Source organism: Rhizobium sp. NPDC090279 (assembly GCF_044769665.1).
Lineage (GTDB): Bacteria > Pseudomonadota > Alphaproteobacteria > Rhizobiales > Rhizobiaceae > Rhizobium.
This window is the reverse complement of sequence record NZ_JBIVYI010000010.1, coordinates 111,509-223,755: the sequence shown is the minus strand read 5'-3', so window position 1 is coordinate 223,755 and position 112,247 is coordinate 111,509. Positions and strand designations below refer to the sequence as shown.

The 112,247-nt window shown below is 61.1% G+C and carries 110 protein-coding genes and 1 pseudogene (1 of these 111 cut by a window edge); 67 read left to right on the top strand and 44 right to left on the bottom strand.

The features are described 5' to 3' along the window. Positions 1–237: the end of a dienelactone hydrolase family protein gene (locus tag ACIQWP_RS24975; protein ID WP_402793385.1), read on the top strand. Its footprint begins 645 nt before the window's first position; only the last 237 of its 882 coding nucleotides appear in the window; its start codon lies beyond the left edge, outside the window; the stop codon is at positions 235–237. 210 nt (positions 238–447) lie between these two features. Then, positions 448–1,080, top strand: a complete 633-nt coding sequence (locus ACIQWP_RS24970) for a TetR family transcriptional regulator (RefSeq protein ID WP_402793383.1) — start codon at positions 448–450, stop codon at positions 1,078–1,080. Positions 1,081–1,116: 36 nt separating this feature from the next. On the opposite strand, the gene ACIQWP_RS24965 is transcribed toward ACIQWP_RS24970, so the two are convergent. Continuing rightward, on the bottom strand, positions 1,117–2,070 hold the full coding sequence (locus ACIQWP_RS24965) for a LysR substrate-binding domain-containing protein (protein WP_402793382.1): 954 nt from the start codon (positions 2,068–2,070) through the stop codon (positions 1,117–1,119). Positions 2,071–2,270: 200 nt separating this feature from the next. On the opposite strand from ACIQWP_RS24965, the gene ACIQWP_RS24960 reads away from it, so the two are divergent. The 3 genes from ACIQWP_RS24960 to ACIQWP_RS24950 all read left to right on the top strand — a co-directional run bounded on the left by ACIQWP_RS24960 (position 2,271) and on the right by ACIQWP_RS24950 (position 5,075). Then, positions 2,271–2,570, top strand: a complete 300-nt coding sequence (locus ACIQWP_RS24960; protein ID WP_402793380.1) for a DUF1127 domain-containing protein — start codon at positions 2,271–2,273, stop codon at positions 2,568–2,570. Positions 2,571–2,760: 190 nt separating this feature from the next. Next, positions 2,761–3,342 (top strand): dienelactone hydrolase family protein, encoded by a 582-nt coding sequence (locus tag ACIQWP_RS24955; protein WP_402793378.1) that lies wholly within the window; start codon positions 2,761–2,763, stop codon positions 3,340–3,342. A 134-nt stretch (positions 3,343–3,476) separates the two neighbouring features. Beyond that, positions 3,477–5,075, top strand: coding sequence for an ABC-F family ATP-binding cassette domain-containing protein (locus ACIQWP_RS24950; RefSeq protein ID WP_402793376.1), 1,599 nt, complete (start codon positions 3,477–3,479; stop codon positions 5,073–5,075). A 9-nt stretch (positions 5,076–5,084) separates the two neighbouring features. Here ACIQWP_RS24950 and ACIQWP_RS24945 read toward each other — a convergent pair whose 3' ends face one another. The 3 genes from ACIQWP_RS24945 to ACIQWP_RS24935 all read right to left on the bottom strand — a co-directional run bounded on the left by ACIQWP_RS24945 (position 5,085) and on the right by ACIQWP_RS24935 (position 8,477). After that, the gene (locus ACIQWP_RS24945; RefSeq protein WP_402793374.1) at positions 5,085–5,963 is read right to left on the bottom strand and encodes an aldo/keto reductase family oxidoreductase; all 879 of its coding nucleotides are present in this window, start codon (positions 5,961–5,963) and stop codon (positions 5,085–5,087) included. A gap of 127 nt (positions 5,964–6,090) precedes the next feature. After that, positions 6,091–6,966, bottom strand: coding sequence for a DUF937 domain-containing protein (locus ACIQWP_RS24940; RefSeq protein WP_402793372.1), 876 nt, complete (start codon positions 6,964–6,966; stop codon positions 6,091–6,093). A 137-nt stretch (positions 6,967–7,103) separates the two neighbouring features. Continuing rightward, positions 7,104–8,477, bottom strand: a complete 1,374-nt coding sequence (locus ACIQWP_RS24935; protein ID WP_402793370.1) for a glutamate--cysteine ligase — start codon at positions 8,475–8,477, stop codon at positions 7,104–7,106. Between the two features lie 245 nt (positions 8,478–8,722). Between ACIQWP_RS24935 and ACIQWP_RS24930 the strand changes: the two genes are divergently transcribed. Next, positions 8,723–9,337, top strand: a complete 615-nt coding sequence (locus ACIQWP_RS24930) for a LysE family translocator (protein ID WP_402793368.1) — start codon at positions 8,723–8,725, stop codon at positions 9,335–9,337. A gap of 134 nt (positions 9,338–9,471) precedes the next feature. Here the strand turns inward: ACIQWP_RS24930 and ACIQWP_RS24925 are convergent, their stop codons facing one another. Further along, positions 9,472–9,909 carry a nuclear transport factor 2 family protein gene (locus tag ACIQWP_RS24925; protein ID WP_402793366.1) on the bottom strand — a complete coding sequence of 146 codons (438 nt, stop codon included), beginning with the start codon at positions 9,907–9,909 and terminating at the stop codon, positions 9,472–9,474. Between the two features lie 185 nt (positions 9,910–10,094). On the opposite strand from ACIQWP_RS24925, the gene ACIQWP_RS24920 reads away from it, so the two are divergent. Further along, positions 10,095–11,000 (top strand): LysR family transcriptional regulator, encoded by a 906-nt coding sequence (locus tag ACIQWP_RS24920; RefSeq protein ID WP_402793364.1) that lies wholly within the window; start codon positions 10,095–10,097, stop codon positions 10,998–11,000. 114 nt (positions 11,001–11,114) lie between these two features. Here the strand turns inward: ACIQWP_RS24920 and ACIQWP_RS24915 are convergent, their stop codons facing one another. The 3 genes from ACIQWP_RS24915 to ACIQWP_RS24905 form a co-directional block, all read right to left on the bottom strand. Beyond that, the gene (locus ACIQWP_RS24915) at positions 11,115–11,852 is read right to left on the bottom strand and encodes a 16S rRNA (uracil(1498)-N(3))-methyltransferase (RefSeq protein WP_402793362.1); all 738 of its coding nucleotides are present in this window, start codon (positions 11,850–11,852) and stop codon (positions 11,115–11,117) included. Between the two features lie 71 nt (positions 11,853–11,923). After that, complete coding sequence (locus ACIQWP_RS24910) at positions 11,924–13,459, bottom strand: inorganic phosphate transporter (protein ID WP_402793360.1); 1,536 nt, start codon at positions 13,457–13,459, stop codon at positions 11,924–11,926. 96 nt (positions 13,460–13,555) lie between these two features. After that, positions 13,556–14,053, bottom strand: a complete 498-nt coding sequence (locus tag ACIQWP_RS24905) for an NUDIX hydrolase (RefSeq protein WP_402793358.1) — start codon at positions 14,051–14,053, stop codon at positions 13,556–13,558. A 265-nt stretch (positions 14,054–14,318) separates the two neighbouring features. Here ACIQWP_RS24905 and ACIQWP_RS24900 point away from each other — a divergent pair, with 265 nt between their 5' ends. Then, positions 14,319–15,227, top strand: a complete 909-nt coding sequence (locus tag ACIQWP_RS24900; protein ID WP_402793357.1) for a LysR substrate-binding domain-containing protein — start codon at positions 14,319–14,321, stop codon at positions 15,225–15,227. Between the two features lie 125 nt (positions 15,228–15,352). Next, positions 15,353–16,516 carry an adenosylhomocysteinase gene (locus tag ACIQWP_RS24895; protein WP_402793355.1) on the top strand — a complete coding sequence of 388 codons (1,164 nt, stop codon included), beginning with the start codon at positions 15,353–15,355 and terminating at the stop codon, positions 16,514–16,516. Between the two features lie 3 nt (positions 16,517–16,519). On the opposite strand, the gene ACIQWP_RS24890 is transcribed toward ACIQWP_RS24895, so the two are convergent. Both ACIQWP_RS24890 and ACIQWP_RS24885 read right to left on the bottom strand, forming a co-directional pair. After that, entirely contained in the window at positions 16,520–17,083 is a 564-nt protein-coding gene (locus ACIQWP_RS24890) for an O-acetyl-ADP-ribose deacetylase (protein WP_402793353.1), read from the bottom strand. A 29-nt stretch (positions 17,084–17,112) separates the two neighbouring features. Next, a complete protein-coding gene (locus ACIQWP_RS24885; protein WP_402793351.1) occupies positions 17,113–18,009 on the bottom strand; it encodes a LysR family transcriptional regulator in 897 nt (298 codons plus the stop codon). A 120-nt stretch (positions 18,010–18,129) separates the two neighbouring features. On the opposite strand from ACIQWP_RS24885, the gene ACIQWP_RS24880 reads away from it, so the two are divergent. Genes ACIQWP_RS24880 through glcF form a run of 3 tightly spaced genes read left to right on the top strand, consistent with a single transcriptional unit; the run spans position 18,130 to position 22,097 of the window. After that, positions 18,130–19,569: an FAD-linked oxidase C-terminal domain-containing protein gene (locus ACIQWP_RS24880; protein WP_402793348.1), complete on the top strand. Its 1,440-nt coding sequence runs from the start codon at positions 18,130–18,132 to the stop codon at positions 19,567–19,569. After that, entirely contained in the window at positions 19,566–20,765 is a 1,200-nt protein-coding gene (locus ACIQWP_RS24875; RefSeq protein WP_402793346.1) for an FAD-binding protein, read from the top strand. The genes ACIQWP_RS24880 and ACIQWP_RS24875 overlap by 4 nt, the downstream gene beginning before the upstream one ends. Before the next feature lie 12 nt (positions 20,766–20,777). After that, positions 20,778–22,097 (top strand): glycolate oxidase subunit GlcF, encoded by a 1,320-nt coding sequence (gene glcF, locus ACIQWP_RS24870; protein ID WP_402793344.1) that lies wholly within the window; start codon positions 20,778–20,780, stop codon positions 22,095–22,097. Here the strand turns inward: glcF and ACIQWP_RS24865 are convergent. From ACIQWP_RS24865 to ACIQWP_RS24850, 4 genes are all read right to left on the bottom strand, one after another. Continuing rightward, the gene (locus ACIQWP_RS24865) at positions 22,094–22,462 is read right to left on the bottom strand and encodes a DUF6881 domain-containing protein (protein WP_402793342.1); all 369 of its coding nucleotides are present in this window, start codon (positions 22,460–22,462) and stop codon (positions 22,094–22,096) included. The two genes, glcF and ACIQWP_RS24865, sit on opposite strands and share 4 nt — an antisense overlap. A gap of 56 nt (positions 22,463–22,518) precedes the next feature. Continuing rightward, positions 22,519–23,190, bottom strand: coding sequence for an outer membrane protein (locus ACIQWP_RS24860; RefSeq protein ID WP_402793340.1), 672 nt, complete (start codon positions 23,188–23,190; stop codon positions 22,519–22,521). Positions 23,191–23,506: 316 nt separating this feature from the next. Beyond that, positions 23,507–24,205 carry a L,D-transpeptidase gene (locus ACIQWP_RS24855; protein WP_402793338.1) on the bottom strand — a complete coding sequence of 233 codons (699 nt, stop codon included), beginning with the start codon at positions 24,203–24,205 and terminating at the stop codon, positions 23,507–23,509. Positions 24,206–24,423: 218 nt separating this feature from the next. Then, positions 24,424–25,206: a L,D-transpeptidase gene (locus tag ACIQWP_RS24850; RefSeq protein WP_402793336.1), complete on the bottom strand. Its 783-nt coding sequence runs from the start codon at positions 25,204–25,206 to the stop codon at positions 24,424–24,426. A gap of 302 nt (positions 25,207–25,508) precedes the next feature. Between ACIQWP_RS24850 and ACIQWP_RS24845 the strand changes: the two genes are divergently transcribed. Next, positions 25,509–26,138, top strand: a complete 630-nt coding sequence (locus tag ACIQWP_RS24845; protein WP_402793334.1) for a DNA-3-methyladenine glycosylase I — start codon at positions 25,509–25,511, stop codon at positions 26,136–26,138. After that, complete coding sequence (locus ACIQWP_RS24840; RefSeq protein WP_402793332.1) at positions 26,135–26,659, top strand: hypothetical protein; 525 nt, start codon at positions 26,135–26,137, stop codon at positions 26,657–26,659. The genes ACIQWP_RS24845 and ACIQWP_RS24840 overlap by 4 nt, the downstream gene beginning before the upstream one ends. 3 nt (positions 26,660–26,662) lie before the next feature. On the opposite strand, the gene ACIQWP_RS24835 is transcribed toward ACIQWP_RS24840, so the two are convergent. Continuing rightward, complete coding sequence (locus ACIQWP_RS24835) at positions 26,663–27,367, bottom strand: HAD family hydrolase (RefSeq protein ID WP_402793330.1); 705 nt, start codon at positions 27,365–27,367, stop codon at positions 26,663–26,665. A 296-nt stretch (positions 27,368–27,663) separates the two neighbouring features. Between ACIQWP_RS24835 and ACIQWP_RS24830 the strand changes: the two genes are divergently transcribed. After that, positions 27,664–28,713 (top strand): aldo/keto reductase, encoded by a 1,050-nt coding sequence (locus ACIQWP_RS24830; RefSeq protein ID WP_402793328.1) that lies wholly within the window; start codon positions 27,664–27,666, stop codon positions 28,711–28,713. Positions 28,714–28,760: 47 nt separating this feature from the next. Here the strand turns inward: ACIQWP_RS24830 and ACIQWP_RS24825 are convergent, their stop codons facing one another. Continuing rightward, complete coding sequence (locus ACIQWP_RS24825; RefSeq protein ID WP_402793326.1) at positions 28,761–29,786, bottom strand: NAD(P)-dependent alcohol dehydrogenase; 1,026 nt, start codon at positions 29,784–29,786, stop codon at positions 28,761–28,763. Between the two features lie 108 nt (positions 29,787–29,894). On the opposite strand from ACIQWP_RS24825, the gene ACIQWP_RS24820 reads away from it, so the two are divergent. Beyond that, on the top strand, positions 29,895–30,797 hold the full coding sequence (locus tag ACIQWP_RS24820) for a LysR family transcriptional regulator (protein ID WP_402793324.1): 903 nt from the start codon (positions 29,895–29,897) through the stop codon (positions 30,795–30,797). Between the two features lie 42 nt (positions 30,798–30,839). On the opposite strand, the gene ACIQWP_RS24815 is transcribed toward ACIQWP_RS24820, so the two are convergent. Continuing rightward, positions 30,840–31,139: a YciI family protein gene (locus tag ACIQWP_RS24815; RefSeq protein ID WP_402793322.1), complete on the bottom strand. Its 300-nt coding sequence runs from the start codon at positions 31,137–31,139 to the stop codon at positions 30,840–30,842. 84 nt (positions 31,140–31,223) lie between these two features. Between ACIQWP_RS24815 and ACIQWP_RS24810 the strand changes: the two genes are divergently transcribed. Beyond that, the gene (locus tag ACIQWP_RS24810; RefSeq protein WP_402793320.1) at positions 31,224–32,108 is read left to right on the top strand and encodes a LysR family transcriptional regulator; all 885 of its coding nucleotides are present in this window, start codon (positions 31,224–31,226) and stop codon (positions 32,106–32,108) included. Between the two features lie 40 nt (positions 32,109–32,148). On the opposite strand, the gene ACIQWP_RS24805 is transcribed toward ACIQWP_RS24810, so the two are convergent. The 3 genes from ACIQWP_RS24805 to ACIQWP_RS24795 all read right to left on the bottom strand — a co-directional run bounded on the left by ACIQWP_RS24805 (position 32,149) and on the right by ACIQWP_RS24795 (position 33,565). Next, entirely contained in the window at positions 32,149–32,517 is a 369-nt protein-coding gene (locus ACIQWP_RS24805; protein WP_402793318.1) for a DUF305 domain-containing protein, read from the bottom strand. Between the two features lie 73 nt (positions 32,518–32,590). Then, complete coding sequence (locus tag ACIQWP_RS24800; protein ID WP_402793316.1) at positions 32,591–32,968, bottom strand: hypothetical protein; 378 nt, start codon at positions 32,966–32,968, stop codon at positions 32,591–32,593. Between the two features lie 69 nt (positions 32,969–33,037). Continuing rightward, positions 33,038–33,565, bottom strand: coding sequence for a 2'-5' RNA ligase family protein (locus tag ACIQWP_RS24795; RefSeq protein ID WP_402793314.1), 528 nt, complete (start codon positions 33,563–33,565; stop codon positions 33,038–33,040). A gap of 125 nt (positions 33,566–33,690) precedes the next feature. Between ACIQWP_RS24795 and hisS the strand changes: the two genes are divergently transcribed. Genes hisS through hisG form a run of 3 tightly spaced genes read left to right on the top strand, consistent with a single transcriptional unit; the run spans position 33,691 to position 37,018 of the window. Continuing rightward, entirely contained in the window at positions 33,691–35,205 is a 1,515-nt protein-coding gene (hisS, locus tag ACIQWP_RS24790; RefSeq protein WP_402793312.1) for a histidine--tRNA ligase, read from the top strand. Then, the gene (locus ACIQWP_RS24785) at positions 35,205–36,323 is read left to right on the top strand and encodes an ATP phosphoribosyltransferase regulatory subunit (protein ID WP_402793310.1); all 1,119 of its coding nucleotides are present in this window, start codon (positions 35,205–35,207) and stop codon (positions 36,321–36,323) included. Before hisS ends, ACIQWP_RS24785 begins: the two co-directional genes overlap by 1 nt. Beyond that, positions 36,323–37,018 (top strand): ATP phosphoribosyltransferase, encoded by a 696-nt coding sequence (hisG, locus tag ACIQWP_RS24780; protein ID WP_402793308.1) that lies wholly within the window; start codon positions 36,323–36,325, stop codon positions 37,016–37,018. Before ACIQWP_RS24785 ends, hisG begins: the two co-directional genes overlap by 1 nt. 78 nt (positions 37,019–37,096) lie before the next feature. Here hisG and ACIQWP_RS24775 read toward each other — a convergent pair whose 3' ends face one another. Beyond that, a complete protein-coding gene (locus ACIQWP_RS24775; RefSeq protein WP_402793306.1) occupies positions 37,097–37,540 on the bottom strand; it encodes a DoxX family protein in 444 nt (147 codons plus the stop codon). A gap of 211 nt (positions 37,541–37,751) precedes the next feature. On the opposite strand from ACIQWP_RS24775, the gene ACIQWP_RS24770 reads away from it, so the two are divergent. Further along, positions 37,752–38,459, top strand: coding sequence for a glutathione binding-like protein (locus tag ACIQWP_RS24770; protein WP_402793304.1), 708 nt, complete (start codon positions 37,752–37,754; stop codon positions 38,457–38,459). A gap of 52 nt (positions 38,460–38,511) precedes the next feature. On the opposite strand, the gene ACIQWP_RS24765 is transcribed toward ACIQWP_RS24770, so the two are convergent. The 3 genes from ACIQWP_RS24765 to groES all read right to left on the bottom strand — a co-directional run bounded on the left by ACIQWP_RS24765 (position 38,512) and on the right by groES (position 41,553). Then, positions 38,512–38,958: a hypothetical protein gene (locus ACIQWP_RS24765; protein WP_402793302.1), complete on the bottom strand. Its 447-nt coding sequence runs from the start codon at positions 38,956–38,958 to the stop codon at positions 38,512–38,514. A 582-nt stretch (positions 38,959–39,540) separates the two neighbouring features. Continuing rightward, entirely contained in the window at positions 39,541–41,181 is a 1,641-nt protein-coding gene (gene groL / locus ACIQWP_RS24760) for a chaperonin GroEL (protein ID WP_402793300.1), read from the bottom strand. 75 nt (positions 41,182–41,256) lie between these two features. Then, a complete protein-coding gene (gene groES / locus ACIQWP_RS24755; protein ID WP_004109735.1) occupies positions 41,257–41,553 on the bottom strand; it encodes a co-chaperone GroES in 297 nt (98 codons plus the stop codon). Between the two features lie 281 nt (positions 41,554–41,834). Here groES and chrA point away from each other — a divergent pair, with 281 nt between their 5' ends. The 9 genes from chrA (at position 41,835) to ACIQWP_RS24710 (ending at position 53,507) form a co-directional block, all read left to right on the top strand. After that, entirely contained in the window at positions 41,835–43,313 is a 1,479-nt protein-coding gene (chrA, locus tag ACIQWP_RS24750; protein WP_402793499.1) for a chromate efflux transporter, read from the top strand. A 92-nt stretch (positions 43,314–43,405) separates the two neighbouring features. Continuing rightward, the gene (locus ACIQWP_RS24745; protein ID WP_402793293.1) at positions 43,406–44,254 is read left to right on the top strand and encodes a TIGR01459 family HAD-type hydrolase; all 849 of its coding nucleotides are present in this window, start codon (positions 43,406–43,408) and stop codon (positions 44,252–44,254) included. Between the two features lie 15 nt (positions 44,255–44,269). After that, positions 44,270–45,253 carry a bifunctional riboflavin kinase/FAD synthetase gene (locus tag ACIQWP_RS24740; protein WP_402793291.1) on the top strand — a complete coding sequence of 328 codons (984 nt, stop codon included), beginning with the start codon at positions 44,270–44,272 and terminating at the stop codon, positions 45,251–45,253. Positions 45,254–45,496: 243 nt separating this feature from the next. After that, positions 45,497–46,873, top strand: a complete 1,377-nt coding sequence (locus ACIQWP_RS24735) for a cache domain-containing protein (RefSeq protein ID WP_402793289.1) — start codon at positions 45,497–45,499, stop codon at positions 46,871–46,873. Continuing rightward, the gene (locus tag ACIQWP_RS24730; protein WP_402793287.1) at positions 46,870–47,511 is read left to right on the top strand and encodes a response regulator; all 642 of its coding nucleotides are present in this window, start codon (positions 46,870–46,872) and stop codon (positions 47,509–47,511) included. Before ACIQWP_RS24735 ends, ACIQWP_RS24730 begins: the two co-directional genes overlap by 4 nt. Positions 47,512–47,881: 370 nt before the next feature. Further along, positions 47,882–48,079 (top strand): DUF3311 domain-containing protein, encoded by a 198-nt coding sequence (locus ACIQWP_RS24725; protein WP_034508488.1) that lies wholly within the window; start codon positions 47,882–47,884, stop codon positions 48,077–48,079. Continuing rightward, entirely contained in the window at positions 48,069–49,544 is a 1,476-nt protein-coding gene (mctP, locus tag ACIQWP_RS24720) for a monocarboxylate uptake permease MctP (protein ID WP_402793284.1), read from the top strand. Before ACIQWP_RS24725 ends, mctP begins: the two co-directional genes overlap by 11 nt. Before the next feature lie 315 nt (positions 49,545–49,859). Further along, positions 49,860–52,742, top strand: a complete 2,883-nt coding sequence (gene ileS, locus ACIQWP_RS24715; protein ID WP_402793282.1) for an isoleucine--tRNA ligase — start codon at positions 49,860–49,862, stop codon at positions 52,740–52,742. A 135-nt stretch (positions 52,743–52,877) separates the two neighbouring features. Further along, positions 52,878–53,507 carry a hypothetical protein gene (locus tag ACIQWP_RS24710; RefSeq protein WP_402793281.1) on the top strand — a complete coding sequence of 210 codons (630 nt, stop codon included), beginning with the start codon at positions 52,878–52,880 and terminating at the stop codon, positions 53,505–53,507. A 36-nt stretch (positions 53,508–53,543) separates the two neighbouring features. On the opposite strand, the gene ACIQWP_RS24705 is transcribed toward ACIQWP_RS24710, so the two are convergent. After that, positions 53,544–54,002: a nucleoside deaminase gene (locus ACIQWP_RS24705; protein ID WP_402793279.1), complete on the bottom strand. Its 459-nt coding sequence runs from the start codon at positions 54,000–54,002 to the stop codon at positions 53,544–53,546. A 72-nt stretch (positions 54,003–54,074) separates the two neighbouring features. Between ACIQWP_RS24705 and ACIQWP_RS24700 the strand changes: the two are divergent. The 3 genes and pseudogenes from ACIQWP_RS24700 to ACIQWP_RS24690 all read left to right on the top strand — a co-directional run bounded on the left by ACIQWP_RS24700 (position 54,075) and on the right by ACIQWP_RS24690 (position 57,586). Continuing rightward, a pseudogene (locus tag ACIQWP_RS24700) lies at positions 54,075–56,155 on the top strand (pseudouridine synthase). Continuing rightward, entirely contained in the window at positions 56,136–56,702 is a 567-nt protein-coding gene (gene rsmD / locus ACIQWP_RS24695) for a 16S rRNA (guanine(966)-N(2))-methyltransferase RsmD (RefSeq protein WP_402793277.1), read from the top strand. Before ACIQWP_RS24700 ends, rsmD begins: the two are co-directional and overlap by 20 nt. Before the next feature lie 17 nt (positions 56,703–56,719). Continuing rightward, positions 56,720–57,586, top strand: a complete 867-nt coding sequence (locus tag ACIQWP_RS24690) for a patatin-like phospholipase family protein (RefSeq protein ID WP_402793275.1) — start codon at positions 56,720–56,722, stop codon at positions 57,584–57,586. A gap of 60 nt (positions 57,587–57,646) precedes the next feature. Here ACIQWP_RS24690 and ACIQWP_RS24685 read toward each other — a convergent pair whose 3' ends face one another. Then, positions 57,647–59,467 carry a monovalent cation:proton antiporter-2 (CPA2) family protein gene (locus ACIQWP_RS24685; RefSeq protein ID WP_402793273.1) on the bottom strand — a complete coding sequence of 607 codons (1,821 nt, stop codon included), beginning with the start codon at positions 59,465–59,467 and terminating at the stop codon, positions 57,647–57,649. Between the two features lie 150 nt (positions 59,468–59,617). Here ACIQWP_RS24685 and ACIQWP_RS24680 point away from each other — a divergent pair, with 150 nt between their 5' ends. The 6 genes from ACIQWP_RS24680 to lpxK all read left to right on the top strand — a co-directional run bounded on the left by ACIQWP_RS24680 (position 59,618) and on the right by lpxK (position 65,492). Beyond that, complete coding sequence (locus ACIQWP_RS24680) at positions 59,618–60,970, top strand: TldD/PmbA family protein (RefSeq protein ID WP_402793271.1); 1,353 nt, start codon at positions 59,618–59,620, stop codon at positions 60,968–60,970. A gap of 27 nt (positions 60,971–60,997) precedes the next feature. Continuing rightward, positions 60,998–61,807, top strand: a complete 810-nt coding sequence (locus ACIQWP_RS24675) for a 3'(2'),5'-bisphosphate nucleotidase CysQ (protein ID WP_402793269.1) — start codon at positions 60,998–61,000, stop codon at positions 61,805–61,807. 61 nt (positions 61,808–61,868) lie between these two features. Then, complete coding sequence (locus tag ACIQWP_RS24670; RefSeq protein ID WP_034508466.1) at positions 61,869–62,114, top strand: DUF4170 domain-containing protein; 246 nt, start codon at positions 61,869–61,871, stop codon at positions 62,112–62,114. A 180-nt stretch (positions 62,115–62,294) separates the two neighbouring features. Continuing rightward, a complete protein-coding gene (waaA, locus tag ACIQWP_RS24665; RefSeq protein ID WP_402793267.1) occupies positions 62,295–63,614 on the top strand; it encodes a lipid IV(A) 3-deoxy-D-manno-octulosonic acid transferase in 1,320 nt (439 codons plus the stop codon). Positions 63,615–63,626: 12 nt separating this feature from the next. After that, positions 63,627–64,358 (top strand): HAD family hydrolase, encoded by a 732-nt coding sequence (locus tag ACIQWP_RS24660; RefSeq protein WP_402793265.1) that lies wholly within the window; start codon positions 63,627–63,629, stop codon positions 64,356–64,358. Between the two features lie 84 nt (positions 64,359–64,442). Then, positions 64,443–65,492 carry a tetraacyldisaccharide 4'-kinase gene (gene lpxK, locus ACIQWP_RS24655; RefSeq protein ID WP_402793263.1) on the top strand — a complete coding sequence of 350 codons (1,050 nt, stop codon included), beginning with the start codon at positions 64,443–64,445 and terminating at the stop codon, positions 65,490–65,492. Between the two features lie 29 nt (positions 65,493–65,521). Here lpxK and ACIQWP_RS24650 read toward each other — a convergent pair whose 3' ends face one another. Continuing rightward, positions 65,522–65,752: a DUF2093 domain-containing protein gene (locus ACIQWP_RS24650; protein ID WP_015338954.1), complete on the bottom strand. Its 231-nt coding sequence runs from the start codon at positions 65,750–65,752 to the stop codon at positions 65,522–65,524. A 144-nt stretch (positions 65,753–65,896) separates the two neighbouring features. Beyond that, positions 65,897–67,729, bottom strand: coding sequence for a DNA mismatch repair endonuclease MutL (gene mutL / locus ACIQWP_RS24645; protein ID WP_402793261.1), 1,833 nt, complete (start codon positions 67,727–67,729; stop codon positions 65,897–65,899). 343 nt (positions 67,730–68,072) lie between these two features. Between mutL and ACIQWP_RS24640 the strand changes: the two genes are divergently transcribed. Together ACIQWP_RS24640 and ACIQWP_RS24635 are read left to right on the top strand one after the other, a co-directional pair. After that, on the top strand, positions 68,073–69,806 hold the full coding sequence (locus ACIQWP_RS24640; protein WP_402793259.1) for a response regulator: 1,734 nt from the start codon (positions 68,073–68,075) through the stop codon (positions 69,804–69,806). A 127-nt stretch (positions 69,807–69,933) separates the two neighbouring features. Next, positions 69,934–71,289 (top strand): putative bifunctional diguanylate cyclase/phosphodiesterase, encoded by a 1,356-nt coding sequence (locus ACIQWP_RS24635; RefSeq protein WP_402793257.1) that lies wholly within the window; start codon positions 69,934–69,936, stop codon positions 71,287–71,289. A gap of 174 nt (positions 71,290–71,463) precedes the next feature. Here the strand turns inward: ACIQWP_RS24635 and ACIQWP_RS24630 are convergent, their stop codons facing one another. The 5 genes from ACIQWP_RS24630 to ACIQWP_RS24610 form a co-directional block, all read right to left on the bottom strand. Further along, positions 71,464–72,078, bottom strand: coding sequence for a PRC-barrel domain-containing protein (locus tag ACIQWP_RS24630; protein ID WP_402793255.1), 615 nt, complete (start codon positions 72,076–72,078; stop codon positions 71,464–71,466). A 354-nt stretch (positions 72,079–72,432) separates the two neighbouring features. Beyond that, positions 72,433–73,320 (bottom strand): SMP-30/gluconolactonase/LRE family protein, encoded by an 888-nt coding sequence (locus ACIQWP_RS24625; protein ID WP_402793253.1) that lies wholly within the window; start codon positions 73,318–73,320, stop codon positions 72,433–72,435. 3 nt (positions 73,321–73,323) lie between these two features. Continuing rightward, positions 73,324–73,959 (bottom strand): 2-dehydro-3-deoxy-6-phosphogalactonate aldolase, encoded by a 636-nt coding sequence (locus ACIQWP_RS24620; protein ID WP_402793251.1) that lies wholly within the window; start codon positions 73,957–73,959, stop codon positions 73,324–73,326. Beyond that, a complete protein-coding gene (locus ACIQWP_RS24615) occupies positions 73,959–74,891 on the bottom strand; it encodes a 2-dehydro-3-deoxygalactonokinase (RefSeq protein WP_402793249.1) in 933 nt (310 codons plus the stop codon). The genes ACIQWP_RS24620 and ACIQWP_RS24615 overlap by 1 nt, the downstream gene beginning before the upstream one ends. A gap of 36 nt (positions 74,892–74,927) precedes the next feature. Further along, positions 74,928–75,698 carry an SDR family NAD(P)-dependent oxidoreductase gene (locus ACIQWP_RS24610; protein WP_402793247.1) on the bottom strand — a complete coding sequence of 257 codons (771 nt, stop codon included), beginning with the start codon at positions 75,696–75,698 and terminating at the stop codon, positions 74,928–74,930. A gap of 231 nt (positions 75,699–75,929) precedes the next feature. On the opposite strand from ACIQWP_RS24610, the gene ACIQWP_RS24605 reads away from it, so the two are divergent. The 13 genes from ACIQWP_RS24605 (at position 75,930) to ACIQWP_RS24545 (ending at position 88,974) form a co-directional block, all read left to right on the top strand. After that, complete coding sequence (locus tag ACIQWP_RS24605) at positions 75,930–76,745, top strand: IclR family transcriptional regulator (protein WP_402793245.1); 816 nt, start codon at positions 75,930–75,932, stop codon at positions 76,743–76,745. 321 nt (positions 76,746–77,066) lie between these two features. Beyond that, positions 77,067–77,807 carry an autoinducer binding domain-containing protein gene (locus ACIQWP_RS24600; RefSeq protein ID WP_402793243.1) on the top strand — a complete coding sequence of 247 codons (741 nt, stop codon included), beginning with the start codon at positions 77,067–77,069 and terminating at the stop codon, positions 77,805–77,807. Between the two features lie 620 nt (positions 77,808–78,427). Then, positions 78,428–79,582: an Mrp/NBP35 family ATP-binding protein gene (locus ACIQWP_RS24595; RefSeq protein WP_402793241.1), complete on the top strand. Its 1,155-nt coding sequence runs from the start codon at positions 78,428–78,430 to the stop codon at positions 79,580–79,582. 414 nt (positions 79,583–79,996) lie between these two features. Beyond that, positions 79,997–80,974 carry a magnesium transporter CorA family protein gene (locus tag ACIQWP_RS24590; RefSeq protein WP_402793239.1) on the top strand — a complete coding sequence of 326 codons (978 nt, stop codon included), beginning with the start codon at positions 79,997–79,999 and terminating at the stop codon, positions 80,972–80,974. Between the two features lie 53 nt (positions 80,975–81,027). Beyond that, entirely contained in the window at positions 81,028–82,893 is a 1,866-nt protein-coding gene (locus ACIQWP_RS24585) for a potassium transporter Kup (protein WP_402793237.1), read from the top strand. 140 nt (positions 82,894–83,033) lie between these two features. Next, on the top strand, positions 83,034–83,765 hold the full coding sequence (locus ACIQWP_RS24580; RefSeq protein WP_402793235.1) for a hypothetical protein: 732 nt from the start codon (positions 83,034–83,036) through the stop codon (positions 83,763–83,765). Between the two features lie 124 nt (positions 83,766–83,889). Then, positions 83,890–85,068, top strand: coding sequence for a cell wall hydrolase (locus ACIQWP_RS24575; protein ID WP_402793233.1), 1,179 nt, complete (start codon positions 83,890–83,892; stop codon positions 85,066–85,068). A 311-nt stretch (positions 85,069–85,379) separates the two neighbouring features. Further along, positions 85,380–85,724: an AtpZ/AtpI family protein gene (locus tag ACIQWP_RS24570; RefSeq protein ID WP_402793231.1), complete on the top strand. Its 345-nt coding sequence runs from the start codon at positions 85,380–85,382 to the stop codon at positions 85,722–85,724. 78 nt (positions 85,725–85,802) lie between these two features. Then, positions 85,803–86,555 carry a F0F1 ATP synthase subunit A gene (locus tag ACIQWP_RS24565; protein WP_402793229.1) on the top strand — a complete coding sequence of 251 codons (753 nt, stop codon included), beginning with the start codon at positions 85,803–85,805 and terminating at the stop codon, positions 86,553–86,555. A gap of 66 nt (positions 86,556–86,621) precedes the next feature. Next, entirely contained in the window at positions 86,622–86,849 is a 228-nt protein-coding gene (locus tag ACIQWP_RS24560) for a F0F1 ATP synthase subunit C (RefSeq protein WP_402793227.1), read from the top strand. Between the two features lie 78 nt (positions 86,850–86,927). Continuing rightward, positions 86,928–87,521, top strand: a complete 594-nt coding sequence (locus tag ACIQWP_RS24555; protein WP_402793225.1) for a F0F1 ATP synthase subunit B — start codon at positions 86,928–86,930, stop codon at positions 87,519–87,521. 3 nt (positions 87,522–87,524) lie between these two features. After that, a complete protein-coding gene (locus ACIQWP_RS24550; protein WP_402793223.1) occupies positions 87,525–88,016 on the top strand; it encodes a F0F1 ATP synthase subunit B in 492 nt (163 codons plus the stop codon). Positions 88,017–88,209: 193 nt separating this feature from the next. Continuing rightward, on the top strand, positions 88,210–88,974 hold the full coding sequence (locus ACIQWP_RS24545) for a phosphotransferase (RefSeq protein ID WP_402793221.1): 765 nt from the start codon (positions 88,210–88,212) through the stop codon (positions 88,972–88,974). Positions 88,975–88,977: 3 nt separating this feature from the next. Here the strand turns inward: ACIQWP_RS24545 and ACIQWP_RS24540 are convergent, their stop codons facing one another. Continuing rightward, positions 88,978–89,637 carry a ribonuclease HII gene (locus tag ACIQWP_RS24540; protein ID WP_402793497.1) on the bottom strand — a complete coding sequence of 220 codons (660 nt, stop codon included), beginning with the start codon at positions 89,635–89,637 and terminating at the stop codon, positions 88,978–88,980. 119 nt (positions 89,638–89,756) lie between these two features. Then, entirely contained in the window at positions 89,757–90,914 is a 1,158-nt protein-coding gene (locus ACIQWP_RS24535; RefSeq protein ID WP_402793219.1) for a PA0069 family radical SAM protein, read from the bottom strand. A gap of 239 nt (positions 90,915–91,153) precedes the next feature. On the opposite strand from ACIQWP_RS24535, the gene ACIQWP_RS24530 reads away from it, so the two are divergent. Both ACIQWP_RS24530 and ACIQWP_RS24525 read left to right on the top strand, forming a co-directional pair. Continuing rightward, the gene (locus ACIQWP_RS24530) at positions 91,154–91,672 is read left to right on the top strand and encodes a glycosyl transferase (protein WP_402793217.1); all 519 of its coding nucleotides are present in this window, start codon (positions 91,154–91,156) and stop codon (positions 91,670–91,672) included. Between the two features lie 182 nt (positions 91,673–91,854). Next, positions 91,855–92,139, top strand: a complete 285-nt coding sequence (locus tag ACIQWP_RS24525) for a hypothetical protein (protein WP_402793215.1) — start codon at positions 91,855–91,857, stop codon at positions 92,137–92,139. 62 nt (positions 92,140–92,201) lie between these two features. Here the strand turns inward: ACIQWP_RS24525 and moaB are convergent, their stop codons facing one another. The 4 genes from moaB to ACIQWP_RS24505 all read right to left on the bottom strand — a co-directional run bounded on the left by moaB (position 92,202) and on the right by ACIQWP_RS24505 (position 96,675). Further along, positions 92,202–92,756, bottom strand: a complete 555-nt coding sequence (gene moaB, locus ACIQWP_RS24520) for a molybdenum cofactor biosynthesis protein B (RefSeq protein ID WP_402793213.1) — start codon at positions 92,754–92,756, stop codon at positions 92,202–92,204. After that, positions 92,756–93,670 (bottom strand): 4-(cytidine 5'-diphospho)-2-C-methyl-D-erythritol kinase, encoded by a 915-nt coding sequence (locus tag ACIQWP_RS24515; RefSeq protein ID WP_402793211.1) that lies wholly within the window; start codon positions 93,668–93,670, stop codon positions 92,756–92,758. Before ACIQWP_RS24515 ends, moaB begins: the two co-directional genes overlap by 1 nt. An 8-nt stretch (positions 93,671–93,678) precedes the next feature. Continuing rightward, complete coding sequence (locus ACIQWP_RS24510; RefSeq protein WP_402793209.1) at positions 93,679–95,535, bottom strand: tetratricopeptide repeat protein; 1,857 nt, start codon at positions 95,533–95,535, stop codon at positions 93,679–93,681. Between the two features lie 123 nt (positions 95,536–95,658). Then, a complete protein-coding gene (locus tag ACIQWP_RS24505) occupies positions 95,659–96,675 on the bottom strand; it encodes a polyprenyl synthetase family protein (RefSeq protein WP_402793207.1) in 1,017 nt (338 codons plus the stop codon). A gap of 108 nt (positions 96,676–96,783) precedes the next feature. Here ACIQWP_RS24505 and ACIQWP_RS24500 point away from each other — a divergent pair, with 108 nt between their 5' ends. The 4 genes from ACIQWP_RS24500 (at position 96,784) to ACIQWP_RS24485 (ending at position 98,976) form a co-directional block, all read left to right on the top strand. Next, positions 96,784–97,014 carry a DUF2007 domain-containing protein gene (locus ACIQWP_RS24500; RefSeq protein WP_402793205.1) on the top strand — a complete coding sequence of 77 codons (231 nt, stop codon included), beginning with the start codon at positions 96,784–96,786 and terminating at the stop codon, positions 97,012–97,014. A gap of 9 nt (positions 97,015–97,023) precedes the next feature. Continuing rightward, positions 97,024–97,800 (top strand): tRNA1(Val) (adenine(37)-N6)-methyltransferase, encoded by a 777-nt coding sequence (locus tag ACIQWP_RS24495; RefSeq protein ID WP_402793203.1) that lies wholly within the window; start codon positions 97,024–97,026, stop codon positions 97,798–97,800. Positions 97,801–97,907: 107 nt separating this feature from the next. Next, a complete protein-coding gene (locus ACIQWP_RS24490) occupies positions 97,908–98,768 on the top strand; it encodes a S49 family peptidase (RefSeq protein ID WP_402793201.1) in 861 nt (286 codons plus the stop codon). 16 nt (positions 98,769–98,784) lie between these two features. Beyond that, positions 98,785–98,976: an NfeD family protein gene (locus ACIQWP_RS24485; protein WP_402793199.1), complete on the top strand. Its 192-nt coding sequence runs from the start codon at positions 98,785–98,787 to the stop codon at positions 98,974–98,976. Positions 98,977–99,113: 137 nt separating this feature from the next. Here the strand turns inward: ACIQWP_RS24485 and ACIQWP_RS24480 are convergent, their stop codons facing one another. Together ACIQWP_RS24480 and ACIQWP_RS24475 are read right to left on the bottom strand one after the other, a co-directional pair. After that, on the bottom strand, positions 99,114–99,413 hold the full coding sequence (locus tag ACIQWP_RS24480; protein WP_402793197.1) for a type II toxin-antitoxin system RelE/ParE family toxin: 300 nt from the start codon (positions 99,411–99,413) through the stop codon (positions 99,114–99,116). After that, positions 99,403–99,690 carry a hypothetical protein gene (locus tag ACIQWP_RS24475; protein WP_402793195.1) on the bottom strand — a complete coding sequence of 96 codons (288 nt, stop codon included), beginning with the start codon at positions 99,688–99,690 and terminating at the stop codon, positions 99,403–99,405. Before ACIQWP_RS24475 ends, ACIQWP_RS24480 begins: the two co-directional genes overlap by 11 nt. Positions 99,691–99,810: 120 nt before the next feature. Between ACIQWP_RS24475 and ACIQWP_RS24470 the strand changes: the two genes are divergently transcribed. The 7 genes from ACIQWP_RS24470 (at position 99,811) to ACIQWP_RS24440 (ending at position 108,170) form a co-directional block, all read left to right on the top strand. Beyond that, the gene (locus ACIQWP_RS24470; RefSeq protein ID WP_402793193.1) at positions 99,811–100,770 is read left to right on the top strand and encodes a glycine--tRNA ligase subunit alpha; all 960 of its coding nucleotides are present in this window, start codon (positions 99,811–99,813) and stop codon (positions 100,768–100,770) included. Between the two features lie 211 nt (positions 100,771–100,981). Beyond that, positions 100,982–101,533, top strand: a complete 552-nt coding sequence (locus ACIQWP_RS24465; RefSeq protein WP_047640410.1) for a LemA family protein — start codon at positions 100,982–100,984, stop codon at positions 101,531–101,533. Positions 101,534–101,620: 87 nt separating this feature from the next. Beyond that, positions 101,621–102,877: a 3-phosphoshikimate 1-carboxyvinyltransferase gene (locus ACIQWP_RS24460; protein WP_402793190.1), complete on the top strand. Its 1,257-nt coding sequence runs from the start codon at positions 101,621–101,623 to the stop codon at positions 102,875–102,877. A gap of 89 nt (positions 102,878–102,966) precedes the next feature. Then, entirely contained in the window at positions 102,967–104,910 is a 1,944-nt protein-coding gene (locus tag ACIQWP_RS24455; RefSeq protein WP_402793188.1) for a DUF2207 domain-containing protein, read from the top strand. Between the two features lie 53 nt (positions 104,911–104,963). Further along, positions 104,964–105,545 carry an endonuclease domain-containing protein gene (locus ACIQWP_RS24450; RefSeq protein WP_402793186.1) on the top strand — a complete coding sequence of 194 codons (582 nt, stop codon included), beginning with the start codon at positions 104,964–104,966 and terminating at the stop codon, positions 105,543–105,545. A 1-nt stretch (position 105,546) separates the two neighbouring features. Then, entirely contained in the window at positions 105,547–107,661 is a 2,115-nt protein-coding gene (gene glyS, locus ACIQWP_RS24445) for a glycine--tRNA ligase subunit beta (RefSeq protein WP_402793184.1), read from the top strand. 14 nt (positions 107,662–107,675) lie between these two features. After that, a complete protein-coding gene (locus tag ACIQWP_RS24440) occupies positions 107,676–108,170 on the top strand; it encodes a DUF523 domain-containing protein (RefSeq protein ID WP_402793182.1) in 495 nt (164 codons plus the stop codon). Between the two features lie 72 nt (positions 108,171–108,242). On the opposite strand, the gene ACIQWP_RS24435 is transcribed toward ACIQWP_RS24440, so the two are convergent. From ACIQWP_RS24435 to purD, 3 genes are all read right to left on the bottom strand, one after another. Next, entirely contained in the window at positions 108,243–110,060 is a 1,818-nt protein-coding gene (locus ACIQWP_RS24435) for a methyl-accepting chemotaxis protein (RefSeq protein WP_402793180.1), read from the bottom strand. A gap of 366 nt (positions 110,061–110,426) precedes the next feature. Next, positions 110,427–110,837 carry a plant virulence effector HPE1-like domain-containing protein gene (locus ACIQWP_RS24430; protein WP_402793178.1) on the bottom strand — a complete coding sequence of 137 codons (411 nt, stop codon included), beginning with the start codon at positions 110,835–110,837 and terminating at the stop codon, positions 110,427–110,429. A gap of 112 nt (positions 110,838–110,949) precedes the next feature. Next, positions 110,950–112,218: a phosphoribosylamine--glycine ligase gene (purD, locus tag ACIQWP_RS24425; protein ID WP_402793176.1), complete on the bottom strand. Its 1,269-nt coding sequence runs from the start codon at positions 112,216–112,218 to the stop codon at positions 110,950–110,952. Positions 112,219–112,247: the final 29 nt, after the last annotated feature.

The window sequence follows — 112,247 nt, the reverse complement described above, 5'->3', positions numbered from 1 at the left end:
CCTGACATCAAGGCTGCGCTGCTGCTGCATTATGCCGGCCTCGACGATCGCATTAATGCCGGCATCGATGCCTATCGCAAGGAGTTGCAGGCGGGCGGCAAGACCTTCGAGATTTTCGTCTATGACGGCGTCAACCACGCCTTCAACAATGACACGTCGTCTGCCCGTTACGACAAGAAGGCGGCGGACCTGGCCTGGGGCAGGACCGTTGATTTCCTGAGGAAGTACGTGTCCTAGAACGATACAGATCACGGATGCCGGCATATCGGCTATGCGGTTGATTACGGGGTCGAAACCATGTTTCTGCCCCGGTCTCGGAGTTTGTCTCCGGCTCCTAAGTGATGATTAAAATTGAACTTTTCCCGTTTACGCGCATTGAACGTGTCGGATGCCATAGCGTCAGGCGCGCTTGAGCGTCGTTCAGTATGATAATGAAACGGGTAAAGAATGAAGTCGAGAAACCCTGACCGCGTCACGTTCCGAAAAAGGCCACAGCAGGAGCGAAGTATCCAGCGTGTCGATGCCATCCTGTCGGTCGCGGCCGCATTGATCGCCGAGAAGGGCGTCAGCGCCATGAAGATGACGGAACTGGCTGCGGTTGCCACGATCCCGATTGGTTCCGTCTATCAATATTTTCCCGACAAGGCCGCGATCGTCGGGGCCTTGCTCGACCGCCATTCCAGCCACATCCAGCAAAAGGTCGGCGAAGCCTTTTCCAACGTGACATCGCTCGACCATGCCATCGAGTTGGTCTGCGGCATGATCGATTGGTACTACCGCGAGTTTCGCAGCGATCCCGCCTATCTCGGCGTCTGGCTCGGCACGGATATCGACAGGGATATCCTCCAGCTCAATATCCAGCACAGCAATCGCGTCGCCGAAATTTTCCTGGAGAGCATTCGGCCGTTCCTGCCGGCCGAAAGCCGCATCGACCTGAAGGCACGCACGCAGCTGTTCAGCCACCTGATCGGTGCATCCGTCCGCTTTTCCATCATGAGTGACGATGACATGGCGATGCGCATGCTGCACGAATGGAAACAGGTGATCCGCGCCACGCTGCTGGCGGAGCCAGCGCGGTAACGCCGGCCGAAACTGATCGGTTGGTGAGCTGCGAGCTCACCAACCCGGCAGAATGTGCCCGGCGCGCAACCTCGGATATTGGCGCGTATAGGTCTTCACCTCGCCATCGAGATCGTCATCGACGACAGCCGGCGTGATGTTGTCGAGGCAGGCGGAGATATGAGCGGTGATGGCGTTCATCAGCGATACGGAAAGGCCGGCCCGCTTCATGATGCCGATCTGGACCGGTGGCAGCGGTGGGAAGCCGTCGGCCTGGGTCAGCACCTTCATGCCGGTCCGAAGCGCCGATTCCGGCATGACCGAAACCGCCATCCCGGCCAGCACGGCGGATGCAACCACCGTGCAGGACCAGCTGGTGAACAGGATCTGGTAGTCGCGCCCGCCGGCATCGAGTGCCGAGCAGGCAAGCTGGCGCCACGGGCAGTCGCGCCGGCCTACGGCGAGCGGAATGGGTGCGTCGTCGCGCAGCGGATGGTTGGCCGAACCGACCCAGCAGAGCGGTTCCGTCCGCACGACATCCGACATTCTCTCGCGCGGATTATGGGTGACCAGCGCGATATCGAGCTCGCCGCGATGCATACGCTCGGCAAGATCGACCGAAGGTTCGCAGACGATATAGAGCTCGACGTTCGGATGCGTCTTGGCGAAGCGGCCGATGATCTCGGGCATGTAGCGGTCGGCGTAATCATCGGGCGTGCCGATGCGCAGCGTGCCTTCGAGCCGGTTGTCGTCGAACGCGGCCATCGCTTCATTGTTGAGGCGAATGATGCGGCGGGCGTAGTTCAACAGCTTTTCGCCTTCGGCCGTCAGGCGGTTGCCGCGACCATCCTTGATGAAAAGCTGTTTGCCGACGCGCTCTTCCAGCCGCCGCATCTGCATCGATACGGCCGATTGCGTCTTGAATACCCGGTCGGCTGCCTTGGTGAAGCTGCCGGAATCCACGATTGCGATGAAGGTCTGCAACTGATCGAGGTCAAGCGGCGCGGACATGGGATCACCTATAAAGGAGTTTGATAGTTATCATTAGAAACATTCGTTGGACTGATCAATAGGGCTTTGGCATCTTCTGAATGCAATTCAGCATACCAATCGAACAGAAACACTTGTCGAACTCCTCCCGGCCTACGCCCCTTTTCCGGATTACCGGGAAGGGGCTTGGCTCGCGTGTGCCCAAGCAAAGGAATACGGAAATGCGCACGACAGATCGGACCCTTGACCTCGGCCTTGCAACACCGTCGCCGTCGCTGACAGCGCGCCTGATGCTTGCTCTTGCCAATCTGGCCTCCGTCTGGCGCGCAATCCGAAATCGCCGGGAAATCCGCTATCTCAATGAACTGGACGACAGCCAGCTGCGCGATATCGGCCTGAGCCGCCAGGACCTCTGCAACGCGCTGACCACCTCGACCTTCTTCGAGGACCCGTCCGGCCATCTGACCCATTCCGCGCGTCGTCGCACGCGCCTCTCCGCCTTCAGCAGCCTTAGAGGCTGATGGCGGATGATAGTTTCCCCGCAGGGTGATAGCCAATAAGCCCTGCCTCTTTCCCGGTGTTCGGCCCAAGGGCCAACACCGGGTTTTTTCTTTCTGTAGATATTGCTTCCGCCAGAGATCACGGGGGCAAGTTGCCTCCGGCGACAACTGTCTTATCTTACAGCCTGACCGAAACAGCAGGGATGCGGCGATGGCAACGGTGATCTTCTTCCACTCCGTTTATGGTTTGCGTTCGCTCGAACATGAGGCCGTCGAGCGGGTGCAGGCGGCTGGGCACAAGGCTTTCGCGCCGGATCTCTATGAGGGGCTGATCGCCCGATCGATCGAAGAAGGCTTCGAATTCAAGGACGAGGTCGGCTGGCCAACGATTTGCGAGCGTGCGGAATGGGCGCTGGCCGGTCTGCCTGCCTCGACCGTGCTTGCCGGTTTTTCGATGGGTGCCGCCGTCGCCGCGAGCCTCTGGCCCAAGCGGGAGAAGACTGCCGGCATCCTGTTCCTGCATGGCCTTGCTTCCATCGCCGATAATGCGCGCAAGGGCTTGCCATTGCAGCTGCATCTTGCCGATCCCGACCCGTTCGAACCGGAGGAAGACGTTACCGCCTGGCGGCGGGCTGCCTCCAGGTCCGGGGTCGCGGCAGAGATCTTCCGATATCCGGGCGGGGGTGGCCATCTCTATACCGATGCCAGCCTGCCCGATTACGATGCCAAGGCGGCCGATCTCACCTGGAAGCGCGTCATCGACTTCCTGGATGCCATCGACGCCAAGGCTTGAACCAACCAGGCTTGAAACGAAGAAACTTGTCGCCTAGTCTATAAGCATCAGTGATTCAAACAGGACGTGTGCAGCAATGAAAATCAACCCGACCGCAATGCCGCTTAGCCTTGCCATCGGGGAAATTTTTGCTCATGCCCATATCCATCACTCTATCCAATCTTTCGTGGTCCACGCCTGACGGCCGGCCGCTTCTTTCCAATCTTGATCTGAGCTTCGGCGCCGAGCGCACCGGCCTTGTCGGCCGCAATGGTGTCGGCAAGACGACGCTGATCAAACTCGTCTCCGGTGAGTTGCAGCCGCAATCCGGCAGCATCGCCTTCAACGGCAGATTGGGAATCCTGCGCCAGAGCGTGCAGGTGCAGGCCGAAGAAACCGTTGCCGATCTCTTCGGCGCAACCGAAGCCCTTGGCGTCCTGAAGCGGGCGGAAGCCGGCGAGGCGACGAATGACGAACTCGCCTCGGCCGATTGGACGCTCGAGGCGCGCATTGCCGCAGCGCTCGACCGTGTCGAGCTCGACGTCACGCTGGAAACGCGGCTCGTCACTCTATCGGGTGGCCAACGCACGCGTTGTGGCCTTGCAGCTATTATCGTCGACGATCCCGATTTCCTGATCCTCGATGAACCCACCAACAATCTGGACCGCGACGGCCGCTCGGCGGTGATCGATCTGCTCGCGGGCTGGAAAGCAGGCGCCATCGTTATCAGCCACGACCGTGAGCTTCTCGATACCATGGACGCGATCGTCGAACTGACATCGCTCGGAGCCTCGCGCTATGGCGGCAACTGGAGCCAGTATCGCGAGCGCAAGGCGCTGGAGCTTTCCGCAGCCGAGCATGATTTCGCCGAGGCGGAGAAGCGCGTCGCGGAGGTGGAGAGAAGCGCGCAGGCAGCCGTCGAGCGGCAGGCGAGGCGGGACAAGGCGGGCCGCAAGATGGCGGCCAAGGGCGGTATCCCGCGTATCATGCTCGGCGGCTTGAAGGAGCGAGCCGAGATGACGGGCGCCGAGAACACCCGGCTTGCCGAACGGCGTCGTGGCCAGGCCATGCAGGACGCCGCCGCCGCCCGCCGGAAGATCGAGATCCTCCAGCCGCTGACCGTCAAGTTGCCGACATCGGGATTGCCGGCGAACAGGATCGTCCTGCGGATGGACGGTGTCAGCGCCGGCTATGATCGCGCGCGGCCGATCTTCCATGATTTCGATTTCGTCATCACCGGGCCGGAGCGCGTTGCCATCACCGGGCCGAACGGCTCCGGCAAGACGACACTGCTGGCGCTGGTTTCCGGCACGCTGGAACCCTGGAACGGGACAGTGCGGGTCGTCCATTCCGCCCTGCTGGACCAGCGAGTGAGCCTTCTCGACCCATCGCTTTCGATCCGCGACAATTTCAGACGGATCAACCCGGAGGCGGACGAAAATGCCTGCCGCGCGGCCCTGGCGCGCTTCATGTTTCGGGCCGATGCCGCGCTGCAGATCGTCTCCAGCCTGAGCGGCGGTCAGCTGCTGCGCGCCGGGCTCGCCTGCGTGCTTGGTGGCTCGGTACCGCCATCACTGCTTGTTCTCGACGAGCCCACCAACCATCTGGATATCGATTCCATTTCGGCTGTCGAAGCCGGGCTGCGGGCCTATGACGGCGCTCTTCTGGTCGTCAGCCACGACGAAGTGTTTCTCGATAATATCGGAATCGAAAGACGGCTCGAGCTGCCTGCCCGAGCCGTCTCGTATGGCTAAGTGATCGCGTCAGGCGTGGTTGGCGCTGGCGATGCGATCGAGTTCCGCGATCGCATCTTCCGGCAGCTTTAGCTCGACGGCCGCGACATTCTGCTTGAGGTGGGCCAGCGACGAGGTGCCTGGAATGAGCAGGATGTTCGGCGCGCGGTGCAGCAGCCAGGCGAGCGCCACCTGCATCGGCGTGGCTTCCAAACGGCTAGCGACATCGGATAGAGCCGAGGATTGCAGAGGCGTAAATCCGCCGAGCGGGAAGAAGGGCACATAGGCGATGCCATTGCGAGCCAATTCGTCCACCAAAGCGTCATCCGTGCGCTGCGCCAGATTGTAGAGGTTCTGTACGCAGACGATATCCGTGATCGTGCGGCCCTCGGCGATCTGGCTGCGCGTGACGTTGCTCAGTCCGACATGGCGCACGAGACCCTGCCGCTGTAGTTCCGCAAGCGCAGTCAGCGGCGCCTCGATCGAGCCGTCTGTCGGGTGAAACGGATTGATCATGACGCGAAGATTGACGACATCGAGCACGTCGAGCTGCAGGTTTCGCAGATTGTCATGCATGGCCTGTTTCAGCTCGTCGGCCGAGAAAGCCGGCAGCCAGGATGCATCCGCGCCGCGTCGCGCGCCGATCTTGGTGACGATGACGAGATCGTCGCGATAGGGGTGGAGCGCTTCCCGGATCAGCTGGTTGGTCACATGCGGGCCGTAGAAATCGCTGGTGTCTATATGGTTGACGCCGGAGGCGATCGCTTCGCGCAGAACAGCGAGCGCAGTGTCATGGTCCTTCGGCGGGCCGAATACGCCAGGCCCGGCGAGCTGCATGGCGCCGTAGCCGAGCCGTTTGACCTTGCGGTCTCCAAGGGTGAAGCTGCCGGATTGCTCGATACTGGACATGGCTGTCTCCTTTCAAGATGAAAGCAGAAATAGGCTCAGTCTCAATGTATGATAAGCGGGCGCAATGCGCACGGGCTGTGCGGAATTGCGAACAATCGATAGGGATCGAAAGTGACGACCCCCGTCGTCACTCTTGTTTGGGTGCCGGCTTGTCCTGCGTCTTCAAATAGCCGTCGAAGATCGCTTCCATGTTCTTCTGATAGTTCTTTTGCACTTCCAGGCCGCTGTCGAACATGGCGTTGAGCATGCCGGTGTAGGCGGCCATATCGACGCCGGCGGCTGGGTTGGCCTTTGCCTTGGGGTCTTCCTTCGGCGGTTCGGCCGGCATCGGGAAGTTCCGCATCATGTCCTGAAAGGCTTTGGCAAAGGGATTGTCGAGGAACGGATTCGCTTGCGCCGGCTTCTCGCGCCTGACGGCATCGGCGCCGAACATCAGCTCCATCGCCTGGGTGAAGGGATTGTCGAAAATGCTTGCCTGCGGGGTCGGCTGCTGCTTGGGCGCAAAGCCGATGCTCTGCAGCCAGCTCTGCATCATCGTGCCCATATCCGTATTGAGGAAGGGATTGGCCATCTGCGGGATCTGGCCGCTGGTTTCCTTGAACAGGCCACCCATCAACGTATCGGCCATGGCGGGCAGCATTCGCTTGTAGATCTCCTGGCCGATGCCGGTCATTTGCGCGGCTTGAGCCGCGATCGCGCGCGAGACGTCCTTGGAACCGAATAGCCGCGCCAACACATTATTGCCGTCGTTGATGCCTTCAGGGGTAAAGGCCTTGGTCATATCCTCGAAATATTTGGCATAGCTGCCCGAGGTGATGTCCTGCATCACGCCCATGAAATTATAAGGGTCGGTCGCGCTGCGTTTGAAGCCGGTGGAAAAGGCCGGCATCAGTGCCGCCATTGCCTTGGTCGCCTGCTCCTGGGCCAGATTGAACTGCTTGGCCATGGCCTCGGTGGCGGCGCCGTTCTGTGCCTGCATCATCATGTCGAAGAGTGGCAGCATGGAAGTCCCTTTCCCCGCTATGAGGCCGCTTCTGAATCAGGCGGCGCTTGATTCCGATAGTATAGCGGGAAAAAAGAGGGCGCATACCGGTTTTTGCCGTCATGCCGTCAAGGCGATGAAGGCCTGCGGCTCTGCTATCAGTACTGATATTCCTCGAAGATCGGCTCGACCGACTGGTTCCAGCGACCGTTGTAGAGCATCAGCAGATCGTCGGCGAGCGTGCCCTTCTTGGCAAGCACTTCGTCGAGCGGCGCAAGGAAGACGGTTTCGTCCTGCCCGTCGCCGTTCAAGCGGCCGCGGTTCTTCAGGCCGAGGCGGGAGATGCCGACCACTTCGCGTGCCACATCCATGAGACTATGGCCCTTGATCGAGGCTTTCAGGCCCTCCACCGGCACGACGTCGCGCAGCGCGTTGACCTCGTCGAAGCTCCAGTCCCTGGTCGCCTCGTCGGCCGCCGTCAGCGCCTCGTCGTCATAGAGCAAGCCGACCCAGAAGGCCGGCAGCGCACAGATGCGGCGCCACGGACCGCCGTCTGCGCCGCGCATCTCCAGGAAGCGCTTGAGACGGACATCCGGGAAGAGGGTGGAAAGATGGTTCGTCCAGTCGCCCATCGTCGGTTCCCAATCGGCGATTTCGCCTTTCAGCGCGCCGTCCATGAACTGGCGGAAGGTGACATGCGTACAGTCGTGATAGCGGCCGTCGCGAACGACGAAATACATGGGAACGTCGAGCGCCCACTTCACATAGTCTTCAAAGCCGAAATCGTCGCGGAAGGTGAAATCGAGCAAGCCGCCGCGGCGGTTGTCGGTGTCCTTCCAGATTTCGCCCCGCCAGGAGGAAAGCCCGTTCGGCTTGCCCTCGGTGAACGGCGAGGAGGCGAAAAGCGCCGTTGCCAGCGACTGCAGCTTCATCGATACGCGCATCTTGCGGCGCATGTCGTCTTCCGAGGAGAAGTCGAGGTTCACCTGGATCGTGCAGGTGCGATACATCATGTCGAGACCCTTGGTGCCGACCTTCGGCATGTAGCGGGTCATGATGTCGTAGCGGGATTTCGGCATGCGCGGCGTTTCGGCAAGCGTCCATTTCGGGCTGCCGCCGACGCCGAGGAAGCGGATGCCCATCGGCTCGGCAATCTCGCGCACTGTCGCCAGATGGTTGTTCGATTCCTTGCAGGTCTCGTGGATGGTTTCGAGCGGCGCGCCGGAGAGTTCGAACTGGCCGCCCGGCTCGATCGAGATCGCGCCCATGCCTGTCGGTTCGCCGAGCCCGATGATGTTGTCGCCATCCATGATCGGGTCCCAGCCGCTCTTCTTCTGCAGCCCCTTCAGGAGCGCGGAAATGCTGGCTTCGCCGAAATAGGGCACGGGGCTGTTGTCGGCGCGGAAGAACACGAATTTTTCGTGCTCGGTGCCGATGCGGAATTTCTCCTTCGGCTTGTTGCCGGCGGCCAGATAGGCCGTCATTTCCGAGACCGAGGAGAGCGGAGTCTGGTCGGTGGTATCGCGCGCCATGGTATTACCTTAGATCTCGGAAGGAGAACCCGCGCCAGCCGCAGGCCAATAGGAAGGGTGATTGACGCGGATTGAGGTACGGTGCAAGTGAATTTCTTTCAAGGGTCGTTCAAAAAAATAGGATTTTATGTCTCGCAAGTGCATCGCGGTGGTGCCAGCCATCGGCATATTTGCACAAGCGTTCAAGACATCCAGCTATTCACGCCGATAGTTTTGCTTCCGCTGACATCAAGCGGAGCATCTCGATGAACGATCCAAATGGCCTTTACTATCCCATGCTGACGTTGCTTCTGGCCGCGCTGGTCATCATGGGAAGCCCAGGTCCTTCGACGATCAGCGCGACGGCGATGGGGGCTGCCTATGGCTTCCGGCGGTCGCTCCGTTATGTCTTCGGCCTCATTGCGGGCACCGTGGCGGTCTTGCTGGCCGTGGCGGCCGGTGTTGTTGCGATCCTGCTCTCCGTCCCGCATGGCGCCTTGGTGCTGACGGTGGTTTCCGCTGTCTATATCCTTTATCTCGCCTTCAAGATCGCCACCGCGCCGCCGCTGTCGCGCCGCGACGATCAGGTCGCTGCCCCGGCCTTTTCCGGCGGCTTCCTGCTCGCCGTCGCCAATCCCAAGGCCTATCTCGCGATTGCCGCCGTCTTTGCCGGCGTCAGCCTGTTTCAGGATCAGCGGCTGCTCGACGCCGCCGTCAAGATCGCGTTGCTGACGGCGATGATTATCGCCATCCATATTCTATGGCTTCTTGTCGGTGCTTCGCTCTCGCGCTTTCTTCAAAATCCAAAGATCTCGCGGATCGTCAACATCTCGCTGGCGATCCTGCTGATCGTTGCAACCATTGTCGCTGTTATGGAGTGAAGGTCGGAGCATTTCCGGTTTGGGCGGAGCGGCGGAAATGCCCTGGCTTGAAAATCGCATTTGTCGTGATGGAGGCAGCCTGGAAGCGATGAGTCACTTCGCTCCCAGTCCGTTACAAAAAGCCTGCGTGCGCTTTAAGTCGCGCTCATGCCAAGCGCTATCGCGTAGCTGTCCTCATGCAATCGATAATGGGTGATCTGACCCTGATCGACGGTGAGCTCTATTACGAAAGGCGAGGGAACGAGTTTGCCGGTCGGGCGAAGGATTGAAGCCAAATCCCCTACGATGACGGCCATCGTGTCATCGGACAAAATTCGCTTTACCTCGAAATGGCGCGGCTCGACGTTCTGGCCGAGCTCGTCAAAAAAGGCTCTGATCGAGTCACGGGTCTGTCGCTTGCCCACCCACGGTACCAAAGCGGGATCTCCGGCAATGTACCAATTTACCTCAGTTGCAAACAAGTCTGCGATTGCCTCGCTTTTCGCGGGTTTGTCATCCGCGCCCCAGAAGGCGCCGACCCGCTTAAGATACAGCTCGGCCACTTCCCGCGGCGATAGTGCAGAATAGGACATTTATCTCTCCGATTGATCACGAAGGCCTGAAGATAGGAGAGATTTTTCCATCTACGTAGCCTATATAAGGCGATATAATGTATCGGTTATTGCAATATATTGAAGAGGGCTTATCCGTCGGCTGCGACGACAGTCACATCCGACGAGGCCGCATTTTGGTGAAGAACCATCGTTGGAAGCGATAAATGATCGATCCGGTTACCCTTGACCAGTTGCGCACATTCGTCGCGGCAGTAGACGAAGGCAGCTTTTCCGCCGCTGGTCGAAAGCTGGGACGAGCACAATCTGTCGTAAGCCAGACGATAGCCGGCCTCGAAATGCAGCTTCAAGTCACGCTGTTTGAACGTGTGGGTCGCTACCCCGTGCCGACGGAAGCAGGGAACACGCTCGCCGGCGAGGCCCGCGCCGTGTTGCAACAAGCCGGTCAATTCAAGGCCCGCGCGCAGGATCTTGCTCGCGGCATCGAGCCGGAACTTGCGATCGCCGTAGACGCGACATTTCCGACGCATATTCTGACATCGGCTGTAACGGACTTCCAGACAATGTTTCCAGACACGAAGCTTCGGGTTTATGTCGAGAGCCTTGGGGGAGTTATTCAACCGGTACTCGAGAGGCGTTATTCGTTTGCCGTGTCGGGTGTTGCGCCGTTATTTTCCGATGAGTTACAGCTGGAACGCCTTCACAGCTTCAAGCTGATCATGGTGGCTGCGGCATCGCACCCGCTCGCGACTTTGGAATCGCCAGTCCGCCGCGAACAACTTTCTCAACATGTACAGCTGGTCCTCACCGATCGATCAGATTTGACGGTGGGAAAGCAGTTTGGCGTTGTCGGGCAAAAGCATTGGCTGCTTGCCGATCTCGGCGCCAAGCACGCTTTTCTGCTGGCAGGGCTTGGCTGGGGTGGAATGCCGGCTTGGATGGTGGGCGCTGATATTGCGTCTGGAAAGCTCGTCGAATTGGACGTGGACCCTGCCGCGTGGTCAGACGATGATTTGATTACTGCTTACACCTTGCACAGACGCGACACGCCCCCCGGCCCTGCGGGACGATGGCTGATGAATTGTTTGGGTAAACACTCAGCCGATGCCTAGGACATGTAACATGCCCTTCCGCGTCGCTCAAATCGCCTCGCTTCAAGAATGCCTCCTGAAAGCAGCCTCGAAGCGGGTTGGACCAAATTGTGAGCCCATTTTGTCAACACGGCCTCAGTTCCAGTCGCCGATCGCGGCCTGGATCACCGCCATGGCGGCAACGGCGGCCGTGTCGGCGCGCAGGATGCGCGGCCCGAGCGGAATGGCGGTGACGAAATCGAGGCTGCGCAAGAGGGCGCGTTCCTCCTCGGAAAAACCGCCTTCGGGGCCGACCAGCAGCGCCAGATGCTTCTCTTTGACCTTTGCCAGCAGCGGCAGGGGATTCTGACCGGCGTCTCCTTCGTCGCAATAGATGATGCGCCGCTCGCGCGGCCAGTTCGCCAACAGGTCGGCAAGCCTCACCGGTTCGGCGACGTCGGGAATGCCGAGGATGCCGCATTGCTCGGCAGCCTCGATGGCGTTGGCCTTGAGCTTGTCCAGATTGGTGATCTTGCCCTGCACATGCTGCGTCATGACCGGCTGAAGGACGCCGGCGCCCATTTCGACGGCCTTCTGCACGAGATAGTCGAGCCGCCCGACCTTTAAGGGTGCGAAAAGGTAATGCAGATCGGACGGGGTCGGCTGGGGCCGCGTTTCCTCGATCGGTGTCAGCAGAATGCGCTTGCGGGAAGGGAAGGAGACGCTAGCTTTCCATTCGCCGTCGCGGCCGTTGAAGACAAGCAGTTCGGCGCCGTCCTCCATGCGCAGGACATTGGCGAGGTAGTTGAACTGGTCCTGATCGGCCTCGATGGTGATGCCTGCCTTGATGGCCGACGTCACGAACAGCCGCTGCATGCGGAAATTGGCGCGCATGGATTACCCCCGGAATTGCTTAGAACAATGAGATGGAGCGGCTCGAAGATCCGGCGAGAAGCCGAACCGCTCTAAATGAAGAGCGCGACCATAACCCAATATACGGCGGCGGCAAGCAGGGCCGCGACCGGTACGGTGATCGCCCAGGCGCCGATGATGGTCATGAAATGGGAGCGGCGCACCAGACGCCGGCGATGGACTTCGTCGGGATTGCGCTCATCCGTGGTTTCCGGCTCGTGCCAGGGAATGCCCGCGGCTTCGGCTCTCTTGCGCATATAGGCGAAACGCCGTTTCGAGCGCGCGGTAGACCATTCGCGGAAGAAGCCGACCCCGAAGACCGCGCCGACGGCGATATGGGTCGAGCTCACCGGAAAGCCGAACCAGGCGGCGATGATGACGGTAAGTGCCGCCGACACGGCGACGCAATAGGCCCGCATCGGATTGAGCTTGGTGATCTGTTCGCCAAGAAGGCGAATGAGCCGCGGCCCGTAAAGCAGAACGCCTACGGAAATGCCGCAACCGCCGATCATGACGACCCAGAAAGGCGCCTTCTGCGTTGTCGTTTCGGCCAGCACGTTGAGCGAGCCGCCAATCCCGATATCGCGCACGATCGCGGCCAGTGGTCCGATGGCGTTGGCGACGTCGTTGGCGCCATGCGCGAAGGACATGAGTGCCGCCGAACAGATCAGGGGCAGGCGAAAGAGCTTGCGCAGCGAGCTGTTCTTGTTTTCGAGCCCGACCGATTGCGCCGCCACCATCGGCCGCGCGCCAAGCCAGGCGATGATGCCGACGCCGATGCCGATCGCCAGGTTTAGGAGATTGGGGATGGTATCCTTGGGTTCGAGCTGGACGACCAGATAGCCCGAGAAAGCGCCGGCCATCAGCCCGATCAGGATGGGAATCCAGTATCTGGCGGCGGCGATCTTGTCATCGCGATAGATGATGCATGTCTCGATGAAGAACAGGATGCCGGCGGCGATGGCACCGCCGAGAAACGGCGTGATCACCCAGCCCGCGGAAATGGCGGCCAGCACGTTCCAGTTCACGAGTTCCGGACCCACGGCGGCAGCGCCCGCGCCGACGACGGCACCCACGATCGTATGGGTGGTCGAAACGGGGGCTTTCAGCCAGGTGGCGAAATTGATCCAGAGTGCCGCGGCAAGCAGCGCCGCCATCATCAGCCAGGCGAGCTTGCCGATGCTGATGATGCGGTTGGTATCGACGATATGCGTCGAGATCGTATTGATGACCGGGCCGCCGGCGATCGTCGCGCCGAGGATCTCGAAGATCGCCGCCATGATGAGCGCCTGCGTCATGGTGATCGCGCGCGCGCCGACCGCCGCGCCGACATTATTGGCAACGTCCTTGGCGCCGATGTTCAGGGCCATATAGCCGGCCAGGGCAACGGCAGCGAAAATCAGCGTCGCGCGCGGCTGGTCGAGCACGTAGATGCCGGCAAAGACCATGGCGAGGCCGAGGAAGATCAGGCCGATGCCCGGCGCCACCAGACGCCTCGCGACGTGATGGGTCGCGTCCTCGACATAGGTGAATTTGTCGAGGTCCTTGTCGAGCGTCCTTTTTACTGGTGTGGCCGGTTGGTCGGGCATGCAATTCTCTGAATCAAAACTCACCTATTGCGCCGCCCGATAGGGCACGCAACATCCACCACGCATACTGGCACAGTTTTTTGTGAGTAATGTGGCTTACTTCGCCTGCGCTGCCGCGGGAGCGGCCGCCATCCGTTGCGCGAAGGCGAGAATGAGATCACGCAGCTCCGGCTCGCGCACGCGCTCGGCCGCCACCTCGCAGGAGACCCACTCCAGCGAGCGTTCGCCCTTTTCCTTGAAATGCTTTGCGAGCTCGTTGACTTCGAGAGCGTAGACCTGCACGCGGCACGGCACCTCAATGCCGTCCTTCAGCACCTTGTCGTAGCCGAACGAGCCGAGCGGCTCCGTCTCCACCGTGCCACGTACGCCGGCTTCTTCATAGGCTTCGCGTGCCGCAACCTCATGGGAGAGCTTGCCCGGCATCGGCCACCCCTTCGGAATGACCCAGCGGCCGGTGTCGCGGCTGGTCAGCAGCAGCACCTCGAGGTCACCCGTCTTCTTCTTCACCCGATAACAGAGCGCAGCATATTGCTGTCGCGGCGGACGCCGAAACATGAGTTGCACATCATTTGCTATGCGGGTCAGAAAGGCCAATTGTCGGTTCACCTTTTGGGAGTTGGAGTGAAGGATCGATTCTATATTATCATCGTGTGGAAAAATTTTGCGCTCCATAGAGCGCTATATGGTATTTCCCCACAAATTTATTGAGTGCTGCTTAGATAAAAATGCGAAGATTTGTCTTCTGATATTCGCCAGTGATTGCGCTGAAAGCGACATTCAACAGCATTTTCGTGCCGCAGATGGCGCAATTGCTTGTGCGTGGCCGTTTTCATTCTGGAAAGAAAGAAAAGACCCTACCATGTCCGGACGCATCCCGCCTCGACGCCTGCCGCCTTTGAACGCGCTTCGCGCCTTCGACGCCGTGGCGCGGCGCGGCAGCATCCTCAAGGCGGCCGACGAGCTCGGCGTCGTGCGTGGCGCCGTCCGGCAGCAGCTGAACCAATTGGAAGCCCATTTCGGCGTGTCCTTGTTCGATCGGGAGAATGGCAGGCTGGTGTTGACGGCAAAGGGCAGGGCGTTTGCCGATTCCGTCGGCGTCGCCTTCGGCATCCTGACGCGGGCGTCGGCAGAGCTTTCGATCGGAGGCCGGCGGTCGATCCGGCTCGGGGTGCCTTCGGCCTTCGCCGTTTGGTGGCTGATGCCGCGCGCCGCCGCGTTGCAGGCAGCGCTTCAGGATATCGATATAGACATCGTGCCGATGGCGATGGTGGAGCCGCTTGCCAAGCGCGCCGACCTGGAAGCCGTCATCATGGGCGGTGAATACAGGCCGATGCGCGATATCACCGCCATTCGCTTCATGGAGGATGAATTCGGCCCGGTCGCGACGGCTCATGCTGCCGATCGCCTTGGGCTTGCCGCCGGCGTTTCGGCGCTCGCCGGGGCCGTCGCTCTCGCAAGTCGTTCCGCCCCGAGCCTGTGGGAGGATTGGTTTGCCGAAAGCGGTCACGCGCCTATCCACTTTGCCGGCAATCGCGAATTCGAGGATCTGCTGCTGGCGATCGGTGCCGCTCGCTCTGGCCTCGGGGTTGCCATCGCGCCGCGCACCGCCATCGGCGAGGATATCGATCGCGGCGAACTGGTCGCGCCCTTTGGCTTCATCCGAAGACCGGCGGGCTACAGCCTCAGTATTCGCAGCAGCGATGTCAAGGACCCGGCTCTCGTCCGGCTGGCGGATTGGCTGAGTGGAGCAGGCGCCGAACAGGTTTAGCGAAGCATCCGCCCGGTGGATGCACATGGCAGATTTTCTGCCATGCAACGCATTGCAATGTCCATCGACACGCCCTTTGCCACCATGCGAGATCGCTAGACCGAACAAGCCGGCAGGAGCGCATCATGGATCAGTCTTCTTCTCTTTCCCGTATCGACTGGGTGGCGCGCAGCTGCCGCCTGCTCGCTGCCACGGTGGCGGAATTCCGCGACACCCGACCCTTTGCCGGTCTGACCATCGGCACTGGCATACATCTGGAGCCGAAGACGGTCGCGCTGCTGATGACGCTGCGTGCCGGCGGCGCGGGTCTCGTCTGTACCGGCAATCTCAACAGCACCCAGCCGGAAACCGTCGACTATCTGCGCGCCCAGGGCATCAAGGTCTTTGCGACGCAGACCCGCGATGCCGAGGAGCATGGTGCCAGCCTCGACGCGATCCTGGCGGAAAGACCGGACCTGCTGCTCGACAATGGCGGCGATCTCTTCGCCCGCGCAGCCGACAAGCCCTATGCCAACCTGCTTGGGGGCACCGAGGAAACCACATCCGGCCGCACCCGGCTGATCTCTATGCGCGACAGGCTCAACATGCCGATCCTCGTCATCAACGACAGCCCGATCAAGCAATTCGCCGAAAACCGGCATGCCGTCGGACAGAGCATGTTCGAAAGCTATCTGCGCTTCACCAATCGCTCCACCAATGGCAAGCGCGTCACCGTCTTCGGCTACGGCGCCTGCGGCAAGGGCACGGCGGCGTGCTTTCGCAATGCGTTTTCCGCCGTCAGCGTCGTCGATATCGATCCGGTCACGACGCTTGAAGCGCATCTCGACGGCTTCTCGACGCCGCTGCGTGAAGCGGCGATCCGTTCCGCCGATGTGCTGGTCACCGTGACAGGCTATGCGGATATCGTCACCGTCGCCGATCTGCCTTTAATCAAGGACGGTGCGATCCTGATGAATGGCGGCCACTTCCCGTATGAGATCGATGTCGAAGCATTCCGCAGCAGCCCCGATGTTATCGGTGTCGACCGCTACGAGGCTGAGCAGATCGAGACTGTCCACATGCGCGATGGCCGCGCTTTTCACATTCTGGGCAGTGGCCATATGGCCAATCTGGCCGGCCCGCGTCCGCTGGGGAATACCGTCGAATCCATGGATCTCGGCTTTGCGCTGCAGGCCCGATGCCTGGAACGGGTCGCCAAGGGTGGCCTTGGGAAGGAAGCCTGCGTCATCCCGGTTCCCTCTGATATCGATGCCTTGGTCGCCTCCGCCTATCTTGATCTGGCGCGCTAAGCGTCAGGTTTTGGCCAGAGCCTGCGGCAGCAATCGATCGTAGAGCGCCGCCATCTCGTCGCCAAAGCAGCAGAAGATGATCTCCTCGAAGGCAGCATCCCTGCTTTCGGCAAGGGTAGTGCGGATCGCGATCCCTGCAGCCGGCTCGGCGGGAAAGCGGTAGATGCCAGTGGAGATCGCGGGAAAGGCAATGGTCTTCATACCGTGCCGCCGCGCAAGACCGAGGCTGTTGCGATAGCAGCCGGCGAGCAGCTCTTCTTCGCCATGGTCGCCGCCGTTCCAGACGGGGCCGACCGTATGGATCACATGCCTTGCCAGCAGGCGATATCCGCCTGTCATCTTTGCCTGCCCGGTCTTGCAGCCGTTCAACGTCCAGCATTCCGCGACAAGGTCCGGCCCGGCGGCGCGATGGATCGCGCCATCAACGCCACCGCCTCCGAGCAGGCTGCTGTTGGCGGCGTTGACGATGGCATCGACCCTGAGCTGCGTGATGTCGCCGAGCGTCACGGTGAAGCGCATCTTCGAATTCGGGTCAAGATCCGAACGGATGGTTTCAGGCGCGGACATGATGGTCTCCTCGAACCTCGAAAGGGCTCTCATCGCTCCCAATAGGGAACAGGGCCGTAAAGTTCCGCCAGAAAATCGATGAAGACGCGCACTTTTGCGGGCAGGAACTGCCGGCTGGGATAGACGGCCGAGAGCGTGACATTGTGCGAGCCTTCATAGGCCGGCAGGACCTGCACGAGGCGGCCGTCGTGCAGTTCCGGACCGATATCCCAGGTAGAGCGCAGCGCGATACCGAGGCCGGCGATGACGGCTTCGCGCACGACCTCGCTGGAATTGGTGATGAGCCTGCCCTCCGGCCGGAAGATCAGGCTGCCCTTCGGCCCCTCCAGCCGCCACGGGTCGAGATTGTGCGCCGGCAGGCAGATATGCCGGCGCAGATCATCGATATCATCAGGCATGCCGTGCGCGCCGATATAGGCAGGCGAAGCGCAGAGCACCCGGCGCACCGGCGCAAGCCTGCGGGCGACGAGGCTCGAATCGGTGAGTTCGGCGATGCGGATGGCAAGATCGAAGCCGCCGCCGACGATATCCACGAATTCGTCGCTCAGCACCAGATTGAGCGCCAGTTCGGGGTGTGCCTGCATGAAGGATTTCAGATGCGGCGCGATGTGCAGACGGCCGAAGGATGTCGGGGCGGAGATCTTCAGCGTGCCGTGCATCTGGGAAGAGCGCCCGGCAATATAGGCTTCCGCCTCTTCCAACCCGGCGAGGATGGCAAGCACGCGGTCGTAGAAGCCCTGGCCTGCCTCCGTCAGCGAAATCTGCCGCGTGGTGCGCTGCAAAAGCCGGGTGCCGAGCTTGTCTTCGAGGCGCTTGATGCGTTTGGAAATGACGGCGGGCGAAAAGCCGAGCGCTCGGCCGGTCAAGGACATGCTGCCGGTCGCAACGACGCTGGCGAAGATTTCAAGATCCCCTAAATTGGTCATGCACAATTATTTCCTGTTTTGGAATAAATGCTTATCATTTGCTCCAAAGTTGGGAAAGCGCTAAGCCTGTAATGAGCTAAAAGGGGCTGCGTCCGCAAACGGATGCAGGAGGAGGACGGCATGGCCGAGGCCATTTCATTTCTGGAGCCGCGTGCGGATGTTCTGGCCCGCCGCGGCGCGATCGTTGCCGATCTGACCGATCTTTTGCCGCCGGAATGTCTGATCCACGAGCCGCGCGAGCTCGTGCCCTTCGAAACCGATGCCTTCGTATCCTATCGCCGCCTGCCGCTGGCTGTCGCCCTGCCGCGCTCGACGGCGGAAGTCGCGGCCGTCATGAAATATTGCCACCGCTACGGCATTCCTGTCGTGCCGCGCGGCGCCGGCACCTCGCTGTCCGGCGGCGCGATCCCGCAGGAAGATGCCGTCGTTCTCGGCCTTTCCAAGATGAACCGCATCCTCGACGTCGACTATGCCAACCGCACCGCGACCGTGCAGGCGGGGGTGACGAACCTGCATATATCCGAAAGCGTCTCGGCCGACGGTTTCTTCTATGCGCCGGACCCGAGCTCGCAGCTCGCCTGCACCATCGGCGGCAATATCGGCATGAATTCCGGCGGCGCACACTGTCTGAAATACGGGGTCACGACGAACAATCTGCTTGGCGTCAAGCTGGTGCTGACCGACGGCGCCATCATCGATCTCGGCGGCAAGGCGCTGGATGCTGCGGGCTACGATCTGCTCGGCCTCGTCTGCGGCTCGGAAGGCCAGCTCGGCATTGTCACCGAGGCGACGGTGCGGCTCATCGCCAAGCCGGAGGGCGCCCGGCCGGTGCTCTTCGGTTTCGACAGTTCCGAGGAGGCGGGCGCTTGCGTCGCCGATGTCATCGCCGCCGGCATCGTGCCCGTCGCCATCGAATTCATGGACAAGCCGGCGATCGAGATCTGCGAGGCCTTTGCCAAGGCCGGCTATCCGCTTGATGTCGAGGCTTTGCTGATCGTCGAGGTCGAGGGGTCTGAGGCGGAAATGGACGATATGCTCGGCAGCATCGTCGCAATCGCCCGTACTCACAAGGTCAAGACGGTGCGCGAATGCCAGTCGGCGACGGAGGCTGCCCTGATCTGGAAGGGTCGGAAATCCGCCTTCGGCGCCACCGGCCGCATCGCCGATTACATCTGCATGGACGGCACGGTGCCACTCAGCCAGCTTTCCTATGTGCTGAAGAAGACGGCCGAGATCATCGACGGCTACGGTCTGCGCGTCGCCAATGTCTTCCATGCCGGCGATGGCAACATGCATCCGCTGATCCTCTTCAACGCCAATGACCCTGAGGATGCCGCCAAGGCGGAGGCGGCCGGCAACGACATTTTGCGGCTCTGCGTCGATGCCGGCGGCTGTCTCACCGGCGAGCATGGCGTCGGCATCGAGAAGCGCGACCTGATGCGCCATCAATATGCCGATGTCGATCTAGCACAGATGATGTCGGTCCGCGCCGCTTTCGATCCGGGCTGGATACTCAATCCTTCCAAGGTCTTCCCGCTCGACGGGCGCAACCCCGCATGACCGAGTTTCATCCGAGGACCGAGGCGGAAGCAGCCTCTATCATCAGCGATCACGCGGCGCGCGGAGCGGCCCTTGCTGTTGTCGGCGGCAACACGCGATCCGGCTTCGGTAACGCGGTCGCATCCGAATCGGTTCTGTCCTCGCGCGATCTTGCCGGTATCGTCGCCTACAATCCGGGCGAGATGGTCATGACCGCCCGCGCCGGCACGCCGGTCGCCGAGATCGAGGCGGCTCTTGCCGACGGCGGCCAGATGATGGCCTTCGAGCCCATGGATCATCGGCCGCTGATGGAGACGCAGGGCGAGCCGACGATCGGCGGCATTTTCGCCGCCAATATCTCGGGTCCGCGCCGGTTCGTCAGCGGTGCGGCGCGCGACAGCCTGCTCGGCGTCCGCTTCGTCAATGGCAAGGGGGAGATCGTCAAGGCCGGCGGGCGGGTGATGAAGAACGTCACCGGCCTCGACCTCGCCAAGCTGATGGCCGGTTCGCACGGAACGCTCGGACTTTTGAGCGAAGTGACGTTCCGCGTGCCGCCGCGACCGAAAACGCAGGAGACGATCGTCGTATCCGGCCTCAACGATGCGGAAGCCGCCAATGCCATGGCTGCGGCCATGGCGCTGTCGCTCGAAATATCGGGGGCTGCCCATTTGCCCCTGACGGTCGCCTGGTCCTTCCTGGACGGCAAGCTGCCGCAGGGAGAGGCGACGGTGTTGCGGATCGAGGGCCTTCCCGGCTCCGTCTCGGCCCGAGGTGAGAAGCTCGCTGCCGCGATGAACCGGCTCGGGTCCGTGAAACGTCTCCAAGAGGAGGACAGCCGCAGGCTCTGGCGCGAGATCCGCGACGTGAAGCCTTACGCGGATGCCACCTCGCGACCCGTCTGGCGCGTATCTGTCGCGCCCGGTACGGGCCACCAGCTTGTCGCGGCCCTTCGCCTGGAGGAGGGCGTCGATGCCTATTACGATTGGCAGGGCGGGCTTGTCTGGATGCGCATGGAAGCCGGGCCGGAGGGTGATATGCTCAGGCGCTACATTCACGCGCTCGGCGGCGGACACGCGACCTTGCTGCGCGCCACCCCGGCCCACCGGGCGATGACACCGGCCTTTCAGCCGCAGCCCGAGACCGTGGCGCTGCTTTCGGCGCGCGTGAAGGAAAAGTTCGATCCGGCGGGGATTCTCAATCCCGGCAAAATGGCGTGAGGGGGCTGTCTGATGCAAACCAATTTCACGCCCGCACAGCTTGCCGATCCGCATGTGGCCGAGTCCGAGGCGATCCTGCGCAAATGCGTGCATTGCGGCTTCTGCACCGCCACCTGTCCGACCTATGTGACGCTCGGCAACGAGCTCGACAGCCCGCGCGGCCGCATCTACCTCATCAAGGATATGCTGGAAAACGGGCGGGCGGCCGATGCCGAGGTGGTGACGCACATCGATCGCTGTCTCTCCTGTCTTGCCTGCACGACGACCTGTCCGTCCGGTGTCGACTACATGCACCTGATCGACCATGCGCGCGCCCATGTCGAGAACACCTACAGGCGCCCGCTGATGGACCGCCTGACCCGCAATGTGCTGGCGGCCGTCTTGCCCTATCCGGTCCGTTTCCGGCTGGCCCTTAAGCTTGCGCGCCTCGGGCGGCCGTTCAAGGGCTTGTTGAAGCGTGTTCCGGCCTTGAAGGCCTTTGCCGCCATGCTTGATCTTGCGCCTCGGAGCATCCCCGCGCCGTCGCCCTTTGCCAAGCCGGGGGTGCATGCACCGCAGGCGGCGCGGCGCGGCCGGGTGGCGATCCTGACGGGTTGCGCCCAGCCTGTCCTTGATCCGGAGATCAACGCGGCCACCATTTGCCTTCTGATCCGCCTCGGCGTCGAGGTCGTGGCGCCGGAAGGGGAGGTCTGCTGCGGCTCGCTGGTCCACCATATGGGCCGCGAGGAACAGGCGCTTGCTGCAGCCCGCGCCAATGTCGATGTGTGGATGCGCGAGATCGATGCCGGAGGGCTCGACGCCATTGTTATCACCGCATCGGGCTGCGGCACCACGATCAAGGACTACGGCCACATGCTGCGGCTCGATCCGGCCTATGCCGAAAAGGCGGCAAGGGTTTCGGCGCTCGCCAAGGACATCACCGAATATCTCGCAAGCCTCGAGCTGCCGTCGCATATGCCGCGCGGCATCACGGTCGCCTATCATTCCGCCTGTTCCATGCAGCACGGGCAGAAGATCACCACGGCGCCGAAGCTGCTGCTGAAGGCAGCCGGTTTCACGGTGCGCGATCCGGCGGAAGGGCATCTCTGCTGCGGCTCGGCGGGCACCTACAACATCATGCAGCCGGAGATTTCAGCGGAGCTGAAGGCGCGCAAGGTCAGGAATATCGAGGCGACGAAAGCCGATATCATCGCCACGGGCAATATCGGCTGCATCACGCAGATCGCCACGGGAACAACCATTCCCATCCTGCATACGGTGGAATTGCTGGATTGGGCCTATGGCGGCGAAGTTCCGGCCAAGCTGAAGGGCCTGCGGCCGTCCGGGGGCTAATGCAGCTTGTCCGGCGTAGGTAGGCGGTATGCGTGCCATTCGCCTTCGAATTTGTCTGCTGCGATGCGCGTCATGCTGATGCGCTCCTGGCCCTCTTCGAAGAAGATGCCGTCCACCAGTCCGGCGACGCCGTCGTAAAATGAGCCCTCCACCAGGCTGGTCAGGCGTTGGATGTCGTGTCCGCGCACGGAAATATCGGCAACCGACATGCAGTGTCGGCGGCCATCGGCAAACACATCGATGAGCCGCGGGACATCGCCGGCGACATCGACCTCGTAGTAGACGATGGTCGGCTCCTCGCTTTCCGGATGAATCCAGTCACATCTATAGTAGAAGAAGCTCATGTGCTGGATGATAGCACACAATCCCCCTGGCCTGAACCGGTTTGGGGGATTGATTGCGAAGGTCGGGCGAATGATCTTCAGAAGTTGAAGGAGACGCCGAAGTTAAGCGCGTGCGTGAAGACCCTGGTCTTCAGCGTGTCGCCGCTGTCGATCGAGACATCGTTCACGAAGTTGTAGTTGCCCTTATATTCGACGAAGGTCGACCAGTGCTTGGCAAACTGATAGCTGACACCGGCCTGTGCCTGCAGCGAAGCGCCGCCAAACTGGTAGTCGAAGGTCGTGCCCGAGGCGCGTGTGACTTCGACATGCGGCACGTTGATGCCGGCGCCGAGGCCGACATAAGGCGTCCAGTTACGGCTGGGGTCCTGGAAGCGGTAAAGCGCGTTTAGCGTCAGCATGTTCAGGCCGTCGGTGAATTCGAAATGCGACCAGCCGGGCGTATTGCCGAGATCGCCATAGACCTTCGCATGGGTGTAATCGAGCGACACGCCCCAGTTCGGCTTGTCGAACTGATCAAGCCACCAGATGCCGCGGAAGCCGAAATAGGGCGGCATCTTGAAGGACTTGCCCGACCAGTTCGGGTCGAAATCGGCCCCGTCCGAAGTGGTTACGTTGCCGCCCGTCGCGCCCTGTATGCCGCCATAGGCGGAAAACTGCATTTCCGCCGAGGCAGAGCTGGCGGCAAGTATAAATGCGGAAGTCGCAAGCGCGGCGAGTGCCGGCTGCCTGTTGTGAAATGCACGATACATATGAAATCCCCGGATGCCAAAGTGCTGCCATCTAAGCGCGCTTCCGTGACACTTCTATTGCAGTCACCGGTAGCCAGGCACGGGTTAGGCGCGAAAACTGTCGGCAAACTGAAGGGAATCGCCTCTTTTGCGAAGGGTCGGCTCGATAAATTGCAGGCTGTAGCGCTGGCGCAACAGCGGTCTTTGCCGGGACCTGTGCGGAACAAGCCATTGCAAGGGATGCGGGCGTTCCCGTCCAGCATGAATGGTGCCATGCCATGGTTCGGAACGCCCGCTTTTTATGCCTGATTCGAACCAGACAAATGCCTATGTCTTCTCAGCCGCCGAACAGGGTTCTCAGCACATCGACGCCGCGATCCTGATAGCTGACCTCGCCCTGTTTGTTGCCGGGGCCGACGACGATGACCTTGGTGCCCACGGGAACGCGATCGTAGAGATCCGTGACATCCTTGTTCATCATGCGGATGCAGCCGGACGACATGTTGAGGCCGATGCTCCAGGGCTGGTTGGTGCCATGGATGCGGAAAGCGGTGTCGTTGCCGTTGCGATAGAGATACATGGCGCGTGCGCCGAGCGGATTGTCCTCGCCGCCTTCCTGGTAGGCCGGCAGCTTGTGGCCCTTCTTGGCTTCGCGCACGCGCATTTCCGGCGGTGGCGTCCAGCCCGGCCACTCCGCCTTTCGGCCGACCTTGACGACGCCGGACCAGCCGAAACCGTCGCGGCCGACGCCGATGCCATAGCGCCTTGCGCGATTGTTGCCTTCGACGAGGTAGAGATACTTGTTGTTGGTATCGACGATGACGGTGCCCGGCTCCTCATTCGTCGCAAGCCGCACCATGCGCCGCTGGAACTGCGGCTTAACCTGGCCTTGCGGCTCCATCGCGACACGAACCACGTCGCCGCGTGTAGCCGGTGCCGTATAAGGTGCGGAAGCGGTGAAGGCGGCTGCATTCGACGCCGCAAGAAGACACGCCGCAACGACGCCTGTCGTCACGATCGATAATGCTGCTTTCATAATGGCATTCCCCTCGTTGAATTCGGTAGGAAACTACCGGAACCGGCGAGGGGATCAAGATCAAAATGCCCGGTGGGGAGAACTGCCTGGAAGAACCATCCTCTGTTCTATCGAAGATCAGACTATAGTCTGAATTATAGTCGAGGGCTTTCCGGCGCGGCGAAGACTGCCCCTTCGACGGAGTAGTATCGCCGCGCAGGCCCGAAAGCTCTTCGGGATTACATGACGGTGACGCGGGTGCCGACCTTGACGCGATTGTAGAGATCGATGACGTCTTCGTTGCGCAGGCGGATGCAGCCGGAGGAGACGGCATTGCCGATGGTCCAGGGCGCATTGGTGCCATGGATGCGATAGAGCGTCGAGCCCAGATACATCGCGCGCGCACCGAGCGGATTGCCTTCGCCGCCGTCCATGCGTGCCGGCAGATAATGACCCTTGGCGGCTTCGCGCGAGATCATCTCGGCGGGCGGCGTCCAATCCGGCCATTCCTGCTTGCGGGTGACGGTATGGGCGCCGGCCCACTCGAAGCCGGGCTTGCCTACGCCGACGCCGTAGCGACGCGCCTTGCCGCCATCCATCACCAGATAGAGGAAGCGGTTATTGGTGTCGATGACGATGCTGCCGGGTCTTTCCTTGGTCTGGTAGTCGACGATCTGCGGCAGGAACTGCGGATCGATCTGGCCGCGGATTGCCGGATATTGCGGACGGGCCATGGCGACCTGCTGCACGACGGGGCGCGAAAACAGTCCGCGCGGCTGCACGACCCGGCGCACCTGCGGATTGGCCTGCTGTTCCATTCCGGGATCGGCAGCGCGGCGCGCCATCGGGCGGGGGTAGACGACCGGCTGCACATTGTCGCCGCCGAGCTGCATCACCCAGGGGGCAGTCAGATCGGGGCTGACGATAACGGGCGGACGCGACTGGTAGCGATCGTCGGCAAAGGCGGTTGACGCAAGCAGGCTCAGAGCGCCCGCGGCACACAGAACGGCATGTTTCATCATCGGACAAACTCTCTACACATGGGCCGAGGATGGGCGCAAAAGCGCCCGGTCGAGACCATGGTGCCACTTGCACGCGAGCGAATGGTAAACATCTGTTCATCAAAATGCCGCGAAACCGATAAAGCTTTGTCAGGGTTACCGCCCGGTTTTGAAAGATGGTTTGCAAATGGTAAATCATGAATCGGAATGCGCGGTCGCCGAAATCAGCTTATGAATTTAAGCATTTGATTGATCTGGTTTTATCCGGTAGTTGCTTACTGGTTTCCGGTAGCGCGCGCTGAAATGGGGGACGAATCGCGAAAATGGCCGAAACGGGCATCATCACCGGCGAAGACGGCAAGGACCGCTGCTTCTGGCACGGCAACCTGCCGGAATATCAGCGCTATCACGACGAGGAATGGGGCCGCCCGGTCGTCAACGATATCAGGCTGTTCGAAAAGATCTGCCTGGAGGGCTTTCAATCGGGTCTCTCCTGGCTGACGATCCTGCGCAAGCGCGAGAACTTCCGCGCCGCCTTCGCCCGCTTCGATTTCGAGAAGGTCGCCGAATTCGGCGAGGCCGATATCGAACGCTGCCTTGCCGATGCCGGCATCATCCGCCATCGCGGCAAGATCGTCTCCACCATCAACAATGCCAGGCGCGCCATCGAGCTGCGTGACGAATTCGGATCGCTCGCCCGCTATTTCTGGAGCCACGAGCCGCCCGTTGCCGAGCGCCCCGAGCTCTTCGACCTTGCGCATCTTCGCGCCAATCCGACGACGCCCGCCTCCACCCGGATTTCGAAGGATTTGAAGAAACGCGGCTGGACCTTTGTCGGTCCGACCACGGTTTATGCCTTCATGCAGGCCATGGGCCTTGTCAACGATCACATCGAAGGCTGCTATTGCCGGAAAGAGGTGGAGGCGATGCGCAGTGCATTGGTGCGACCGTGAGGGCTGCGCTTCTCGGCCTTTCCCTGGCGATATCTGCACTGTTTGGCGCTGCCGCCGCCCAGGCTCAAACCGATACCCAGCAACAGCAATTGCCGCAGCTCGATCGCGGTGAAAAGCTCGAGAAGATCGCCTTGCCGGCGGTTCTGGAGAAGCTGACGGGCTGGACGAAGTTCGGCAAGGGCAAGGTCTACATGCTGCCGCTAAAGAAGGGCCAGCATGTGCGGATCACCTTCAGCTCGAAGAGCAAATACGCCTACATGGCGATCTTCGATCTATCGTCGAACGATGACGAATCCTTCTTCGGCACGGACGAGGACGGCAACACGGCCGACGTCACCGTCAACGAGGATACGACCTGGCTGATCAAGCCGTATTATTCGCGCGTCACCCGTCGCCGCGGTCTCGGCGCCCCTTACGAAATCCTCATCGATCCCAATCCGCCGGCCGCGCAGCAGCCTGCCGACCAGCAGAAGGATCAGGGGCCGATGCTGTTTCCTCCGCGCTCCAAGCAGGGACAGTAACGCTCAGGACAGCGCCTCGATGATGCCGTGCAGCTCGCCAAGATGGCCGATCTTGCGGAAACGCGGCGCCTCGCTCGGTTCGGCGACATGTTCGAAGGACCATGTCAGCTCGTGCGGTACGAAGACGCCATAGCTGCCGGCCGCGAGCGCCGGCACGATGTCCGATTTCAGCGAATTGCCGATCATCATTGCCCGTTCCGGCCCGTCGCCCACCTTGGAAAAGATGCGGCGATAGGTGGATGCATTCTTGTCGGAGACGATCTCGACGGCATCGAACAGATCGCCAAGCCCCGATTGGGCAAGCTTGCGTTCCTGATCGAAGAGATCGCCCTTGGTAATGACGACAAGCAGGTATTTGCCTGAAAGCGCTTCCAGCGTCTGGCGCACATGCGGCAGGGTCTCGACGGGATGGGCGAGAAGATCGCGGCCGATATCGAGAATCTGCGCAATGACGTTCGACGGTACTTCGCCCTCGGTGATCTCGATCGCCGTCTCGATCATCGAAAGGGTAAAGCCCTTTATGCCGAAGCCGTAATGGCGGAGATTGCGTTTCTCCGCCTCCAGCAGCCGCGCGGAAATGGTATCGCTTGCGGCGTGATCGGCGAGAAGGTCGGTAAATTGCAGTTCCGTCAGCCGGTAGAACTGCTCGTTCTGCCAAAGGGTGTCATCGGCATCGAAGCCGATCGTGGTCAAGGGGCGGTGCGTCATCGGTGTGTCCGTTCTGCGCATGACATGAAGGCCGGAGTCTAGTCCGCGCCCAGCTGGACGCAAGAGCAAGAGCCGGTAACCGCATCGTGATCGACCCGGGGTCTCGCGTTGAAATTGGTTTCCGGTGCATTATGTCGTTGTTGTCTCGATCGCCGCGGAGCCAGAGCCGCGCCTCGACGACTGTCCTATGACCTCTCCAGGGCAGCGCTTGCCGTGCCGAGGCCAAATTATAGCCAAGAGAATATGAGTCCACCGGCCGGAAGTATCTTCCGGCTGATCACAAGGGAATTTCTCCTATGCGTTACAATCAACTCGGCAATACCGGGCTGTTCGTTTCCGAACTTTGCCTGGGCACGATGACCTTCGGCGAAGCCAATCCCAATACTCCTTGGGGCTCGATCGCCGATGTCGATCAGGCGCTGGCCGACAGGATCGTCGAAGGCTCGCTGGCCGCGGGCGTCAACTTTATCGACACCGCCGACGTCTACTCGCTCGGCAATTCCGAAAAATTGCTCGGCCAAGCGCTGAAGAATCTCGGCGTTCCCCGCAAGGATGTCGTCATCGCCACCAAGGTCTACGGCGTCATGGGCGACAAGCCGAACGACCGCGGCGCCTCGCGCGGCCATATCATGGATTCCGTGCAGGCAAGCCTCGATCGCCTCCAGACCGATCACATCGACCTCTACCAGATCCATGCCACGGACACGGTGACGCCGATCGATGAGACGCTGCGGGCGCTGGACGATCTCGTTTCGCGCGGTCTGGTTCGCTATGTCGGCGTGTCCAACTGGCAGGCCTGGCGCATCGCCAAGGCGCTCGGCATTTCGGAGCGCCGCGGTTTCGCCCGCTTCGAGACGGTGCAGGCCTATTATTCCATCGCCGGCCGCGATCTCGAGCGCGAGATCGTGCCGCTGATGGCAGAAGAAAAACTCGGTCTCATGGTCTGGTCGCCGCTCGCCGGCGGTCTGCTGTCGGGCAAATATGGTCCCGGCGCTCCCGGCAACGGCGAAGGGCGGCGCGCGAGCTTCGATTTCCCGCCCGTCGACAAGGACCGCGCCTGGGCCTGCGTCGCCGCCATGCGCCAAGTGGCGGAAAAGCACGGCTCCAACGTCGCCACGGTGGCGCTTGCCTGGATACTGGCGAAGCCCTTCGTGACATCAATCATCATCGGCGCCAAGCGTCTCGACCAGCTCGATCAGAATCTCGCGGCCGTCAAGCTGAAGCTCGATGCCGACGACATGGCCAAGCTCGATGAAGTCAGCGCGCTTACGCCCGAATATCCCGGCTGGATGCTCGCCCGCCAGGGCGCGCTGCGCGTGCCGCAGCCGTTCGAGCCGAAGGCCTGAGACATGCAGAAGCCGGGCCGCCGCTAGAAGCGGCGGCCCGGCTGTCATTATAGCTCGATGACGATCTTGCCGAACGGGCCGCGATCGAGATGATCGAAGGCTGCAGGCACCTCGTCGAGAGCATAGCGATGGTCGATGACGGGCTTCAGGCCGATGCTGTCGACGGCGCGCACGAAATCTTCCAGCGAGCGGCGGTGGCCGACGCCGATGCCTTGCACGGTGGGAGACTTCAGCAGCAGTGGTCCAGCCGGACCGGAGATGTCAAATCCTTCGAGGACGCCGATGACGGAAATCCGGCCGTGAGGTGCGACCGCCTTCAGCGATTGGCCGAAATTCGGCCCGCCGGCGATTTCGATAATGTGGTCGATGCCACGATCGTTGGTGAGGCGATAGACTTCCTCCACCCAATCGCTCGTGTTGCGATCGATGCCGTGATGGGCTCCAAGCGCCTTGGCGCATGCGAGCTTTTCCGGTCCCGATGAGGTTACGAAGACCTCGGCGCCCTGTGCTGCGGCGATCTGCAGGCCGAACAGCGCCACGCCGCCCGTTCCCTGTACCAACACGCTGTCTCCGGGCTTGATCTTGCCACGCTCGACGAGCGCGAACCATGCCGTCAGGCCGGCGCAGGGCAAAGTGCTTGCCTCGGCATAATCGAGGCTCGTCGGCGCCGAGACGAACCAGTCTTCCGGCACTGCGATATATTCGGAGAGCACGCCGGGATAGAAGCCGCCAAGCGTCTTATAAGGAGGATTGCGGGCATCGCCGAGCGGCTTGCCGTCGATCCAGCCTGGATGGAAAGTGGAAATGACCCGATCGCCGACTGAAAATCTGGTGACATCGTCTCCGACCGCTTCGACCACGCCTGCCATGTCGGAGGCTGGCACGAAGGGAAACTGGATTTGCAGCCCCATACCGGTCTCGCGAACGAGCTTGTCGCGATAGTTGAGCGAAACGGCTTTGACCCGCACGAGGACTTCGCCGCGCGCAGGCGTCGGCACAGCCGTTTCAGTCAGGTTCAAGGGAGCGCCGACACTGATCGTCTCTAGGGTCCAGCGCTTCATGGTCTTCGTCATCATCATCTCCTGGGAGGAATGGAAGCAGAAGATGACTATATCGTTGCCTAAAGGTCGCCAGTGGCGATATAAATTCCACTAACTGGTTCCCTGAAGGAAGCAATTGCGATGAATGACATGCTCAACGGCATTCCGGAATTCGTGGAAGCGGTCGAGGCCGGCGGCTTTTCGGCGGCGGCGGCGCGTATGAACCTCTCGCGCTCGGCGATCGGCAAGACGATCGCGCGGCTGGAGCGCCGTCTGAACGTCCGCCTTTTTCACCGCACGACCCGCATGCAAAACCTGACGGATGAAGGCCAGGCCTTCTACGAGCGCTGCCGCCGGGCGCTCGACGAGATACAGTCGGGCGAGGCCATGCTCGAATCGGGCAAGCGCGAGGTCACGGGGCGCCTGCGCATCTCCATGCCTGTGCTCTTCGGCCGCTGCTGTGCGGCGCCGCAGCTGTTGGAACTGGCGCGCATCCACCCCAAGCTTGAACTGGACCTGTCCTTCAGCGATCGTGTCGTCGATCTGTTCGACGAGGGCTTCGATCTTGCCATTCGCAACGGGGTGCTACGGGACGAGGCAGGTCTTGCCGCCCGCAAGCTCACCTCCACTCGGATGATACTTTGCGCGTCTCCCGGCTATCTTGCCGCCAGAGGCACACCCCAGATCATAGCTGACCTCGGCAATCATGATCTGATTGCCTACGCGCGGTCCGGCGAGGTGAAGAAATGGACCTTCCTGCAGGACGATGGCTCAGCCGCCGAATATCTTGCCGCAACGCGCCTGCGTTTCGACGATCTGGAGGTGCTTGCGGCAGCGGCGGCGTCCGGAATGGGGATCACATGGCTGCCCTGCTGGCTGGTGCGTCAATACCTGTCTGCGGGAACACTCGTGCCGGCAATGAGGAATATTTCCAGCCGGGCCGTGGATATCTATGCGGTCTGGCCACAGACGCCGCAGCTTTCGCTGAAGATGCGCGTGGTCATCGACCTCTTGGCCCAACGACTGCCTGCGATCATGGATTGATTGCTGTGTGGAAGGCTGAAAGGCGCGCCATCCGTCACATCGTCACTTGAGGAGCACGCCCTCGGTGAACACCCGGTTCCATGCGAAAATCTGCACTGTTTTCCGGAGCCCGGCCGCCCAGAATGGATCTTCCTTCACCAGCCGGTCGACATCATCTGAGGTCCGCGCCTCGACAAGCCACAGGCCGCCGGCGAAAGCGTCACCCTCCCGGCTGAGCGGCCCCGCCGTTCTGATGGAAGCGGCATTCGCCTTCAGGAAGGCGAAGTGGCGTTGCAGATAGTCCTTGCGGATGGCGGCGGCGTTTTGCCGGTCGTCTTCGAACAGAACTGCAAATAGGGTCATGGTCATCTCCTGGCTGGATATTCTCAGTCTATGACTGTAATAATGCCGCCACACGCGGTGAATTTGCCGTCTGGAGCTGCAAAATTGCACGATATCGATTGGAACGATCTGCGTCATGTGCTGGCCCTTGCACGGGGCGGTTCCTTTGCCGCAGCCGGCAGGGCGCTTAGGACCGATGCGACGACGGTCGGCCGCCGCCTGCGCATTCTGGAGGAGCGGCTCGGCACCCCGCTGTTTTCGCGCGATGCAGGCGGCGCGATGTCACCGACGCCGACCGGCGAGATCGCGGTGGCGAAAGCCGAGACGATCGAGGCGGAAGTCATGGCTTTGTCCGGCGCATTGGACGCGGCCGATCCGATGGCGCTCGGCAGGGTGCGCCTCACGGCGGCGCCATCCTTCCTCAGCCGGTTGCTCATTCCGGCCTTGCCCGGTTTTCTGGCACGCCACTCCGGCCTGCAATTGGAACTCATAGGCGATGCCCGCAATTTCAGCCTGACCCGGCGCGAAGCAGACATGGCGCTACGTCTTGCAAGGCCCGCCGACATGGCAAATGGCAGGGTCGTCGCCAGGCGGATTGCGACCCTCGATTATGCCGTCTACGTCGCAGCCGGGCAGGAAAGTCACGCGGAAGATCTGCCCTGGATCGTCTATGAAGACGCGATGATGCATCTGCCGCACGCCCGCTGGATTGCCGCGCAGGCGGAAAAAACAGGCCGTACCAGCCCGCTTGTCGTCAATGACGCCGAAGCTCTCCTTCAGGCGGCGGCTGCAGGATTAGGGCGCGCGCTGCTGCCGAAAATCCTGGCCGAGAGTGCAGAAGGTATTTGCCGCGTCGATAGTGGCGACCGAAATCCGCCTTTGCGCGAAATGTGGCTGCTCACGCATGCCGAGCTTCGTCAGCTCGTCCGCATCCGCGCCGTTTCCGATTGGCTGGATGGGGTATTCCGCCGGCCGCATTCCGGTCGTTGAGAGAGGCGGCATGGATGCCGCCTCTCTCACTGGAGATGATTTACTTGCCGTGCTTCTTCAGCCAGGCCTTCATTTCCTTGATCTCGGCTTCCTGCGCGGTAATGACGCCTTCCGCCAGTTTGCGCAGTTCGGGGTCCTTGCCGTATTTCAGCTCGATCTTCGCCATGTCGATCGCGCCCTGATGGTGCGGGATCATGCCGCGGACGAAATCCGCATCGGCATCACCGCTGTAGGTGATCATCATGTCCTTGTGCATCTTGCCCATGGCGTCGTTGTAGGCCTTGCTGGAAGCGCTCTGGTCGCCCATGGGCTTGCTCATATCCATGCCCTGCATGTCGTCTGCATAGGCAGGAAGGGCGATGGCAAAGGCGAAAGCTCCGGCGAGGATTAGCGATTTTGACGTAGACATAGGTATTCTCTCCGTTTCTGGACGGTATCTGGATCTAAGCGGCAGCCGCTTGTTGATTGAATGCGGATGGTCGTCAGGCGAAACGGGGAGGCGGCGCCGTCGGCTGCGGCCGCGAGCCGGCAAGGCGCTGGCCCGGCGCAGGCACCGGATACGAGAAAAGATGTTTGCCGCCTGCGGCCGTAAGTGTCGGAGTCAGGGCGAGGCAGGCGGCACAGGACGCCACATGCGCCATACCGCCGGCGCAAGGGTTCTCCGGCTTCTTCTCCTGATGTTGTGCCATGTCGCGATCGCCGGACATGCCAGGCATATCGGCCATGCCTTCGTGCATGGTCATGGTCAATGCCACGGGCATTGCCATGGCGGAATCGCAGACAGGGCAATTCGCCAGCGCCGGCATGGCACCGTAGAGCAACCAGGCAATCAGCATTGTCAGGATCGCAAGCACGCGCATGAACAGAAACCTAGCCGTGCAGCCCGCGAAGGCAAGCGCGAATTGCATCGCTTGAACACTGAAAGCCGATCAAGGCCGCAATTTGACTTCTTTCAGGATTTCGACCGGTGGAAAGCTGATGCAGTCCACCACATCGAAGGTGAGCGTAAATCGGGCGTCCGTTCTAGCCGCCCATGTCAGCGCCTGGTCCGCAGAGCTCGCGGGGATCTTCATCGCGATCGTGCAATGCGGCTGCCAGCGATCCGGGCGGGAATGCTCGTGGCAGAGGACAGGGTCGATCTCGTCGTGAACGGCACGGTGTATCTCCCTAAGGACTCGATCGTCCGTCGGACGCGCCCAGAGCACCAGCATCTCGTTTGGAAAATGGCCGATACCGGAAAATTCGACTGTTAGCGGCGGCATGTTTGCGAAAGTCTTCCGAGCCGCGGCGAAAAGCGAGGATACGGCGATCTCCTGATAGACGGCAAGCGTCAGATGCGGCGGATAGTTCAGCGCCTGCATCGATGGAGCGGTTTCGAACCTGCTGGCCTCCTGCCAGAGATCCATAACCGGCGCGGCGGTATCATTCGCACATTTCAAAACGATCGCGTATGGCATGATATCTATGTCGCTCTCTTCCGCTTTTGTCGGTTTTGGTGGCCGCTAACATATAACAATCCTTGCCGCATTCCGCCCAATCCGCTAGTTAACCGCCACTGTTCCCGTACCGGATTACCCTACAGATGAGCGATAAGCAGAAGAAACCACAGAAGCTCAAGGCCCGCTTGCCGCGTGGCTTTGTCGACCGTTCGGCCAGCGACATTCGCGCCGTCAACGAGATGACCGCAAAAATCCGCGCGGTCTATGAGCATTATGGTTTCGATCCTGTCGAAACGCCGCTGTTCGAATATACCGATGCGCTCGGCAAGTTCCTGCCCGATAGCGACCGGCCGAACGAAGGCGTGTTTTCGCTTCAGGATGACGACGAGCAGTGGATGTCGCTGCGCTACGACCTGACGGCGCCGCTCGCCCGTCATGTCGCGGAGAATTTCAACGAGATCCAGCTTCCCTATCGCACCTATCGCGCCGGCTACGTTTTCCGCAACGAGAAGCCGGGCCCGGGCCGTTTCCGCCAGTTCATGCAGTTCGATGCCGACACCGTCGGCGCGCCGGGCGTTCAGGCCGATGCCGAAATGTGCATGATGATGGCCGATACGCTGGAAGCCCTCGGCATCAAGCGCGGCGATTATGTGATCCGCGTCAACAACCGCAAGGTTCTCGACGGCGTGCTGGAAGCGATCGGTCTCGGCGGCGACGACAAGGTCGGCCAACGGCTGAACGTGCTGCGCGCCATCGACAAGCTCGACAAGTTCGGTCCTGAAGGCGTTGCACTGCTGCTCGGTCCCGGCCGCAAGGATGAGTCCGGAGACTTCACCAAGGGCGCCGGCCTCGATGCCGGGCAGATCGACAAGGTGCTCTTCTTCGTCGGCATCAAGGACTATGCCGAAAGCGCCGCGCAGCTCGCCGAGCTGGTTGCCGGCACCTCGAATGGCGGCGAAGGCGTCGAGGAGCTGAATTTCATCGGCAGCCTCGTCACCAGTGCCGGCTATCAGTCGGATCGCATCAAGATCGATCCCTCCGTCGTGCGTGGCCTCGAATATTACACCGGCCCGGTCTACGAAGCCGAGCTGCTGTTCGACGTCACCAACGAGAAGGGCGAAAAGGTCGTCTTCGGTTCCGTCGGCGGCGGCGGTCGTTATGATGGCCTCGTCTCGCGCTTCATGGGCCAGCCGGTGCCGGCCACGGGCTTCTCCATCGGCGTGTCACGCCTGATGACGGCGCTGAAGAACCTCGGCAAGCTCGGTACGGAAGAGGTGATCGAGCCCGTGCTCGTCACCGTCATGGACGGCGATGTCGAGGCCATGGGTCGTTACCAGCGTTTCACGCAGCAGCTGCGCGCCGCCGGTATTCGCGCCGAGATGTTCCAGGGCAACTGGAAGAAGTTCGGCAACCAGCTGAAATATGCCGATCGTCGCGGCTGCCCGATCGCCATCATCCAGGGCGGCGACGAGCGAGCCCAGGGTGTCGTCCAGCTCAAGGACCTGATCGAGGGCAAGCGTCTCTCCGGCGAAATCGAGGACAATGCCAGCTGGCGCGAGGCGCGCGTAGCGCAAGAAACCGTGCCGGAAGCCGATTTGGTTGCCAAGGTACTGGAAATACTGGCGGCGCAGGCGGAAGATCGTAAGAGGGCAGGCTGATGCCCCTGATCAACCTTCCGGATTTTGCCGGCGATCTGCTGGATGAATTTACCGGCCGCCGGACGGAGAGGGTGGATACGCCCATCATCCAGCCGGCCGAGCCGTTTCTCGATATGGCCGGCGAGGATCTGCGCCGTCGCATCTTCATGACCGAAAGCGAGACCGGCGCCAGCCTTTGCCTGCGCCCGGAATTCACCATTCCGGTCTGCCTGCGCCATATCGAAACCGCCACCGGCACGCCGAAGCGCTATTCCTATCTCGGTGAAATCTTTCGCCAGCGCCGCGAAGGCGGCCATGAATTCTATCAGGCCGGCATTGAGGATCTGGGTGATGGCGACACGGCCAGCGCCGATGCCCGCGCCATCGGTGACGCCATCGGTATCCTGAACCGGATGGTGCCTGGCAAACCGCTCTCGGTGACGCTTGGCGATCAGGCCGTGTTCGAGGCCGTGGTCCAGGCGCTCGGCTTGCCCACAGGCTGGCAGAAGCGCCTGATCCACGCCTTCGGCAACATGATGCAGCTCGAAACCCTGCTGGCGCGTCTGGCAAGCCCGCAGCCGGTCACCGGGCTCGATCCGCATGTGTTCGACTTCCTCAGCCGTGGCGACGAGCAAGGGTTGGTCAAGCATATCGACGCCACCATGCACGCGACCGGCTATTCCACCAACGCCAGCCGCTCGCCGCAGGAAATCGCCCGCCGTCTTCGCGAGAAGCTGGTCCTGTCCGAAACCCGCCTCGACGATGCAGCCTTCGGCGTGCTGGAGGAGTTTCTGTCCTTGAGCGTGCCTCTGGTGGACGCCTCCGCCGCACTGGCCGGCTTTGCCGATGCGGCGGGACTGAATCTTGGGAGCGCATTGAAGAGCTTCGATGCGCGCGTCAAGGCGCTGGCCAAAGCCGGTGTCGACGCCGCGAAGATCGACTATCGCGCCGCCTTCGGCCGCCCGCTTGACTACTATACCGGCCTCGTCTTCGAAGTGACGGTGGAAGGATCAAGCGCCGTGCTTGCCGGCGGTGGCCGTTTCGACCGGCTGATGACCCTGCTCGGCGCCAAGGATCATATTCCGGCCGTCGGCTTCGCGCTCTGGCTCGATCGCATCGAAACCGCGAGGGCAGCCTGATGACCATTACCATTGCGCTTCCCTCCAAAGGCCGCATGAAGGACGATTGCGCCGCGGTCTTCGAGCGCGCCGGCATGCCCATCGTCGCCGTCGGCAATGACCGCTCCTATCGCGGCCGCGTCGAAGGCTGGGATGGTGTCGAGATTGCCTTCCTGTCGGCCTCGGAGATCTCGCGGGAGATCGGCAATGGCAGCGTCGATTTCGGCATTACCGGTGAAGATCTCGTGCGCGAAGGGATGGCGGAAGCCGATCGCCGCGTCGAATTCTGCGCAAGGCTCGGCTTCGGTCAGGCCGATGTTGTCGTCGCCGTGCCGGAAATCTGGCTCGATGTCGACACCATGGCCGATCTCGGCGATGTCGCCGCGGATTTCCGCACCCGTCATGGTCACCGGCTGACGGTTGCCACCAAATACTGGCGGCTGACGCAGCAGTTCTTCTCCAGCCAGCACGGCATCCAGCTCTACCGCATCGTCGAAAGCCTCGGGGCTACCGAAGGGGCACCGGCAGCGGGCTCCGCCGACATCATCGTCGACATCACCTCCACCGGATCGACGCTTAGGGCGAACCATCTGAAAGTCCTGTCGGACGGGATCATCCTGCGTTCTGAGGCTTGCCTGGTGCGCGCCCGCAAGGAAAGCCACGACGGCGATCCGATGGTCCAGCGGGTCATTTCGGCGGTGCGCGGCGCGCTCTGATCGTTCCTGTTTCTTATCGACGCAGAAAGGCCCGCCGGAGTTCCGGCGGGCCTTTTGTCTTTAGGGGATATGCAGCAATCAGGCGGTTGCGTATGCACCGCGGCGTGCGTCGACCGAGTACACGCCTGCGCCGTTGGTGGCGAGCATGATGTAGGCGCCAGCGAGCGTGATGTTCTTCAGGAAGTTGACGAAGTTCAGGCCGTTGATCCAGCCGTTGGCAGCAGCCGGGAAGTCCGGAACGTTGACGGTCGGCAGGTGGAAAAGAACGCCGGTGAAGACACAGAAGGCGGCGAGCAGCCAGCCGACGATGCGGACCTGGAAGCCAATGAGAACGCAGACGCCGGTGACGAATTCAAACGTGCCGGCAAGGTAGGTCAGCAGCGTTGCGGCCGGCATGCCGGCACCGGCGATCATGCCGGCAGTGCCTGCCGGATCGGTCAGTTTGCCGAAGCCGGCGAAGATGAACATGAAGGCGAGCAGGATGCGCGCCACAAGGATGATGATGTTGTTGGTGTTGGACATTGCGGTCTCCAATGGAAGCGGTTCGGTTTGGTGGCGACAAATTCTGGAGACAGATATCTGTGATTTTTGGGAGGCTGAAAAGATAAACAACTGCGCACAATTAGTTCACAATCATTGAACAATGGGCGTTTCGATCACTCTTCCCATGCAGGCCGTATCGGCTATGGTGGCGCCAAATCAGTCGTCAAATCATGGTTTCAGGAGCAAGCCCATGGCCGATCTTTCGTCTTTTCCGATCACGAAGCGCTGGCCCGCCAGCAATCCGGACATTATCCAGCTCTATTCGCTGCCGACGCCGAACGGCGTGAAAGTCTCGATCGCGCTGGAGGAGCTTGGATTGCCTTATGAGCCGCATCTGATCTCTTTCGGCACCAACGACCAGAAGTCGCCGGAATTCATATCGCTGAACCCGAATGGCCGTATTCCCGCGATCATCGATCCCAATGGTCCCGGCGGCAAACCGATCGGCCTGTTCGAATCGGGCGCGATCCTGGTCTATCTCGCGGAAAAGACCGGCAAGCTCATCCCGAACGATGCCGCCGGACGTTACGAGACGCTGGAATGGGTTTTCTTCCAGATGGCCGGTGTCGGCCCGATGTTCGGCCAGTTCGGCCATTTCTTCAAGTTCGCCGCCGAAAAGGTTGCCAATAACCCCTATCCGGTCGAGCGCTACCGCGATGAGGCCAAGCGCCTTCTCTGCGTGCTGGATGAACGTCTGAAAGGGCGTCAGTGGATCATGGGCGATGAATATACCATTGCCGACATCACGACCTTCCCTTGGGTTCGCGGTGTGGATGTCTTCTATGGCGGCCGCGAGGTTCTGGAGTTCGAAAGCTTCCCCTCTGTGATGGCCTGGCTGGAGCGCGCTCTTGCGCGGCCGGCAAGCCAGCGTGGCCTCAGCATTCCGAAGCGGGATTGATGATGCTTTTTGCGGAGGCGGTGGCCAGGCGCTGCCGCTAGCGCATTTCAAATCACTGCCGGGTCGCCAACTGGCTGCCCGGTTCTAGCTTGAAGCGCGGAAACAGGAAGACGCCGACCATGCTGCCGGCATGGTGTTTGTCCGCAGCAACGGATTCGCCGACGCAGAAGACCGGCTGGCGATGGCCGCCCGTGCCGAGCGTCGTCGAGGAATAGCAGAAGGAGGAGTTGGCGGTTGCCGCCTGCTCGAAGAGATCGAGAATACGCACCCGGTCATGCAGGTCATAGCAATGCATGAGGCTCAATAGGCCGCATTCCGAGGAGCTCAGCCCGTGCAGCATCGTGCTCCATTGCCCGAGCTTGATGATGCCGCTTGAAAGATCGCCCGTCCATCCCTCGGAAACACAGAACTGCGCCAGAAGATCCGGATTATGGCCTTCGAACTCCAGCGAGCCGGGTGCAAATGGTACGGAAAAATTGGCTCTGGCAATCTTGAACAAGATGATCCCCACATGAGCGCATGGTCCCCCCGCGCGCTTCACTTGAATTCCTTACCCCTCCAGATGGATGGCCTCCCTGCATTTCACGCCGCTACAAATGTGCAGAGACGTTGGCTCTGCTGATCCGTGTCGGCAATGCTTTTCGGGATGGTGCTCCAGTCTATGAAGTCATTTCAAGTAATAAATTCGAGCAGCGCTCATGCTCAAGGTCATGGCCACGCCGGGCCGCAGGTTAAGCGCGTTCAAAAGAAGTAAAAATTACGTGTATTACAGCTAACTCTCCAAAATCGCTGCGCTGCGAGTTATAGGGGCTTTTCTGAAAACAGCAATGGGCAAGTTGCAAAATTTGTTATGCCGGGAAACCTTGCTGCTACCGCAGCTGTATCATTTGGGCGCAATTAAAAAAGGGCGGCCCGAGAGCCGCCCTTCGTCAATTCCGGATGCCGGAATGAACAGTCGCAATAAGGCTAATGCCCTATTACATCATGTCCATGCCGCCACTTCAGGCCGCTTGGCGGCCTGAAGCACTAAAGTGCATGGGCGAAGCTTTATGGACATTTCTGTAATTAGGCCGTTGGCCTATCACATCATGTCCATGCCGCCCATGCCGCCCATGCCGCCAGGCATGCCGCCAGGAGCGTCCTTCTTCGGCAGCTCGGCGATCATGGCTTCGGTGGTGATCAGCAGCGAAGCAACCGAAGCTGCGTCCTGCAGAGCCGTGCGAACGACCTTGACCGGGTCGACGATGCCCATGGCGATCATGTCGCCGTAGACGCCCGTCTGAGCGTTGTAGCCGAAGTTGTCTTCGTTCTTGTCGAGGATCTTGCCGACAACGATGGAGGCTTCGTCACCAGCGTTTTCAGCGATCTGGCGGCAAGGAGCCTGCAGCGCGCGGCGAACGATGTTGACGCCGGCTTCCTGGTCGTCGTTTTCACCCTTGACGGTGATCTTGACGGAGGAGCGCAGCAGAGCCGTGCCGCCGCCCGGTACGATGCCTTCCTGAACAGCAGCGCGCGTCGCGTTGAGAGCGTCGTCGATGCGGTCCTTCTTTTCCTTGACTTCGATTTCCGTCGAGCCGCCGACGCGGATAACGGCAACGCCGCCAGCGAGCTTTGCAAGGCGTTCCTGCAGCTTTTCGCGGTCGTAGTCAGAGGTGGTTTCTTCGATCTGAGCCTTGATCTGGGCAACGCGGCCTTCGATGTCGGACTTGGCGCCAGCGCCGTCGACGATCGTGGTGTTTTCCTTGGAGATCGAAACCTTCTTGGAACGGCCGAGCATGTCGAGCGTAACCGACTCGAGCTTGATGCCGAGGTCTTCGGAGATGACAGTGCCGCCCGTCAGGATGGCGATGTCTTCCAGCATGGCCTTGCGGCGATCGCCGAAGCCCGGAGCCTTGACGGCAGCGATCTTCAGGCCACCGCGCAGCTTGTTGACGACGAGGGTCGCAAGAGCTTCGCCTTCGACGTCTTCAGCGATGATGAGGAGCGGCTTGCCGGTCTGAACGACGGCTTCGAGAACCGGGAGCATGGCCTGCAGGTTCGAGAGCTTCTTCTCGTGCAGGAGGATGAACGCGTCTTCGAGGTCGGCGATCATCTTTTCCGGGTTGGTCACGAAGTAGGGGCTGAGGTAGCCGCGGTCGAACTGCATGCCTTCGACGACTTCGAGTTCGGTTTCGGCGGTCTTGGCTTCTTCAACCGTGATGACGCCTTCGTTGCCGACCTTCTGCATGGCTTCAGCAATATCGAGACCGATCTGCTTTTCGCCGTTTGCCGAGATCGTGCCGACCTGTGCGACTTCTTCCGACGTGTTGATCTTCTTGGCCTTGGCCTGGAGATCCTTGACGACTTCAGCAACGGCGAGATCGATGCCGCGCTTCAGGTCCATCGGGTTCATGCCGGCTGCAACTGCCTTGGCGCCTTCGCGAACGATGGCCTGGGCAAGAACGGTTGCGGTCGTGGTGCCGTCGCCGGCGATGTCGTTGGTCTTCGAAGCAACTTCGCGGACCATCTGGGCGCCCATGTTTTCGAACTTGTCTTCGAGTTCGATTTCCTTGGCGACGGTGACGCCGTCCTTGGTGATGCGCGGAGCGCCGAAGGACTTGTCGATAACGACGTTACGACCCTTCGGGCCGAGCGTGACCTTCACTGCGTCAGCGAGGATGTCGACGCCACGAAGCATCTTTTCGCGGGCGCTGCGGCCGAATTTTACTTCTTTAGCTGCCATGTTTGAAACTCCTGAATTCGCGTTTTCCGGGCTTTTAAGGCCCGTCAGCTGTATCGGAAAAGGGAACCGGCTTGATTAGCCGATGATGCCCATGATGTCGGCTTCCTTCATGATCAGAAGGTCTTCGCCGTTGAGCTTGACTTCGGTGCCCGACCACTTGCCGAACAGAACGCGATCGCCAACCTTGACGTCGAGTGCTACGACCTTGCCGGACTCATCGCGAGCGCCGGAACCGACGGCGACGATTTCGCCTTCCTGCGGCTTTTCCTTGGCGGTATCGGGAATGATGATGCCACCCTTGGTCTTTTCTTCCGACTCGACGCGACGAACGACGACACGGTCATGAAGGGGGCGGAAATTGGTGCTTGCCATTGTCTAATCCCTCGATCAAATGACATTCACGGATCAGCGGGGGATCCGTATGGGCTGTGTTAGCACTCAGCATTGGCGAGTGCTAGCGACCGTGATTTAGGGGTGGCTTCCGGACGAGTCAAGGACAGCACTGTGAATTTTTTGCGGCGCGCATCCGCTTGTTCCGCTGATGATTAACGGCTGCGGGCATGGCTCGGCATATATCGCCGGCAGCCGCTGTCCGAAGATGGCATGATGTGTTGAAGCGGCAAAATGATGTCCGGCGCGATCCGCCGACGAGTATGGGAGTAACGGCTTTGGGGATCGCACCGGAAAGAGATGACCACAACGGCCGCGTTTCGGCGTTCGATCCGGTCGGCAAGCCTTTGCTTTCAGAAGCTACGCGCGTCTGGGGAAAGATCGGCTTGCTGAGCTTCGGCGGCCCGGCCGGACAGATCGCTCTCATGCATCGCATGATCGTCGACGAGAAGCGTTGGGTCGACGAAGAGCGCTTCCTGCACGCGCTCAGCTATTGCATGCTTCTGCCCGGGCCGGAGGCGCAGCAGCTCGCAACCTATATCGGCTGGTTGCTGCATGGCTGGCGCGGCGGATTGATTGCCGGTCTGCTCTTCATCCTGCCCGGCTTTTTCGTCATTCTGGCGCTTTCGGCCTTCTATGCCCTTTTTCACGACACCGGTCTGCTCGCGACGATCTTCTTCGGCATCAAGGCGGGCGTGCTGGCGATCGTGCTGCAGGCGTTGATCCGGTTGGGCAACCGCGCCCTCAAGACCCGGTTCCATGTGGTGGTGGCGATCGCAAGCTTTGCCTGCCTCTTCTTCCTCGATCTGCCGTTTCCCCTGGTCGTGTTGCTGGCCGGTTTTACCGGCTACGGACAGGTTCTTTATTGCGCATGGGGCAAGGAGCGCCGGCGGCCGCGATTATCGTTCCCGGCGGCATCGGCATTTCGCTTCGGCTGGCTCGCAAGCCCCCAGGCTCGCTCCTCTCTGTTGACGATCATATGTTGGATACTGATCTGGCAGGCGCCACTGTTGCTGGTGCGCAGTTTGCATGGCCCGCAGGATATCGTGGCGGAGACGCTCAGCGGGCAGGCGAACGTGTTCGGCGCCATCTTCTCCTTTTTCTCGCGCATGGCGGTCGTCACCTTCGGTGGCGCCTATGCCGTTCTTGCCTATGTGGCGCAGACGGCGGTGCAACACTACGCTCGGCTGAAGCCGGGCGAGATGCTGGATGGCCTCGCGCTTGCCGAGACCACGCCCGGACCTCTCGTCCTGGTCCTGTGTTTCGTCGGCTTCATGGCCGGTTTCCGCAACCCTTTCGGCTTCGATCCGCTGTTCGGCGGCTTCGTCGGCGCGAGCCTTGCGGCATGGGCGACCTTCGCGCCGAGCTTTCTCTTCATCTTCGCCGGCGCGCCCTACATTGAGAGGCTGCGCGGCCATGCGGGGCTTTCCGCGGCTCTCGCCGCCATTACCGCAGCCATCGTCGGCGTCATGGCGAACCTGTCGATCTGGTTCGGTCTGCACGTGCTGTTTGCGAATGTCGAGCGGCTGGTGCTGCTGAGCCGCCGCGTCGCGCTCCAGGGCGGCGAATTCGTCAATGCGCCGATCGCCGGCATGGCGTGGCCCGATTGGAGCAGTCTTGATATCTCGGCCTTTCTGCTGTTTCTGCTCGCAGCGGTGCTGGTCTTTCGCCGGCGTGCCGGCGTTGCCATCGTGCTCACCGTATCGGCCTTGGCGGGTTCATTGCTCCGGCTCGCCGGCTGAGCTTGTGCGGCGCAAAAACCTTGCACGCCGCTCTTGTAATTTGCCGGCCGGTTTGCGATGTCAGCCCGTGATTTATTTGACGTGAGGACGGCATGGGCAAGCGTATCGAAAGCTTTCGCGAGATCGGCGGACTTTATGACGTTGCGCTCTGCGATGTCTGGGGCGTGCTGCACAATGGTGTCTCCGCGTATGAAGAGGCGTCTCTCGCGCTGCAAGCAGCCCGCGGCGAAGGCTTGACCGTCGTGCTCATCACGAACTCCCCGCGTGTTGCTCCCAAGGTGGTCGAGCAGCTGCGGGCGATCGGTGTTCCCGATAGCGTCTACGATCGCATCATCACGTCGGGCGACGTCACGCGCAAGCTGATCGCCGACGGCCCGAGGAAGGTATTCCTGCTCGGCCCGGAGCGCGATACCGGCATCCTCGAAGGGCTGGATGTCGTGCGTGTCGAGGCAAGCGAGGCCGAAAGCATCGTCTGCACCGGCTTCTTCGATGACGAGACGGAAACGCCTGACGATTACACGGACATGCTGACGGCCTGGTCCGCCCGCAACGTGCCGCTCATCTGCGCCAACCCGGATCTCGTGGTCGAGCGCGGTCATCGCATGATCCCCTGCGCCGGCGCCATGGCCGCCTATTACGAGCGGCTCGGCGGCCAGACGCGCATCGCCGGCAAGCCGCATCAGCCCATCTATGACGCAGCGATTGCCGCCGCCCGCGAGGTCAAGAGCGAATTTCCGCTATCGCGTGTTGTTGCCATCGGCGACGGCATGCCGACCGATGTGCGCGGCGCGCTCGATTACGGTCTCGATCTTCTTTATATCAGCCATGGCATCCACGCCCGCGAATATGTCGTCGACGGGCATACGGATGAGGCCGCGCTCGGCGCCTTCCTGGCACGCGAGCAGGCTTCGCCGAAGTGGTGGATGCCGCGCCTTGTCTGAGGGGAGTGGCAGTCGATGACCGTTTTCCATCGCAACGAGACCCGTGAGCCGCTTCCCGATGCCTTGAAGGGCGGGGTGGTCGCCATCGGCAACTTCGACGGCGTGCATCGCGGCCATCAGTCTGTGTTGACGCGGGCATTGGAGATCGCCAAGGAGCGCGGCATTCCGGCCTTGGTGCTGACCTTCGAGCCGCATCCGCGCACCGTATTCAAGCCCGATCAGCCTGTCTTCCGCCTGACCCCCGCACCGCTCAGGGCGCGTCTTCTGGAAGCGCTCGGTTTCAACGCCGTCATCGAATATCCCTTTGATCGCACCTTCTCGCAGCGTTCGGCGGATGAATTCGTCCATTCGATCCTGATCGACTGGCTGCATGCCTCCGAGGTTGTCACCGGCTTCGATTTCCATTTCGGCCATGATCGCCAGGGTGGGCCGGCCTTCCTGATGAATGCCGGCAGCCACAATGGCTTCGGCGTGACGCTCATCGATGCCTTCCGCGACGAGAATACCGAGGTCATCTCCTCCAGTCGCATCCGTACGCTGCTGGCAGACGGCGAGGTGGCACAAGCCGCCGGCCTGCTCGGATACCGCTATACCGTCGAGGCGCCGATCATCGGCGGTGAGAAGCTCGGCCGCACACTCGGTTTCCCGACGGCCAACATGCAGTTGCCGCCCGAGATATCGCTGAAGGCCGGCATTTATGCCGTGCGCTTCCGCACCGCCGACGGTGTCATCCGGGATGCCGTCGCCAGTTACGGCCGGCGCCCGACCGTGACGGACAATGGCGCCCCGCTGCTCGAGACTTTCGTCTTCGATTTCAGCGGCGATCTCTACGGTCAGATCTGTTCCGTTTCCTTTTTCGGCTATCTCCGCCCGGAACTGAAGTTCGACGGTCTGGACCCGCTCGTCGCCCAGATCCGCAAGGACGAAGATGAGGCGAGGGCGCTGCTCGCCGGCGTCCAGCCGCTCGGCGAGCTTGATCGGGTCATTGCGTTCGACTGATATCACCCAAGGGTTGGGTAGATAGAGTTTTTCGCCTTGTGTCATCACCCATGCGATTTGGCTCCGCGTTCGATTTCTCCGGAGCCGGCGGGCTGGCTGCTGGACGGGACGCCGTTCGAACACGGCCGTCGTGCTGTTTCGAGGCAATCACCCCGATTGCGTGTGCCAACATTGTCGACAAGCTGTTGAATTCGCGTCCGACAAGGGCCATTGTTCCGCGCCGGTTCTTGGGAGGAACAATCGTTGACACTACGCAACCAGATCATTGCGCTCGCGCTTGCGCCTCTCGTTATTTCGATCCTGGCAATCACCGCCTTCATTACTTGGCAATCGACCAGTCTCGCCAAGAACAATATCGAGACGTTCGAACAAAACATGCTGAAGGCGAAGGAAACGGAAATCGTCAACCTGACAGACCTCGCCGTGTCAGCCATTCAGGCGACCTATCGGGACGCAGCGTCGAACGATCAGGCCGCGAAGGACAAGGTAGCCGCGATCTTGACGTCCCTTGACTATGGCCCGGACGGATATTTCTTTGTCTACGACTATGATGGAAACAACATTGTTCATCCGCGCGAGGGATTTCGGAACGGGCGGAATTGGCTCGATTTGACCGATCCGGACGGTGACCGGGTCATCGCGGAGCTCATCAAGACCGCAAAAGCTGGGGGAGGCTTGCATCAGTACAAATGGGAAAAGCCTTCTACCGGGCGCATCGCCGACAAGCTCTCATTTGTGGTTGGCCTTGATAAATGGCACTGGGTTGTCGGAACCGGTGTCTATCTGGACGATATTTTCACCCAGACCGCGGCGGCCAACGCAGCCATGCGGGCAAACATAAAGGGAACCTTCATCGTCGTCACACTCATTGCCGTTCCCGCCATTCTGGTCGTTTTCACGACTTGTATGCTGCTGACGTTCCGTGAGCGACGCATGGCCGATGGCCGGCTCAAGGAGCTGACGCAAAGAGTGATCGATACGCAGGAGGAGGAGCGCGCACGCCTTGCCCGCGAATTGCACGATGGTGTGTCGCAGAATCTCCTCGGAGTACGCTATGTCATGGACCTCGCCAACCGCAAGGTACGAAGCCAGGTTGATGATGCCGCAACCGCGATCGAGAAGGGTATCGATACCCTTAACAGCGCGATCAAGGACATCAGGCGACTTTCGCATGATCTGCGCCCCCGCGTGCTCGACGATCTCGGCTTGACGGCCGCACTGACCGCGCTCGCGAACAATTTCGCCGAGCGAACCGGGATCGCAACCGAGGTCGAGGCTTCGAGCTTTATCGGGATGCTGAAGCCCGAAGCGAGCACAGCGCTCTACCGGGTCGCCCAGGAAGCCCTGAATAACGTCGAACGTCATTCCGCCGCGACGCTTCTTACGATCAAGCTTTGGAGCGATCGAGGGCGTGCCCGCTTGAGAATTTCGGACAACGGCATTGGTTTTGACGGCGCCGGCGACAGCAAGGGTGGGCTCGGGCTTAGGAACATGCAGGAACGGATGGCGCATTTTCGCGGCCTGCTTCTCGTTCAAAGCACGGCCGATGGCACGACACTCATTGCGATGCTGCCGAAATCTGCCAATGCCTCGCCAAGAGCAAGGGTGGACGCGGCATGAAAAGAGACAAGGTCAGCGTTCTGCTGATCGACAATCATCCTGTGGTGCTGGATGGACTGAAAGCTGTGCTGGAGACTTTCGACCACATAGAGGTGGTTGGGACGGCAAGCCTCGCGCAAATCGGCTTGGAGGTGGGTCGGCGGACGCTGCCGCAAGTGACCTTGATGGATATCAACATGCCGAAGCTCAGCGGCATCGATGCGATAGAACTCTTTCGTCGGGAGCTTCCGGAGACGCGAATCGTGATGCTGTCCATGCATGATAGCCGCGAATACATCTCCTCATCGATCATGCGCGGTGCGGTCGGGTATATTCTCAAGGATGTTTCGACCGACGAAGTCGTCTGCGCTATCGAGACCGTAGCGGCCGGCGGAACTTATTTTTCGTCCGGCGTTCGCGACATATTGGTGGCGGACAAGATACAAAAGGAGGTTGACCCTCTGACACCGCGCGAGCGTCGCATTCTGGGTTTGATCGTTGCAGGCAGGAGCAATCGCGAGATTGCCGAGGAACTTCAGATTACGCCTGCGACGGCGGAAACGCATCGCAAGAATTTGAAGAAGAAGCTTGGCATCACAACGACGGCCGGCTTGATCCGCTACGCTCTTGACCACGGCATCGCAACCGCAACGGTCTAGAGCACTTCCAGGAAAAGCGCGAAGCGGTTTTCCGTTCGGAATGCTAGCGAAACAAGAAGATAGAGCGTTTTTGCGATTTCGAAGAAGAGCGAAAATGCTCTGACGCCCGTCTACCCACTTCTGGGTAGGTTCGACGATTTCGCATCAGCTAATATCTTGTTCGGGCGTCAGACTCGCCGTAGGACTTTATTAGCGGCTGCCCGCAGGCGGGCCGTTGGGAGGAATTCACATTCGTCGGTCTGGCTCTGCATAGCCAAAACTCATCGGCCTCGGCCCTTGAGCGCATATTGCAATCGCAGGCTGATACACTCCTTCCACTCTGACAACTGCAACAAGGTGGCGCGCAGACACCGCGTGAGAGGTATCGGACATGGACAAACGCTTTGGGACGGCGGCCTGCTGGCTGCTTGTCATTCCCTACATAGGCTTGCTTTGGGTTCCCTTCTACAACAGCCACGATCCAGTGCTGCTCGGTTTCCCCTTCTTCTACTGGTATCAGCTGGCCTGGGTGCCGATCACAGCTGTCCTGACGTGGATCGCCTACCGGAGCATGCGCCATGATGACTGATATCGACCCGACAGCCCTTGCAGTCTTCATCTTCTTTATGGTGCTCGTCACCGTCATGGGCTTTGTCGCTGCCCGCTGGCGCAGACCGAAGACCCTCGCTCATATCGACGAATGGGGCCTCGGTGGCCGCACCTTCGGCACCTGGATCACCTGGTTCCTCGTCGGCGGCGATTTTTACACCGCCTATACCGTCATTGCCGTCCCGGCCCTGGTCTACACCGTCGGTGCCTACGGCTTCTTCGCGCTGCCCTATACGATCGTCGTCTATCCCTTCGTCTTCATGGTCATGCCGCTTCTGTGGAGGCGGGCCAAGGATCATGGCTATGTCACCGCGGGCGATATCGTCCACGGTCAATATGGCTCGCGGGCGCTGGAACTGGCGGTGGCGCTGACCGGCGTCATCGCGACGATGCCCTATATCGCGCTGCAGCTCGTCGGCATGACGGCGGTGTTCAAGGCGCTCGGGCTTCATGGCGAACTGCCGCTTGCCGTCGCCTTCATCATCCTGGCGCTCTACACCTATTCGGCAGGCCTTCGCGCGCCGGCACTGATCGCCTTCGTCAAGGACATCATGATCTATATCGTGGTCATTGCCGCCATCGCGCTCATCCCGGCGAAACTCGGCGGCTACGCCAATGTCTTTGCCGCGGCGGACGCCGACTTCAAGGCCAAGGGCGCCGGCAGCCTGCTTCTCGGCGGCAACCAGTATGTCGCCTATGCGACGCTGGCGCTCGGCTCCGCGCTCGCTGCCTTCATGTACCCGCATACGCTGACCGGCATCTTCGCTTCCAACAGCGGCAATACCATCCGCAAGAATGCGGTGCTGCTACCAGCCTATACGCTGCTGCTCGGCCTGCTGGCCCTGCTCGGCTATATGGGCCATGCGGCCAACCTGAAGCTGGACAGTCCCAACGATGTCGTTCCGGCACTGTTCCAGACGTTGTTCTCGAGCTGGTTTGCGGGCTTTGCCTTCGCGGCCATCGCCATCGGCGCGCTTGTTCCGGCGGCCGTGATGAGCATTGGCGCTGCCAATCTCTTCACCCGCAACTTCTGGAAGGCTTATATCGATCCGCAGGTTTCCGACGCCGGCGAGGCAAAGGTGGCCAAGATGACCTCGCTCGTCGTCAAGGTCGGCGCGCTTCTCGTCATCATCTTCCTGCCGACGCAGTTCGCGCTCGATCTGCAGCTGCTCGGCGGTATCTGGATTTTGCAGACGCTGCCGGCCCTGGTCTTCGGCCTCTACACCAGGTGGTTCCGGGCGCCGGCCCTGCTTGCCGGCTGGGCCGTCGGCTTCTTCGGCGGCACCTACCTCGTCTGGGATGCCGGCTGGAAGCCACTGCATATGGTTGCGCTCGGAGACACCAGCTTCACCGTCTATACGGGGCTGCTGGCGCTCGCTGCCAACATCGTCGTGTCGGTGATCCTCAACGCCGTCATGCCGGCACGGGCAACCGCACGCGCCTGATCGAAGCAACGTCCTATTGGCCGCGGGCGGCAACGTCCGCGGCCTTTCTGTGCGTAGCCGGCATTGTTTCCTCTTCCTTTCCTTGGAAAAAACGCCTATGAACCGGCGACCATGACCCAATTTCGGCTGAGCCACTCGATACGAATTATTGGCCCGGCCTTCCGCGCGCTCTAAGCTGCCGGAAGGTCCGGGTTCTTGGCGCCCGTTTCTGGAGCATTTCCAGGAAAATTGGGCGCTTCCGCCGCCGAAAAATCCCCATATGGCTGCGCCCGTTCGGCGCAAGACGCCCGAGACACCGAGGCAATTGTCAGAACTATGACCGATACCACTGAAAAGATGGATTACTCCAAGACCCTTTACCTGCCGGAAACCGATTTTCCGATGCGCGCCGGACTGCCGCAGAAGGAGCCGGAGCTGGTGAAGCGCTGGGAGGAGATGAACCTCTACAAGGAGCTGCGCGCCTCCGCCGCCGGCCGCGAGAAATTCGTGCTGCATGACGGCCCGCCCTACGCCAACGGCCATATCCATATCGGCCATGCGTTGAACAAGATCCTGAAGGACGTCATCACCCGCTCGTTCCAGATGCGCGGCTATGACAGTAACTATGTCCCGGGCTGGGACTGCCACGGCCTGCCGATCGAGTGGAAGATCGAGGAAAAGTATCGCGAGAAGGGCAAGAACAAGGACGAGGTTCCGGTGAACGAGTTTCGCCAGGAATGCCGTGACTTTGCCGCCGGCTGGATCAAGATCCAGTCCGAAGAGTTCAAGCGCCTTGGCATCACGGGCGATTTTGACAATCCCTATCTCACGATGAATTTCCATGCGGAATCCCGCATCGCCGGCGAGCTCTTGAAGATCGCCCGCACGGGTCAGCTTTATCGTGGCTCCAAGCCGGTCATGTGGTCGGTGGTCGAGCGCACGGCGCTCGCCGAAGCCGAAGTCGAATATGCCGATGTCGAGAGCGACATGATCTGGGTGAAATTCCCCGTCGTCGAAGGCCCGGCTGAGCTTGCCGGGACTTTTGTCGTCATCTGGACGACCACACCCTGGACGATCCCCGGCAACCGGGCGATCGCCTATTCGTCGCGTGTGTCCTACGGCCTCTATGAAGTCACGGAAGCCGCCAATGATTTCGGTCCGCGCCCCGGCGAGAAACTGATCTTCGCCGACAAGCTCGCCGAGGAATCCTTCGCCAAGGCGAAGCTGCAGTACAAGCGCCTCAGCGACATCACGGCGGACGATCTGGCGGCGCTCGCCTGCGCTCATCCACTAGCTTCGCTTGGCTACGGCTTCAAGGTGCCGCTGCTCGATGGCGATCACGTCACCGACGATGCCGGTACGGGCTTTGTGCATACGGCACCCAGCCACGGCCGCGAGGACTTTGACGCCTGGACGGGACATGCGCGCGCCCTAGAAGCCCGCGGCATCTCGTCCACCATCCCGTTCCCGGTCGACGACGCCGGCTTCTATACCGCTGACGCCCCCGGCTTCGAAGGCGGCCGCGTCATGGATGACAACGGCAAGAAGGGCAATGCCAACGATCTCGTTATCAAGGCCCTGATCGAGACGAACACGCTCTTCGCACGCGGCAGGCTGAAGCATTCCTATCCGCATTCCTGGCGCTCGAAGAAGCCGGTGATCTTCCGCAACACGCCGCAGTGGTTCGTCTACATGGACAAGGACTTTGCTGACGGTTCGACGCTGCGGTCTCGCGCCCTGAAGGCGATCGACGATACCCGCTTCGTGCCGGCTGCCGGCCAGAACCGCTTGCGCGCGATGATCGAGCAGCGCCCCGATTGGGTTCTCTCGCGCCAGCGCGCCTGGGGCGTGCCGATCGCGATCTTCGTCGACGAGCAGGGCAACATCCTGCAGGACGATGGCGTCAACGCCCGTATCCTCGAGGCTTTCGAGCAGGAAGGCGCAGATGCCTGGTTCGCCGAAGGCGCGCGCGAACGCTTCCTCGGCGAAAAGGCCAACGAGCCCTGGAAGCAGGTCATGGACATCCTCGACGTGTGGTTCGACTCTGGCTCGACCCATACCTTCACGCTCGAAGATCGCCCGGACCTGAAGTGGCCGGCGGATGTTTATCTCGAAGGCTCCGACCAGCATCGCGGCTGGTTCCACTCGTCGCTGCTCGAAAGTGCGGCGACCCGTGGCCGCGCGCCCTACGACACGGTCGTCACGCATGGCTTCACCATGGACGAGCAGGGCCGCAAGCAGTCGAAGTCGCTCGGCAACGTCGTTGCCCCGCAGGACGTGATGAAGGACGCCGGCGCCGATATCCTGCGTCTCTGGGTCATGACCACGGACTATTGGGAAGATCAGCGCCTAGGCAAGGCGATCATCCAGACCAATGTCGATGCCTATCGCAAGCTGCGCAACACCATTCGCTGGATGCTCGGCACGCTGGCGCACGACAAGGGCGAAGTCATCGCCTATGCCGACATGCCGGAGCTGGAGCAGCTGATGCTGCATCGCCTCGCCGAACTCGACGAGCTGGTGCGCGAAAGCTATGACGCATTCGACTTCAAGCGCATCGCCCGCGCCCTGATCGATTTCGCCAATGTCGAGCTTTCCGCCTTCTACTTCGACGTCCGCAAGGATGCGCTCTACTGCGATGCGCCGTCGAGCCTGCGCCGCCGCGCTTCGCTCGCCGTCATCCGCACGATCTTCGACTGCATGGTGACCTGGCTGGCGCCGATGCTGCCGTTCACGACGGAAGAGGCATGGCTGTCGCGCAATCCGCAGGCGGTCTCGGTTCATCTCGAGCAGTTCGTCACCATTCCGGCCGAATGGAAGAACGAGGCGCTGGCCGAGAAGTGGAAGAAGATCCGCTCGGTGCGCAGCGTCGTCACCGGTGCACTGGAAATCGAGCGCAAGGACAAGCGCATCGGTTCGTCGCTCGAAGCCGCCCCGGTCGTCTACGTCGCCGATCCGGAGTTGCTGACGGTGCTCGAAGGACAGGATCTCGCCGAGATCTGCATCACGTCCGACATCACGGTCCTGGGCGATGAAGGCCCTGCCGATGCGTTCCGTCTTGATGACGATGCCAAGGTCAGCGTCGTTCCGAAGCTTGCCGAGGGCCGCAAGTGTGCCCGCTCCTGGCGCATCACGACGGACGTCGGCTCCGATCCGGAATACCCTGACGTCTCGGCGCGCGACGCCGTGGCGCTGCGCGAACTCGCTGATGTCAACTGAAGAAAATTGCCGGGTGAATTGCCTTTGCGGCGTTCATCCGGTAAAAGCTGCCTGAAAATGGCCCGATTTTTACGGCAGTTGCCGTCAAATGGGGTTCTGTTACATTTTGTTCCGGCATGGCTGGGAAGGGTTTTCATGAGAGCGATGCATAGCGTTCGTGTCGGCGTCAGCTTGGCGGCACTTGTGGTTGGCTGCGGTGCAATGTCCGGCTGCCTGAGCAGCCCGACTTACGGCACCGACAAGACGGCCGGCGTGCAGCTCCTGGATGACCTCGGCGATATCGCCTCTGTTTCGGCCGCAACGCCGAAGGACAAAGGTGTGAAGTATCCGAGCCGCCCCGGTCTGGTTGTCGGTGGCGACAAGGACGCTTTGACGGCGCCGCAGCAGTCGCTGGCAAGCAAGGACAACCCGGCCTGGCTGGAATCACCCGAAGATGCCCGCAAGCGCCTCGCCGCGGAAGCCGATACGAAGAAGAACGACGTCAACTATCGCTCGCCGCTGGCTCAGGCCGACAGCACCAAGAATCACCTCTCGGAAGCGCAGCAGACGGCCGCCTATCGCGCCGCGCGTCAGGATCAGTCCGGCAGTTATGTCGACCAGCGCCGCTACCTGATCGATCCGCCGCAGCAATATCGCCAGGTCGCCGACCAGGCTGCCCTCAACGACCTCGGCGAGCCCGAGTCCAAGAAGGAAAAGAAGCGCAAGAAGGATGCCGAGGCTGCGCAGCAGACCAACAACAGCAGCTGGTGGAAGCCCTTCCAATAAGCAATTCGCAAAGCGGCGGCCTCAAACCGCCGCTTTTCAGTCTTCGGAGCGTTTCTCCTGAAAGAAACTCCTGAGGATGTCGGCAGATATCGTTTCCCCGAGGCCGGAATAGACTTCCGGCGCATGATGGCAGCTCGGCTGGCGATAGAAGCGAACACCATTGTCGACACCCCCGCCCTTCGGGTCCTCGGCGCCATAATAGAGACGGCGGATGCGCGCGAACGAAATGGCTGCGGCGCACATGGTGCAGGGTTCCAGTGTGACGTAGAGATCGGCGCCTGTCAGACGCTCCTGGCCCAATTCCTCGCAGGCCAGGCGGATGGCGACGATTTCGGCGTGGGCGGTGACGTCGTTGAGTTCGCGGGTACGGTTGCCGGCAGTGGCGATGACCTTGTTATCGAGCACGACTACGGCGCCGATCGGCACTTCACCGCGCTCACCGGCACGGCGCGCTTCAGCCAAAGCAAGCTCCATGAATTGATTTCTAGCCGCCATTCAAGTTTTTCCACTTAACCGCAAGGGCGTGACCTGATAGGAACACGCGTTAAAAATTCAGGCAAACAACAAATGACGATGAATGACAAGCCCAGGCGGCCTGGGTCTAAACCCTTTGCTGGCGACAAGAAGACGATAAAGCGCGATGGCGCGAAGCCTGCGAAGGCCGTAGCCGTCAAGGCTGCGGATACCGCTGCGGTCGAAGATGGAAAGGCCGAGCGCATTTCCAAGGTGATGGCGCGCGCCGGCGTGGCCTCGCGCCGCGACATCGAGCGCATGATCATGGATGGCCGCGTCACGCTGAACGGCGTGCTGCTGGATACGCCCGTGGTCAACGTGACCCTTGCCGACAAGATCGAGGTCGATGGCGTGCCGATCCGTGGCATCGAGCGCACGCGCCTGTGGCTCTATCACAAGCCGGCCGGCCTGGTGACCACCAATGCCGATCCGGAAGGGCGCCCGACCGTTTTCGACAATCTGCCGGACGAGCTGCCGCGCGTCATGTCGATCGGTCGCCTCGATATCAATACCGAAGGTCTGCTGCTGCTGACCAACGACGGCGGCCTCGCCCGCGTCCTGGAACTGCCGACGACCGGCTGGCTGCGCCGATATCGCGTGCGCGCCCATGGCGAGATCGGTCAGGAAGAGCTCGACAAGCTGAAGGAAGGCATTGCCGTCGACGGTGTGCTCTACGGCTCGATCGAGGCGACGCTCGACCGCACGCAAGGGTCCAACGTCTGGATCACCATGGGCCTGCGCGAAGGCAAGAACCGCGAAATCAAGAACGTGCTTGGCGCGCTCGGCCTCGAGGTCAACCGCCTGATCCGCATTTCCTATGGCCCGTTCCAGCTCGGCGAGCTGCCGGAAGGCCATGTGCTTGAGGTGCGCGGCCGCACGCTGCGCGATCAACTCGGGCCCCGTCTGGTCGATGATGCCAAGGCGAATTTCGACGCGCCGCTCTACAATGCCCCGGCTGTTGCCGAGCCCGAAGAGGCGGATGCCAAGCCGGCTCGTACGGTGAAGGACGAGCGCCCGAGACGTGACCGTGAGCGTCCCGAGGACAAGCGCGAGCGAGCGCTCAGCCGCCTCGACACCAAGCGTGATGCCAAGCGCGACGATCGTCGCGAAGGCGGCCGCGATGGTGGCCACAAGGATGATGACCGTCAGAAGCGCCAGCCGCTCGGCCCGCGCCGCAGCGCCAATGTCTGGATGGCGCCCGGCGCCCGTCCGCTCGGTGAAAAGGCCGCGGCCAAGGCTGCCAAGAATGCAAAGACCGCCTCCCGGCGCGGCGAACCTGAACGTCCGCAGCGCAGCGGCTTCGACCGCCCGGACGAAGGCCCGCGCGTTCGCATCAATCGCGTCGACGAGGGCGATGGCGAATGGATTCGTTCAAGCGAGGAAGCACCGCGCAGGTCGCGCGGCGATGACGAGGGCTTTGATCGCAAGCGCTCACGCGGCGACCGCCCGCTGGGCGATCGTCCCGCTCGGGGGGATCGTCCGTTTGGCGACCGCCCACCTCGTGGCGACCGGCCCTTTGGCGACAAGCCACGCGGTGATCGTCCCTATGGTGACAAGCCACGTGGTTCGCGGCCGGAAGGCGGAGATCGTCCTCGCGCGAAGTCTTTCGATGGCGAAGCTCGTTCCGAGCGTCCTCGCGGTGATCGCCCGTTTGGCGATCGTCCGCCTCGCGGCGACCGGCCTTTCGGTGACAAGCCTCGTGGTGATCGCCCCTATGGTGATAAACCCCGTGGCGATCGTCCCTATGGCGACCGCCGGCCCCGCGCCGAGGGGGATGAGCGTCCTCGCGCCAGAGCTTTCGATGGCGAGCAGCGCTCGGAGCGCCCCCGTGGTGACCGACCATTTGGGGATCGCCCGCCTCGTGGTGACCGGCCCTTCGGTGATCGCCCTCAAGGTGAGCGCTCTTTTGGTGACCGGCCGGCCGGCAAGCCCTTCGGCAAGAAGCCGGGTGGCGGCAAATCCTTTGGCGGCAAGCCAGGCGGGAAGCCCGGTGGCTCGCGCGGCTTTGGTGGCAAGCCCGGTGGCGCAGGACGCCCGTCGGGCGGTCCACGCGGCGGCTCCGGTCGGGGTGGCGCCGGCAAGGGCGGCCCCAAGGGCGGAAGGGGTTGACGCGCGGTGAGGATCGTCGGCGGTGAGTTTCGCGGTCGCTCGCTTGCAACGCCGAAGTCGAACGACATTCGTCCGACGGCGGATCGCACGCGCGAAAGCCTGTTCAACATATTGAGCCATGCCTACCCGGAGGCCGTCGATGGCACCCGGATGATGGACCTGTTTGCCGGCACCGGCGCCGTAGGGCTGGAGGCGGCCTCGCGCGGCTGCCGCCATGTGCTCTTCGTTGAAAGCAGCGTCGAGGGCAGGGGCCTTCTCTGGGAAAACATCGATGCGCTCGGCCTGCATGGCCGTACGCGCATGCTGCGTCGCGATGCGACGGATCTCGGCAGCGTCGGCAATCTCGAACCCTTCGATTTTCTCTTCGCCGACCCGCCCTATGGCAAGGGGCTCGGCGAGAAGGCTTTTGCGGCAGCTGCCGCCGGCGGCTGGCTGGTGCCGGGCGCTTTGGCGATCCTCGAGGAACGTGCCGACGTGACCGTTGCCGCGCCATCGGATTTCCTGTTTCTGGAGGAGCGGACCTTCGGCGACAGCAAGATGCATTTCTTCCGTTACCAGCCGTTGGCGGCCTGACGGGGCAGGAGAAGCATATGGGCGATTATGCTGATTTCGTCGGCAGCGACTATCCGCTTGCCGCCTCCGGCACGCCGAGCGTCGCGGTGGCCTTCGGCTGCGGCGGCGCGCGCGGCCTTGCCCATATTCATATCATCGAGGCATTGGACGAGCTCGGCATTCGTCCTGTCGCCATAGCGGGTTCTTCCATCGGTTCGATCATGGGTGCGGCCATGGCGGTCGGCATGAGCGGCGCGGAAATCCGCGATTATACGCTCGCGACCGTCGGCAATCGTCCGGCCGTTCTCAACAAAATCTGGAGTTTGCGGCCGGTCAGCGTTCGCAGCATCCGCTTCGGCCAGTTCAATCTCGAACGCATCCTGCGTACCTTCATGCCGCCGGCCATTCCGGAAAGCTTTTCGGAGCTGCATATTCCGCTGAAGGTGGTGACGACAGACTACTACGATCAGGCCGAAGTGGTTATCGAAAAGGGTGAACTTTTCCCGGTGCTCGCTGCCTCGGCCGCCATTCCCGCCGTTTTCATGCCGGTCAAGCTCGGGGATCGCGTGATGATCGACGGCGGCATCATGAATCCGGTTCCTTACGAGCATCTCGCCGGCCTTGCCGATATCATCATCGGCATCGACGTCGTCGGCGGCCCCGAAGGCAGCGGCCGACAGGTCCCGAACCGCATCGAAAGCCTGTTCGGCGCCGGCCAGCTCACCATGCAGTCCAACATCGCGCTGAAGCTGCGGCTGCAGGCGCCGCAGATCTTCCTGAGGCCGTCCGTCGGCCGCACCGGCGTCCTCGATTTCCTCAAGGCGCGCGACATCCTCGCCATGTCGGCCGGCATCAAGGACGAGCTGAAATTCGCTCTCGACCGGGTGATAACGGCGAAGAGCTAGCGCGCTCCTCAAAAGCCGTGTGCCACGGCTTTTGGACCAGACCCAGGCAATAGAGAGCATCTAAGCCCGTTCCGGCTCCTCTTGCGGCAGCGCCACGAGATCGTCGGCGTCGCTGTATGTTTCGGCGGCGCGTTTCGGTTTGACCAGCGGTTCCGGCTTGACCGGGCGTGAATAGAGCATGTCGGTTCCGGCCTGCAGCCCCTCGCTCACCTGCAGCACGAGCCGTTGCTCATCGCGCTTGCGGATATCCTCGCCGATCTCATAGGCTTCCGCTTCGCTGAGGCCGAGAGCCTCCAATGTGCGGCGGCCGAAGAGCAGACCGGATTCCAGAGTTTCGCGCAGCTCATAGTCAACGCCCTTGTGGCGCAGCTCGATCGAATGAACGCGGTCATAGGAGCGGACGAAGATGCGCGCATGCGGATAATCCGTCTGCACGAGTTCGACGATCTTGTCGGTCACTTCGCGCAGATGCGTGCTGACGACGACGATCTTGGCGCGATCGATGCCGGCGGAGCGCAGCACGTCCTTGCGGGTTCCGTCGCCGAAATAGATGCGGAAGCCGAAACTCGATGCCTGGCGGATACGGTCTGCGGAGAAATCGATGACGGTCACGTCGCGGCCGCTGGCAAGCAGGATCTGCGCGGCGATCTGGCCGAAACGCGAAAAGCCGATCATCAAGACATCGGAGCCAGCGCCCTCGAAATCCTCGTCCAGCTCTTCCTGGGTGTCACCCTTCACCATCCGCTTCGCCAGCGCGGAACTCAGCGGCGTCAGCGCCATCGACAGCGTGACGATGGCGATCAGCATCGATGCCGTGTTGGCGGAAAACAGACCGCCGCTGGCGCTGGCCGCGCTGAAGAGCACGAAGCCAAATTCGCCGCCTTGCGGCAGCAATCCGGCAATGCGCACGGCGTCATTGTGCGGCGAGCCCGCCACGCGGCAGAGCGCATAGATCACGACCGCCTTGATGACCATCATGACTGGCACGGCGAGCACGATCAGCACCCAGTTGTCGAGGATGACTTCGAGTTTCAGCGACAGGCCGACCGCAATGAAGAAAATCGCGAGCAGCACGCCGCGGAAGGGCTCGATATCCGCTTCCAGCTCATGCCGATAGGAGGATTCCGCCAGCATCACGCCGGAAAGGAACGCGCCCATTGCCATCGACAGCCCGGCAAGCTGCATCAGCGTTGCCGATCCCATGACCACGAAGAGGGCGGCGGCAATCATGGCCTCACGCGCGCCGGTGCGGGCGATCACCTGAAACAATGGCGTCAGCAGATAGCGGCCGGCGATAATCATCGCCGCCACGGCGCCGACCGCGATTGCAAGGCTCGGCAAGGGATTGGCGGTTTCCTTCGCCCCGTCGAGGACGGTGATCAACGCCAGCAACGGCACGATGGCGAGATCCTGCAGCAGCAGCACCGAGAAGGAGCGCTGGCCGTACTTCGTGTTGACGTCACCCTGCTGCTCAAGGATCTGCATCGCAAAGGCGGTCGACGAAAGCGCTAGGCCAAAACCGATGATGATGCTGCCCTTCCAGCCGGCAATGCCGCCGAGATAGGATGCGACCGTCAGCGCCAGTCCGCTGAGGACCACCTGTGCCGTGCCGAGGCCGAAAATATCGCGCCGCATCTGCCAGAGGCGGGACGGCTTCAATTCAAGGCCGATGATGAAGAGCAGGAAGACGACGCCGAGTTCGGCCACGGCGAGCACGGCCTCGCTGTCACCGATGCTGTGGAGGATCGGGCCGATCACCACGCCGGCGGCGAGATAACCGAGCACGGTGCCAAGCCCCAGTTTCTTGAAGATCGGCGCCGTGACGACGGCGCCTCCGAGCAGAAGCAGGGTTTCGGTGAAGAGCGTATTGGGGGCGGACATCGTCTGTTTCTTTCCGTGGGGCAGGCGGTGTTGCGACGCGCGGTCATGATAAACAACCATGCGTGAAGAGATTAGAACAAGAATCGGCTTTGCCGCCCTTGATGCTTTATGTAGTGCACAATAAATGGAACGCGAAGGAAAGGCCAAATCATGACCTCAGAAATCGATTCCGCCACTCTGCTTTCCCGTGCCAGCCAGTTGATCGACCTCGCCCGGAAAGCCGGCGCGGATGCGGCGGATGCCGTCGTGGTGCGGTCGCGTGCCCATTCCGTCAGCGTGCGCCTCGGCAAGGTCGAGGGCACTGAATCCTCCGAGAGCGACGACTTCTCGCTCCGCGTCTTCGTCGGCAACCGTGTCGCCAGCGTCTCGGCCAATCCCGGCTTCGATCTGAACGCCCTTGCCGAGCGCGCCGTCGCCATGGCCAAGGTTTCGCCGGAAGATCCGTTTGCCTGCCTTGCCGATGAGGCGGATCTCGCCAAGAGCTACCCGGATCTCGAACTATTCGATCCTACAGAGGTTTCGTCGGAGCAGTTGCGCGAAGCAGCGCTTGCGACCGAAGCCGCGGCGCTTGCCGTTCCCGGCGTCACCAATTCCTCCGGCGCTGGCGCTTCCGCCGGCATGGGTGGGCTGGTGCTCGTCACGTCGCATGGTTTTGCCGGCCACTATATGGGCTCGCGCTTCGGGCGCTCCGTCAGCGTCATTGCCGGCGAGGGCACCGGCATGGAGCGCGATTATGATTTCGACAGCCGCCTCTATTTCGCCGATCTCGATGCGGCCGAGGAAATCGGCCGCCGCGCCGGCGAACGTGTGGTCAAGCGCATCAACCCGCGCCAGGTTCCGACAGACAAGAACGTCACCGTCGTCTTCGATCCGCGCGTCGCCCGCGGCTTCGTTGGCCATATTGCCGGCGCCATCAACGGCGCTTCCGTCGCCCGCAAGACCAGCTTCCTGCGCGACAAGATGGGCCAGCAGGTGCTGAAGTCAGGCCTATCGATCACCGATGACCCGCTGATCGTGCGCGGCCCGTCCTCGCGCCCCTTCGACGGCGAGGGCGTGTCCGGAAAACGGCTCGTCATGATCGAGGACGGCGTGTTGAAATCCTGGTTCCTGTCCACCGCGACGGCACGGGAAATCGGCGGCGGCCTGAAGACCAACGGCCGCGGCGTGCGCGGCGGCACGTCCGTATCGCCCGCCTCCACCAACCTGGCGCTGGAGCCGGGTGATATTTCGCCCGAGGAGCTGATCCGCAGCGTCGGAACGGGCTTCTATGTCACCGAGCTGATCGGCCAGGGTGTCAACATGATCACCGGCGAATACAGCCGGGGTGCGACCGGCTTCTGGATCGAGAACGGCGAACTGACCTTTGCTGTTTCGGAGGTGACCATCGCTTCCAATCTGAAGGACATGTTCATGCGCGTCACGCCGGCAAACGACATCGATCGTGATTTCGGCGTCGCCGCTCCGACGCTTGCCATCGAAGGCATGACGCTGGCGGGCCGCTGAGAAACGAGCGGAGATTGGAATTATTGAATGATCGATAGCCAGAAGGCCAGCCGGTTGAGCGATGTGGACCTGATCGTCGGGGCCGCGCTCGAGGCGGGCAAGATCGCTCTCGGTTTCTTCCGGCAGTCGCCGGAGGTCTGGTGGAAGAACAACGGCCAGTCTCCGGTCAGTGCCGCCGATTTTGCCGCCAATGAAAGCCTTGCCGCCACGCTGCGCGCAGCAAGGCCGGATTATGGCTGGCTTTCCGAGGAAACCGACGACGACGCAGAGCGATTGAAGCACGCGACCGTCTTCGTCGTCGATCCGATCGACGGCACCAGAGGGTTTCTCTCAGGCCTGGATCTATGGTGCGTCAGCGTCGCCGTCGTGACCGATGGCCGGCCCGTGGCGGGCGTTCTCTATGCGCCGGCGCTGGATGAGCTGTTCGTGGCGACGGCCGGCGGCGAGGCCCTGAAGAACGGCCAGCCGATCGGCGTTTCCCAGAGGGTCGGCGACGATATCCATCGGTTGGCAACCGGCGAGGATATGCTGAAGGGCTTCGATCCGGATTTCCGCAAGACGGTCGAGCGGGTCAAGCACGTTCCGTCGCTTGCCTATCGTCTCGCCATGGTGGCGGACGGGCGCCTCGAAGGAACGATCGTCAAGCGCAACTCCCATGACTGGGATCTGGCCGCGGCCGATCTCATTCTGGAGCGTGCCGGCGGCGCGCTCGTGGATCTCTCGGGCAATGCGCTGCGCTACAATCGCGCCGAAGTATCGCATGACGAACTTTGCGGTGCGTCGGCATCGCAATTACCGGAGTTTCTCCGCCAACTTTCACATCGACGAGACGGTTGACCTTTCGGTCAAAATCCCGCAGATGAAGGGTGGAGGGGGACGACAGCTGAAAGAGACGAAAATGACTGATACCAGCGGCAAAAAGCAGCTCCTGCACCTTGTCTTCGGCGGTGAATTGGAAAACCTCGAAGAGGTCCAGTTCCGCAATCTCAACGAACTCGATATTGTCGGCATGTATCCCGATTATGCGAGCGCGCTGACGGCGTGGAAGTCCAAGGCGCAGCAGACCGTTGACAACGCCCATATGCGTTATTTCATCGTCCACCTGCATCGCTTGCTCGATCCGCAGGAAAAAGCGGCATCCTAAGGTCGCCTCGCACCGAATTTTGCATTTGATATCTCCGTCCGGCGAGGCGTTACAGCTTTAAATCCGGTCATGAAGCAGTATCTTTGACACAATAAGAACGAAAATTCGGCTGTTTATTCGGCCGGTTGATAATCGGGATTTGGCATTGATGGTGATCAGCTGGGATCGGAGGCGAACGAAATGAGTAGCCTCAGGGCGCGTCTTGCCTTGAGCGCCTATCGTTTTGGCGGGATCGCCGTCTATCCGTTCATCGGGCCTTATCTTGCCGTTCGCGCGGCGAAGGGCAAGGAAGACAGTTCCCGCAAGCTGGAGCGCTCGGGCTATGCGAGCGCCAATCGCCCGCAGGGGCCGCTGATCTGGTTTCACGCTGCAAGCGTGGGCGAAACCTCGGCAGTCATTCCGTTGATCCGTGAAATTCGTCGTCGCGACATTCACGTCATCCTGACGACAGGCACGATGACCTCGGCCAAGGTCACGCATCAACGCCTTGGCGAAGAAGTCATTCACCAATACGTGCCACTCGATCTCAAGCCTGCCATCAAGCGCTTCCTCGAATACTGGCAGCCAGATTGCGCCATTTTCGCCGAATCCGAGATCTGGCCGACCACCATGATGGAACTCGGCCGCAGACGCATCCCGCAGATCCTCGTCAACGCCCGCATGTCGGATCGTTCTTTTGAGCGCTGGAGCCGGCATCCGTCGCTTGCCGAGGCGCTGTTTGAAAATCTGGCGCTGGTCGTTGCTCAGTCCGATCTTGACGCCGAGCGCTTCCGCGATCTCGGCGCCTTGCAGGTTTTGAAATCAGGCAATCTCAAGGTGGATACCGACGCACCGTCCTGTGATGCGCCGACGCTTGCCAGCTACATGAGGCAGATCGGCGACCGCAAGACCTGGGCTGCCGTCTCCACTTTCGAGGGTGAAGAGGGCGCCGCCGCCGCCGTTCACTCGATGCTCAAGGATCATAACGGTCAGCTGACCATCATGGTGCCGCGCCATCCCGAACGTTGCGACGCGATCGAGGCGATGCTCGTCGAGCAGGGCTTGAAGGTCGCGCGTCGGACCCGCGGCGATATAATCTCGCCGGATGTCGATGTCTTTCTCGGCGATACGATCGGCGAGATGGGGCTCTATCTGCGGATGACCGAGGTTGCCTTCATGGGCAAGTCGCTGTTCAACGAAGGCGGTCAGAACCCGCTCGAGCCGGCCATGCTCGGCTGTGCGATCCTGACCGGCGGCCACGTCCAGAATTTCCGCGATGCCTATCAGCTGCTCGCCCGTCGCGGCAGCGCCCGCGTCGTGCGTGACACCGAGATGCTGGCGCGCGGCGTGCATTATCTGCTGACCAACGACACGGCGCGGCGCGGCATGATCGACGCCGGTTTTGCCGCCGTGCATGAAATGCGCGGCGCGCTGGCCGCAACGGTCAAGGGCCTTGAGCCCTATATCAATCCGCTTTCGGTCAAGGCGCGGCTGATGCCGAAGACGATGGCGAACGGATAAGAAGGGAATGGCATGACGGCGGCCAAGCTGGGAGCGATTGCGGGCATTCTTTTCGACAAGGACGGCACGCTGCTCGACTATGACCAGAGCTGGCTGCCGGTCAATCGTGAGCTTGCGCGCATCGCGGCTCAAGACGATCCTATCCTCGCCGATCACCTGTTATCCTCCTGCGGCATGGACCCGATCACCGGCCATATCGTGCCCGACAGCCTGCTTGCCGCCGGCAATACCAGGCAAATTTCCGAGGGGCTGGTGGCTGCCGGCTCGAAAGTGAGTGTTGCGGAACTGGTGGAAAAGCTCGACGCGCTCTTTGCGCATGCGGCTGATTTTTCCTCGCCGGTCACTGATCTCGCCGCCTTCTTCAAGCGGCTGCATGAGCGCGGCTACAAGCTCGGCGTCGCCTCCAGCGACAATGAACGCTCCATCCGCCAGACGGCTCGCCGCTTCGGCTTCATCGATCATCTCGATTATATTGCCGGCTACGATAGCGGTTTCGGCACCAAGCCGGAACCGGGCATGGTGCTCGGCTTCTATGCGGCGACGGGCCTTTCGCCTGCGCAGGTCGCCGTCGTCGGTGACAACAATCACGATCTGCATATGGGACGCAATGCCGGGGTCGGCCTGACCGTCGGCGTGTTGACGGGCACCGGCTCGCGCGAGACGCTGATGGCCGCATCGGATTATTGCCTCAACGACATTACCGAGCTGGAAAGCCTGCTCATGCCCGTCGCCCAATCGGCCTGATCGTGGCAATGGCTTGCTTTTTCACGCAATCTGCCCTTTCTTGCCGGTTTGTCGCAGGCACAAGAATAGGGCTGGATTAGACGCATGGTATCGGAAGCCCCTCCTTTCTGGTGGCGAAAGCCGGATTGGCGTGCCTGGGGGCTCTCACCCTTTTCCTTCCTCTATGGCCGCATCGCCGGACATCGCATGGTGAATGGCCAGCGCGCCTCCGTGCCCGTTCCGGTCATTTGCGTCGGCAATTTCACCGTCGGCGGGGCCGGCAAGACGCCGACGGCGCTTGCGCTCGCGCAGGCTGCCAAGGCGAAGGGGCTGACGCCCGGTTTCCTGAGCCGGGGTTATGGCGGCTCGCTCGATGTGACGACGGTCGTCGATCCCACGCATCACCATGCCACGGCTGTCGGTGACGAGCCGCTGCTGCTGGCCCGCGAGGCGCTGACGGTCATTGCCCGTCGTCGCGCCGAAGGGGCGGAAAGGCTCGTGCGTGAGGGCGCCGACCTCATCATCATGGATGACGGTTTCCAGAGCGCGCATCTTGCCATCGACTACGCGCTCGTCGTGATCGATGCCGGCAGAGGCATCGGCAACGGCCATCTCGTTCCAGGCGGCCCGGTGCGGGCGCCGCTGCGAACACAGCTCCTCTATGCCTCCGCTCTGTTGAAGGTCGGCGAGGGCAATGCCGCCGATCGCGTCGTTCGCCTTGCGGCAAGGGCCGGAAAGCCCTTCTTTACCGCGAGCGTCAGAGTGCGCGGGCAGGAGGATTTGCGCGGCCGCGGGGTGCTTGCCTTCGCGGGCATTGCCGATCCGGCCAAGTTCTTCCGCACGGTCGAGGCGCTGGGGGCTGATATTGCCGTCCGACGGAGCTTCGGCGATCACGAACATCCGGGCGACGACGAAGTCTCCGACATGCTCGACATCGCCTCGCGCGAAGGGCTGGAGATCGTCACCACGTCGAAGGATTATGTCCGCCTCATCGGCCATCATGGTCGCGCCGACGAATTGCTGCGGCGCTGCCGGGTGATCGAGATCGATATGGTCTTCGACGATCCGCAGGCGCCGGGATTGATTATCGACAGGGCGATCTCGGCCGCGCGCGACCGGCGCTTGCGGGAAAAGCGCGGTAGCAAAACGGCCTGAAACTACGGCCGGCTATTCAGCGAGGGAAATCAGCGCTTCTGATTGGGAAGAGCGCCTGCTCGCTTTTCGGCCTCAAGCGAGGTGATGACATCGGCATAGGGCTCCTGCCGGGCAACGCTCCAGTAGCGCAGTTCATCGAGCGCGATGTGCTTGCCGGTCATGGCGCAGACCACATAGGAGCCCGGCATCAGGATCTGGAAATCGCCGTCGAGATAGCGAATCTTCGCCTCGCGGTTTCCATGTCCTTCGAAAAGATTCATCTGGTGCCGTCCTTGATCTCTGTCACCTGTTTGCCATACCGCACTACAGCGTTGCGCGTCAAATACGACGCGCAAAGGTCGATGCAGCAGGCGCGACTTTTCCTGACTGGTTCCCGGAAAAGCTTCCTTCACGAACGGTAGACGTCAGCTGCGCCCGAACAGTCGCTCGATGTCAGAGAGCTTCAGCTCTATATAGGTCGGCCTGCCATGATTGCACTGTCCGGAGCCGGGCGTCGCCTCCATCTGCCGCAAAAGCGCATTCATTTCTTCCGGACGCAGGCGCCGGCCCGATCGCACCGAACCGTGGCAGGCCATGGTCGCAGCGACATATTCCAGCTTGGCGGCAAGACCCGAGGCCGTGTCCCATTCGGCGATCTCGTCCGCCAATTGCCGGACCAGGCCCTGTGCATCGACCTCGCCGAGCATGGCCGGCGTCTCCCGCACGGCAACCGCGCCGGGGCCGAAACGCTCGATGGCAAGGCCGAGGTCGCCAAGTTCCTCGGCAAACACCATCAGCCGGTCGCAATCCTCTTCCGGCAGGTCGACGATTTCAGGGATGAGCAGGACCTGTGATGACAGGCGCTTCGAATGCAGAGCCTTGCGCATCGCTTCGAAGACCAATCGCTCATGCGCGGCATGCTGATCGACGATCACAAGCCCGTTCTCCGTCTGAGCGACGATGTAGTTCTCGTGCAGTTGCGCCCGCGCGGCACCCAGCGGAAACCGGGCCGGTTCCTCTGCACGCGCTGGTTCCGCCAGGGGCGCGGCTTCGGCGCGGGCGGTGGGGACTGCAAGTCCATCGAAGGTGGCTTGGGGTCTCTCGGCGAAGTGATAGCCTGCCGCTGCGGCGGGTCTCTCATAGGGGCGAGACGGCGACGTTTCTGCCGACCAGGCGGTCGTTGCGGGCGAGGGTCGCCAACCCGGCTGGAAGCCCGAGCGTCCGGCGGTGAAGGCGCGCAGCATGCCGTCCGCACCGGTCGTGGCTGCGCGGTCGCCTTCGCGCGTCAAGGCCTCGCGGATCGCGCCGACGATCAGGCCGCGCACCAGCCCCGGATCGCGGAAGCGCACGTCGGATTTCGCCGGATGCACATTGACGTCGACCAGTGCCGGATCGAGCCTCAGGGAAAGGACGGCGATGGGATAACGTCCGGCGGGGATGGTTTCGGCATAGGCGCCGCGGATCGCCGACAGGATCAGCTTGTCCTGCACCGGCCGGCCGTTGACGAAGGCGTATTGATGGGTGGAGTTGCCGCGATTGAATGTGGGAACGCCGGCAAAGCCGGTAAGGCCAACATCTTCGCGCACCGCATCGAGAGCGATGGCATTGTCCTTGAAGTCGCTGCCCAGTATCTGCGCCATGCGGGCGAGATGATCGTCACCCGTTGCGGGAAATTCGAGCGTCGAGCGGTCGCTGCCCGACAGCACGAAGCGCACGCGCGGAAAGGCGATCGCCATGCGCTTGACGACTTCGGTGATGGCGGCCGCCTCAGCCTTCTCGGTCTTCAGGAACTTCAGGCGCGCGGGCGTGGCGAAGAACAGGTCGCGCACCTCGACGATGGTGCCGGGATTGGCGGCTGCCGGGCGTAGATGCACAAGCTTGCCGCCGGCAACCGCGACTTCTGCGCCGCCGGCCGCGCCCGGCCTGCGGCTTGCGATCGAAAGCTTCGCCACCGAGCCGATGGAGGGCAGGGCTTCGCCACGGAAGCCGAGAGTGCGGATATCTTCCAGCGTCTCGGAGATCTTCGAGGTGCAGTGGCGCCGGACCGCGAGTTCGAGATCCGCCTCTTCCATGCCGGAGCCGTTGTCGGTCACTCTCAGCAGCGCTTTGCCACCGCCTGCGGTGGCAATCTCGATGCGCGTTGCGCCGGCATCCAGCGCGTTTTCGATCAATTCCTTGGCGGCGCTCGCCGGGCGCTCGATGACTTCGCCGGCGGCGATCTGGTTGATCAGTGTTTCTGAGAGTTGCTTGATGGCCATGGCGTCATTGTCGTGGATTCGCAGCAGTGTGAAAAGAGGAAAGGCAGCCGTCCGGCCATGATCCACCCGTTTCCATCCGGGGCTTTGTTAAGAAATTTAATCAATGTTTAAGGGAATGATGACAGGTTGCCGGGATAGAACTTGAAATGACCGCAGGTGGCGCGTTCCGTGCATGCTGACGGCTCTTGATGGCAGGTTGGTGGCCATCACTTCCATGAGCCAGGTGCCATCTGCTTCAAGTGTCAAGGCCAGCATGCAACTTCCACTGATTTGCCTTGCAGAGCGAATGCTGCCCTGTCGATTTGCCGTGTTGTGAAACTGGTTGAGTGTAGGAATCGGACGAATGACTGCCGAGATTGAAAAGGCAGCTTTGGCAATGATGACGGCTGATGCGCCTTTCGGCGGCAGTCTGCAGACGATGTTTTTCGATGCTTTCTGCGATGGTCTTTCCAGCGCCTTTTTCGCCTACGACAAGAACGATCTGTTGCTGTTCGCCAGCCGTCAGGTTTTGAACTTCTTCCCGATCCAGCCGGAATTCCTGCAGCCTTCCACGCGCCTGCGCGACTTTCTGAGCGCGGTCTTCGACACGGGCGTGCGCCCTCAGCAAAATCAAATCAAGACGGTCGCCAATCGCGACGACTGGATATCGCAGCGCATAGCCTCGCATTGGCGCGAGCGCTTCGAGACGACGGAACATTTCACCGACGACCGCTGGGTGCGCATCCTGAAGCGGCGGCTGTCGTCGGGCATCGGCTTCTGCATCATCTCCGACGTTTCCGAAGTCAAGAAGCGCGAGGAGCAGTGGCGCGTCGATATGGAGCGCGTCCAGTTGACCGAGGACATTCTCGACAACCTGCCGTTTCCGGTTTTCGTCAAGGACCAGAACCTCGTCTATGTCGCGGTCAACCGGGCGTTCTGCGACAAGTATCAGACGGCAGCGGATGAGGTGCGGGGTCGCAAGAGCATCGATATCTTCTCGACCGACCTTGCCAATCGCTTCCATGAGAGCGACCGGCATGTCATCGAGACCGGCGAGATGTCGATCTCGCGGCAGCGTCAGATCTCCCGCGAAGGCATCGAACGCGACATCGTCACCCGCAAGCAGCGCATCGGCAAGCCCGGCCGCTATTTTCTTGTCAGCACCATGCAGGACCTGCCCAAGGATGGCGGCGATTTCGACGAGTTCGCGCTGGCATCGAGCCTCAGGGAAAACAGCGATCGCTCCTATCGCCGCGCCTATGTGCCGATGGTTGCGTTGCAGACCATTTCGCGCCGCCCTGCCGCCATGGAGACCTTCGTTCCGGAAAATTTCAGCGGCCGTAAGGTCCTCGTGGTGACGCCGGATTTTGCCGCCGAAACCGCAGCTCTGAAGACCCTCGAAAAATACGGCTTCGAAGCCTGTGTCGTTCACAACGAGAACGAAGAGGCGGCGTTTCTGGACGTGGCGAGCGAGCACGGCGTCAAGATCGACCTGGTCATCGTCGACAATCAGCTCGGCAAGCGCGGCATAGAGCTGGCCGAGCGGCAGAACCTGACCGCGCTATCGCTGAACGGCTCGCAACTCGCCACCGAACTCGCCTTCCTGATCGCGCGTCATTTCAACCGCAACATCCGCGGCGAGCTAGGCGATATCACGGAGCCGGGGCTTGCGCCCGAATGGCGGCGCGTGGCCGGGGAGGAGCGGCGCGCGCAGATTCTGGTCGCCGAGGACAATGACATCAATCAGATCGTCTTCTCGCAGATCCTCGAGGGATTGGGATACAGCTATGTCATCGCCGCAAGCGGTGACGAGGCGGTGCGCCTGTGGCAGGAGCACCGCCCGGAACTGATCCTGATGGATATCTCGTTGCCTGGGCTGAATGGCTTCGAGTCCACCCGGCTGATCCGTGGGGCGGAAAAGGGCAGCGGTTCCCATACGCCGATCATCGGCGTGCTGACACAGGCTTTCGAGCGCGATCGCAAGGAATGCGCGGAGGTCGGCATGGACGACGTCATCCTGAAGCCGGTCAGTCCCGATATCATCGAGACCGTGTTCCAGAAGTACATGCGCGGTGCCCTGAAGGCGCAAAATAGATAAATGTTACAATGGTATCACCCCCGACGATAAGTTATCGTCGACGCCGAATGACTGTCGTCTTGGTATCCTTTGTTAAGACTTCCCCGTCATGCTTTTCCCCCGGGTGGAGAAAAGGTCGGAACCAAATATGAAGTCGACTGAAATGCTGCCGGGGCCAATCAGTCAGGAGCCGCAGGCAATCGCTTATACCGATCCGCTAACCGGATTGGGCAATCGCCATCGCATGCGCGAGCGTGCGCGTGCGCTTTCGTTGGAGCGCGCCGGCGATCCGGCGCCCTTTACGATCGGGATCGTCAATCTCGATGCCTTCAAGCCGATCAACGACCTGTTCGGCGTCGAGGCCGGCGATGAGATCCTTTGCCAGGTCGCCCATCGTCTGAAGGCCTGCATACCAGACGGCGCGATGGTGACGCGCCACGACGGCGATGAATTCGCTTTTGTCCTGCCGCTCGTCTTCGAGCGCGTCGGCGCCGAGAAATTCGGGCAGATGATCCGGGAAGTGCTTTCCGCGCCCTATGACCTGGGCGACCGCAATGTCCGCCTTTCCGCATCCTTCGGCTTCGCCATCCACCCTTTCGCCGGGGAGGAGTTCGACGATCTCCTGAAGAATGCGGATACGGCGCTCTACCGCTCCAAGCGTCGCGGCCGCGGCCAGATCACCGTCTATTCCAGGGAGATCGCGCAGGAGATGAAGCGCGCAACGCAGCTCGAGCAGGCGCTGCGCAATGCCATCATTTCCGACGCGATCGACGTGCATTTCCAGCCGATCGTCTCGCTTGCCAACAACACGGTTCTCGGTTTCGAGGCTCTCGCACGCTGGAACGATCCGGATCTCGGCTTCGTTTCGCCCGCCGTCTTCGTGCCGCTCGCCGAGGAGCGCGGCTTCATCGACGCGCTGTCCGAAACGCTGCTGCGAAAGGCGGCGGAAGCGGCACTCTCGTGGCCGCGCGAGCTTTTCCTGTCGTTCAACCTGTCGTCGGCGCAGCTGATGGACCCCGGCACCAGCAGCAGCATTCTTGCCATCCTGACGCGCGCCGGTCTGGACCCGCATCGTCTCGAACTCGAAATCACCGAAACCGCGGTCATGAGTTCGGCCGATACGGCCCATCGCATCATCGCCGATCTGCGAGCGGTTGGCGTGCGCATCTCCCTTGATGATTTCGGCACTGGTCAGTCCAGTCTCGGGCGCTTGCGCGAATTCATCTTCGACAAGGTGAAGATCGATCGGGCTTTCGTCTCGCGCATGAATTCGGACCGGGTGTCCGAGCACATCATCAAGGCGGTTCTTGCCATGTGCGAAGGGCTTGAGCTGCGCGTCGTCGCGGAAGGCATCGAGGAACATGCGGAAGCGGCGAAGTTGAAGGCGCTGGGCTGCGCCATGGGGCAGGGTTATTATTTCGGGAAACCGGCAGACAGCGCCGCGACGCTTCGCTACCTGCAGACGCATTATTTCGATCTCAGCAACGAACGCGAAATCGCTTAGAGCATTTCCAGGAAAAGTGCGAAGCGGTTTTCCGTTCGGAATGCATAGCGAAACAAGAAGATAGAGTGTTTTTGCGATTTGTAGAAAAGCGAAAATACTCCAGATCCGGCAAGCAGACAAAGAAAGCGGCGGCCGGTAAGGGCCGCCGCTTCCGCGTTTCGCCAGACTGCAATTTTACTTGTTGGTCGTCGATGAAGTGGTCGTGTTGTCGGTCGCCGGCATTGTCGACGAACCGGCCGAGCTTGCCGCCTTTTCGGAGGCCTGCATCGAAAGCGTCTTGAACTCCGGCGCGTTCTTCAGAGCATCCGCCGTTTCGGTGGTCGTCAGCTTGATAGTGCCATCCTGGGGATTCTGGGTGGCGCTGATCTTGTCGAAGGGAACGGCGACGTTTTTCTGACCCATGCCAAGGAAACCGCCGACGCCGACGATTGCGGCAACGACGCCACCCTGCTTCTGCAGGATCAAGTCGTTGATGCTGCCGATGCTTTCATTCTGACCGTTATAGACCGACTGGCCCATATAGGTCCTGGCGCTGATCTGATCCGCCGACTGGACGGTCAGATAGCCGGCGGCCTCATCCATCCCTGTTGCCGGGGCGGGAGCCTGGGCGCCTTTCTGCGTCGCAGAATTGTCCGGCTTGGTGGCATCCGGCGTCGCCGGAGCTGATTGCGTCAGCGATGCATCATTACCTGTAGGCTGCTGCGCCTGCGCGAAAGCCATGGGTGAAAGCACGGATGCCGTGGCGAACATTGCGCCTGCGGCGACAGAAGTGAAGAGTTTCCCAGTCATCGTGAACCTACCTTTCATTCTGATGGGCACGCTTTTCGAGCGCGCATACTTACCAGCGCGAGTGGAGCTTTCAGTTGCCGACCTTCATCGTGCCGGTCTTAAAGGCTAATGGCTCATGGGAGTTTTGGTTCCGTCAAAAGTTGCGGAAAGCGGCGCCATTCGACGTGAGGTTGGAAAGATATGTCAATAAATTCAGTATGTTGTTACCTTCAAAATAACCTGGAAGATTGAGCCGTTCTTGAAATGGCTTGATGCGCGGCTCAATGTCTTGCGGAGAAATAGGCCGGTGGTCGCCGTATTGTCCGGCGAGGCGGCGGTGCCTTCGGGCTCATGCCGGCCCGAAGGCGGCTTCAATCAAAGCTTGTATGGGGGATCAAAAACGCCGCGGACGGTCGGGCCGAGCTCTAGAAGCACGCCGGCCTGGGGCTGCATGGAACGAGCTTCCTCATCCAGTCCTTCCCAAGCGGTCGTCACGGCGAGCCGATCCGCGTGCTTGCCGATAAAGGCCGGGCAGGAGGGCTGCATGGCGGGCACGCGATAACGTTCGATGCGCAGGCCATCCGGGCTGTATTTGTCGACGAAGCCGGAGCCCCAGCGCGCATTCCAGATATAGCCGTCCGCATCGCAGACCGAGCCGTCGAGGCCGCCCGGATCTTCCATGCTGTCGACCATGACGATCGGCTCACCGGTCGGAAGCCCCGTCTCGGGGTCGACCAGCACGCGCATCAGCTGGCTGACGCGGGTATCGGTGAAATAGCCGATCGTACCGTCTGGCGAGAAGCAGATGGAATTGGGAATGCTGATCTGATCGAAGATCTTGGTGACCTTGCCGCCGGCGACATGATAGATCGCGCCCGCCTGCATTTCGGCACGCTTGCCCATGGTGCCGATCCAGAGCGATCCGGAAACATGCGTGCGGCCGTCATTGGAGCGGTTTTCCGGTTTGTCGGCTTCGATCGCCGCATAAAAGCTCAACTCGCCGGTCGCGATATCGCGAAGGAACAGGCCTTGCTCGGTGGCGATCATCTGCCGTTCCGCGTCGACGCGGGCGAGCACGCTCGCCATCATCGGCAGCTCGTGAACCTGCTTCTTGCCGGTCGGAAGATGCAATTCGTGCAGTTCCTTGCCGAGGATGTTGAACCACCAGACGGTGTCCGTATCCGGGTCGTAAGTCGGGCCTTCTCCCAGGACGGATGAGGTGTTGCAGAGAATATTGCCCTGAAAATCATGAATATCGGTCATAGATCAGGCTCCTATGGCTGCATCATAGGCATAAATGGTCACCTTGGCGCGTTCGGCAACCTCTGCGGCGGTCATTCCCGGCTTGTAAAGACTGGTGCCGAGACCGAAGGCGAGGACGCCCGCCTTGGTGTAATCGGCGAAATTCTTGTCGGAAACGCCGCCGACCGCAGCGATGACGAGCTCGGGCGGCAGGACCGCGCGAATGGCTGTAATGCCGGAAGCGCCGAGCACGCCGGCGGGGAAGAATTTGAGGCCGGTCGCGCCGGCACGCGCGGCCGAAAGCGCTTCCGTCGCCGTGAAGACGCCTGGCATCGTCACCATGCCCTTGTCGCGGGCGCGGCTGATGACCGCAGGCTCGACATTCGGCGTCACCAGCAGCTTGCCGCCGGCACTGTCCAGCCTGTCGACGTCTTCCACCGTCAACACGGTGCCGGCGCCGATCAGGCAATCGGCGGGCGCCATCTTGGCGGCAATCTCGATGGAACGAAAAGCCTCAGGCGAATTCAGCGGAATTTCGATTGCCGTGAAGCCGGTCTCGATCAGCGCGCCGACGATATCGGCCGTTTCCTCCGGCTTGATACCGCGAAGAATGGCAATGAGCGGGCGCTTCATAGGCGGGAAGGGGATGCGGGTGGTCATCAGCTTTTGCTTTCTTTCTTGAACCAGATCGCTTCGGCCGCGGCGGAAAGTCCGCGACGGACGGCGGCATCGGCGTCGATGGTCTTGTAGGTGAGGGATAGGGTGCGGAACGCATCCTCATAGAGAGCCTGGAGGCGACCGGAGGCGACAAGTGTGATGGCCGCATTCTGTCCGGAGGATGCGAGGCCTCCGGCAATTTCAGCGCCAATGAGCGTGCCTGAGATCAGTGCCTGCGCGCCGGCGGAGGTCAGCCCGTTCAGAAGCTGGCCGGAGCGGGCCGTGAACAGCAGGTTGGTGGCAAGAGCCGGCCTATCGAAGGTCGCCTTGAGGGCAGCTTCGAACGCCTTCGTATCGGCAGGGAGATCTGCGGCGCCGGCAACGGCGTGCGACAGGATGCTGTGCTTGGTAATGACGTCGAAAAGTTCGCCGGTCATGAAGGTGGAGAAGCCCGTCACCCGGCCGTCAAGCACGCGCACCCATTTCGAATGCGTGCCTGGCATGCAGACGAGTTGTTCGCCCCTGGCATCGGCGGCGATCGCGCCGAGCAATTGGGTCTCCTCGCCGCGCATGACGTCAGGCACCTCCTGGCTGCGCTGCGCCAGGCCCGGCAGGATGCGCACGTCGCGCGATTGCCCTGGGATGGCGACGGCGCCGGTCAGAATGGCGGCGAGCGATGTTGGCGTATCGATATATCCGGCTTCCACCCAGCCCTGGCGCGCGCCGGCCATGCCGCAGACGATGACGGGAATGGCATCGGGCGCCGATACGGCGTCGAGATGTGCCTGCAGAACCCTCGCAAAGCCGGTTTGGGCAGCCGTGGTCATGCCTTCGCCGCTGCGGCGCTCCGCCAGAATGCTGCCGTCTTCGCCGATCAGCCACAGCCGGAAACTGCTGGTGCCCCAGTCCACCGCGACATATGCGGGCTTAGTCATGAGAAATGCTCCGAGTCTTATGTGAGAAAGCTTAGGTTAGAAAATGCCGCCATCGACAGTGATCGCTTGTCCGGTGATGGCGCCCGAGCAGTCCGAGGCCAGGAAAAGCACCGGTCCCACAAGGTCGTCGGCGCTCAGCACGCGCTTGAGGCATTGCCGCTCGATGGTCTTGGCCATGCCGTCCTCGGTCAACCACAGATCGAGCTGTCGAGGGGTGACGATCATGCCGGGCAGAACCGCGTTGACGCGGATATTCTCCGGGCCGAAGCGGCCGGCAAAGCTCTTGGTCAGGCCGATGATGCCGGACTTTGCGGCTGCGTAGGAGGACAGCAGCGGCGGGTTCATCTTGAAGGCGATCGAGGAGAAATTGATGATTGCGCCGCCGCCGGCTGCCCGCATGCCGGGCGCCGCGGCCTGCGACACGAAGAACACCTGCTTCAGATTGATCGCCTGGTTGTTGTCCCAATAGTCTTCCGTCGTGGTGTCGATGTCGTGCCGGTCGTCCCAGGCTGCGTTGTTGACGAGCACGCGGATCGCCCCGAGGTCGGATTCGACCGCCGCGACCGTGCTCTTGATGTCGCCGACATCGCGCAGGTCGGCATGATAGAAGGCAACGGGATGGGCCGACTGCGCCGAAAGCCTGGCCGCCAATGCCTTGCTGGGTTCCTCGACGATGTCGATGAAAGCGACTTTCGCGCCTTGCTTTGCGAAGGCTTCGACGAGGCTTGCGCCGATGCCGGAGCCGCCGCCGGTGACGAGGACGGTGCGATCTTTCAGATCGGGAAATTGCGTCTGAGTGCCCACCAAGATGTCTCCTCCCGGATCGATAAAGTTCCATTATTCGGAACATAATTTGACTATATGGAATTATCGGTCTACCCTGTCATCGTGTCAAGGATAGAGCATGATGCCGAAAAGTGTGATCGGTTTTCGGACGACATCATGCTCTACTTCTTCGATTCTGGAGCGGATTCAGATTTTAGGTCGTTTCAACCTGAAACCATCCGGCTCTAGTGCGGCTGTGCGAGAGATAAATGAATGAGCACGGATCTGGGTTCAGAGGGTGGGAAAAATAAAGAGCGTCGCGACCGGGAAACCGGAACGCTGGGAAAGCTCGTCTCCCTGCTCGACCTCGTCGCGCTCGCCGATGGTCCCATGCGCTTCACGGATATTCTTGCGCTCTCCGATCAGCCACGCGGCACGCTGCATAGGCAATTGTCACACCTCGTCGAGGAGGGGCTTCTGGAGGTCGATCGCGACGGGCGCTATCTCATCGGTCTCAGGCTCCTGACGCTCGCCTCGCGCAGCTGGGCGCGCAACGAATTTCGCGCCGTTGCCGAGCCGCATCTGCACCGCCTGCAGGAGGTGACCGGAGAAACCGTGCATCTCGGCGTCCTGCGCGGTACCGAGGTCATCTATCTCGACAAGGTTGAGGGGCGGCAATCCGTGCGGATGTATTCGCAGGTCGGCAACGCATCTCCGGCCTATTGCACCGGCGTCGGCAAGGCGGCTCTTTCCGCGCTCGACGATGCCGAGCTTGCGGCAAGGGTCTCCGGTCTCGAATTTCGCCCTTATACCGAGCATACGCGTCGCGACGCTTCCGATCTGCTCTCGGATATGTTCGAAATCCGGGCGCGGGGCTATGCCTTCGATCTTGAGGAGCACGAAAGCGGCATATGCTGCGTTGCCGCGCCGATCCGCTCCGACGACGGCCATATGCTGGCCGGCGTCTCGGTGACCGGCCCGGCCTATCGAGTCACATCGCAGAAGTTGCAGGCATGGGCGCCTTTGGTGGTCGCTGCTGCTGATTCGATCATGATGGACATGCGCAACCGCATGGGCCCCAAGCGTTAATCCTGTAAATTTCGCGCAACGGCTGTCCGAAACCTGCGGATTTAATGCTGCGGGCGCCGGATCTTAGCAAAATTGCTCGTTTATCTTGAATTTTACTGTTGAGATATGCGGAAGAACTGCCATTATCTCCAAGTGATTGTTGGGATCATGCAAGATTTGGCGAGGTGATGAGCGGACATAATAGTAACGGGCGTTGATGCAGTCACGATTTTGGAAAACTTATATTTTGCCGAGCGCCTGATATCGGTGCCGGCGCGATAATCGTGAGGGGCAAGAGACGGAAGTTTCGTATTTTTTCCCTCTTTTACATAAAGAAGACTGATGATGGCGGCATTGATACAGGCGGGAATGTCTCCTCGTGGCGAGGACCTTATCGAAGAAATCAGCAGGCTTAAGACGCAGTTCGATGTATTTCGTTTCATGAAGGGGCTGACGGAAGCCTACCGTTGCCGAGCCTTCATGGTGCTCAATCTGCCGCCGATTACCTCCTCGGACCTTCAGAGCAACTCGGTGATCAACAACTGGCCGGCCGAACTGCTGTCGATCTACGATCAGGAAGGCTTGCTGTCGAGCAGTCCCGTGCTGCAACGTCTACGCGGCTCCACGCTGCCGTTTCTTTATGAGGTGGCCGCAAGCGCCAATCGCGGAGAGGGCAAGTCGCAGCTCGTCGTCGCCCTATTCGAACGTTTCCGCATGTCGCGTTTCGTCTACTTCCCGACCCACGATGCCTCCGGTCTTCGTGGCGCTGTTTGCTTGGGGGGTGATCGCGAACTCTTTGCGGCGGAAGAGGTGAAGAACCTTTTCTATATTGCAGTTCATGTTTTCGACCGACTTGCCGAGATCCGTAATCTCGATGTTCGCGTCGTCGATGCTCTCACAGACCGGGAGATCGACTGCCTGAACTGGACGGCGGCCGGAAAGACCAGCGCCGAGATCGCCGAAATCCTCTCTCTGTCGGAGCATACGGTCAACCATTACCTCAACCGTGCCACCAAGAAGCTCGATACCGTCAACCGCACGCAGGCCGTCGCCAAGGCGTTGCGCGTCGGATTGATCAAATAGTGACATCGCCGTCCCGCCGCGATGATCGAGATTCGAGCAGCCTGTGAACGAATTTTGTGCGCTGCGAATAAAATATGATGAAGCGCGGGGCGATGGTCTGTTGCCTCGATTCGGGGGCGGAAGAAGGCAAACTATTGAAATATATTTGTTTTATGACAGTTTTCAAAACTGGCACGCTTCCTGCTTCTGAAAAGACAGAGGTCCAGAGGGGACTTTGATAACAGCGCCGATGAAACGTGCGCGGATCAAACGACCGTCGCCGATGCTTTCGCCACAGCTTCTCCTGGCGAAGGGGTCGGCGGCGGTTGTTGCTTATTTAACACGCTTACAAAGATCGAATATGTCGGCGAAGCGATTTTCGCGCCATTGCCCTATTCCTTTCTAATGTCTGCTCTATGTCGGCCCGCGATCAGGTCTTCCCGAACTGGGAGAGCGTTGCGGCTGGTAAGGGTCCTGATGGACCCGGCGGACCTGCCGGCCGCAACGAAGACGCTTTTTATCGGCAGCGTCCCGAATTTCGTTTGGCGAAGTCCCGCCGCTCCACTATCTAAGCCAGAATGATTTCGGAAAGTGTCCGGTCGATGCCGTGCTGCCGAAAGAGATTCCGCAGTGAGGACGAAATGGCAGACATCACCAAGGAACAGGTGCTGGAGAAGTTGAAGACGGTTCGCGGCCCGGACCTGGAGCACAACATCGTCGAGCTCGGCATGGTGTCGGATGTCTTCATTTCAGATGGCAAGGTCTACTTTTCCATCACCGTTCCCGCCGAACGGGCCAAGGATCTGGAGCCGATGCGCCTTGCGGCCGAGCGCGTCATCAAGGACATGCCCGGCGTCAAGGGCGCCATGGTTGCTCTGACCGCCGACAAGAAGGCCGGCGCTACGACCCCCCGGCCGGCACCGGCGCAAGCCGCCTCGCATGGCCATTCACATCCGCATCCGCACGCGCCGCCACAGCCGCCGCGTGCCGCCAAGATCGGCGTTCCGGGCGTCAAGTCCATCATCGCGGTCGCCTCGGGCAAGGGCGGCGTCGGCAAGTCGACGACGGCGGTCAATCTTGCGCTTGGCCTGCTTGCCAACGGGCTGCGCGTCGGCATTCTCGACGCCGATATCTACGGCCCTTCTATGCCGCGCCTGCTGAAGATTTCTGGCAAGCCGTCACAGATCGATGGCCGCATCATCGTTCCCATGGAGAATTATGGTCTCAAGGTCATGTCGATGGGCTTCCTCGTCGAAGAGGAAACCGCGATGATCTGGCGCGGGCCGATGGTCCAGTCCGCGCTGCTGCAGATGTTGCGCGAAGTCGCCTGGGGAGAGCTCGACGTGCTCGTCGTCGACATGCCGCCCGGCACAGGCGACGTGCAGTTGACGATGGCGCAGCAGGTGCCGCTTGCCGGGGCGGTGATCGTGTCAACGCCACAGGATCTGGCGCTGATCGATGCGCGCAAGGGTCTCAACATGTTCCGCAAGGTCGAGGTTCCCGTGCTCGGCATCGTCGAGAACATGAGCTACTTCATCGCTCCGGATACCGGCGCCCGCTATGATATTTTCGGCCATGGCGGCGCCCGCAAGGAGGCCGAGCGCATCGGCGTGCCTTTCCTCGGCGAAGTGCCGCTGACCATGGGCATTCGCGAGACCTCGGATGCCGGCACGCCGCTCGTCGCCGCCGAACCGAACGGGGTGGTTGCGAATATCTATCGCGAGATCGCGGCCAATGTCTGGAAGCAGGTGATCGGCACGCCGCAGCGCGCGGCACCGGCGATCGTATTTGAATAATTCACAAAGACATCCAGGCTTTCCATATAGTGACGGATTGTCTTGTCGGCATCCTGTGCTATGACTTCGCAAGAATAGCCAAATTGCGGTGAAAGCGCGCGATGAAGAGGTTGTGACTTGATTCTTTGCGAGCTTTGCTGCATATGCGCCGCCTGCGTGGAACTGGTCGGTCGTTTCCAATGACCGGCCCCCGCCGCATGGTGGTTTTATTTCGTCCGAGCAGGCGTCTTCGCCGGGACGGACGAAGGATTGGTACAGCAGCGCAATGGAACATGGACACGGATTCCCGGCCGGACCGGCGGGATACGACCGGGGTTTTATGAGCTTTTTTCATTGGCCATTGGTGGGATCGCAGCGAGTGCGCGCAAAGCGCCCTGACGCCGGCTTTGCCTCCGCCGCTGCGGGAGCGAGCAGTTGATAACTGCCTATTGCTCTGACCAGAAGCCGCTCGAGCTTCCTGATCTTTCGGCTGCCCATCGGCTGCCAGACAATGCCGTCTGGATCGATATGGTCGATCCCTCCCGCGAAGAGGAAACAAGCATCGAGCGCCTGCTTGGGCTCGAGGTGCCGACCCGTGAGGACATGAAGGACATCGAGCCGTCGAGCCGCCTCTATGTCGAGAACGGCTCCGTCTTTCTGACAGCCTCGCTGTTATGGAAGGCCGATACGAATTTGCCGATGCTCACCGACGTCGCCTTCATCCTGACGGGACATCGGCTGGTCACCATCCGCTATGCGCAGCCGAAGTCCTTCGCGCTCTTCATCGCGGCGCTGCAGCGCATTCCGCAGGAGCGGCGCACCGGTGTCGCGCTCCTTGCCAAACTTTTGGAAACGATCGTCGACCGCACCGCCGAGGTCCTTGAACAGACCGTTGCGGGTATCGATATATTGTCGGTGCATGTGTTCGGCGATCGCGTAAAGAAGATCCGCCGGCCGGCGAACTATCTGGAAGAAAAGCTCAAGGACATCGCAGGTTATCATCGTACGCTGAGCAAGGTACGGGACAGCCTGAGTTCGCTGTCCCGGCTGCTGACCTTTCTTCATACCATCCCCGCCATGCAGCAGGACCACGAGGCCAGGGAACTGTGTCGCAATGTCTCGCGGGATGTGCAGTCACTGTCGGAGCACGCGTCCTTCGTCGCGGGAAACATTACCTTCCTGCTGGATGCATCGCTCGGGCTGATCAATATCGAGCAGAACACCATCATCAAGATCTTTTCGATCGCTTCCGTGGTGTTCCTGCCGCCGACGCTCGTGGCGTCCGTCTATGGCATGAATTTCGAGCATATGCCCGAACTGCATTATGTCTTCGGCTACCCGGGATCGTTGTTGTTGATGGTGGTCTCCGCCATCGTTCCGTTTTTCTTTTTTCGCTGGAAAGGCTGGCTCTGAGAGTCTAGTGATCCTGAATGTCTAACCAAACCGATCATTCTCCCGACGGGAAAATGAACTCTCGCAAGCTTGCCTACCTCGCGCTCGGTTCGATCGGCGTGGTCTATGGCGATATCGGTACCAGCCCACTCTATGCCTTTCGCGAGGCATTGAAACCGGTGGCCGCCGACGGTCTGACGCGCGGCGAAGTCATCAGCGTCATCTCGCTGATGTTTTGGACGCTGACGATCATCGTCACGATCAAATATGTCCTTTTTCTGCTCCGCGCGGACAATGACGGCGAAGGCGGCACATTGTCGCTCCTGGCGCTGTTGATGAAGACGGCGAACGGCCACACCGCCATCCTGATGCTGCTGGGCTTGCTGGGCGCCGCGCTCTTCCTCGGCGACGCGATGATTACGCCGGCGCTTTCAGTTCTGTCGGCGGTCGAAGGTCTGAAGCTCGTCACGCCGAAGTTCGCGGATTATATCGTACCCATATCGGTCGCGATCCTGGCGCTGCTTTTCGCGATCCAATCGCATGGCACCGGCGCCGTCGCCCGTTTCTTCGGCCCGATCACCGCCATCTGGTTCATCGTCATGGGCCTTGCCGGCATCATGCACATTTCCGACGACTACAGCATTCTGGCGGCGCTTAATCCCTGGTATGCGGTGAGCTTTCTCTTGCATGAAGGCTTTCTCGGCGTCGTGGTGCTCGGCGCGGTATTCCTGACGGTGACAGGTGCTGAAGCGCTCTATGCCGACCTCGGCCATTTCGGCCGCCGTCCGATCCAGTGGGCCTGGTTTGTGCTGGTGTTTCCGTCGCTGACTTTGAACTACTTCGGTCAAGGCGCGCTGGTGCTGCGCGACCCGATGGCCATGTCCGATCCCTTCTTCCTGATGTATCCGCATTGGGCGATCCTGCCTGTCGTCATTCTCGCCACCATGGCGACCATCATTGCCAGCCAGGCCGTCATTACGGGCGCTTTCTCGCTCACCCGCCAGGCCATCCATCTCGGCTTCCTGCCGCGCATGGAAATCCTGTTTACCTCCGAGACCAATACCGGGCAGATCTTCCTGCCGTCGGTCAATACGGTCCTGTTCTTCGGCGTCATCTTCCTCGTTCTGGCCTTCAAAACCTCGGACGCTCTGGCAACGGCCTATGGTATCTCGGTGACCGGCGCGATGGTCGTCACCTCGATCATGGCCTTCGAATTCGTCCGTGTCCGCTGGAACTGGTCGCTGCCCATGGCTGTCGCCGTGCTGACGCCGTTGCTGCTGCTGGAATTCGTCTTCCTTGGCGCCAACCTGCTGAAGATTCATGACGGCGGTTATGTTCCGGTGATGATCGCGACTGCCTTCACCGTCATCATGTGGACCTGGCGCCGCGGCACCTCGATCCTCATGGAAAAGACCAGGCACACCGATATCCCGCTGTCGTCCTTCGTCAGCTCGATCGAGCGCAAGAGCGATCACTCGCCCGCACATGTGCCCGGCACGGCGATCTTCCTGACCAGCGATCCGGAATCCGCGCCTGCCGCGCTGCTGCATAATCTGAAGCACAATCACGTTCTGCACGACAAGAACGTCATCCTGACGATCCGCACCATCAACAAGCCGCGCGTCGCCCAGGAGGATCGTTATTCGGTCGAGAAGGTTTCCGAGCGCTTCTCGCGCGTCGAGCTGCGCTTCGGCTTCATGGAATCGCAGAACGTCTCGCAGGCATTGGCGACGCTGCGCAAGACGGGCCTGAAGTTCGATATCATGTCGACCTCCTTCTATCTCGGACGCCGCAAGCTGGTGCCGGACGCCAAATCCGGCATGCCGCACTGGCAGGACCGGCTCTATATCGCGCTCGCCAACGCGGCGACCGACCCGTCAGACTACTTCCGCCTGCCGGCCAACCGCGTGGTGGAACTGGGCTCGCACGTCATCATCTGAGGCTGGCTTTATCGCCAATTATTCGAAGGCCCGGTGGATATCCGCCGGGCCTTTTCATTTTTCTATTGCGCAAGCGGGTGCTGGCCTATTCAATTTAAAGGCGAAAGTGATGCTATGCTCTCGGGGGGAGGCGAACGCAAATGCTTAAACAGTCCTTGTCCATTGCACGTCATAACTTGGCGTTTTACGCGACGTTTATCCTGTGCTCGGTTGGCGCTTCGATTTTCGATGAGTATTCTGGGCGATCGGCTTCGGCTGGCGCCACTTTTGTTTTAATGAGCATATTGTCGATGAATGTTCAGAACTCGGTTTTACGAGATCAGAATTTCACCGCGGCGGCCAAGGGCAGAAAGCTTCCGTTCGCTGGATATATGTTCAGGAGTGTGGCGCTGACTCTGGCAGCGTTCCTGATAATGCTGCCGATCCTGGTTATTCTTTTGAAATCGAACGACGTTGGAAAGGCTTACGTCGTGCTGTGGGCGACGCTGGCGTTCTTGATAACGCTTACCATCGTCTTTTCCCTGCTTGGCACGTGGTTACCGGCCCGCCTTCATGGCACCAGTGCGAGTATGGGAGATGCACTGCGCAGAGGTCTGAAGCGGTTACCTTCGACGGCGTCTCTGGTATTCCTGGGCCTAGCCGTTCCACTCGTTGCCGGCGTGATTGTGGGAATTCTTGCGAGTTCTGTCAGGGGTGCGGATTTGATCGTGAATGGTCAGTTGAATATCCCCACCGTTGCGGCGTCTTTGATATCCAATGCTTTGCAGATGATCGGCTGGACTTATGTCTCAGTGCTCCTAGTGCGCCGGTACATGGCGGCGGAGCATATCGAGCCAACGCCTGGCGCGGAGTTGCTCACGGCTCTGATGTGAATTCTCAACGCATCGGTTTCGAATACTCCATTCGTAACCATAGAAACGCCTGAATTAACCATCCATCAAGGTTAATGGGAGACTATTCCGGCTCCTGGTTTTGAGTGCCGTTTGGAGTCCGGTGTTGTCTCGCTCGCGTTATGTCAGCCGCAAGCTGCGGTTCCTGCCACAAAACTGGACTTCTCCGGCCGTCTTCGGACTTTGCGCCTGGCTGATCTTTCCATCGACAGCCGCCTATGGCGACCTTGCCAGCCTGCTTGCCGGTATCGATAGGGAAGGGGCCAATTGGCGGATGGTGATGACCGACTCGCCAGCCGGCTCCACCCATCAGGCGGAACTGGCCTTCGGCGATGCCAAGGCCTCCATGGCTGTTGGCGATGGTGGTCTGGTGCTGCCGGATGGGCGTCGCGTCGCCTTCCAATCCGAACAGAAGGGCAGCGACCCCCGGCCCGATGAGGACCGCATCAACCGGCAGGACAAGAAGGGCAGGGTGGTGGCCGTCTCGCCGATGCAGCCGCCGAAGGATTTTTCCGCCGGCTCCGTGCTGCAGCGGCAGAGCCTGCTGTTCCGGCCGGAATCCGACACCGGCGAGCGCACCGCATTCCTGAAGCCGAAGCTCGGCGGCAAGGAAATCCAGATCGCGACCGCCTTCTACAAGAAGCAGCCGCCGAAGCTGGACGATAGCGTGCCGGCCTACATCGCCAATCTGGTCACCAATCAGAATGCCGATGTTCTGGCTGCCGCCTATGCCTCGCCGGCGCCGGACTATGCCCGCGTCTCGCCCTTCGATTCCATTCTTGCCAAGGATCAGGACGGCGAAGGTCGCTTCGTGCCGCAGATCGGACCCAAGGATCATCTCTGGGCGGCCAATGTCCTGCCGCCTTCGGTTTTCTCGTCGGACGAGCAGCAGTGCCTTGCCACCGGCATCTATTTCGAGGCGCGCGGCGAGTCCGTGAAGGGGCAGGCGGCCGTCGCCCAAGTCATCCTCAACCGCGTCCGCAATCCCGCCTATCCCAAGACCATCTGCGGCGTCGTCTATCAGAACGAAGACTGGCACAATGCCTGTCAGTTCTCCTTTGCCTGCGACAATGTGAAGGAGCGCGTCAACTCTCCAGAGCATTGGCGCATTGCCCGCCAGGTCGCCATGGCCGTCACCGCGGGCAAGATCTGGCTGCCGGAAGTCGGCTCGGCAACCCACTATCATGCCGTCTACGTCCGGCCGAAATGGGCGGCCGAAATGGTGAAGGTCGGCCGCATAGGCATGCACATCTTCTATAGGACTTATGGCGGCGGCTGGAGCTGAGGCGGCCGGTTCCGGCGAACTGACGCCACGCCAAGCGCCGCATTTGTCGGCAAAAAAGCCACAGGAAAGCCTGGGCTGAAGAGGATTCTTCGGCTCAGTTTTCGCCCGGTATGGCTTCTTTGGTTTAAGTTCATGATTCAATTGAGCTAATTTATGGCTGGACAGATGACGTCTACGCCTTGACTATGCTTTTTCCTAAAACTATGTTGCGCGCGACTTCAAAACGGGCCGAAAGGTGGCGAAACCTGCTGTTCGTTTACGCGTTGACCGGGGAAATGGGATACGCGCAACGAAAATAGGAGGATGCCACCATGACGGATGATCGCGACGAAAGTCTGGAAAAGCGGCGGGCGGAGCTGGGGGCCGAGTTGGCGAGCAAGCGCGCTGCGGTGAGAGAGGGTGAGCACGGGGAGGTTCGTGCCGAGGCAAGCCGTAAGGGCTATGCTCTGGCGATGAAGCTTTCCAGTGAATTCATTGCTGCCATCATCGTGGGCGCTGTTCTGGGCTATGTCTTCGACCGTTTTGTCGGTACGACGCCGTGGGGCATGATTATTTTGCTGCTTCTCGGATTCTGTGCCGGCGTACTGAATGTACTGCGTTCGGCGGGCAAGGTGACGACACCGAAGCTCGAGGAACGTGGGCCGGATAAGAAATGAGCGGAAGTAGCGCTTCGACGTAGCTTCCAAATGACAGGCATCCGCTCGGTGGAGCGGAACAATGAAAGAGAACAAGCGGTGGCAAACGATCCTACCCATCAGTTCCAGATCTTGAAGATTATCCCGATCGATATCGGTGGAATTGATTTCTCGTTCACCAACGTTTCGCTGTTCATGATTGCTTCCGCGGCACTCTCTGCCGGTTTCCTGTATTTCGCCGCCGCGCCGCGCGGGGTCATTCCGACCCGTGCGCAATCCGTGGCGGAAATGGCCTATGAGTTCATCGCCTCGATGCTGAAGGAAGGGGCGGGGACGAAGGGAATGAAGTTCTTCCCGCTGGTCTTTTCGCTCTTCATGTTTGTGCTGACGGCAAACCTGATCGGGCTTGTTCCGTATTTCTACACCGTTACCAGCCAGATCATCGTTACCTTCGCATTGGCTTTGCTAGTTATCTCGACGGTTATTATCTACGGTTTCTTCAAGCACGGCTTCGGCTTTCTCAAGCTCTTCGTGCCGGAAGGTGTTCCCGGCGTTCTCCTGCCGTTGGTCGTGGTCATCGAGATCATCTCTTTCCTGTCTCGGCCGATTTCGCTCTCCGTTCGTCTCTTTGCCAACATGCTGGCTGGCCATATCACGCTTAAGGTGTTCGCAGGCTTCGTTGCCTCGCTCGGAGCCCTCGGCGCACTCGGTATCGGTGGCGCCATCCTTCCCCTCATCATGACCGTCGCCATCACCGGTCTTGAGTTCCTCGTCGCCTTTCTCCAGGCCTACGTCTTCGCGGTGCTGACTTGCATGTACCTCAATGACGCAGTTCACCCGGGTGGCCACTAAGGATAAAGACATTGGCGTCTAAGGGCGTCAGTCATTCACCGCACAACCATTTCAAAGGAGTACAACATGGACGCGGAAGCAGCAAAGTTCATCGGCGCAGGTTTGGCCTGCTTTGGTATGGCCGGCACGGCTCTTGGCCTCGGCAATATCTTCGGCAGCTACCTGTCCGGCGCACTGCGCAACCCGTCGGCTGCTGACAGCCAGTTCGGCCGTCTGGTATTCGGCTTCGCCGTTACGGAAGCTCTGGGCATCTTCTCGCTGCTCGTCGCTCTCCTCCTGCTCTTCGTCGTCTGATATCAGCGGCGTCATAGATCACGGTTCGCGGTTTGCGAGCCGTGATTCTTTGTATTTGCAGACCACCTGGAGGTGAGCATGTTTGTGACCCCGGCATATGCTGATGAAGCTCCGCCGGCCGCCGGCGAGGTGCACACGGAAACGGGTGCGCCCGAGCAGGGCCATCACGCCGGCGTATTCCCGCCGTTCGACCATACGATGTATCCGTCACAGCTGCTTTGGCTGGCGATCACCTTCGTTATCTTCTATCTGGCCATGCAGAAGATCGTCATCCCGCGTGTTGGCGGTATTCTGGAGAGCCGGCATGACCGTATCGCCCAGGATATCGAGGAAGCCTCGCGTCTGAAGGCCGAGGCCGACGCCGCCGTTGCGACCTATGAAAGCGAACTGGCCGCCGCGCGCGCCAAGGCGAACTCCATTGGCGCCAGCGCCCGCGATGCCGCCAAGGCCAAGGCCGAGGAAGATCGCAAGGCGATCGAGGCGAGCCTTGCCGAAAAGCTCAAGGCTGCCGAGGGCCGCATCGCAGAAATCAAGGCGAAAGCCTTCGGCGATGTCGGCGCGATTGCCGAGGAGACGGCTGGTGCCGTTGTCGAGCAGCTGGTTGGCAATGTTGCTGGCAAGGCTGATGTCGCCTCCGCGGTTGCAGCAGCTGCCGCCAAGCAGGAGGGGTGATCCATGGAATTCGCTTTTGACAATACGTTCTTCGCGTTTGTCGGCCTTCTCATCTTTCTCGGCCTGGTCGTTTATCTGAAGGTTCCGGGCATGATGGCAAAGTCGCTGGACGACCGCGCCGACCAGATCCGTAACGAGCTGGCAGAAGCCAAGCGCTTGCGCGAAGAAGCCCAGCACCTGCTGGCCGAATATCAGCGCAAGCGTAAGGAAGCTGAGGCCGAAGCAGCGCATATCGTTGCCGCCGCCGAGCGCGAAGCCGAAATGCTGACGGCCGAAGCCCGCAAGAAGACGGAGGAATTCGTCGCCAACCGCACGGCTTTGTCCGAGCAGAAGATCAAGCAGGCGGAAGCCGATGCGATGAAGGCGGTCCGCTCCGCTGCCGTCGATCTCGCGATCGCAGCTGCTGAATCGGTTCTGGCGAAGAAGGCCGATGGTAGCATCCAGTCCGGTCTCTTCAATGATGCCGTCAAGGAAGTGAAGACGCGGCTGAACTGAGCCTGCGGAACATCGAAATTCAAAGAGCCCCGCTTCGGCGGGGCTTTTTTGTTGATGAAAAGGCAAGGGGCCATCCGCGCCCTTCAAAGCTCCGACCTTCAGCTTCGCACCTCACTCACATCGCCTATCAGGTCACTTGCGGGTTGATTATCGCAGCAACGGACTGCAAAATCATGAGCTTGGGGGAGTGTGGATGCAGTCAGCGACAGGTGACGAACCATTTCGTCAGGGCAAGTTTATCGTCAGGTCAGCGCGGCGCTGGACACCAGGCGTGCATGCCCTGCTGGCTGCCCTGCATCGGCATGGTTTCGACGTGGCGCCGTTTCCGGGTGGGTATGACGACGCCTGGGAAAGGGTGACTTATCTGCCCGGAGATACCGGCGATCTCGATGATCGCACCGATATGCGCAGCGAAAGGGCACTGCGATCGGCCGCTTCGCTGCTGCGTCGCTATCACGATTGCTCCGCCCTGTTCGCGGAAGGCCTTGCGGCTGCGTACGCCTGGCAATTGCCGGCCCGTTCGCCCTGCGAGACCATTTGCCACGGCGATTTCGCCCCCTACAATATCGTCCTGAACGACGGCGAAGTGACTGGTATTATTGATTTCGAGGCCGCGCATCCCGGTTCCCGTAGCTGGGATCTGGCCTATGCGATCTATCGCTGGGCACCCTTGTCCTCAGGTATCGCCATCGAGGGACTGGATAGGCTTGCCGATCAGATCAATCGCGCCCGCATCTTCGTGGATGCCTATGGGCTACCGCTTGCCGAGCGTCCCTCGTTGCCTGATATCATTGTCGAGCGGCTTCAGGCGCTGTTCACCTTCATGGAACATGAGGCCGCGCGCGGCATCGAGAGATATCGCCGCAATCTGCAGGACGGACATGATCGCATCTACAGGGAAGATATCGCCTATGTCGCGAAATGGTCGGTGGAGATCGTTGCTGGGCTGACGCGCTGAGTGTCAGACAGCCTCTTTGCGCAAGGGGCGGAAGCTCATGCGATGCAGGGAGCAGGGACCGTGCTCCTCGATACCGGTGCGATGCTGCACCGTGCCATAGCCGGCATGGGCTGCAAAACCATAGGCGGGGAAAACCACCGCCGCGCGGGCCATCATCCGGTCGCGGGTCACCTTGGCGACGATCGAGGCGGCGGCGATCGAGAAGGAGCGCGCATCGCCCTTGACCACAGCCTTTCCGGGGCAGGCAAGCCCGGCAGGTACGTCGAGCCCGTCGGTCAGCACGTAGCTTGCCGGCATTGCCAGCCCGCAAATGGCTCGGCGCATCGCATCGAGGCTTGCCTTGCGGATATCCGTCGTGTCGATGCGGGTTGCACTCGACGAGGCGATGGATACCGTTGCTGTCGCAAGGATCTCGACGAACAGTTCTTCGCGCCTGGCGGCGGTCAGCTGCTTGGAATCGTTCAGCCCGTTCGGAATGTGGTCGGGGTCGAGAATGACGGCGGCGGCCACGACCGGTCCCGCGAGCGGCCCCCGGCCGACCTCATCGGCTCCGGCAACCGGCCAATGCCCGGCACGTCGCGCAATCAGTTCCAGCTCGAAGGTGGGAATGAGCGGGGCGTCCTCGAACAGCATTGGAGAATCGGGTGGCGCGCGGCGTGACATGCGGCGAAGCTCGCACACCACCCGATCTCCTGCAAGCCCCCGGTGGATCAGGGCGGCGAACCGGGGGGCTTTTCCAGCGGGCACAGGGAAAGCCCGCAAGGAAGGTCAGATTCGAAGAATCAGAGCAGCGACAGCTGGACGCCGCTACCGTCAGGCGGCACGAACAGGTCGTCGCGCAACGCGATATTGCGGCGCGTCAGCTCAAGCCGCCGCGTCGCCATTTCGAAGCGGCGGCTGATCTGCCAGGCATAAGGCCCGGCGCCCTTCATGCGCTTACCGAATTCCGCATCGTAATCCTTGCCGCCGCGCATCGAGCGGATCAGCGACATGACATGGCGATAGCGGTCCGGATAGTGCTGCAGCAGCCAGTCGCGAAACAGCGGGCTCACCTCCAGCGGCAGCCGCAGGATGACATAGCTCGCTTCCGTCGCGCCGGCCGCCTTGCCCGCATCGAGAATGCGCTCGATCTCGTGATCGTTGAGGGCAGGGATGATCGGCGCCACCAGGATCGAAGTGCGGATGCCGGCCTCACTCAAGGCCTGGATCGCCTCCAGCCGCCGCGTCGGCGTTGCAGCGCGCGGCTCCATCGTGCGCGCCAGTTTCCGGTCGAGCGTCGTTACCGACAGTCCCACCCGTACAAGATTCTTCGCGGCCATGTCCTTGAGGATATCGATATCGCGCATGACCAGCGCCGATTTGGTAACGATGGCGACCGGATGGTTCGCCCGGTTCAGCACTTCGAGGATCTGGCGCATGATCCGCCATTCCTTCTCGATCGGCTGATAGGGGTCCGTGTTGGTGCCGATGGCGATGACGCGTGGCTTGTAGCCGGGTTTTGCCAGCTCGCGTTCCAGAAGCTTGGCCGCATCCGGCTTGGCAAACAGCTTCGATTCGAAATCGAGTCCCGCCGACAGGCCCATATAGGCATGCGTCGGCCGCGCGAAACAGTAGATGCAGCCATGCTCGCAGCCGCGATAGGGATTGATGGAGCGATCGAAGGGAATATCGGGCGATTCGTTACGCGTGATCGCGGTGCGCGGCTTTTCCACCTGCACCTCGGTCTTGAAGGGCGGCAGCTCTTCCCAGCTTTGCCAGCCGTCGTCGAAGGCCTCGCGCTGGTGCGGTTCGAAGCGGCCGCTCGGGTTCAATCCGGCGCCGCGTCCGCGACGGCGCTCGGTGTCGACCCTGAGACCGGCATCGGCAATCAAGGCGTTGGCAACGTCTGGCGTATTGGCAGGCGCGAATGCCGCCTGCCCAGCAAGGGACTGCTCGTTCATCGGTAGCTCCAGGGCGGTTCATGGTGCCGCATGCCGCGTCTAAGATGATTAAATTCCTATCCGACAAATGAGAACATTGCAAGAACAAAATGCGGATTTGCACCACGCTTGTCCGTGTGTCCTCTGAATTTAGGGAGGTCCTGACAGCGCTTGCCGTCCATGCGTAAGCCTTTCCTCAAATAGCCGAGTTCGAGGCTTATGCGCTGGCAAAAAATTGTGCGCCGCTCTATAAATGGGCAATGTTGACGGTCATCATCGAATGCCAGGATCACGAACCCGAGCTGGCGCAGACATTGGCGGCATTGGTGGCAGGCGCGGTCGAAGGGCTGGTCTGCGATGTGGTCGTGCTCGATCACGGCTCGCGGGACGGCACTTCAAAGGTGGCGGACGCGGCGGGCTGCCGGTTCTATTCACAATGGGATATCAAGGACATATTGCGCTCGGCGCGTGGTGATTGGCTGCTGCTGGTAGAGCCGGGTGCGCGACCGCAAGCGGGCTGGATCGATGAGATCGCCGAATATGTCTCTCTGAACAAGCTCCCGGCGCGGTTCACGGCCTCGCGGGGCTATCGTCGCCCCTTTCTGAAGCGAATCGGGCGCAGCGCGCCACCGCTGGAGCTGGGCCTGCTGCTTTCCAAGCATCAGGCCATCTCCGTCGCGAAAACCGGCATGCAATTGTCGGAGTTCGCCAAAGGGCGGAAAGGCCGGCGGCTTTCAAGCGAGCTCATCCCCTCCTGGGTGGCGCGAGCGGCGCGATAGGCTCCGTTCCCGTCCTTTCCGAGATTCCATTTGAAAAGCGGCAAATAGCTGCGATAATTCGGTTGTGGCGGCACCTCTCGCGTGTCGCGTCAGGCGACCGACCATGAAGATGCCGATATCAGGCGGAACAGGTCAGCGGAACACCCTTTGTCCGCCGGGATACCGGCTAAAGGAGGTGCGTTATGAAACGCACGATGTTCACCCGCCTCACGACAACCGCCCTCGTGGCAACCGCAATCCTTTATCCCGGCGTCGCCGCCTCCCAGGCAACGCTCGCCTGCGCCCAGCGCGTCGATATCGTCGCTTTTCTTGGTGACCACCTGTCGGAAAAGCTCTCGGCCGTCGGCAAGCTCGATCCCAATACGATCATGGAGATCTACACAGCCGAAAGCGGCAACTGGACATTACTGATGAGCGACGCCTCGGGCCGCAGCTGCATCATCCTCAGCGGCGATAAATGGGAATAAATTCCTACATTGCAGGGACCGAAGGCATAGCAGGCTGATAAGATCCGGCGGACGCGCGAGATCTATCTGGAGCCGGTGCCGCGCTTCAGATGCTCGTCGAGGCGCGGCATGATCTCCACGAAATTGCAGGGCATGTGGCGATAGTCGAGCTGCGCTTTGAGGATGCCGTCCCAGGCATCCTTGCAGGCGCCGGGCGAGCCCGGCAGCACGAAGATGAAGGTGGCGTTGGCAACGCCGCCGGTTGCTCGCGATTGGATCGTCGCCGTGCCGATCTTGTCATAGGAGATGCGATGAAAGACCTCGGAAAAGCCGTCCATCCGCTTCTCGAACAGAGGCTCCAGCGCCTCGGGCGTGACATCGCGGCCGGTAAAGCCCGTGCCGCCTGTGGTGATGACGACGTCGATCGCATCGTCCTTCGTCCAGACCTCCACCTGCGCGCGGATGCGTTCCTTGTCATCGGGAACGATGGCGCGGGCAGCCAATCTGTGGCCGGCGTCGGCGATGCGCGCAACCAGCGTGTCGCCGGATTTGTCGTCGGTGAGCGTGCGCGTGTCGGAAACGGTCAGCACGGCGATGCCGACGGGAATAAACGATCTCTCGTTGACTGAACCTGCCATCATACCTCTCCCGTGATCGTCTCCGTTACCTGGAAATACCAGTCCGGCTTCTGTCTGTGAAGCGAGGCTGCGGCTTCCTTCGCCCGTTGGATATCGGCAAAGATGCCGAAACAAGTCGCGCCGGAGCCGGACATGCGCGTCACGATCGGGGACTGGCTTTCGATCAGGCCGGAAAGAGCAGCAATCTCGCCGCAGATCGCGCGCGCCGGTGGCTCGAGATCGTTGCGCAGGTTCCTGATCGTGTCGATCCATTCGCCAAATCCTCGCGGCATCTGCGATGGAAACAGCAATGGCGGATTGTCCTTGCGGGACAACGTTCGGAAGACCTCCGGCGTGGAGACGCCGACGAGCGGATTGCCGAGAACCATGGGAAAGGACGGAAAAGCCGGCAGCAACTCGATTGTCTCGCCGATCCCTCGTGCGACGAGCGGCTTGCTGGCAAGGCACATCGGCACATCGGCGCCGAGTTTCAAGGCGATCGCCCCAACCGTTTCGTCCCGGAGTTCAAGGCGCCATAGCCGCAGCAGCCCGCGCAGCGTCGCGGCCGCATCCGCCGAGCCGCCGCCGATTCCCGATGCGATCGGCAGGTTCTTTTCCAGGTGGATATGAACGGCGGGTGCGGCGAAGCCTGCCGCATGGGCCGCCTGTCGGAGGAGATCGCGCGCCTTGAGCACCAGATTGTCGCCGGCCTCGGCATCGGCTGATAGTAGCGGAGCGAAGCGCCCGGAAAGGCTGAATTCGTCACACTCGCCCTGGCGAAAGCCGAGACGGTCGCCATGCCGGGCAAAGCTGACAAGCATATCGAGCAGGTGATAGCCATCGGCGCGACGGCCGGTGACATGGAGCGCGAGATTGATCTTTGCGGGCGCTTCTTCCGTGAGGTCGAAATCGCCCGCTGCCAAGATCCCGTTCATCGGAAGTCTTAGGACTTCTTGTCGACCGGCGCCGGAGCGTTCGTGTCGGGCGAGGGCGCGGGCGCTGGATCAGGCTGCTTGCTCTTGTCGACCGTCTTCGCGTCGGTATCGAGCGGCGGCAAGCCCTTTTCGACCTTTTCCTTGATTTTCGGAATATCGGCCTCTTCCGGCTTCGACGCCAGTGCCCGGTTCCACTGATAGACGGCTTCGAGCTTGCGATTGACGCGCCAGTAGGCGTCGCCGAGGTGATCGTTGATCGTCGGATCGCCGGCCTTCAGCTGTGCGGCCCGCTCCAGTTCGTTGACCGCATCGTCGAAACGGTTGAGCCGGAAATAGGCCCAGCCAAGGGAATCGACGATGTAGCCGTCATCCGGCCTGAGATCGACGGCCTTCTTGATCATGTTCAGGCCCTGGTCGAGGTTCATGTTCATGTCGACCCAGGAGTAGCCGAGATAGTTCAGCACCTGCGGCTGGTCCGGATTCAGCTCCAGAGCCTTCTTGAAGTTCGGCTCGGCATCGGCCCATTTCTTCAGCCGCTCGTAGGCGATACCGCGCTGGAAGAACACGGCCCAATCGCTGCGCTTCGGCGCCGGGCCGATGATCTGCGCGGCCTTGTCGTAATTGTCGGCCATGGCCTGGAAGTCCTTGGCGTCGGAAAGGACGCTGCCATAGGCGAGATAGCTGCGGACATCGTTGGGATCTGAATCGATCAGCGCCTTCAGATGCTTGCGCGCATCGTCCACCTTGCCGGCCTGAGCGAGCGCAAGCCCGAGCTGCAGCTCGGAGATGCGGGCCATCGGCGAATTATCAGGCACCTTCTTGTAGAAGGCGATGGCGCGGTCGGTCTGCTCCTGCTTTTCGGCCAGCCCGCCAAGCAGAACCAGCGTGTCGGCCGCCTTCGGGTCGAGCGAATTGGCAATTTGCAGGTAGAGCGAGACCACATCCTCTGCGCCATCGCGGTTCAGCGCGGCGCCGATGGTGAAGAGCACGGCTGCAGCACCCTCGCTGGCATTGGTCACCTGCTGGTCGGGCGTATCTCCCTTGGTGATGCTGTCGCGCAGCGCATTCAGCGGCGCATAATTGCTGACGAGATTGTCTCCGACCGAGATCGCATCCAGAGCCTTCTGCTTGTCGCCGGCCTTGGCTTCGAGGCGTGCGAGCGCCATGACGGCGCGCATGAAGGTGTCGGGAGCCGTCGCGCCGCCCGTCTTGTCGAGGACGGCGTCATTGAGGTGCGAGCGGGCCGATTTCAGATCGCCTATGGTCAGTGCAATGGCGCCGGCATGATAGTTCTTGAAGATGTTGAACCAATCGGGGCCCTTCATCTTGTCGATCATCGCGATCGCATCCTTGCCGCGGCCGGAACCGGCGCGAGCCCAGGCGGAGAGCAGGTTGGTCATCATCCGGTCGAGATCGTTCGGACCGTTATATTTGAGGATTTCCTGCGCCGTCCGGTATTCATGGCGGCGGATGGCGTCCATGCCGCGTACGATCGTGGTAACGCGCTCGACCGACGGATCGTTCTTCAGCTCGTTGGCGTATTTGACGCCTTCTTCCAGATTGCCGTTGAGCAGCAGCGAGATCATCAGCCGCTGACGGATTTCCGGATTGCTGGGATCGATCATCAGCGCCTTTTTGTAGAGCGCGATGGCGGTGTCGTAGTCGTGATCGACATCGGCGGTACGGGCGGCCAGGAAGGCGCCCGAGAAAGTATCGACGCTATCCGGATCGAAAGAAGTGACCGGAGCGCTGGCTTCCGGTGCCGCCGGCTTGTCCTCTGCGCGCGCGCCAGACAGGGCGGACACCGAAAGGATCGCCGCCAAGGCTACGCCCGAGAGGAAACGGATGGCAAGTCTCTGCCGCATTAGAAAGCCTTTCATCGAGGGACGGCCAGCGAAGTCGCCGGCGGCATAACGCATTCGTGTCAACTGATTCACAACAGGATGGCTTTTTTGAAGCGGCCCTGCAACAAATTCGGGCCGCTGCTGTCAATTAACGCGTTCGATGCAGAAATCGATCACTTCCAGAAGTGCTGATTTCCAAGGCGTTTCCGGCAATGGCGCCAGAGCGTCGCGGGCGATGGTGCCATAGTGGACGGCACGGGCGATTGTGTCGGTCAGCGCGCCATATTTCGTGATCAGGCCGAGGGCCTTTTCGAGATTCTCGTCGCTGTTGTTGCCGGTTTCGATGGCGTCGCGCCAGAAGGCGCGTTCCTTCTCGGTGCCGCGGCGATAGGCAAGGATCACCGGAAGCGTAATCTTGCCTTCGCGGAAATCGTCGCCGACATTCTTGCCGAGATCGGCAGCCTTGCCGCCGTAATCGAGCGCGTCGTCGACGAGCTGGAAGGCGAGGCCGAGATTGGTGCCATAGGATTTCAGCGCGTTGCGCTCCGCCTTGCCGGCATTGGCGACGATCGGGCCGACTTCGGCCGCAGCTGCGAAAAGTGCCGCGGTCTTGGCGCGGATGACCGAGAGATAATCGTCTTCGGTCGTTTCCATGTTCTTGGAGACGGAGAGCTGCAGCACCTCGCCTTCGGCGATGACGCAGGCGGCCGAGGACAATACGTCGAGCGCTTCGAGCGAGCCGACTTCGACCATCATGCGGAAGGCCTGGCCGAGCAGGAAGTCGCCGACCAGAACGCTTGCCTGGTTGCCCCAGATCATGCGGGCGGTGGATCTGCCGCGGCGCAGATCGCTTTCATCGACCACGTCATCGTGCAGCAGCGTCGCCGTATGCAGGAATTCGACCGAGGTCGCGAGCTTGATGTGGTTGTCGCCTTGATAGTTGTAGAGCGCTGCCGACGCGATGGTCAGCATCGGCCGCAGGCGCTTGCCGCCGGACGAGATGAGGTGCTCGGCAACCTCGGGGATCATCTGGACATCGGAGCCGGCCTTGGACAGGATGAGCTGATTGACGCGTTCCATGTCCGCCTTGGTCAGATCCACCAATGGCTTGATGGATGCCAGTTTATTCTTGCTTTCTTCCAGCGGTATCACGACGCCCAACGATCCGGACTCCTGTTCATTTTCTGCAAAGCACCATAAGAAGGGGCGAAAGAGGCGGCAAGAGGCGAATTGTCTCGTCGCGTAAATTTGACAGGAAACTCAAGGCTTATGCACGAGCTGATCCGCACAAATGATCCCGTCCTTCTCTCCTTTGCGGAGAGTCTGATGAAGGATGCGGGGATTCATTGCTTTGTCGCCGATCAGGCGATGAGCATTCTGGAGGGCTCGCTCGGCATGCTGCCGCGCCGGTTTCTGGTCGAGGAAGAGCGCGCCGATCAGGCCCGTCGCATCCTGATCGATGCCGGTCTCGGCGACGAGCTCCGCCCGGCGCGTAGCTGAGGTTTTGCCATGACCGGCAATGTCTCCGAAACCATCGATGCCTTTCATCGCGGCGCTTTCCATATCGTCCAGCCGAAGGGCAGAGGGCATCGTTCCGGCATGGATGCCATGCTGCTGGCGGCGTTGGTTGCCGACGAGCGCGCAATCCGCGTGGCCGATCTCGGTGCGGGAGCGGGAGCGGCCGGAATGGCCGTGGCGTCGCGGCTCGACGGCGCTGAGGTGGTGCTGTTCGAGCGCTCGTCCGACATGGCCGAATTTGCCCGCAAGAGCCTTAAACTGCCGGAAAACGCACGCTTTGCCGACCGCGTCTCGGTCATCGAGGCCGACGTGACACTGATCGGCAAGGACCGCAACCAGGCCGGCCTGATCGATGACACCTTCCACCACGTCATTATGAACCCCCCCTTCAACGATGCCAGCGACCGGCTGACACCCGATGCGCTGAAGGCCGAAGCGCATGCGATGACGGATGGGCTGTTCGAGAAATGGATACGCACGGCCGGCGCGATCATGATCCCCGGAGGCCAGCTTTCGCTGATCGCAAGGCCTGAATCGATCGGTGAGATCATCGCTGCCTGTGGCCGGCGCTTCGGTGGTATCGAAATTACGCCGATCCATCCGCGTGAAGGCGAGAATGCGGTGCGCATTCTGGTGACGGGCATAAAGGGATCGAAAGCAAGGCTGGCGCTGCGAGCGCCGCTGATCATGCACGGCGAGGGGACGCATAAATTCTCCGATTTCGTCGACGATATGAACAATGGGCGTGCCCCATATCCACGCCGATAGCCCTTCACTTATGCACAAATCCGGAGATGAAATGCGATCGGCGATGTTGCGTTTGCCGTTTCCATGCATACATCACGGGCAGCAAACATCATGATTCAAGGTGACGAATGGTTGGGTTTTTCAAGCGCATGCTTCCGAAGCGGTTTCGCAAGGAAAGTCTGGTCATACCCGTCGTTCGACTGAGCGGCGTCATTTCGGCGGGCGGCGGTCCGCTCAGACAATCGCTGAATCTCGCGGGTGTCTCGCAGGCCCTGGAAAAGGCCTTCGACATGAAGACCGCGCCGGTGGTCGCCATCGCGGTGAATTCGCCGGGCGGCTCTCCGGTGCAATCGCGGATGATCTACAATCGCATTCGCGATCTGGCGGCCGAGAAAAACAAGAAGGTTCTGGTCTTCGTCGAGGATGTCGCAGCATCCGGCGGCTACATGATCGCGCTGGCGGGCGATGAAATCATTGCCGACCCAACCTCGATCGTCGGCTCGATCGGCGTCGTCTCCGGCGGCTTCGGTTTCCCGGAGCTGTTGAAGAAGATCGGCATCGAGCGCCGCGTCTATACCGCCGGCGAGAACAAGGCGATCCTCGATCCCTTCCAGCCGGAGAAGGAAAAGGACATCGAATATCTGAAGAGTCTCCAGCTCGAAATCCATAAAGTCTTCATCGACATGGTGCTCGAGCGTCGCACAGGAAAGCTCTCGGCGGACGAAACCGTGTTTTCCGGCCTGTTCTGGACGGGCGGGCGCGGACTGGAGCTCGGCCTCATCGACGGCCTCGGCGACATGCGCCAGGAATTGCGGAAGCGCTTCGGCGACAAGGTCAAGCTTGTGCTGGTGACCACGCCACGCAGTCTTTTCGGCCGGCGTACTCCGGGCGTTTCGCTCTCGGGCATGGACGGTCTCGGCGCCGGGCTTGCTTCCGGACTTGCGGAAGCGGCAGAGGAAAAGGCATTGTGGGGCCGGTACGGATTGTAATCGGGAGCGCTGGGTAATGCCCCAGATCATCTTCTTCATCGTCGCCGTCGGCGGTCTTTGGTTGCTGTATCGGCGCTTCGTCCGCGATGCCCGGAGGCTCGCGGAGAAATCGCGCCGCGCCGAAACGGAACGCCGCACTGGCGCCATGGGAACGCTGGTCAAGGACCCGAAGACCGGCGAGTATCATGTAAAGCGCGAGGATGAGTAGCGGTGGCGACCAGCAACGACGAGCGGCTCAAGATACTGGAGAAGCTCAGGATGTTCAGACTGAAGTTGCCGGTCGATTGGACGTTCAATCGTGAAGAGGCTAATGCGCGACATGATGAAAACGTTAGCGTCGTTTCTTTACCCGATCTCCCCAATCAGCGCCCGCATAGCTGATGCAGATGACGTTAACGATGGCTGTCTCTTCATTGACGCTGAACAGATGACCGCTTTTTCCGCTGCGGGAATGGCGCGTAAACCGGGATGGATGTCATCGCGCGTTGTTCCGATATAGGGAAAATCGGTCAATGAATTGAGCTTCTTTTCGATTTGCTCGATCTTGCTTTCGGCTATGTCATAGCCCGCATATTCGCCAATCAATATTGTGATACTAAAAAGGTCTTCCCGAACAAGGGGATGGCGACGAATCTCATACGCCATCCTGCTTCTCGTCCATCTTCTTGCGGATGAGGGCGCGTACGTCATCGAATAAAGTGTCGCCCTTCAGCGGTATCCATTGATCTTCAGGCAACTCCATCCGCCGGCGGATTTCGTCCGCCATGCCGGAAACCGCATCACCAGGGTGCTTTATCTGATCGATCTGTTCGATTGCAGCTTCGACGAGGCTGGAAATCGATGGAAATGCGCCTTCCTCGACCATCTTTTCCGCAAGGCGAAGATGGTATTCCGATAGGGTGATTTCGGTTTTTATGTTCATTGTCTTCTCCAAAGCGGCGTGGAGACGCGTAGCGCTATCTATACGTCATCTCTTGACCCCTGTCTTCCATCGTGGCACCTGTCGCGCCAACCTACACCAAGCAGATAGTAGCTGATCCCCATGACTGCCAACGTGCCCGACCATATGAACCCGAAGCGCTCCTTTCAGGCGCTGATCCTGACGCTGCACAATTACTGGGCCGACAAGGGTTGCGCGGTTCTGCAGCCCTACGACATGGAAGTCGGCGCCGGCACGTTCCATCCGGCGACGACGCTGCGTTCGCTAGGCCCGAAGCCGTGGCGCGCGGCCTACGTCCAGCCGTCCCGTCGCCCGTCCGACGGTCGCTATGGCGAGAACCCGAACCGCCTGCAGCACTATTATCAATATCAGGTGATCCTGAAGCCCAATCCGCCGAACCTGCAGGAGCTCTATCTCGGCTCGCTGAAGGCGATCGGCCTCGATCCGCTTCTGCATGACATCCGTTTCGTCGAGGACGACTGGGAAAGCCCGACGCTCGGCGCATGGGGTCTTGGCTGGGAATGCTGGTGCGATGGCATGGAAGTGTCGCAGTTCACCTATTTCCAGCAGGTATGCGGCATCGAATGCGCGCCGGTCGCCGGCGAGCTGACCTATGGCTTGGAGCGCCTCGCGACCTACGTTCAGGGCGTCGACAGCGTCTATGATCTGAATTTCAACGGCCTCGAGGGTGAAGACAAGATCACCTACGGCGATGTCTTCCTGCAGGCCGAGCAGGAATATTCCCGGCATAATTTCGAATATGCCAATACCGAGATGCTGCATCGCCATTTCATCGATGCCGAGAAGGAATGCCAGGCATTGCTGGCGGCCGGCGCGCCCGGTGACAGCGAAAACCATCGCCTGCACAAATGCGTTTTCCCGGCCTATGACCAGTGCATCAAGGCAAGCCACGTCTTCAACCTGCTCGACGCCCGCGGCGTCATCTCGGTGACGGAGCGCCAGAGCTACATCCTGCGCGTGCGCACGCTCGCCAAGGCTTGTGGCGAGGCCTTCCTGCTGACCGATGCCGGCGGCATCAACTGGAACCATCAGGCGGCCTGAGCGCGAAAAGCGGACGGAGTGGGCGGCATGCGCGCTCCTCAAAAGGCTGGGGTTCGCCAGTTGTGCTTCTCGACCGGTTCTGAAGCGAATTTCCCCGAGTTTGAGCGTCGCTGGTGCAACCCCAAGCGCCCCCTTGCTGCTAAAGCCGGGTGACATTGCCGGCAAATCTGCCTAGTGTCCCTGCGGTTGCAGTCGCCCCGGGGGTTTCGAGATGTATATTCTTCTAGCAATCATAGTGCTGGCAGCACTCTATGTCGTCTTCATCTACAACGGTCTCGTTCGCGCGCGCCAGGTGGCCGAAGAGGCATGGTCCGGCATCGACGTCCAGTTGAAGCGCCGCGCCGATCTCATTCCCAATCTGGTCGAGACGGTCAAAGGCTATGCCGGCCATGAGAACAAGACGCTCGTGGAAGTAACACAGGCGCGCGCTGCGGCCCAGGCCGTGCCCGCTGGCGACGTTGCCGGTCGTGCCGCCGCCGAGGGCATCCTCAGCCAGGCGCTTGGCCGTCTGATGGTCGTGTCCGAGGCCTATCCCGACCTGAAAGCTAATACCGGCTTCGTCGAACTGCAGCAATCGCTGGAGACGACGGAAAACGAGATCCAGATGTCGCGCCGCTATTACAACGGCGCCGCGCGCGATCTGAACGTCAAGGTCGAGACCTTCCCCAACAATCTCATTGCCGGCCCCTTCGGCTTCGTCAAGAAGGCCTATTTCGAGATATCAAACGAAGCGGATCGCGCCGTTCCCACGGTAAAGTTCTGAGATTCCCGCTATCGGTTTTTCGTGCAAGGCGGTAAAGGAAGCCGACCGACGGCCATCGGCCGCCTTCCTGACTGACCAAAGAGAATGATGATGGGTAGAGCCAAACTCACGATTATCCCGCCAGGCAAGCCGCTGACCGGCCGCGCCATGCCGCCGGGGTCGAAGTCGATCACCAACCGCGCGCTGCTGCTGGCAGGCCTTGCCAAGGGCACGAGCCGGCTGACCGGCGCGCTGAAGAGTGACGATACCCGCTATATGGCTGAAGCGCTGCGCGCCATGGGTGTCACGATCGACGAGCCTGATGCGACGACCTTCATCGTGACGGGCAGCGGCAGATTGACGGCGCCGTCCGAGCCGCTTTTCCTCGGCAATGCCGGCACGGCGACACGCTTCCTGACGGCTGCTGCCGCACTGGTTGACGGCAAGGTCGTGGTCGACGGCGATGCCCATATGCGCAAACGGCCGATCGGCCCGCTGGTCGACGCACTCCGCTCGCTCGGGATCGACGCATCGACGGAGACCGGCTGCCCGCCGGTGACGATCAACGGCACTGGCCGCTTCGAGGCAAGCCGCGTTCAGATCGATGGTGGCCTTTCCAGCCAGTATGTGTCTGCGCTGCTGATGATGGCTGCCGGCGGCGATCGCGCCGTCGATGTCGAACTGCTCGGCGAGCATATCGGTGCCCTTGGTTATATCGATCTCACGGTTGCGGCCATGCGCGCTTTCGGTGGCAAGGTCGAGCGCATGAGTCCCGTCGCCTGGCGCGTTGAGGCCACGGGCTATCAGGCCGCCGATTTCCTCATCGAGCCCGATGCCTCGGCCGCGACCTACCTCTGGGCGGCGGAAGTCCTGAGCGGCGGCAAGATCGATCTCGGCACGCCGGCAACGGAATTCTCGCAGCCGGATGCGCGGGCCTATGATTTCATCTCGAAATTCCCGCACCTGCCCGCCGTCATCGACGGCTCGCAGATGCAGGACGCCATCCCGACGCTTGCCGTTCTTGCCGCCTTCAACGAGACGCCGGTGCGGTTCGTCGGCATCGAGAACCTGCGCGTCAAGGAATGCGATCGCATCCGGGCGCTGTCGAGCGGCCTGTCGCGCATCGTGCCGAACCTCGGCATCGAAGAGGGTGACGATCTGATCGTTGCTTCCGACCCGGGCCTCGCGGGCAAGGTTCTGCCGGCCGAAATCGACAGTTTTGCCGATCACCGCATCGCCATGAGCTTTGCACTCGCCGGCCTGAAGATCGGTGGCATCACCATTCTCGACCCCGATTGCGTCGCCAAGACCTTCCCGTCCTACTGGAACGTGCTGGCTTCGCTTGGTGTCGCTTACGAAGACTGACGCTCCGCCATCTCAAGCAAGGCTGGGCGCGGACATGTTCCTGACCTGAAGCGGCGCCGGTAGCGGCGTCGCGGCCATCCTTTGGGGGAGTGATGACACGGCTTTGCGGGTTCTTCCTGGCTCTGTGCCTGCTGCTATGCGCAACGGCTGTAACGGCGGCCGAACTCATCTCCAATTTCGATCAGGCAATTGCTTTGCATCGCGACGGCTCCATGCGGGTGGTCGAGACGATCTCGGTGAATGCGGAGGGTCGTGCGATCCGCCGCGGCATCTTCCGGGATTTCCCGCTGACGATGACCGATGCCAGCGGCCGCGAGATCGAGGTGGATTTCAAGGTCGTGTCCGTCGAGCGCGATGGGCAACCGGAGGAGTGGCGCAGCGAGCGTATCAAGGGCGGCGAGCGTATCTATATTGGCAACGCTGATCGTATCCTGAACCCAGGCCCGCATACGTTCCGCATCGCCTACGACACCAACCGTCAGATGCGCTACTTCGACGATCACGACGAGCTTTACTGGAACGTCACCGGCAATGGCTGGGTGTTCCCGATCCTCAATGCCAAGGCGGTCGTGACATTGCCTGATGGCGTGCAGCCTCAGCAACTCGCCTTCTTCACCGGCCCGCTCGGCGCCGACGGCAAAAATGCCAGCGCGAGTGCGCAGGGTAACACCGTAACCTTCGTCACGACACGGCCGCTCGCCATGGCCGAGGGCCTGACGATCGCCGTCAAGCTTGCAAAGGGGGCGATCGCACCGCCGAGCGGTAGCCGGCAATGGGGCTGGTTCCTCCGGGATCATCTCGACACCATCATCGCGATCGGCGGGCTGATCCTGCTGTTTGCCTACTACATGCGCAGCTGGATTGCAGTCGGCCGCGATCCTCCACCGGGCGTCATGGTTCCGCGCTGGGACCCGCCCGAGGGCATCTCGCCGGCACTCGTCAACTATATCGACAACAGGGGTTTTGCCAGCTCCAGCTGGACGGCATTCTCGGCAACGGCGATCGATCTTGCCGTGCGCGGCTATGTCATTCTCGACGATCTCAAGGGAAAAGTGGTTGTCCGCCCCACAGGCAAGGCCGGCAGCGATCTGGGTGGTGGCGACAAGGTGCTTATGCAGGCTGTCGGTCCATTCTCGCCGCTTGTCATCGACAAGGAAAATGGCGAGGCGGTGCAGCGGCTCGGCTCGAAATTCCGCAGCGCGATCGAGCGCGACCATCGCAACGAATATTACAAGGCCAATTCGCTCTACGTCATCGCCGGCATTGCCCTGTCGATCCTCATCCTGGCATCCATCATCATTTTCGGCCGGTTGCATGAAAATGCTTTGCCGCTGATCCTCATGCCCGGCTTCCTGTCGATCTTCGTGACGATCTTTACCAACATCATCGGCCGGAGATTCCGTCGCCATAATGCCGGTCTCGGCCAGCGCATCATTTCCGTTTTGATCTGCGCCTTCTTCGGCTTCATCCTGGTATCCGCTGTCGTCAACGGCTTTGGCGCTGCAGTCATGCCGCTGTGGGAGGCGGGCCTGCTGCCGCTGACGGCCGGCATCGTCGGCATTTTTGCGCTCAACGTCGTCTTCTACTTCCTGATGGGCGCGCCGACGCCGCTCGGGCGCAGGATGATGGATGGCATCGCCGGCCTCCGGCAATATCTGACGCTCGCCGAACGCGACCGGATGAACATGCAGGGCGCGCCGCAGATGTCGCCGCAGCATTTTGAAAAGCTGCTGCCCTATGCGGTCGCGCTCGGCGTCGAAAGGCCCTGGTCGAACGCTTTCGAGAATTGGCTCGCTACCGCAGCTGGCGCGACTGTCGCCGCCGCCTACGCGCCACTCTGGTATTCCGGCAATTTCAACCCCGGCAACATCGGCGGAACCATAGGCGATTTCTCGTCGTCCATGGCATCCACCATCGCCTCGACCATTCCCGCCCCGGTCTCCAGTTCGTCATCGGCTTTTGGCGGCGGAGGCGGAGGTGGCGGCGGATTTTCCGGTGGTGGCGGTGGCGGTGGAGGCGGCGGCGGCTGGTGAGCAGACACCCTCCCCTTGAGGGGGAGGGTCGGCCGTAGGCCGGGGTGGGGTAATTGTGGCAACCTCTGAAGTTAGGCAATGATCACCCCCTCCCGCCGCTTTGCGGCGACCTCCCCCCTCAAGGGGGAGGTGTTCGTCCCGATGCATCAATTTCGCTGTCTGAACAACACGGAGATCCTGTGCCCAAAGAGCCCTCCAAGCTCGATCGCTTCAAAATCGCCAACAGCCGGCGTCTGCGCGCCGATGCGACCGATGCCGAAGCCAAGCTCTGGAAGCATTTATGGCGCATTCCGATCGAAGGGACGCATTTTCGACGCCAAGTCCCAATCGGGCGCTATTTCGCTGATTTCGCTTGTCATCAGATCGGCTTGATTATCGAGCTCGACGGCAGCCAGCATGCGGAAAACGCGGCAAGGCGTTACGATGCCGAGCGCACGACCTTTCTGGAAAGCCAGGGCTACCATGTCGTCCGATTCTGGAATGCCGAGATCATGGAAGAGGTCGGGGCTGTTCTGGATACGATATTTGCCATTGTGCAGCAGCGGCAAATTTTGCTAGCAGAGGCCGACTGTTTTCACCCCACTCCGGCACGCCGTGCCGACCCTCTCTCTCAAGGGGAGGGTGAGGAACCCTAACATGCCCGATCTCCTTCTCGAACTCCGCTCCGAGGAAATTCCCGCCCGTATGCAGCGCAAGGCTGCCGGCGATCTGAAGAAGCTGGTGACCGATGCCCTGGTCGAGGCGGGTCTTTCCTATGAAGGTGCGAGGGAATACTGGACGCCGCGGCGCCTCACGCTCGATATTCGCGGCCTGACGGCGCGTTCGGCCGATATTCGCGAAGAGCGCAAGGGTCCGCGCACCGACGCCAATGAAAAGGCGATCGAAGGCTTCCTGCGCGGTGCCGGCCTTTCGTCCATTTCCGAAGCGCAGGTGCAGAGCGACCCGAAGAAGGGTGACTTCTACGTCGCGATCATTTCCAAGCCGGGTCGCTCGGCGGAAGACATCGTCGCTGCCGTGATGCCCGATATCGTCAGAAATTTTCCCTGGCCGAAATCCATGCGCTGGGGCAAGGCGTCGGCCAGGCCCGGCTCGCTGCGCTGGGTGCGCCCGCTGCAGTCGATCGTCTGCACCTTCGGCACCGAGCACGAAGAGACCGTCGTCATCCCCTTCGAGATCGACGGCATCGTCGCCTCCAACGTCACCTATGGCCATCGCTTCCATGCGCCCGAGGCCATCACGGTCAAGCGTTTTGATGACTATGTCTCGAGCCTGGAAAAGGCCAAGGTCATCCTCGATGCCGAGCGCCGCAAGGATATCATCCTGCACGATGCCCGCGATGTCGCTTTCGCCAATGGCCTCGAACTGGTCGAGGACGAGGGCCTACTGGAAGAAGTGTCCGGCCTGGTCGAGTGGCCGCAGGTGCTGATGGGCTCCTTCGAGGAAGATTACCTCTCGATCCCATCCGAAATCATCCGTTTGACCATCAAGACCAATCAGAAGTGTTTCGTCACGCGCCCGCAGGCCGGCGAGACCCTGTCCAACCGCTTCATTCTCATTTCCAATATCCAGGCGACGGACGGCGGCAAGGAAATCATCCACGGCAACGGCAAGGTCGTGCGTGCCCGTCTTTCCGACGCGCTGCACTTCTGGAAGCGCGATCAGGGCGATCTGCCCGATCTCGAAATGCTGGAAGCCTCCGCCGCGAAATTCGGTCTCGATCTGAACAAGCCGCTCGACCAGCGCATGGCCAAGCTCGATGCGCTTGGTGTTACTTTCCATGCCAAGCTCGGCAGCCAGGGCGAGCGCGTCACCCGTATCCGTGCATTGGCCGCTGACCTTGCCAAGATCACTGGCGCCGATGCCGCTTTGGTCGATCGCGCCGTCGTGCTGGCCAAGGCTGACCTGCGCACCGAGGCGGTCGGCGAATTCCCCGAGCTGCAAGGCGTCATGGGCCGCAAGTATGCGTCGCTGCAGGGCGAGAACGCGTCCGTGGCAACGGCGATCGAGGATCACTACAAGCCGCAGGGCCCCTCCGACCGCGTCCCCGAGGACAAGGTTGCGATCACGGTCGCGCTCGCCGACAAGCTGGACACGCTCGTCGGCTTCTGGGCGATCGACGAAAAGCCGACTGGCTCGAAGGACCCCTACGCGCTGCGCCGCGCCGCCCTCGGCGTCGTCCGTATCCTGCTTGAGCGCGGCGTGCGCCTGCCGCTGCTGACAGCGACTGGGGATGCCGATCTGCTGGCCTTCTTCCATGATCGCCTCAAGGTCTATCTGCGCGATCTCGGCGCCCGCCATGACCTGATCGACGCGGTTCTGACGCCGGAGACCGATGACCTCCTGATGATCGCCCGCCGCGTCGAGGCGCTGACCGCCTTCATCACGTCCGAGGATGGCAAGAACCTGCTGGCTGGCACCAAGCGCGCTACGCAGCTTCTGGCTGCCGAAGAGAAAAAGGGCACGGTTGTTGCCGATAGCGTCTCGGAAGCGCTGCTGAAGCTCGATGCCGAAAGAGATCTGTTCGCAGCCGTCAAGGCCGCTTCCGCCGAGGCATCCGATGCGATCGCCAAGGAAGACTTCCGCTCCGCCATGGCAGCGCTCTCCAAGCTGCGCGCGCCCGTCGACCGCTTCTTCGAGGATGTGCTCGTCAATGATGAGGACGCCGCCATCCGTGCCAATCGTCTGGCGCTGCTGCGCCTGATCCGCGCCGCAACCGGCACCGTCGCCGATTTCTCGAAGATCGCTGGATAGGGCATGGAGGCGCGATGACCGGAAAGATCCTCGTCAGCGCCTGCCTTATGGGCCATGCCGTCCGCTATGACGGCCGTTCCAAGCCACTCGTGCATCCGGCGATCGATCGCTGGCGTGAGGAGGGGTTGTTGGTGACGATCTGTCCGGAAATGTCTGCGGGCATGATTGTACCCAGACCGCCGGCCGAGATTGCCGGCGGCGCCACCGGCGAGGATGTGCTTGCCGGCACTGCGCGCGTGATGGAGATCAGCGGCGGTGACGTCACGGCGTCATTTCTTCAGGCGGCGGAAAATGCTCTGGCGCTCGCAAAGGAAACCGGCTGCCGCTATGCGCTGCTGATCGACGGCAGCCCATCCTGCGGCTCCGGCTTCATCTATGACGGCTCATTTTCCGGCCGCCGGCAGAATGGCCGAGGCGTCACGGCGGCGCTGCTCAAGCAGGCCGGCATCAAGGTTTATTCCGACCGCGAGATCGACAGGCTGGTCGAGCGTCTGAAGACCGCGGACTGAAGCAATCGATCGGGGCTTAAACGAAAACCGCCGGACCTAAGCCCGGCGGTTTCTCTTTGTGGCCTGCCTCGCTCAGGCGGCGCGGCGGCGATGATCCATTGCCGGATGGCTATCGTTGACGCGGAAGCCGCGGATGAGGGCCAGCAGGTCTTCCGTATCGGCGGCGAGCGTCTCGGCCGATGCCGTCGTCTCCTCCGCCATGGCGGCGTTCTGCTGGGTTGCTGCGTCGAGCTGGTTCATCGAAGAGGAGATCGAGCGCAGCGTCGTATCCTGCTCGGAGGCGCTGTGAGCGATCTTCGAGACGATCTCGTTGGCAGCCTTGATCTGGTCCGAGATGCGCTTCAGCGCTTCGCCTGCCTCGCCGACGAGGCGGACGCCCTGGTCGACCTGGCCGGAGGAGCGGGCGATCTGGTCCTTGATTTCCTTGGCGGCTGCCGCGGAACGCTGGGCGAGTTCGCGCACTTCCTGGGCGACGACGGCAAAGCCCTTGCCGGATTCGCCGGCGCGGGCGGCTTCGACGCCGGCATTGAGCGCCAGCAGGTTCGTTTGGAAGGCGATCTCGTCGATGACGCCGATGATCTTGCCGATCTCCGACGAAGACCTCTCGATGCCGCTCATGGCTTCGATTGCCTGGGCAACCACGGCATCGCTGCGCGATGCTTCCGCGCTGACGGCATGAACGCGCTTGCTGGCCTCATCGGCGCCTTCCGCCGTCTGGCGGACGGCGACCGTGAGCTCGTCGAGTGCAGCCGAGGTCTCTTCCAGGCTTGCGGCCTGGCGCTCGGTGCGCTGCGACAGTTCGTTGGAGGCGCGACGGATCTCTTCCTTGCTGAGGCCGATGTCGTTGCCCTTGGCATTGACGCGACCCATAGCGGCTTCGAGATGCGACAGTGCCTCGTTGAAGTTGTTGCGAAGGCCGGCATAGCTGGCGCCGAGATCGCCGCAACGCACCGTGAGGTCGCCGCTGGCGAGATCCTCGAGCGATTTGCCGATGACGGAGACGACGCGGGCCTGTTCGCGTGCCTCATCCTGCTGCTGGCGCAGGTTCTGCTCACGCTCGTTGCTGATTTCGAGTTCCTGTGCTGCCTGGCGATCCGAAAGGGCGTGGCGTTCGCGGACCTTTTCCTGCAGTGCCTGGGTCGCCTTGGCCATCAGGCCGATTTCGTTGCGCATTTCGACATGTGGGATAACCACCGTCACGTCCTCGTCGGCAACGGCCTTGAGGGCGGCGTGGACATCGGCGAGCGGCTTTGTGATCCCGCGGATGAAATACACGGCGGCGCCGAGGCCGATTGCAAAGACGATGCCGCAGATCAGCAGGGCGCGCCATAAGGTAGCGTTGATCTGTCCCTGCAGGTCGTCCATGTAGACGCCGCAGCCGAGCACGAGCTGCCAGGGTTCGAAGGCCGCCGAATAGCTGCCCTTCAGGAAGAAGTCGCTGTCGGGATGGCCGGGCTTGTTCCAGTAATAGATGGTGCGGCCACCACCTTTGATACCCTTCTCGACCATTTCCTTGCTGAAATGGGTGCCGTTCTTGTCGACCTGCGAGGACATGTCCTTGCCGATATTGACCGGGCTCGGGTGAATGCGCTGGATCACATTGTAGTCGAAACCGAAGAGATAGCCTGACGGCGCGAAGCTCACGTGCGACAGCACCTTGAATGCTTCGGCCTGGGCGGCCTCATGCGTCATCTCGCCGGATTTTTCGCGCTGATAATATTGGTTCAAAACCGAAATGCCGGATTCGACCTGCGTGCGCAGCATGTCGAAGCGATCGTCATAGATAGAATCGGCTTGCGACCGAATTTGAAAATAGGTTGCCACGGCAAAGGCGGCCATGAGGACGCCAAGCAGGGCAAATAATTGATGTGCGATCTTGAGATTCTTCATAACATCTCCCACAGGTAAGTGAATACCGGTGCGGTATCCTACCACCTGTGCGATCGCCTGAGAGATCCTCAATACGCTTGCCGCCGCTCGAATGACATGCTGCTGTCCGGTGAGTAGTAAAATCGCTGTTTATGTCTAAAAAAGCTTTAATTGCAGGGGGTTGGTTGCATTCATTCTGACAATGAAACCGGAGATATGCTTCTTTGGCATAAGTAATACTTACTTAGACTCGCGAATGACTTGACTCATATCCGGGATAAGTCCAGTTTATATTTTATAATATTCGAATATTATTTTAGACCAAGGGGATGCAGCTGAAGACTATTGGGGCCGGTGGTCAAGTCGGCCGGCAAAGGGATGTTCCGGTTACTGACGAAGCTGAAAGCCGGAGAGATCGAGCGGTGCGGGCTCCGGCAGGGCTGCCGTCTTGGCCGCCATGTCGATGCCGTCGGCTGGTTCGCCTGCAGCGGCAAGAGCTTCGGGCGTTGGTTTGCTCACGAACACCACGGGTGAGCCGCCCATCCATGCCTCGGTGCGCAATACTTTCTTCTCGCCGTCAACGTTGCGCACGACGATCGACTGGGTGCCCGCCGTCAGCGTGGGCACGGTATATTCCCTTTCCGTCACTTTGGGCTTGAGCGGAGGGCATTCGGCGCAGCTCTTGTCGACAATGCTGCCCCTGCCGCCGATCATCGTGCCGTCGACCGGTTGGATCGACGAGGCCGTGGCGGAACCGCCGGCCAATACGCATGCCAAGGTCAGGAAGAAGGAACGCATAACAAAGAACTCCGTCTATAGTGACGAAGATATTAGCGTCGCTTTATTTCCATCCCGTCAGGAGATTAGGTAAATATTTAATGGACTTGCAACTGTAGAAGCACAGTGACGTTTACTTTTCGCGCTCCACCGCACGCCAGCCGATATCGTTGCGATAAAAGCCGTTATCCCATTTCACTTCCCTCGCCAGGGCATAGGCGCGCTCTTTTGCTTCGCCTACAGTCTTGCCGGCTGCTGTAATGTTCAGCACCCGGCCGCCGGTCGCAACGAGGACGCCGTCCTTCAAGCCTGTACCGGCATGGAACACCTTCTTGCCATCGCCGTCGGCCGGTAGTGCCGCGATCGGTGTGTTCTTGGCATAGGCGCCCGGATAGCCCTTCGAGGCCATCACGACGGTCAGCGCCGGGTCGTCGCTCCATTCGGCCGTTACCTGGTCCAGCGTGCCGTTGGCGCAGGCAAAGAGCAGCGGCAGCAGATCGCTCTTCAGCCGCATCATCAGAACCTGGCATTCGGGATCGCCGAAGCGGACATTGTATTCGATCAGTTCGGGACCTTTGGCGGTGATCATCAACCCGGCGAAGAAGACGCCGGAGAAGGGATGGCCGCTTTCCGCCATGCCGCGCATCGTCGGCTCGATGATCTCCTTCATGGTGCGCTCGACCATGTCCGGGGTCATGACGGGAGCAGGGGAATAGGCGCCCATGCCGCCGGTGTTCGGGCCGGTATCGCCGTCGCCGACGCGCTTGTGGTCCTGCGCGGTTGCCAGCGCCAGCGCATGCTTGCCGTCGCTGAGGCAGAAGAAGCTTGCCTCTTCGCCATCCAGATAGGCTTCGATCACCACCTCCGCGCCGGCCTCGCCGAATGCACCTTCGAAGCAATCGTCGATCGCGGCAAGCGCTTCATCGATGGTCATCGCCACTGTGACGCCCTTGCCTGCCGCAAGGCCATCCGCCTTGACGACGATCGGCGCGCCCTGCGCACGGACATAGGCCTTTGCCTTTGGCGCATTGTTGAAGCGCTGGTAGGCGCCGGTTGGAATATCGTAGCGGGCGCAGATATCCTTGGTGAAACCCTTGGACCCCTCGAGCTGGGCCGCTGCAGCGGAAGGGCCGAAGACGGCGATGCCGGCGGCGCGCAGCGCATCGGCAATGCCCGCGACCAATGGCGCCTCCGGACCGACCACGACGAAGTCGATGGCCTTTTCCTTGCAGAAGGTCACGACGGCGTCATGATCGTCGATATCAAGCGCAGCAAGTGTCGCATGTTCTGCGATGCCCGGATTGCCGGGCGCGGCAGAAAGTTCCGTCAGGAGAGGCGATTGCGCCAGTTTCCACGCCAGCGCGTGCTCGCGTCCACCCGATCCGATCAACAGAACTCTCATGGCTTGCCCTTTCGTTGCATCCCTTTGCG

Bases quoted from the DNA above. Each gene is read 5' to 3' on its own strand.
- ACIQWP_RS24465 (WP_047640410.1), top strand. From the start codon at position 100,982: ATGTATATTCTTCTAGCAATCATAGTGCTGGCAGCACTCTATGTCGTC.
- ACIQWP_RS24825 (WP_402793326.1), bottom strand. From the start codon at position 29,786: ATGACGAAGACCATGAAGCGCTGGACCCTAGAGACGATCAGTGTCGGC.
- ACIQWP_RS24690 (WP_402793275.1), top strand. From the start codon at position 56,720: ATGGGCGATTATGCTGATTTCGTCGGCAGCGACTATCCGCTTGCCGCC.
- ACIQWP_RS24685 (WP_402793273.1), bottom strand. From the start codon at position 59,467: ATGTCCGCCCCCAATACGCTCTTCACCGAAACCCTGCTTCTGCTCGGA.
- ACIQWP_RS24475 (WP_402793195.1), bottom strand. From the start codon at position 99,690: ATGAACATAAAAACCGAAATCACCCTATCGGAATACCATCTTCGCCTT.
- ACIQWP_RS24435 (WP_402793180.1), bottom strand. From the start codon at position 110,060: ATGAAGAATCTCAAGATCGCACATCAATTATTTGCCCTGCTTGGCGTC.
- ACIQWP_RS24920 (WP_402793364.1), top strand. From the start codon at position 10,095: ATGATCGATCCGGTTACCCTTGACCAGTTGCGCACATTCGTCGCGGCA.
- groL (WP_402793300.1), bottom strand. From the start codon at position 41,181: ATGGCAGCTAAAGAAGTAAAATTCGGCCGCAGCGCCCGCGAAAAGATG.
- ACIQWP_RS24650 (WP_015338954.1), bottom strand. From the start codon at position 65,752: ATGAATCTTTTCGAAGGACATGGAAACCGCGAGGCGAAGATTCGCTAT.
- ACIQWP_RS24460 (WP_402793190.1), top strand. From the start codon at position 101,621: ATGATGGGTAGAGCCAAACTCACGATTATCCCGCCAGGCAAGCCGCTG.
- ACIQWP_RS24915 (WP_402793362.1), bottom strand. From the start codon at position 11,852: ATGCGCGCCAATTTCCGCATGCAGCGGCTGTTCGTGACGTCGGCCATC.
- ACIQWP_RS24890 (WP_402793353.1), bottom strand. From the start codon at position 17,083: ATGTCCGCGCCTGAAACCATCCGTTCGGATCTTGACCCGAATTCGAAG.
- waaA (WP_402793267.1), top strand. From the start codon at position 62,295: ATGAGTAGCCTCAGGGCGCGTCTTGCCTTGAGCGCCTATCGTTTTGGC.
- ACIQWP_RS24525 (WP_402793215.1), top strand. From the start codon at position 91,855: ATGAAACGCACGATGTTCACCCGCCTCACGACAACCGCCCTCGTGGCA.
- ACIQWP_RS24850 (WP_402793336.1), bottom strand. From the start codon at position 25,206: ATGATGAAACATGCCGTTCTGTGTGCCGCGGGCGCTCTGAGCCTGCTT.
- ACIQWP_RS24550 (WP_402793223.1), top strand. From the start codon at position 87,525: ATGGAATTCGCTTTTGACAATACGTTCTTCGCGTTTGTCGGCCTTCTC.
- ACIQWP_RS24815 (WP_402793322.1), bottom strand. From the start codon at position 31,139: ATGACCCTATTTGCAGTTCTGTTCGAAGACGACCGGCAAAACGCCGCC.
- ACIQWP_RS24845 (WP_402793334.1), top strand. From the start codon at position 25,509: ATGGCCGAAACGGGCATCATCACCGGCGAAGACGGCAAGGACCGCTGC.
- ACIQWP_RS24480 (WP_402793197.1), bottom strand. From the start codon at position 99,413: ATGGCGTATGAGATTCGTCGCCATCCCCTTGTTCGGGAAGACCTTTTT.
- ACIQWP_RS24900 (WP_402793357.1), top strand. From the start codon at position 14,319: ATGTCCGGACGCATCCCGCCTCGACGCCTGCCGCCTTTGAACGCGCTT.
- ACIQWP_RS24955 (WP_402793378.1), top strand. From the start codon at position 2,761: ATGGCAACGGTGATCTTCTTCCACTCCGTTTATGGTTTGCGTTCGCTC.
- glyS (WP_402793184.1), top strand. From the start codon at position 105,547: ATGCCCGATCTCCTTCTCGAACTCCGCTCCGAGGAAATTCCCGCCCGT.
- ACIQWP_RS24970 (WP_402793383.1), top strand. From the start codon at position 448: ATGAAGTCGAGAAACCCTGACCGCGTCACGTTCCGAAAAAGGCCACAG.
- ACIQWP_RS24640 (WP_402793259.1), top strand. From the start codon at position 68,073: ATGACTGCCGAGATTGAAAAGGCAGCTTTGGCAATGATGACGGCTGAT.
- ACIQWP_RS24830 (WP_402793328.1), top strand. From the start codon at position 27,664: ATGCGTTACAATCAACTCGGCAATACCGGGCTGTTCGTTTCCGAACTT.
- ACIQWP_RS24495 (WP_402793203.1), top strand. From the start codon at position 97,024: ATGACCGGCAATGTCTCCGAAACCATCGATGCCTTTCATCGCGGCGCT.
- ACIQWP_RS24515 (WP_402793211.1), bottom strand. From the start codon at position 93,670: ATGAACGGGATCTTGGCAGCGGGCGATTTCGACCTCACGGAAGAAGCG.
- ACIQWP_RS24585 (WP_402793237.1), top strand. From the start codon at position 81,028: ATGAACTCTCGCAAGCTTGCCTACCTCGCGCTCGGTTCGATCGGCGTG.
- lpxK (WP_402793263.1), top strand. From the start codon at position 64,443: ATGGTATCGGAAGCCCCTCCTTTCTGGTGGCGAAAGCCGGATTGGCGT.
- moaB (WP_402793213.1), bottom strand. From the start codon at position 92,756: ATGGCAGGTTCAGTCAACGAGAGATCGTTTATTCCCGTCGGCATCGCC.
- hisS (WP_402793312.1), top strand. From the start codon at position 33,691: ATGAGCGATAAGCAGAAGAAACCACAGAAGCTCAAGGCCCGCTTGCCG.
- ACIQWP_RS24625 (WP_402793253.1), bottom strand. From the start codon at position 73,320: ATGACCGATATTCATGATTTTCAGGGCAATATTCTCTGCAACACCTCA.
- ACIQWP_RS24545 (WP_402793221.1), top strand. From the start codon at position 88,210: ATGCAGTCAGCGACAGGTGACGAACCATTTCGTCAGGGCAAGTTTATC.
- ACIQWP_RS24570 (WP_402793231.1), top strand. From the start codon at position 85,380: ATGACGGATGATCGCGACGAAAGTCTGGAAAAGCGGCGGGCGGAGCTG.
- ACIQWP_RS24910 (WP_402793360.1), bottom strand. From the start codon at position 13,459: ATGCCCGACCAACCGGCCACACCAGTAAAAAGGACGCTCGACAAGGAC.
- ACIQWP_RS24430 (WP_402793178.1), bottom strand. From the start codon at position 110,837: ATGCGTTCCTTCTTCCTGACCTTGGCATGCGTATTGGCCGGCGGTTCC.
- ACIQWP_RS24875 (WP_402793346.1), top strand. From the start codon at position 19,566: ATGACCGAGTTTCATCCGAGGACCGAGGCGGAAGCAGCCTCTATCATC.
- ACIQWP_RS24885 (WP_402793351.1), bottom strand. From the start codon at position 18,009: ATGACCAATTTAGGGGATCTTGAAATCTTCGCCAGCGTCGTTGCGACC.
- ACIQWP_RS24615 (WP_402793249.1), bottom strand. From the start codon at position 74,891: ATGACTAAGCCCGCATATGTCGCGGTGGACTGGGGCACCAGCAGTTTC.
- ACIQWP_RS24895 (WP_402793355.1), top strand. From the start codon at position 15,353: ATGGATCAGTCTTCTTCTCTTTCCCGTATCGACTGGGTGGCGCGCAGC.
- ACIQWP_RS24930 (WP_402793368.1), top strand. From the start codon at position 8,723: ATGAACGATCCAAATGGCCTTTACTATCCCATGCTGACGTTGCTTCTG.
- mutL (WP_402793261.1), bottom strand. From the start codon at position 67,729: ATGGCCATCAAGCAACTCTCAGAAACACTGATCAACCAGATCGCCGCC.
- ACIQWP_RS24595 (WP_402793241.1), top strand. From the start codon at position 78,428: ATGGCAGACATCACCAAGGAACAGGTGCTGGAGAAGTTGAAGACGGTT.
- ACIQWP_RS24835 (WP_402793330.1), bottom strand. From the start codon at position 27,367: ATGACGCACCGCCCCTTGACCACGATCGGCTTCGATGCCGATGACACC.
- ACIQWP_RS24440 (WP_402793182.1), top strand. From the start codon at position 107,676: ATGACCGGAAAGATCCTCGTCAGCGCCTGCCTTATGGGCCATGCCGTC.
- ACIQWP_RS24670 (WP_034508466.1), top strand. From the start codon at position 61,869: ATGACTGATACCAGCGGCAAAAAGCAGCTCCTGCACCTTGTCTTCGGC.
- ACIQWP_RS24540 (WP_402793497.1), bottom strand. From the start codon at position 89,637: ATGTCACGCCGCGCGCCACCCGATTCTCCAATGCTGTTCGAGGACGCC.
- ACIQWP_RS24745 (WP_402793293.1), top strand. From the start codon at position 43,406: ATGGGCAAGCGTATCGAAAGCTTTCGCGAGATCGGCGGACTTTATGAC.
- ACIQWP_RS24805 (WP_402793318.1), bottom strand. From the start codon at position 32,517: ATGTCTACGTCAAAATCGCTAATCCTCGCCGGAGCTTTCGCCTTTGCC.
- ACIQWP_RS24945 (WP_402793374.1), bottom strand. From the start codon at position 5,963: ATGTCCAGTATCGAGCAATCCGGCAGCTTCACCCTTGGAGACCGCAAG.
- ACIQWP_RS24660 (WP_402793265.1), top strand. From the start codon at position 63,627: ATGACGGCGGCCAAGCTGGGAGCGATTGCGGGCATTCTTTTCGACAAG.
- ACIQWP_RS24530 (WP_402793217.1), top strand. From the start codon at position 91,154: ATGTTGACGGTCATCATCGAATGCCAGGATCACGAACCCGAGCTGGCG.
- ACIQWP_RS24785 (WP_402793310.1), top strand. From the start codon at position 35,205: ATGCCCCTGATCAACCTTCCGGATTTTGCCGGCGATCTGCTGGATGAA.
- chrA (WP_402793499.1), top strand. From the start codon at position 41,835: ATGGGAGTAACGGCTTTGGGGATCGCACCGGAAAGAGATGACCACAAC.
- groES (WP_004109735.1), bottom strand. From the start codon at position 41,553: ATGGCAAGCACCAATTTCCGCCCCCTTCATGACCGTGTCGTCGTTCGT.
- ACIQWP_RS24795 (WP_402793314.1), bottom strand. From the start codon at position 33,565: ATGCCATACGCGATCGTTTTGAAATGTGCGAATGATACCGCCGCGCCG.
- purD (WP_402793176.1), bottom strand. From the start codon at position 112,218: ATGAGAGTTCTGTTGATCGGATCGGGTGGACGCGAGCACGCGCTGGCG.
- ACIQWP_RS24740 (WP_402793291.1), top strand. From the start codon at position 44,270: ATGACCGTTTTCCATCGCAACGAGACCCGTGAGCCGCTTCCCGATGCC.
- hisG (WP_402793308.1), top strand. From the start codon at position 36,323: ATGACCATTACCATTGCGCTTCCCTCCAAAGGCCGCATGAAGGACGAT.
- ACIQWP_RS24580 (WP_402793235.1), top strand. From the start codon at position 83,034: ATGCTTAAACAGTCCTTGTCCATTGCACGTCATAACTTGGCGTTTTAC.
- ACIQWP_RS24725 (WP_034508488.1), top strand. From the start codon at position 47,882: ATGGACAAACGCTTTGGGACGGCGGCCTGCTGGCTGCTTGTCATTCCC.
- ACIQWP_RS24635 (WP_402793257.1), top strand. From the start codon at position 69,934: ATGAAGTCGACTGAAATGCTGCCGGGGCCAATCAGTCAGGAGCCGCAG.
- ACIQWP_RS24470 (WP_402793193.1), top strand. From the start codon at position 99,811: ATGACTGCCAACGTGCCCGACCATATGAACCCGAAGCGCTCCTTTCAG.
- ACIQWP_RS24675 (WP_402793269.1), top strand. From the start codon at position 60,998: ATGATCGATAGCCAGAAGGCCAGCCGGTTGAGCGATGTGGACCTGATC.
- ACIQWP_RS24880 (WP_402793348.1), top strand. From the start codon at position 18,130: ATGGCCGAGGCCATTTCATTTCTGGAGCCGCGTGCGGATGTTCTGGCC.
- mctP (WP_402793284.1), top strand. From the start codon at position 48,069: ATGATGACTGATATCGACCCGACAGCCCTTGCAGTCTTCATCTTCTTT.
- ACIQWP_RS24940 (WP_402793372.1), bottom strand. From the start codon at position 6,966: ATGCTGCCACTCTTCGACATGATGATGCAGGCACAGAACGGCGCCGCC.
- ACIQWP_RS24710 (WP_402793281.1), top strand. From the start codon at position 52,878: ATGAGAGCGATGCATAGCGTTCGTGTCGGCGTCAGCTTGGCGGCACTT.
- ACIQWP_RS24770 (WP_402793304.1), top strand. From the start codon at position 37,752: ATGGCCGATCTTTCGTCTTTTCCGATCACGAAGCGCTGGCCCGCCAGC.
- glcF (WP_402793344.1), top strand. From the start codon at position 20,778: ATGCAAACCAATTTCACGCCCGCACAGCTTGCCGATCCGCATGTGGCC.
- ACIQWP_RS24860 (WP_402793340.1), bottom strand. From the start codon at position 23,190: ATGTATCGTGCATTTCACAACAGGCAGCCGGCACTCGCCGCGCTTGCG.
- ACIQWP_RS24705 (WP_402793279.1), bottom strand. From the start codon at position 54,002: ATGGCGGCTAGAAATCAATTCATGGAGCTTGCTTTGGCTGAAGCGCGC.
- ACIQWP_RS24535 (WP_402793219.1), bottom strand. From the start codon at position 90,914: ATGAACGAGCAGTCCCTTGCTGGGCAGGCGGCATTCGCGCCTGCCAAT.
- ACIQWP_RS24965 (WP_402793382.1), bottom strand. From the start codon at position 2,070: ATGTCCGCGCCGCTTGACCTCGATCAGTTGCAGACCTTCATCGCAATC.
- ACIQWP_RS24485 (WP_402793199.1), top strand. From the start codon at position 98,785: ATGCCCCAGATCATCTTCTTCATCGTCGCCGTCGGCGGTCTTTGGTTG.
- ACIQWP_RS24630 (WP_402793255.1), bottom strand. From the start codon at position 72,078: ATGACTGGGAAACTCTTCACTTCTGTCGCCGCAGGCGCAATGTTCGCC.
- ileS (WP_402793282.1), top strand. From the start codon at position 49,860: ATGACCGATACCACTGAAAAGATGGATTACTCCAAGACCCTTTACCTG.
- ACIQWP_RS24800 (WP_402793316.1), bottom strand. From the start codon at position 32,968: ATGCGCGTGCTTGCGATCCTGACAATGCTGATTGCCTGGTTGCTCTAC.
- ACIQWP_RS24500 (WP_402793205.1), top strand. From the start codon at position 96,784: ATGCACGAGCTGATCCGCACAAATGATCCCGTCCTTCTCTCCTTTGCG.
- ACIQWP_RS24730 (WP_402793287.1), top strand. From the start codon at position 46,870: ATGAAAAGAGACAAGGTCAGCGTTCTGCTGATCGACAATCATCCTGTG.
- ACIQWP_RS24950 (WP_402793376.1), top strand. From the start codon at position 3,477: ATGCCCATATCCATCACTCTATCCAATCTTTCGTGGTCCACGCCTGAC.
- ACIQWP_RS24605 (WP_402793245.1), top strand. From the start codon at position 75,930: ATGAGCACGGATCTGGGTTCAGAGGGTGGGAAAAATAAAGAGCGTCGC.
- ACIQWP_RS24775 (WP_402793306.1), bottom strand. From the start codon at position 37,540: ATGTCCAACACCAACAACATCATCATCCTTGTGGCGCGCATCCTGCTC.
- ACIQWP_RS24820 (WP_402793324.1), top strand. From the start codon at position 29,895: ATGAATGACATGCTCAACGGCATTCCGGAATTCGTGGAAGCGGTCGAG.
- ACIQWP_RS24935 (WP_402793370.1), bottom strand. From the start codon at position 8,477: ATGGCGCGCGATACCACCGACCAGACTCCGCTCTCCTCGGTCTCGGAA.
- ACIQWP_RS24960 (WP_402793380.1), top strand. From the start codon at position 2,271: ATGCGCACGACAGATCGGACCCTTGACCTCGGCCTTGCAACACCGTCG.
- ACIQWP_RS24620 (WP_402793251.1), bottom strand. From the start codon at position 73,959: ATGACCACCCGCATCCCCTTCCCGCCTATGAAGCGCCCGCTCATTGCC.
- ACIQWP_RS24560 (WP_402793227.1), top strand. From the start codon at position 86,622: ATGGACGCGGAAGCAGCAAAGTTCATCGGCGCAGGTTTGGCCTGCTTT.
- ACIQWP_RS24490 (WP_402793201.1), top strand. From the start codon at position 97,908: ATGGTTGGGTTTTTCAAGCGCATGCTTCCGAAGCGGTTTCGCAAGGAA.
- ACIQWP_RS24600 (WP_402793243.1), top strand. From the start codon at position 77,067: ATGATGGCGGCATTGATACAGGCGGGAATGTCTCCTCGTGGCGAGGAC.
- ACIQWP_RS24555 (WP_402793225.1), top strand. From the start codon at position 86,928: ATGTTTGTGACCCCGGCATATGCTGATGAAGCTCCGCCGGCCGCCGGC.
- ACIQWP_RS24680 (WP_402793271.1), top strand. From the start codon at position 59,618: ATGACCTCAGAAATCGATTCCGCCACTCTGCTTTCCCGTGCCAGCCAG.
- ACIQWP_RS24925 (WP_402793366.1), bottom strand. From the start codon at position 9,909: ATGTCCTATTCTGCACTATCGCCGCGGGAAGTGGCCGAGCTGTATCTT.
- ACIQWP_RS24510 (WP_402793209.1), bottom strand. From the start codon at position 95,535: ATGCGGCAGAGACTTGCCATCCGTTTCCTCTCGGGCGTAGCCTTGGCG.
- ACIQWP_RS24855 (WP_402793338.1), bottom strand. From the start codon at position 24,205: ATGAAAGCAGCATTATCGATCGTGACGACAGGCGTCGTTGCGGCGTGT.